The sequence below is a fragment of the Agrobacterium sp. YIC 4121 genome (genome assembly GCF_002008205.1).
Lineage (GTDB): Bacteria > Pseudomonadota > Alphaproteobacteria > Rhizobiales > Rhizobiaceae > Agrobacterium > Agrobacterium leguminum.
Genome location: NZ_MRDI01000027.1, coordinates 282,381 through 394,334 on the forward strand (window position 1 = coordinate 282,381; position 111,954 = coordinate 394,334).

A 111,954-nucleotide genomic window follows, 5' to 3' on the forward strand; every position below is an offset into this window, starting at 1 on the left:
GCGGCTGCCATGGTCGAAGCCATAAGGGTTGCTACGAAAATACGCATGCTATTCTCCTTTCAGGACCGCTCTGTACTCAAAACATTGTTCTCAGACGCGGTGTAAACTCGTCGGGTTAATCGCCCCTCTGGAAACTGAATTTGATAGGAGAATGCGGAGATCAAAGAGCCAAAATGTGAATTGTTTGGGGCGGCGACGTGACTAGAATTAGACGTTGCCTAATTGCCACAAGGGGTTTATTAACCCTAACAGAAGCCTAACCAGCAATAGATTGCCTTTAAACTTAGTTATATTCAAATTAAACCGAAATTGCATTGTGAATAAAAAATCGCCCAATTCTTTTGGGGCCGATGGACAGCTTGCGATTTGCATTTATATCCAGCAAATAGGACGGATATGAGCAAATGCAGGTCAGCCGTGAAAGAAAATATACAAAAGACAGTCTTGATAACGGGAGCCGCCCGGCGGCTGGGGCGGGCAATCGCCACCGATCTGGCCGCCCATGGCTTCGCCATCGCCGTCCATGCCAATGCATCCATGGCCAGCGCCGAGGAATTCGCTAACGAAATAAGGCAGAAAGGTGGCAAGGCCGTAGCCGTTCAGGCGGATCTGACACAATCCGGCCCTGCCTCGGGGCTCATCGAACAGGCTGCGTCAGCACTGGGGCCTATCGGCGTCGTTATCAACAATGCGTCGGTTTTTCTCGACGACTCGGCGGACAAGCCCGATCCGGCGATCTTCGACGCACATTTCGCCGTGCATGTGCGGGCGCCCTCCCTCATCGCCGCCGCCTTTGTCGAGCAACTGCCTGCCGATAAATCCGGGCTGATCGTCAATATCATCGACCAGCGCGTGCTTGCGCTCACGCCACGGTTTTATTCCTATACGCTTTCGAAATCGGCGCTCTGGACGGCCACGCGGACGATGGCGCAAAGCTTTGCGCCGCGTGTGCGGGTCAACGCCATTGGGCCGGGTCCCACCTTCAAAAGCGAAAGACAGGCGCCCGAGGACTTTCAGGCGCAGATCGATGGCCTTATATTAAAGCGTGGTCCCGCACCGGATGAGTTCGGCCGGACGATTCGCTTTCTTTACGACACGCCGTCGGTCACCGGACAAATGATCGCGCTCGACGGCGGCCAGCATCTTGGCTGGGAAACCCCTGACGTGGCGGAGATAAATGAATGAACGGAAAGAAGCTGCCTGATGGCGGTATTCTCTTCGATGACACCGACGACGAAGATGACGATGCAAGCCTTGCCGCGACGGAAACGGCCGAGGCTTCGCGCGACGTCGCCGGCATGGACTGGAATGCGGGATGGAAAAACGAATCCGGCCTGAAGGGCATGGATCTGATCGGCGAATTCGTCAAACACCTGCCGAATGCGCCGGGCGTCTATCGCATGTTCAACGAGGCGGGCGACGTGCTTTACGTCGGCAAGGCGCGCTCGTTGAAGAAGCGTGTCGGCAATTACGCGCAGGGCCGCGTGCATTCCAACCGCATTGCCCAGATGGTGCGGCTGACCGCCCATATGGAATTCGTCACCACCCGCACGGAAACAGAGGCGCTTCTACTGGAAGCGAATCTCATCAAGCGCTTGCGGCCGCGCTTTAATGTGCTTTTGCGCGACGACAAGTCTTTTCCCTATATTCTCATTACCGCAGACAACCGCGCGCCGGCGATTTTCAAACACCGTGGAGCGCGGGCGCGCAAGGGCGATTATTTCGGCCCCTTTGCGTCGGCCGGCGCAGTCGGCCGCACCATCAATTCTCTGCAACGCGCCTTTTTGATCCGCACCTGCACCGACAGCGTGTTCGAAACCCGCACGCGTCCCTGTCTTCTTTACCAGATCAAGCGCTGTTCCGGCCCCTGCACGCATGAGATCAGCGATCAGGGGTATGAAGAACTCGTCAAGGAAGCCAAGGATTTCCTGTCCGGCAAGAGCCAGAGCGTCAAGACCGCGATTGCGCGGCAGATGAACGAGGCGGCCGAGGACCTCGATTTCGAGCGCGCCGCCGTCTATCGCGACCGGCTGGCCGCACTGTCGCATGTCCAGAGCCATCAGGGCATCAACCCCGCCGGCATCGAGGAGGCGGATGTCTTCGCCATCCACCATGAAGGCGGCATCTCCTGCATTCAGGTGTTCTTTTTCCGCACCGGGCAGAACTGGGGCAACCGCGCCTATTTCCCGAAGGCCGACCCTTCGCTGCCCGGCTCGGAAATCCTCAATGCATTCCTGGCGCAGTTTTATGACGACAAGCCGGTGCCTAAGCAAATCCTGCTTTCCGAAACGGTGGAGGAGCAGGAGCTGCTGGCCGCAGCACTCGGCGAAAAGGCCGGGCACAAGGTGACAATCAGCGTGCCGCAGCGTGGCGAGAAGAAGGACATCACCGACCATGTGCTTGCCAATGCCCGAGAGGCGCATGGCCGCAAGCTGGCGGAAACCTCGTCTCAGGCGCGGCTGCTGAAGGGTTTTGCGGAAACCTTCGGTCTTTCTTATGTGCCGCGCCGGATCGAGATTTACGATAACTCCCATATCATGGGCACCAATGCCGTGGGCGGCATGGTGGTGGCGGGGCCGGAAGGTTTCGTGAAGAACCAGTACCGCAAGTTCAACATCAAATCTACCGACATCACCCCCGGTGACGACTTCGGCATGATGCGCGAGGTGATGACCCGTCGCTTCTCGCGTCTGTTGAAGGAAGAGGGAAAGCCCGACCGTGGGCAAACGCAGACGCCGACGCCGGAGGAAGCCGCCGATATGCCCTTCCCCGCCTGGCCCGATGTGATCCTGATCGATGGCGGCCAGGGCCAGATGACGGCGGTACGGGCCATTCTCGACGAACTCGGCATTCGCGACTGTGTGACCGCCATCGGCGTCGCCAAGGGCGTGGACCGCGAGGCGGGCCGCGAACGCTTCTTTGCGGATGGGCGCAGCGATTTTTCGCTGCCGCCGCGTGATCCCGTGCTCTATTTCATTCAGCGCATGCGCGACGAAGCGCACCGCTTCGCCATCGGCTCTCACCGGGCGCGGCGCAAGAAGGAAATGGTGCGCAATCCGCTCGACGAAATCTCGGGAATCGGTCCGGGCCGCAAGCGCTCCCTGCTGCAGCATTTCGGCACGGCCAAGGCGGTTTCCCGCGCCGGCCTCAACGACCTGATGGCTGTCAGCGGCATTTCGGAGACGGTTGCGCGGCAAATCTACAATCACTTCCACGAGAGCGGCGGCGATTGACGCCGCGCCGTCGTGGCGAACTGCTAAAAAAACATAATACATGTTGACGCTATGCCCTGGCGGCGGCATCAAGGCAGCTAATCTTAGACTGACAGGTTTCCCATGGCTTCGCGCGCATACAGCATTCCCAACCTCCTCACCTATGGCCGCATCCTCGCGGTTCCTGTCATCGTTTTGTGCTTTTACATCGAAGGGAAACTGGAAAGCTCGGATTTCGCGCGCTGGACGGCATTGTGGCTATTCATCATCGCCTCGCTGACCGATTTCCTCGATGGTTATCTCGCGCGTATCTGGAACCAGACGTCGAATATCGGCCGCATGCTGGACCCGATCGCTGACAAGCTGCTGGTCGCCTCCGTCCTGCTTCTGATGGCGGCGGATGGCACCATTGCCGGCTGGTCGCTCTGGGCGGCCATCACCATTCTCTGCCGCGAAATTCTGGTCTCGGGCCTGCGCGAATATCTGGCGGCGCTGAAGGTCAGCGTTCCCGTCACCCGCATCGCCAAATGGAAGACCACCATCCAGATGGTCGCCATCGCCTTCCTGCTCGCGGGTCCTGCGGGCGACAAGGTTCTGCCCTACACGACCGAAATGGGCATTACCCTGCTGTGGATCGCGGCGGCGCTGACCATGTATACCGGCTATGATTACTTCAAGGCCGGCCTGAAGCACATCGTGGACGAAGACTGATGACACGGATCGTTTATTTCGCCTGGGTTCGCGAGAAGATCGGCACGGATGAAGAAGAGCTGGACATCCCCTCCTCCGTCACCACCGCCGGCGAGCTGATCGCCTGGCTTGCGACGCGCGGCGAGAATTACGAAGCTGCCTTCGAGTTTCCCAATGTGATCCGCGTCGCCGTCAATCAGGAGCATGTCGAGCATGATGAAAGCATCCTCGGCGCGCGCGAGATCGGCATTTTCCCGCCGATGACGGGGGGATGAGCGGATGCAGCCGACGGTCCGCGTGCAGGCAGAGGATTTCGACGCTGCGGAGGAAACCCGCCGGCTGACGGAAGGGGACAGGAGCATCGGCGCGGTCGTGGCCTTCACCGGGCTCTGTCGGGATGATGGCGGCACGCTTGCGGCGCTGGAGCTTGAACACTATCCCGGCATGGCGGAGGCGGAAATAACCCGCATCGCCAGACTTGCCATGGAGCGTTTCGGCCTTCTCGGCCTCACCGCCATCCACCGCCACGGCAAGATCGCCACCGGCGAAAACATCGTGCTCGTCATCGCAGCTTCATCGCATCGACAGGCCGCCTTCGATGGCGCCAATTTCGTGATGGATTATCTCAAGACATCCGCCCCGTTCTGGAAAAAGGAACATGGCAAGGATGGCTCGGCGGGCGACTGGGTTGCGGCAAAAACAACCGACGACGCGGCCAAGGACAAGTGGCGATAGAGCATTTCCAGGAAAAGTGGAGCCCGGTTTTCCGTCCGGAAATGCGACGGAACAAAGAGTTGGAGCGCTTTCGCCATTCGAAGAAACGCGAAAGCGCTCTAGGGGCCATACTCAGGGCGCTTCCACCCTGCTACGCATGACAATCAGCCAGCCGACCAGCATCGCCAGAACCACCGCATCGCGCCAGGCGGCGGGTCCGTAACCGACCCAGAAAGTTTCCGCAAAGCCGACGGCGGCGGCCCCAAGGCCGCAGATGAGCGGACTGGCATAACCGCCCGCCGCCGAAATCAGCACCACCTTCAGGCCAAAGACCAGACCAGCGCCGAAATCCATGGTGCCGTAATAGAATGTGGCCAGCACGCCGGCGATGGCGGCGACGAGGCCTGCTGCACAATACGAGACGAGAAATATCCGGCCCGCATTCACCCCGCATAATGCGGCGGCGAAAGCATCGTCCGAGACCGATTTCCAGCGCCTGCCGAAAGCAGAATGGCCAAGATAAAACGACCCTGCGAGAATGAGCAGGCAGAAGGCCGCCGTGTTCAGCATCTGCATCGGCGTCAGGGTCACGGCAAAGCCGCCATCGGCCCAGAAGCGCACCGGCTGAGACAGAAGCGGCGGCAGCCATAATTGCCTTGTGTCGGCGGCCAGCCTCGCGCTTTCGGTCAGCGCGATCAGCACGCCGACGGCGGCGACGGTCACGGCATTGGGAGAGGCTTTCGCCAGCGGCCGCATCACCGCCCGGCCGACAAAACCCGCCGCCCACAGCCCGCCGAACAGGCCCGCCCCTGCCCCGAGCGCCAATGTTGCCGGCAGAACCAGCCACAGCCGGTTCCAGCCGAAATCCGCAAATAACAGGCAGGTCTGGCCGGCAAAGGCGAATATGGCGCCATAGGTGACATCGGCGCGTTTGGTGACCGAAAAGGCGATGGCATAACCAAAGGCCAGAACCGCATAAAGCGAGGCGACCGGCACGGCATTTAGCAATTGTTGCAGGAAATAGGCCAAGCGTGTCCTCCCGCCATGATTATAACTGTTAAAACTCATTTTGACAGTTATAATGTGCGGCATGACCTTTCGCTGGACAGAACATCGTTTCGCAGGCGGCGCATTGGCGCTGGATGTCGCCAACAGCGTGATCCTGCGCTCGGATGCGGCAAAATCAGTCGACCGTTTTGCCGTGCCGGCGCAGATCGCGGCCTTTGCCGAAGCGGCCACAAGGCTCGGTGCGGAACGAGACAGGTTTCCCACGCTCATCGCGCCCGAGGCGGAAAAGCAGGCGGTTTTTCTCGATCTTCGCGAGGCCGTCGACGATTATTTCCGCGCCGCCATTACCGGCGGCGACGATGGCGACGGCAGGCTGGCCGGACTTCTCTTCGCCTGCGGCACGGCACTGCGGACGTTTCCGATTGCCGAAAGCCTCGGCAACGCCACCGCCCATTCCGCCCTCTCGCTACTTGCCGGCGAGACACGGGAGCGGCTGCGGATCTGCGGCAATTGCGGCTGGCTTTTCATCGACCGCAGCAAGAACAGAAGCCGTATCTGGTGCGATATGGCGGTGTGCGGCAACCGGCAGAAAGCCAGCCGGCACTATCACAGGAAGAAGGATGTGCGGTCATGAAGAGAATTGCCCTTCCCTTGCTGGCGATTGCGGGGATGCTCGCTCTTTCCGGCTGCCAGCGGGAAGAACCGCGCGAAGTGGCGAAGGTTTCCGGCCGGATGTTCGTTTTCAACTATCGCGTCGCCATCGCCACCTATCTGGTGACGCTTCAGCGCATCGCCCGCATTCGCGATGGCAGCACGGTGGAAGCGACATTCGAAAACCCGCGCGGCGGTCCAGACCTCACCAGCCGCGAGAAGATTTTCCCGAAAGACGAAAAGATCACGGTTCAGAGCCCACCGGTGGAATGCGTGAAGCAGGACCGGCCCTACAAGGTCACCATCCGCATCAAGGGGCCGGAAGGCGACATTCTCCAGACCATCGAAACCACGATCCGCTCCGACACCGACCAGTCGCTTCTTCCCGCCAAGCCGCTGGTGGTCGGCCCGCTTTATACGCCCAATCCGGAGGTGTTCAAACCGGATGGCACGACGGATATGCGGCCCGTTCAGGGGTGTCCGGCGTCCTAACAAAAAATTGCAGCCTTAGGCTCAGTTCTCTGTAGGGGTGGCAAACCTCACTTCCGTCATGCCGGGCTTGACCCGGCATCCAGCAGCCGCGCGTCTGCGTGGCGTAAGAGTCTTTGCGATCAAGGACTTGATCGCGCTGGACCCCGGATCCAGTCCGGGGTGACGGAGTATGGAATGAGGTCTCCGCAGAACGCACCGTCTTGCAGGCAGCGCTCCAAAACAAAAAAAACGGAGCCTTTCGGCTCCGTTTCTTCGAGTCTTTTCAGCAGCTTCACACAATCGCCTGCAACAGCGATTCAAGCCGTTGAGATTTTGAATCAGCCGACGATTTCGGTTTCGGCGAACCAGTAGGCGATTTCCTGTGCGGCGGTTTCCGGAGCGTCGGAACCGTGAACGGAGTTTTCGCCGATGGAGAGCGCGAAGGTCTTGCGGATGGTGCCTTCCGCGGCCTGGGCCGGGTTGGTGGCGCCCATGATTTCGCGGTTCTTGAGGATGGCGTTTTCGCCTTCCAGAACCTGAACGATGGTCGGGCCGGAAGTCATGCCTTCAACGAGTTCGCCGAAGAAGGGACGCTCTTTGTGAACGGCGTAGAAGCCTTCGGCTTCGCGCTTGCTCATCCAGACGCGCTTGGAGGCGACGACGCGCAGGCCGTTGTCTTCAAATACCTTGGTGATCGCGCCCGTCAGGTTACGCTTGGTTGCGTCCGGCTTGATCATCGAAAATGTGCGTTCAATCGCCATATGTCCGTTTCCTTTTCCTTCAGAGAAAGTGGGCGGTCTTTACCCGCCCAAAGGCCCGAAAACAAGGGGGATCGACGAGATTGCGACGATGATGCCAGACATTTCACGCCGCTGTCACACTGCGGCCTCTCGCATCGTAGAGATCGAGGCAGCCTTCGAACCAGTCCCGCACGGGGTCGTTATCGGCGAACAAATCCGCCCCGGTGGTGATCCGCGCCCATTGCAGCGCGCCGAACACGATGTAATCCGCAAAGAGCGGCGATGTGCCGCCGATGAAAGGCTGGAAGCTCAGCATACGCCGGATCGGCGCAAGCAATGCCGGAAAGGCTGCGATTTCCGCCTCGCGGTTCGCCACCACATCCTCGAGCGGACGGCCGAGCGCTTTCGTGCGGCTATCGCGGAAATAACGGCGGTCCGGCTCATCCAGCATATTGTGGATATCGAGCACGGCGATACGTACGATGGCCGGGTGAAGCACCGTCTGCGACCAGCTTTCGACGAAACGGGCCATGGCCTTGCCGCCCTCGCCGTTGAACAGCGACGGCCGCTCCGGGTAAGCCTCGTCCAGGTAAAGCGCGATTTCGAAACTGTCGCTTATCAGCTCGTCGCCATCGCGCAGGATCGGCACGGTCTTCGAAAAACCGTCCTCTACTGTCGGGATCACCGTGAAGGGTAAAGGCCGCTCCTCGAAATCCAGCCCCTTATGCGCCAGCGAAAGCACGGTTTTCCAGCAATGGGGAGAAAATGGCCGGGAAGTGTCGCTTCCGCATAGCGAATAGAGCGTTCTGGAAGTCGTCATGGGCTGCCCCTCTTCTGCAACATCGATGGAGCGATATAAAAACGGTCGTCGCCCGAAATCAAATCAGGATTTGTCATATTATCGATCAAGGAACGCTTGGGGCACACCCGCCTTCCGCAACGCGGAATACATGCTTCGGGACGGCAAAATTCCTTGTGGATTTATTCTATTTTAAACCGTCGCTTGTAAGAATAACGCCGTTCAACAATCGGTTATCGCCGGTCCATTCATAATAATCCATTGCTATTGGGGCTGTCAGTGACGACATCGGCGGGCGATAAAAAACGCGAGCAGGCAAGAAGCGCTCTTGTCGTTACCAAGATCACGCAGTTCATCGCCAAGATGAACATTGCACCTTTGCCGCGCAATTATGAATTGATCTATGAAATATTGTCCGGACACAATCCGGCCATGGGCCGTGACATTCTCGCGCTTGGCAATGCGCCGCAGCAGCATGAAATCGACATCATCGGCCAGCGGCACAATCTGCCCGGCTTTTCGCGCATCGAAGCCGAACAGATGGCAAGCGAGGCCTTCGATACACTGACGCAGATTTCCGCGCGGCTGGAGGCGAGCCTTCAGCGCACCGAAACCTTTCTGGCCAGCCTTGCGCAGAATGAGGATGGCGAGCCGCCCGCAACGGAGCGCTTCATCGATTTGCTGGGCGATATCCACGAAGAACAGACGAGCCTTCGGCATTTCATCGCCATGGGGCTGGTGAAAATCCGCGAGGTTGAAAGAAACCGGGGGGAGCTTCAGGCCGCCTCGCTGCGCGACGTGCTGACGGCACTGCCAAACCGGGCGGCCTTTCTCGAAAAGCTTGGCGCTCTTTTTCCAAAGGACCGGGCCGCATCCGCCACCTCGCTGGTGCTGCTGGATATCGACCATTTCCGGGAAATCAACGGCAAATATGGCTCCGCCGCCGGCAACAAGGCATTACGGCGTCTCGCCGCCCTGTTTCGCAAAACCATCAAGAAGGACGATTTCGTCGCCCGTATCGGTGGCGATGAATTCGCCTTCCTGTTTGCCGGCGTGCCGCAGAACACGGCCGAGGCCATTGCCGAGCGGTTGCGGCAAAGCGTGGAGGCGCTGCGTTTCGTGACGCAGGAAGGAGACGGCGAACATCTGACCGTTTCAATCGGCGTCGCTGCGGTGGACGGAACCGCAACGCCCGCCGAATTTTTCAGCCATGCCGAACTCGCTCTGCTTTCGGCACGCTGCGGCACGCGCAACTGTGTCATCGGTTATTCGCGGGAGGTGGCGCAGCATAGCCGCAGCAGCTATCTGGCGCAGCTCGGCGATTGACAGTTTAATCTCGCCCGATGTGGCGCGGGCGCTCTTGCCTTGGCCAGACAGTTCGGCCAAAACGGCGCCATGATTACGATTACCGATCTTTCCGCCCGTATCGCCGGGCGTCTGCTTCTCGACCATGCCAGCGTGACGCTTCCCGCCGGTGTGAAGGCGGGCCTTGTTGGCCGCAATGGCGCCGGCAAATCCACCCTGTTCCGGGTCATCACCGGCGATTTCTCGGCGGAAAGCGGTTCGGTGACAATCCCGAAACAGGCGCGCATCGGCCAGGTGGCGCAGGAAGCCCCAGGCACCGAAGAATCGCTGATTTCCATCGTGCTTTCGGCCGACAAGGAGCGCAGCGCGCTTCTGGCCGAGGCGGAAACCGCAACCGATCCGCACCGTATCGCCGAAATCCAGATGCGGCTCGTCGATATCGACGCCCATTCGGCGGAAGCGCGCGCCTCCAGCATTCTTGCCGGTCTCGGTTTCGATCACGAAGCGCAGCTTCGCCCGGCCTCCTCCTTCTCCGGCGGCTGGCGCATGCGCGTGGCGCTTGCCTCCGTGCTGTTTGCAGAACCCGACCTTTTGCTGCTCGACGAGCCGACCAACTATCTCGACCTCGAAGGCACGCTCTGGCTTGAGGATTATATCCGGCGTTATCCGCACACCGTCATCATCATCAGCCACGACCGCGATCTTCTCAACAATGCCGTCAACTCCATCGTGCATCTGGACCAGAAGAAGCTGACCTTCTATCGCGGCGGCTACGATCAGTTCGAGCGCCAGAAGGCCGAAAACGACGAATTGCAGATGAAGGCGAAGGCAAAAAATGACGCCGCGCGCAAACACCTGCAAAGCTTCATCGACCGTTTCCGCGCCAAGGCCACCAAGGCGCGGCAGGCGCAGAGCCGCATCAAGGCGCTGGAGCGCATGGGCACCGTCGCCGCCGTGATCGAGGATCACGTCCAGCCGATCACCTTCCCGGAGCCGGAAAAGCAGCCCGCCTCCCCCATCGTCGCCATCAATGGCGGGGCTGTGGGTTACGAGCCGGGCAAATCGATCCTGAAGCAGCTCAATCTCAGGATCGACAATGACGACCGCATTGCGCTGCTCGGCTCCAACGGCAACGGCAAATCCACCTTCGCGAAATTCATCTCCGGCCGCCTTGCGCCGCAGGCGGGCGATCTTCGCGTCGCCCCTGGCCTGAAGATCGGTTTCTTCGCGCAGCACCAGCTCGATGACCTCGTGCCGGATGAAACGCCGGTCGAACATGTGCGCAAGCTGATGCCTCTGGCGCCAGAGGCACAGGTGCGCTCCCGCGTGGCGCAGATGGGTCTCGCAACCGAAAAGATGGCGACGGCGGCAAAGGACCTTTCCGGTGGTGAAAAAGCACGGCTTCTGATGGGACTTGCGGCCTTCCACGCGCCGAACCTGCTCATCCTCGACGAACCGACCAACCATCTCGATATCGACAGCCGCGGTGCGCTGATCGAGGCGCTGAACGATTACAGCGGCGCGGTCATCCTCATCTCGCACGACCGCCATCTCATCGAGGCGACAGTGGACCGGCTGTGGCTGGTGGCTGACGGAACGGTCAAGACCTTCGAAGGCGACATGGAGGAATATCGCGATCTCGTCGTTTCCTCCGGTAAGAAAAAGGAAGACAAGACCGACGCCGTGGCCGATCAGGCCTCCAAAGCCGATCAACGCAAGGCAAGCGCGGAAAAGCGCGCCCAGCTCGCACCGCTCAAGAAAAAGATCAACGAAATCGAATCCCTGACGGCGAAGCTTGAGAAACTGATTCAGTCGCTCGACGCCGAGCTGGCGGATCCCGTCCTATACGAAAAAGCGCCCGCCAAGGCCGCACAGAAAGTGAAGGAGCGCGGCGAGGCCGCCGCGAAGCTTTCGGATGCGGAGGAGCAATGGCTGCTGCTTTCGAGCGAATATGAAGAAGCAATGGCGGGGTGATGCGCGACTGCGCTTTCAGTTAAACTGGATATGTTCTAGGCGCATGCCCTGCGCGGTTGCAGGCGGTCGAGCGGTACGGCGGGGGAATAAAGATAACCCTGCCCGAAGCGAATGCCCATCTGCATCAGGAGCCGGCTCTGTTCCTCGGTTTCTATGCCTTCCGTCACCAGCTTTGCGCCGTAACGCTCCGCACTCTCGAAGGCGAGCGCAATGGCCTCCCTGAACCGTGACTGGTCGAGCCTCGATGTCATCCAGTGATCGATCTTAACCTCTTCGAACGGGAACCGCGCCAGCAACGTGAGGGCAGCATAACCGGTACCGAAATCATCGAGCGCCAGCCGGACGCCTTCGGCAATCAGCGTATCGAAATTCTGCTGTACGACATCGGTGGTCGGTATCCTGCTCATCTCCGTCACTTCGATTGAAAGGCGATACGCCGGCACCGCCATTTCGTGCAGCAGCGCCACGACCCGGTCTGCGAAATGCGCGCTCGCAAAGGACGAAGCGGAAATATTCACCGCCAGATGAAAATCCGCCTCGAGGCCGTGCAGGTCGCGAAGATCGCGCACGACGGCCTCGATCGTCGACCATTCGAATTCCACCAGCAGCCGATGGCGTTCGGCGATTTCCAGCACATAATAAGGCGAAAGCGCCTGCCCCCGCGCGTCGACCGCGCGCAGGAGCGCTTCGGCACCGATCATGCGGCGATTGCGCATTTCGAATTTCGGCTGATAACAAATGGGCGGCGTGCCGGATTTGATCCAGTTGACCAGCATCTGCCGCACCGCCTCGTCCAGTGTCGCTTTCTCGGCAAAGGAGAAGGGGAAAATCTGCACCGGATGATCGCTGCCCTTGAGCGCCAGGCTGAGGTGCCTGAGGAAGGAGGCGACGTTCCGTTGCGAAAGCTTGTCCAGATTTGCCGCGCCGATTTTGAGATGCGGGACCGGCCCTGCCTCCGCCGAGCGACAAAACGTGCTCAAACCCTCATGCAGACGCATTATGAGTTTCGTGCTTTCGGACTTTTCAAGCGAAATCCCCTGCATGACGACTGCAAGTGTCGTATCGCCGAACATGAAGCTACAGGGCGCATTGATGTCGCAAAGGACGCCGTAGTCCCCGTCGCAGATCTCCCGCGCCAGCCGGGGCCAGAAAAGATCGCTCCAGTCTTCTCCCTCGCAGGCGGCGACATCGGCTATATTGACGATCTCGATCAGAACAAGGGCGTGCGGAACCGCCGGTTCCTGCCGCATGACTTTTTCCATATGGTCCTTAAGCGCCCGCGTGTTGGGCAGACCAGTCAACGAATCCGTTCTTGCTGCCTCCTCTCGTTTCCTTGCCTCTTCCCGGGCCCGCGCTTCGCTGCGCAAGAGGATGAACAGGCACACGATCATCGGCAAACCAATGGAGGCGGCGCCTATTGTCCGGCGCCCGAGTGCGCTTACGAACAGTGCGTGATCGATTAAACCCAGCGCGAACGAAATTGTGATGGCCAGCAGTGCGGTCATGAATCTGGCCGCACAGACGATAAGAATATCCCGATTTCCGATATCGGCGAGGCGCCGGTTGCGCATCCAGCCATACATGGCGACGCCGCAGGCCGAAATGACGACCATGTCCTGCAAGGCCGCAAGAAACAGCGCGGGACCGCCAAAGACATATCGCCCGACCGCCACGAAAACCAGGGTGATCAACCCGCCCTGCCATGAGCCCAGCACCCCGGCAAGAAACAGCAATTCCGTGCGGATATAGGGCTTGGAGGGAAGTTTGATGAATTCGGAAACCAGCATCGCGAGCAGAAACCCCGCCACGCCGAACACGATGCCATAATAGACCTTATAGCGGGGATCCTCGAGGGCGATGTTTCGCCGGAGGAGAATCAGCACGGACACCATGCCGACAACGGCTGCCGCCTGAAGCAGGAGGAAGGGAAGTTCGGCAGCGGATGCTGCCGCTTGTGCGGCGATCAATTCCATCATCTGCATTACCTGTCGTCATGTGTTGCGGCACCGGAATTCCGGTTCATGGACTTCACAACTCCCGCTCAATGCAGGACTTATCAAATATCGCCCAGCCTTGAGCCGCCTATGCCGACATTGCGGCTTCGGCGTCATAAGGTCCTGTTGGCCCGGCAATCGCTTCCGTAGGGCCGGAGGCCAGCACCAGCCGGTCTCTTCCCTGGCGCTTGGCCTCGTAAAGCGCGGTATCGGCCCGGTTGACCATGTCGTAGATAACTTCCCCGCCGTCACCGGAGACTGCGATCCCGAGGCTGACGGTGACGATTTCCCGCCCGTCGGGGCGGTTAAGATGGGGTATTGCCTCGTCGATCACAGCCAATCTCAGTCTTTCCCCTATCGCCAGTGCAGCGGAAGTGACGCAATCGTCGAGCAGGACGACGAATTCCTCGCCCCCGTAACGCGCGACGAAACTTCTGTCGCCATCGTCCCTGCGCAGGGCGCTGCGAAGACGTCCGGCGATCCTGCGCAGGCAGTCATCGCCGGCAATATGGCCTTCGGAATCATTATAGTTTTTGAAATAGTCGACATCGAGAAGGATGAGAGCCCGCGGCCTGCCGCTGCCGGCAGAAGCCTCGCTCGCCGCCTCGTCGAAGCTGCGGCGATTGCGGATACCGGTGAGCTGATCGGTATTGGAGAGCTGCTGAAGTACCCGGTTTGCGCTTTGAATTTGTTGCAACAACATTTTTTCGCGCAGCGACGCCAGATAATCACGCCGCTCCACCTGCTCGATACGATAGGCCGCAAACAGCGAAACCGCGCTGATGCCAACGGAACACATGATCGCGGGCAACTTGGCGACCTCGCTCGTCACCGTGACATACCGCATGCCGACAATGAATACCACCATGCACCCGACCGTACCCATGACCGCGAGGGGAAACGGTTTGCGATGGATCGTATTCATGTAAATGACGACGGTGACGATACCGATGTAATATTCGCTCGCGGATGACGTCCGAGCATTGGCATAGATGAACATGATCGATGCGACGACCAACATGCAGCCCAGCCCGTGAAGCACCTCATGGGCGACCGCATCCGGCCGCAGCCCGATCGCATAATATCGCACCGGAAAATAAAGAAATAAAATCGGCGTTACAATAATCAGGCGGACGACCAGATCAAGCCAGATGATCTCGGGCACCAGACTGAGATCCACCAATATGTAGAGATTGTAGAGGACGACGCCGAAAATCAGCCCATATGTATTGAATTGGTGGTTGCTTTCGTTGACTTTCTGAACGAAGCCAGACAATCGGTCAGATTTAAACAAAACCACCACAATCCGATCTTTGAAATAACTATATTAGAATAAATAAATTATATTAATACCAAGATATACATCAAAATCCGCATTTCAACAGCCGAAAAAAGGAAAAATTCCAATAAAAATGCAATATTAATTTATATATTTCAGGTCGCGTGGAAATGCGAAGTCACTGTCGGATACTGTCGAGACGTCGCGCTTTCTGGAAAGACCATTCGCGCCGAAACGATCGCCTTGCTCCTTCGGGCGTTTCTGCTAAAAACCTGTAAAAATCACACTTTATCTCAGACAGCATTCACACACGGGTTCCACTTCATGTCAGCCACCAAGCTTGCCATCGTCGGCGTCGGCAAAATCGTTCGCGACCAGCATCTTCCCGCCATTGCAGGCAATCCGGATTTTGAATTGATCTGCACCGCAAGCCGCCACGGCACCGTGGACGGCGTCGCTTCCTATGGCACCATCGAGGCCATGCTGGAGGCCGTGCCTGCTATCGACGCGGTATCGCTGTGCATGCCGCCGCAATATCGTTACGAGGCGGCTTACGCGGCGCTGAATGCCGGCAAGCACGTTTTCCTCGAAAAGCCGCCGGGCGCCACCCTTTCGGAGGTGCAGGATCTCGTCCGGCTGGCGGATTCGAAGGGCCTTTCGCTCTTTGCAAGCTGGCATTCGCGTTATGCCCCGGCGGTCGAGGCTGCGAAGGCGTTTCTGGCTTCCACCAAAATCGACAGCGTGCATGTCATCTGGAAAGAGGATGTGCGCCACTGGCACCCGAACCAGGCCTGGATCTGGCAGGCGGGCGGTCTTGGCGTGTTCGATCCCGGCATCAATGCGCTTTCGATCATCACCCATATCCTGCCGCGCGCGCTGTTCCTGACCAAGGCGACGCTTGAGTTCCCGGAAAACCGCGACGCCCCGATCGCTGCCGATCTGCATTTTTCCGATGTGGCGAAAACGCCCGTCCATGCCGAATTCGACTGGCGCCAGACCGGCAAGCAGAGCTGGGATATCGTTGCCGAGACGGCAGCGGGACGGATGGTGCTTTCTGAAGGCGGCGCAAAGCTTGCCATCAATGGCGAAGAAAAACTCTCCCAGCCGGAGCGGGAATATCCTGCCCTTTACGAGCGTTTCTCGGAAATCATCAAGGCTGGCCGTTCCGATGTCGATCTCGCGCCGCTGACCCACGTGGCCGACGCCTTCCTGCTCGGCCGCCACAAATTCGTGGATTCCTTCTACGACTGAGAAGCCGAAACGCTTCCCGAAGGACAATGCCTCAAAGGGCGCGGCTGACGAAACGGTCGCGCCCTGATTTTTTGGCCTGATACAACGCTTCGTCGACGCTGGATAGCAGCGTTGCCCGGTCGGCACCCGCCTGCGGAGCAAGCGCGCCGCCAATGCTAAGACGGGCGTCCACGTCCTGCCCGTCCACGTCGAAGGGGTTTCGGAAAGCGGCCAGAAGCCGGTCCGCCATTCCGCTCATGACATCTGGGCTGCGGGGCCGCGGTATAAAAATCGCGAATTCATCGCCGCCCATGCGCACGACGATATCCTCCTTGCGGATTGCCTTGCGGATACGTCCGGCGGCAGCGGTCAGAACGCGGTCACCGGCAGGATGGCCGAACGTGTCGTTGATGGTCTTGAAACCGTCCAGATCAAGATAGAGCACACCGAAGGCCTCGTTTGCACGCAGGGCCGCGCCGAGCTGGCCGTCGACAATCGCCTCCAGCGCCTTGCGATTGTAAAACCCGGTCAGCGGATCGGTCATCGCCGCATCGCGCAATTCCCGTTCGGCCAGACTCATGGTGAAATTGGCTTTCTGAAGCCGCAGCAATGCAGCCGCCAGCAACGCGAAATGTCTGAGATTTTCGATTTCGATGCGGGAAAAATTTCTCGGCACCGTATCGACCAGGCAAAAGGCGCCAACAACAAGACCAGGCTCAAGTTCGATCGGCGCACCCGCATAGGAACGCAGCTCCGGCCCCTCTTTCACATAGGGCATGAAGCGGAAATGCGGATGCTCGGTGAGATCGGGAATCACCACCACATCCTGCTTGGCGATGACGCGGTTGCAGATCGACAGATCGCGCGGGCATTCCGACAGCTGCATTCCCGCCTGCTCGGCGATATGAAGCCAATCCTCATCGATAATACTGACCGCCGCACGCGCCACGCCAAAAACCCCCTGCCCCAGTTGCGACAGCACTCTCAGCTCCGGCATCTCGGCATTCTTGAAAGACATGATCGACCGCACCGCGACCAGGCGCTCGGTTTCTCCCGCCGGTCGCGATATCGCCTGTCCCATACTCATGTCCTTCTGCTGTTGCGTCACAGGAAGCCGCCCGAGGCAGAGCAGGTCAAACCAGCCGCCTCGCTCGAAGCGAAAGCCCATTCCCGCAGGATTCCTTCGAGCGCATAATGCAAAAACCCGCAATTGACGCCACGTGCGAATTTTTGCCGGTCTGTTTGCGTATGGAACCAATCGTCGGGATGCACAATCGGGGGTGCGATCAGGCCTTCTTCTGCCAGCGGCCTTCAGGTGACTGCTGCCAGTAGGTCAGGGAATGCCCCTCTGTTTTCAGTCTTTTCCAGTGATTCCGCGCCATTTCGAGCTGGTAGGCATCATATCCGTCGAACATGAACACGATACGTTCATAGGCCTCAACCGCCGGCGGCTCGGCGCCATCGACGAGAAAGCGGACACTTGCCGCGTTGGCGTTCTCGTCGGACGCCGTCAGGAGAATCGGCTGGTTTTGCGGTGCGGGCGAAGTATCGGTGGCGTGCGGCAGGAAACTGTCGTCACGAAAGGTCCACAGATGCGTATCGAGGAAATCACGGCGCTCCTCGCCCACCGTCTGGATCGCGACCTTCCAGCCGCGTTCCAGCGATTTCTCAAGCAAGGGCGGCAACGCATCCTCCAGCTTCGATTCCGTCAGATGGTAGAACAGAATTTCAGTCATCCGCAGACGTGCCGCTCCGCTCGCTTCAATCTTCGTAGTAGGCACGAACGAGTTCGTTCAGCAGCCTGACGCCGTAGCCCGATCCCCATGACTGGTTGATCTCGGTCAGCGGCGAACCCATGGCGGTGCCGGCGATATCGAGATGCGCCCAGGAGGTTTCACCCACGAAACGCTTGAGGAACTGCGCGGCCGTGACGGAACCCGCCAGACGGCCCGAGCTGTTCTTCATGTCGGCGAATTTGGAATCGATGATCTTGTCGTAATCCTTGCCGAGCGGCATGCGCCACAGTTTTTCGGCCGTCACATCGCCCGCCTGCGTGAGGCGCGCTGCAAGCTCGTCGTCATTGGAGAAAAGACCGGCCTGAAGATTGCCGAGCGCCACCGTGATCGCGCCCGTCAGCGTGGCGAGGTTCACCATGAATTTCGGGTTGAAGCGATCCTTGGTGTACCAGAGCGCATCGGCCAGAACCAGCCGGCCTTCGGCATCGGTGTTGATGATCTCGATGGTCTGGCCGGACATGGAGGTGACGATATCGCCTGGACGCTGGGCATTGCCGTCAGGCATGTTTTCCACAAGGCCGATGACGCCGATCACATTCGCCTTGGCCTTGCGGGCGGCCAGCGCATGCATCAGGCCGGTCACGGCCGCCGCCCCGCCCATGTCGCCCTTCATATCCTCCATATTGAGGCCGGGCTTCAGCGAAATGCCGCCGGTATCGAAAACGACACCCTTGCCGACGAAGGCAATCGGCTCATCCTTCTTGTTGCCGCCGTTCCACTGCATCACCGCAAGTCTGGGCGGGCGCGCCGATCCCTGCGCCACACCGAGAAGCGCATTCATGCCGAGCTTCTTCAGCTCCTTCTCGCTGAGGACTTCCACCTCGACGCCGAGCTTGCGCAGTTCCTCCGCCTTTTCGGCAAATTCGACGGGACCGAGAGCGTTCGGCGGCAGGTTGACGAGATCGCGCGCCAGGGTAACACCGCCCGCAACGGCCTCGGAGACGGCAAAAGCCTTTTCCGCTTCCTGATGGGCGGCCGTGACGATGACGATCTCCACCTTCTTCGGCGTCTTCTCTTCGTCGGACTTTTTCTTGGTCTTGTAAGCATCGAAGCTATAGGCGCGCAGCAGCAGGCCAAGCGCGAAATCCGCAGCCGCCTGCGCACCGACCTCTACGCCCGGCGCATCGAGATAGATGACGACCCTGTCCGCCTTCTTGAAACTGGCGGCGGCGGTGCCGCCGGCGCGCAGCCAGTCATGGGCGACCAGTTTCGAGGGCTTGCCGAGGCCGATGACGAGCAGCCTGTCGGCGGCGGAACCCTGCGGCGCGATCACGTCGAGCGTCGTCATAGATTTTGCGGAAAAGCCCGAAATCTTCGCCGCCCTTTCGATCACACCGCCCGGATCGGCCTCGGAGGCGCCGGCGACGGCCTGCGCCTCGCCCGAAGCCTGCAGCACAACGGCGAGCGCGTTTTCAAGCGCGGCGGAATTGGCGAAAGAAATATCGAATTTGGCGGACATGTTTTCCTGCTCTTCTTCTACGACTTGCACGATGCGCATGATCATGGCCTTTTCGGCCCCGGGCGCAACCCCGCATTCTTTAAAGGCCTACAGTCGTTAAAGGAAAGGCATTTTTGTGGAATGCGAAATCGCGTCATGAAACCGACAGCTTGTTCCACAAAAAGACACAGGCGATGGAAAAATCATCGCGCAAAACATATTTGTGAGCACGCCGGAATAGCCAATTGCAAACGATGCGATTAGATAGGCGGAAACTCGGCGAGCGATCGCACGGAAAAACAATGTCGAACAGGGCCGTATGAAGCTTCTCGAGAACTATATCCTGCGGCGGACAACGCAGATGTTTCTGGTCGCGCTGCTGCCGGTGCTGGCCATCATCTGGACCATCCAGGTTCTCCAGAGAATCAATCTCGTCACCGATACCGGCCAGTCGATGGGTTCCTTCATGGCGCTCGCGACGATGATCCTGCCGACGCTGATCCCGGTCGTCCTGCCTTTCGCGCTGGTGATCGGCATCACCCAGATCTTCACGACGATGAACAACGATTCCGAGCTTGCCATCATCGATGCGGCCGGATCGCCCCGTTCGATCATGTATCGCCCGGTTCTCATTCTGGCCGCCATTCTGAGCGCGCTTTCCTTCACCATCACCAATTTCATCGAGCCGCCCGCCCGCAGCTCCGCCCGGCAGATGGTGGCCGCCGCCTATGCCGACCTTCTGTCCTCGGTGATTGAAGAAAAGACTTTCCGCACCATTCAGGACGGTCTTTACGTGCAGATCGCCCAGCGACAGGGCCGTATCCTCAAGGGCCTGTTCGTCGCCGACCGCCGCGATCCGAATTTCGACCTCATCTATTATGCCAAGGAAGGCATGATCGATGAAAGCGGCACGTCGCTGACCATGCGCGACGGCGAAGTGCAGCAGAAGACGCCGGACGGCAAGGTCTCGATCGTCAAGTTCCTGTCCTACGCCTTCGACCTTTCGACCATGTCGGAAAAGCAGGATTCCGAGCCGTCGCTCTCTCCGGGCGATGCCAGCCTCGGTTTCCTTCTCTCGCCCGACGAGAACAATGCGAGCTACAAGCGCTCACCGGAAGCCTTCCGCAGCGAGCTGCACAAGCGCCTGTCGGACTGGATGTTCGCCTTCTCCTTCGCGCTGATTTCGCTGGTCATCGCCGCCGATGCCCGTTCGCACCGCGAAGCGCGCCTGCATCCGATGGTCGCCGCACTGGTGACGGCCTTCATGCTGCGGTGGCTTGGTTTTTACGTCACCAATCAGATCAAGCAGAGCGCGGCCTTCATTCCGCTGGTCTATGCCGTTCCGGGCCTTAGCGGCGGGGCCGCCGCCTTCATTCTGCTGACCGGTCGCAAGCCGAAAATGCCGAAAATCATCGCCGATGCGATGGGTCGTCTGCGCCGTCTCTTCTCTAGCCGGATGGCGAAAAGCTCTGGGAGCGGCAACGCATGATTTTCAACACGCTCTCCCGGTATTTCCTGAAGCGATATCTGATCACCGCCATCTGGTTCCTGCTCGGTGTATCCTCGATCATTTACCTCGCCGACTTCAGCGAAACGGCACGGCGCATGTCCGGCCTGCCCGGCTATTCCGTTCCGGCCGCCCTTGGCCTGACGGCGCTTCGCCTGCCGCTGATCCTGCAACAGACCGTGCCCTTCATCGCGCTTTTCGTCGGCATGACGACGCTGATCTCGCTCAACCGGCGTTACGAACTGGTGGTGACGCGCGCCGCCGGCATTTCCGCCTGGCAGTTCATCCTTCCCTTCGTGCTCGGCGCGGTTTTCATCGGCATCCTGTCGGTCACCATCCTCAACCCCATCGCGGCATGGGGCCAGAACAAATCGCTGGCGATGGAAGCCGGCCTGCGCAACGAAGCGGGCGGCGGCCGCCAGCAGGAGATCATTCCGTGGATGCGCCAGGCAAGCGGCGGCCAGGATACGATCATCGGCGCCAAGAGCTTCGAGGACAATGGAACGCTGCTTCTCGACGTTGTTCTGATCGACATCGACAAGGACGGAAACATCGTCTCCCGTAAGGATGCGAAGTCGGCTAAATTGGAAGATGGTTACTGGCTTCTTAACGGCGTTTCGGAAACGCGCGCCGGGCATGTGCCAGTTCGGCAAGAAAGCACGCGGATCAGTACCAATCTGAGACGGGAATTCGTCCAGGAGCGCATGACGCAGACGGAAACCGTTGCTTTCTTTGACCTTTCTCACAAGATCGAAGTTGCAAAGTCCTTTGGACTATCTTCGAAGGCGCTTGAGACGCAGTATCATTTCCTGCTATCGACGCCCCTGCTTCTGGTCGCGATGACCTTGATCGCCGCGACCGTTTCATTAAAGTTCAGCCGCTTCGCCCAATCGCGCTCCGTGATTCTGGGTGGAATCGTTTCCGGCTTCGTGCTTTATGTAGTAACCGTGCTCGTAAGGGCATTCGGGAGTGGTGGCGTTGTCCCTCCCACCGTCGCGGTCTGGGTTCCAGTCATCGTGGCGTTGGCTTTGGGGGCAACCATTCTGCTTCATCAGGAGGACGGCTAGTGGCGGTATATGACCGCGGGAATATCAGGCGGCTTTGGACGGCCCTTCTGACAGGTGCCGCTGTGTGCGCGTATTTAGCATCCAGCCCGGTCGCTATCGGCCAGGATGGTTTGCTTGCGTCGGCAAGCCAAGACGATTCGAAACTCCTGCTTACAGCAAATGAACTGACCTATAATCGCGATTCCCAGCGTGTGATCGCGAAGGGCGTGGTTCGCATGAAATATTCGGGCTACCGCATGGTGGCCCAGCAAGTGGAATATAACCAGCAGACCGGCCGCGTGATCGCCCATGGCAACATCGAACTGATCGAGCCGGGTGGCAACAAGATCTATGCCGACGAGATGGACGTGACCGACGATTTCGGTCAGGGCTTCGTCAATGCGCTGCGCGTCGAGACCACGGACAATACCCGTATTGCCGGTGAAAGCGCCGAGCGTCTCGAAGGCGACCTGATGGTGCTCAACAACGGTGTCTACACCGCGTGTCTGCCCTGCGCCGAGCGGCCCGAAAAGGCGCCGCTATGGCAGGTCAAGGCCGAGCGCGTCGTTCAGGACGGCAAGACCCATACGGTGCGCTTGGAAAAGGCCCGCCTGCAGCTTTTCGGCCATTCGATCGCCTATCTGCCGTTCCTTACGGTTCCGGACAATACGGTGAAGCGTAAATCCGGCTTCCTGTTCCCGCAGATGAGCATTACCGACAATCTCGGTTTCGGTATCGGTGTCCCCTATTTCCACGTTCTGTCCGACACCTCGGACGTGACCGTCACGCCGACCTATTACACGACGCAGGGTCTGCTGCTGCAGGCGGAACTGCGCCAGCGCTTCGAAACCGGCATGCACACGGTCACGATTGCGGGCATCAGCCAGCAGAAGTCCGAAACCTTCACGGCCGGCACCAGCGACGCCCTCAACGACAATCGCGGCATGATCGCAAGCAAGGGTGATTTCTCGATCAACCCGCGCTGGGCGTTCGGCTGGGATGCCATGGTGCAGACCGACAATAACTTTTCGCGCACCTACGGGCTGAAGGGTTATAAAAACGACGTTCAGACCAACCAGATTTATCTGAACGGTGCGAGCGAGCGTAACAGCTTCGAAGCCCGCGGTTATTATTTCAACGTTCAGGATACGGACAATACCGAGGCCAAGGAACGCAAACAGGCAATCGTCCACCCGGTTGTCGACTACCGTTATTTCGTGCCGGATCCGGTTTATGGCGGCGAACTTTCGCTGACCACCAACCTGACGAGCATCACGCGCCTGCGGCAGGATGCTTACGCGCTCGGCGGTTATCCGCGTTTCAGCGGGCTTGAGGGTGACTATACGCGCCTTTCCACCGAAGCCGAGTGGAAGCGCACCTTCACGATGGACAGCGGCCTGCAGATCACGCCGATCCTTGCCGCGCGCGGCGACGCGCTCTGGACGGACATGTCTCCCGCAGCCTTCACCTCGGGTGGGACCTCCTATGCCTATGAGGGCATGATGCATGACGGCGCGGCTTTCCGCGGCATGGTCACCGGTGGTCTGGAAGTGCGTTATCCCTGGCTGTTCACGGCGCTCAACAGCAGCCACGTGATTGAGCCAATCGCACAGATTTTCGTGCGCCCGAACGAACAATATGCCGGCCGCCTTCCGAACGAGGATGCACAGGCATTCGTCTTCGACGCGACCAACCTGTTCGAACGCGACAAATTCTCCGGTTTCGACCGGATCGAGGGCGGCACGCGCGCCAATATCGGCTTCCGCTATAACGGTACGTTCGACAATGGCTACGGCGTTCGCGCCATTGCCGGCCAGTCCTTCCATCTGGCGGGCGACAATTCCTTCGCCTCCTACGATCTCGTCAATGCAGGCGCCAATTCGGGCCTCGAATCCGACCGTTCGGATTACGTCGCCATGGCCGCTTTCGATGCGCCGATCGGACTTTCGCTGTCGTCGAGCCTGCGTCTCGACAAGGACGATTTCGACATCAACCGCTCGGAAACCGGTATCAGCTATTCGGACCGTCGCCTTACCGGCAAGCTCAGCTATACGCAGGTCAAGGCACAGCCGAAATACGGCTATAATGAAGACCGCGATATCATCCAGGCGTCCGGTTCGCTGCGCATGGACGACAACTGGTCGCTGTTCGGTTCGATCAATTACGATCTGAACGGGAAGTTTGCCGCCGAACGCCGCATCGGCATTGCCTATCAGGATGAGTGCACGATCCTGACGGTCAGCTATTCCGACGAAGGCAATATCAATTCCAGCCGTCAGGCCGCCAATGACTGGTCGATCAATGCCCGTCTGGCCTTCCGTACGCTCGGCGATATCAGCGTCGGTTCAGCCAATGAGGACTGGAACGACATGGATATTGGCTGGAAGCCAAACAACTACTGAGTTTAGAGGCAGGTTACGCAGCATCGTGACCTGCCTTTTTACCATTTGGCCAGTAAAGCCACGGTTTCGCCGCAACAACACGCCAATGTCGGCCGCGCATGGAACCTATCGGGTTTTCTTTCAACAAACCGACACATTGCCGTCTTGCGGATCGCGATGATATATACGTGGCAAATTCGCGGTGCGATGCACAGTTGCAGGTCTGAAAAGCGGGAGAGTTCAATATTCCCCTCATCAGGCAAAACAGATTGGCGGGACAGGGCAACAGCACCCTGCCCGACGAAAGGGAGAAGGATATGATGAATTTCGGAAAGACGGCTTTGCGTGGCGCTGCTTTCGCCTTTGCGATATTCGCCGTTCCCATGGCCGTTGTGCCCTATGCCGGCCAGGCCTTCGCCGATAGCACCGTCAAGATCGTCGTCAACAAGACCCCCATCACCAATGACGATATTGCCAAGCGCGTCGCCTTCCTCAAGTTGCAGCGCCAGTCCGGCAATCTCAACGAAAAGGCGCGTGAGCAGCTTGTCGACGAAGCGTTGAAGCGCGAGGAAATCGGCCGCGTTAAGATGTCGGTCAGCACCGACGATGTCGATGCGGCCTTCGCACGCTTTGCCGGCAACAACAAGATGACCCCGCAGCAATTGACGAAGGTGCTTGCGCAGGCGGGTGTCGGAGCCGATCATTTCAAGGCCTTCATCGCCGTTCAGATGAGCTGGCCGCGCCTTGTCAACGCCCGTTATGGCGCACGTGGCAAGATGTCGACGCAGGATCTCGTTACCCGACTGAAGGAACGCGGCGACAAGCCCGTCACCACGGAATATTTCCTGCAGCAGGTCATCTTCGTTATCCCGGAATCGAAACGCAACGCCATTACCGGCAAGCGCAAGGCCGAGGCTGAAGCCTCGCGCAAGCGTTACCCCGGCTGCGACCAGGCCATGAGCTTCGCCGCGACCATGCGTGATGTGGCGATCAAGGACCTTGGCCGCATTCTGGCGCCGGAGCTGCCGGAAGACTGGAAGGCGCTGGTGGAGAAGACCAAGGAAGGCGGCACCACCGGCACCCGCGTCACCGAAAAGGGCGTCGAATATCTGGCCATCTGCAAGCAGCGCCAAGTTTCCGACGACTATGCGGCGGAAATGGTGTTCAAGTCCGAAGACCTGATGAAGGCCAAGGACGGCGAAAACCCGAACGAAAAGAAATATATGGATGAGCTGCGCAAGAAGGCGCAGATCGTCAACACCTGATATTGATACGAGAGCCGGGTCTTTCCGTGACATATGCATCCCTGCCGCTTGCCCTGACACAGGGAGATCCAGCCGGTATCGGCCCCGACATCGCCATCACCGCCTGGGCTAAGCGCCGGGAGAACGGCGTGCCGCCCTTCATCTTCATCGGCGATCCCGATGTGGTGGCGAGCCGTGCGGCGCTGATCGGCGTACCGGTCAATATCGAGACCTGCGATGCGGAAAGCGCCGTCGCCCTGTTCGAACAGGCGTTCCCCATCCTCCCCCTTCCTGTCGGCTTCGAAGTGCAGGCGGGTCAGCCGCATGTCGGAGCGGCGCACGCGACGATCAAGGCCATCGAGACCGCCGTTTCCCTCACGGTCGAGGGCAAGGCTGCGGCCGTCGTCACCAATCCGATCGCGAAATCGGTGCTATACGACGCGGGTTTCGGCTTCCCCGGCCATACGGAATTTCTCGCCGATCTTGCCCTGCGCCAGACCGGCGAGCACATCATCCCGGTGATGATGATTGCCGGCCCCAAGGTCCGTGTCGTCCCGGTGACGATCCATATCCCCGTGAAAGACGTGCCGGCCGCTCTCACCGAAGAGTTGATCGTCACGACCTGCCGGATCATCGATGCCGATCTCCGGCAGAAATTCGGCATTGAGGCGCCGCGTCTGGCGGTTGCCGGCCTCAACCCGCATGCGGGTGAAGATGGCGCACTCGGCACCGAGGATCGCGATATCGTTCACCCGGCGACCATGCGGTTGCGGAAGGACGGGATCGATGCCTTCGGCCCCCTTCCCGCCGACACCATGTTCCACGATGCTGCCCGCAAGCGTTATGACGTGGCGGTGTGCATGTATCACGATCAGGCGCTCATTCCGGCCAAGGCGCTCGGCTTCGACGATTCCGTCAATGTCACGCTCGGCCTGCCCTTCATCCGCACCTCGCCCGACCATGGCACCGCCTTCGGCATTGCCGGCCAGGGCATAGCCAATGAGGCGAGCCTCGTGGCGGCGCTGAAGATGGCGGCGGAGATTTCCCTCCGCAGCCGGGCCAACGCATAATGGCGGCCATCGACGGACTGCCGCCGCTGCGCGATGTCATCCAGCGCCACGGGCTCGACGCGAAGAAGTCGCTCGGCCAGAACTTCCTGTTCGACCTCAACCTCACCCAGAAGATCGCAAGGACAGCAGGACCGCTAGACGGCGTGACGGTGATAGAGGTCGGCCCCGGTCCCGGCGGCCTCACCCGCGCCATTCTGTCGCTCGGGGCAAAAAAGGTCATCGCCGTCGAACGCGACAGCCGCTGCCTGCCGGCGCTGGCGGAAATCGAAGCCCATTATCCCGGACGGCTCGAGGTCATCGAGGGCGACGCCCTCAAAACCGATTTCGAGGCTCTGGTTCCCGCCGGCGAACCGGTGCGGATCATCGCCAACCTGCCCTACAATGTCGGCACGCAATTGCTGGTCAACTGGCTGCTGCCGAAACAATGGCCGCCCTTCTGGCTCTCCATGACGCTGATGTTCCAGAAGGAAGTCGGCCAGCGCATCGTGGCCGAAGAAGGCGACAACCATTATGGCCGTCTGGGGGTTCTCGCCGGCTGGCGAACGGTTTCCGAAATGGCCTTCGACGTTCCGCCACAGGCCTTCAGCCCGCCGCCGAAGGTAACCTCCACGGTCGTCCACCTGCTGCCGAAGGACAAGCCGCTGCCCTGCGATGTCGCCAAGCTTGAAAAGGTGACGGAAGCCGCCTTCGGCCAGCGTCGCAAGATGCTGCGCCAGAGCGTGAAAAGCCTTGGCGGCGAAACGCTTCTGGAAAAAGCGGGGATCGATCCCACGCGGCGAGCGGAAACGCTGTCGGTGGAGGAATTCGTCACTTTGGCGAACTGCCTGTAAATCCGTCGTGGAATGTGCCATTCCGAGTAGCGGGACACGGGTTCGTGGAGGCTGCGAATAAAGGAAGAAGTGCGTGGAGAGTGCCGGTTTTCATTACAAGCTCGACATTCCCGCTGAAACGCCCGACTGCGCGGTTGTCTTGCTGCATGGATCGGGACGAACGGAAGACGATCTCATTTCTTTTGGCCGCACCGTCTTTCCTAACGGTGTCTTATACGCGCCGAGAGGCGCTGTTCCCTGGGAAAATGGCTTCGCATTTTTTCGCAGAAAACCAGACAGACAGCTTGATATTGACGACCTCAAACATCGAGCGACCAGCCTCTGCCAGTTCATCGACTTTGTATTTCATGAGACCGGGCAGAGACCCCTTGTCGTTGGATATTCGAACGGCGCGATCATAGCGACTGAAACCATATGCTTGAATCGGAATTTGTCGAGGGGAGCCATTCTGCTTCGCCCGCTTTCTCCAAGAACGGATCAGGCTCTCCCAAACCTCTCAGGATACCCCATACTCCTGCTCGCCGGCGCCTACGACGAAAGGCGTCACCCCACCGACGCGCCGCATTTGGCCAACCAACTGGCATCGGCCGGTGCGGATGTTGTTCTGCAGACAGTTGAGACAGGCCACGGCTGGGCTGAAGATTCCGCAGACGAGCGGCTATCTCGCCAATGGGCGGCAAATGAACCTATCGCCCAGAGAACAGCAGCCTCTTCCATCGGTTAGCCGAACGTTTTGGAGCAGGGCGAGGCCGAGGACTAAACCCAGTTTTCAACTCGCAAACCAGGCATCCGGACAAACTCGCGCATATTATTGGTTACGACGATCAGCCCCTCGCTACGGGCATGACCACCAATCTGCATATCATGAACGCCGCACGGGGTTCCAGCCTTGGCAAGTTCGGCCCTGATCTGGCCGTAATGTGCGGCGCCTTTGTCGGCGAAGGGCAGAACGTCCAAACGCGCGGTAAAATTTTCAATGGCGTTGATGTTTTCCTGACGCCGGACTGATTTTTCAGCACCATAATAAAGCTCGCCAAGTGTGATGCTCGAAATACACAGTTGATCTGCCAGGGCGTTGAATTTCTCCCGCAGCTCCGGAGGATAAGTCTTCATCACATAGATGCATATATTGGTATCGAGCATATATGTGAGCATCAGAAGGGCTCGCGCTCATCCAATGCAGGCTCTTCGCGAACGGAAAGAAAATCATCCGTTGCACGAGGGCCGGTCAGAAAAAGGTCGTCCCAGCGCTTTCCCTGCGGCACTATAACACGCGCAAGACCGATCTTCAGAACATCGACCTTATGCACGTCATCAGGAAAAGCCACGGCCTTCGGTAGCCTTACAGCTTGACTGCGATTGCTTATAAAAACCGTTGACGTAGCCATTGTCAGAGCCTCGTATATCCTATTGGGATATACATAACGCCTAACCGCTTCGATTTCAAGATTTTGGGGCCGGTAGCCAGACGCTGCCTTCCATCAGAGCTTCGGCTCTTCCTCGAGCAACCCCCGCACGAAATCGAACATGCCGTGGCGGCGGTCGCGGCGGACGCGTTCGGCCTTCACGATGGCTTCGACGGCCTCGAAGGCGGCCTGCAGGTCGTCATTGAGGATGACATAGTCGTAGTCGCGCCAGTGTTCGATCTCGGCACGGGAATTGAGGAGCCGGGTCTTGATGACCTCTTCGGTGTCTTCGGCGCGGCGATGCAGGCGCGATTGAAGTTCGGTCATGGTCGGCGGCAGGATGAAGATCGAAACGACGTCCGCCTTCATCTTGTCCTGAAGCTGCTCGGCGCCCTGCCAGTCGATATCGAACAGCATGTCGCGGCCAGCAGCCATGGCGTCTTCCACCGGCCCACGCGGCGTGCCGTAAAAATTGCCGTGAACCTCTGCCCATTCCAGCAGCGCATCGCTATCCCGCAGGCGCTCGAATTCACGCGTGGAAATGAAATGGTAGTGGATGCCGTCAATCTCGCTCTGGCGGCGCGGGCGCGTCGTGACGCTGACGGACAGGCCGATATTCTTGTCCTTGTCGAGCAGGTTGCGCGCAATCGTCGATTTGCCCGCGCCCGATGGCGAAGAAATCACCAGCATCAACCCTCTGCGGGCAATCGTGACGGGAGAATTATTCACCGGGACCATGGGGTCTACTCCAGATTTTGGACCTGCTCGCGGAACTGGTCGATCACCACTTTCAGCTCTATGCCTGCTGCGGTTACCGCACTGGCGTTCGATTTGGAACAGATTGTATTCGACTCGCGGTTAAATTCCTGTGCAAGAAAATCGAGCTTGCGTCCTACCGGTCCGCCATTGGCCAAAAGCTCCCGCGACGCCTGAACATGGGCGTGCAGCCGGTCGATCTCTTCGCGCAGATCCGCCTTGGTGGCGAGCAGCGCCGCCTCGGCATGCAGCCGGTCACGGTCGAGACCATGCAAGCCGTCGCCGATGAGGGCGATCTGCTGGGCGAGCCGTGCCGCGATCTGTTCCGGTTGGCGGGAAGGATCGCCTTCAATGATGTCCGCGAGCTGCTCGATCCGGTTGACATGACCGGACAGGATCGCAAACAGCGACGCCCCTTCCCGTTCGCGCATATCCTTCAGCTTCTCGACGGCGGCGGCGAAGCCGGCAAGAACATCGCCGTTGCGTGCGGCCTGCGCCTCCGCGTCATCTTCCGCCTCGCGAAAATCGACGAGCCCGCGCAGCGTAAGCAGCGTGTCGAAGCTCAGCGGCTTATCTTCCACGACGTCGCCAAGCTCCTTCTTCAGCGCCAGAACCGCCGCCAGAGCATCGCGGTTGATCACCGCCTCCAGCCGGTTTTCCGCAATCGCCAGCGTCAGGCCCGCCTGGATATTGCCGCGGGAAAGATGCTCGCCTGCGATTTCGCGCAGGGCCGTTTCCAGCGCTTCAAGACCGGTCGGCAGACGCAGGCGCACATCGAGCCCCTTGCCGTTCACCGAGCGCAATTCCCACGCCCAGCGGTAACGGCCGGAGGTTCCTTCGCTGCGTGCGAAGCCGGTCATCGATTGCAATGTCATATCTGGAAGCCCCCCGTCATGCTGTGCAAAACCGGGCCCGTGCGGATCGCAGGGCCCGGTCAGGATTTTCAATTGTTGGCCGGCTTTTCCGCCTCGGCCCCGCCCGGCTGGCCATCCACGACAACCTCGGGATTGGCGCCGGAGGCCGCCTTTTCGGCCTCTATCTTGCGCCAGCGGCGCACATTGGCGTTATGTTCTTCAAGCGTCTTTGCAAACACATGGCCGCCGGTGCCATCGGCAACGAAATAAAGGTCATCCGTGCGCCATGGATTGGCCACGGCCTCAAGCGCCGCCCGACCCGGATTGGCGATGGGCGACGGCGGCAGGCCCTTGATGACATAGGTGTTGAACGGCGTCTGCTTCTGCAGGTCCGACTGGTAGATCGGACGGTCCGACGGTTTGCCATCGCCACCGAACAGGCCGTAGATGATCGTCGGGTCGGATTGCAGGCGCATGCCCTTCTTCAGACGGTTGTAGAACACGGAAGCGACATGGGCGCGCTCATCATCCTTGCCGGTTTCCTTCTCGACAATCGAGGCGAGCGTCACGAATTCCTCGATGGTCTTGATCGGAAGGTCCGGATCGCGCCGTTCCCAGATCATATTGATCAGCTTGTCCTGCGCCGCGCTCATCTGATTGATGATTTCTTCGCGCTTGGTGCCGCGGGTGAAGCGGTAGGTATCGGGGCGCAGGCTGCCTTCCGGCGGCAGGGCCGAGGGCAGTTCGCCGTCCAGCACTTCATCCGCTCCAAGGCGCGCGAACATCTGCTTCACGGTCAGGCCTTCCGGCAGCGACACGGAATAAAGGATCGACTTGCCGGACTCCAGCAGCATCATGATGTCCTTCATCGATGCGCCGGCCTTGATCTCATATTCGCCGGCCTTCAGCGTCTGGTCCTTTTGCAGGTAGCTGCCGGTCATCAGGCGGAAGACACGGGCGTTGGAGATGACCTCGTTACGCTCGAGATTATTGGCGATCTCGATAATACCGGCGCCGTTGCGCACCGTGAAATGCGTGTTCGTCTGAAGCGGACCGGGCTCCTGAAACGCATCGATCATGTAATAGAAAGCGGCAATGGCCAGCACACAGACGGCAACCGCGAGCGTCATCAGAAAATTCAGAAAGATCACAAGCTGGCCATGGGCCTTGCGGGAGCGCTTGGGCGGAGCCGGCACTTTTTCCGGCCGCAGGGCTTCCGTCGGGGATTTCGGAATGATCGGGCCACGATTGCCTTCGCCCGCGCCGTTCTGTCCGTATTGTCCCTGGCTGTTCTGGTTCGTGTCGCTCACCGTCGGTCCTTTTCAGTTCGGCGTTGTCAGCGCTTTTTGCGCAGGTAATGCGGCAAAAACAGGTTCGGAATGTCTTCCTGCACCACATAGAGATATCGTGAAGCCTTGCTATTCCGCTTCACGAACATCGTTTCGGACAAAGCCGATGGAGGAAGCAGCTTGCGGCCGGAAATTACCCCGAACCGGCAAACGCTTCCCATAAACGACTACAATATCGGCGCGAAAACCGGAATGGCTTTCGCAAGCCGCAATGCGTTCTTCAAAGGAAAGAACGTCCTTTGTTAGCACCCGGTGGGAGGGCGCCAGCGGCGGCAGAGCCGCCGCCGCAATTATGCTTCGTAACGACGCAGCACGAGGGAGGCGTTGGTGCCGCCGAAGCCGAAGGAGTTCGAGAGCGCCACATCGACCTGCCGCTTGCGCGCCTTGTGCGGCACGAGATCGATCTTCGTCTCCACATCGGGATTGTCGAGGTTCAGCGTCGGCGGAACGATGTTATCGCGGATCGCAAGCGTCGCGAAGATTGCCTCGATAGCGCCTGCCGCACCGAGAAGATGGCCGGTGGCCGACTTGGTGGAAGACATGGAAATCTTCGAGGCCGATTCGCCGACAAGCCGCTCGACCGCGCCAAGCTCGATCGTATCGGCCATGGTCGAGGTGCCATGGGCGTTGATGTAGTCGATATCGTCAGGCGTGAGACCTGCACGCTTCAGCGCCATCGACATGCACCGATAGGCGCCTTCACCGTCCTCGGACGGTGCGGTGATGTGATAGGCATCGCCCGAAAGGCCGTAACCAACGACTTCCGCATAAATCTTCGCACCGCGCGCCTTGGCATGTTCCAGCTCTTCCAGAACGACGATGCCCGCACCTTCACCCATGACGAAACCGTCACGGTCGCGATCATAGGGACGCGAGGCCTTTTCCGGATTGTCATTGTGCTGGGTGGAGAGCGCCTTGCAGGCGGCGAAGCCGGCAAGCGCGATGCGGCAGACCGGCGATTCGGCGCCACCGGCGACCATGACGTCGGCATCGCCGAGCGCGATCAGACGGGCGGCGTCGCCAATGGCGTGCGCGCCGGTCGAGCAGGCCGTCACCACCGCATGGTTCGGTCCGCGCAGCTTGTGGCGGATGGAAACCTGACCGGATACGAGGTTGATCAGGCGGCCGGGAATGAAGAATGGAGAAATGCGCCGAGGGCCCTTGTCGCGCAGCGTATAGCCCGCCTCGACAATGCCCTCCAGGCCGCCGATGCCGGAGCCGATCAGAACGCCGGTGGCGATCTGGTCCTCGTCCGTTTCCGGATGCCAGTCCGCGTCGGCAAGCGCCATGTCGGCGGCAGCCATGCCGTACAGGATGAAAGGATCGATCTTGCGCTGTTCCTTGGGTTCCATCCAGTCGTCGGCATTGAAGGTGCCGTTGGAACCATCGCCCACGGGAATACGGCAGGCGATCTTTGCCGGAAGGTCTTCGACTTCGAATTCAGTCACGAGACGGGCGCCGTTCTGGCCGGCCAGCAGCCGCTCCCAGGTCACTTCCGTCCCACATCCAAGAGGAGATACCATGCCGGTACCGGTGATAACGACACGCCTCATCGCCAATGCTCCGCCCTTATCCAAATCATCGGTCTTCATGCAACGCCGGACATCAGGAGATGTTCATCGGATGCTGCAGTATTTCAAATCTCAGCATGACGGTTGTGGAAGCCGTTTCCGGCCCTTGACCCCATGCATTGCCCGGAACACGCACCACCCGCGGGCATGTTACCGTCTGCCTATAAAACATTGGCCCGGACGAGCCGGGCCAAGGACGGGAGGATATTGCACCTCCCCCATCAAGGTCGATCAGGCCTGGGCCTTCTCGATGAACTTTACGGCGTCGCCGACGGTCAGGATCGAGTCAGCTGCGTCGTCGGGGATTTCAACGCCGAATTCTTCTTCGAAAGCCATGACCAGTTCAACGGTGTCGAGCGAATCAGCGCCCAGATCGTCAATGAAGCTGGCGCCTTCGACAACCTTGTCGGCGTCAACGCCAAGATGATCAATTACAATTTTCTTTACGCGTTCTGCGATATCGCTCATGTCGGTTTCCTCGACCTTTATTTTGAAGGGAATGCCTTGCGGCACCCTGCCCTGTTAGAAGCCCTCATGCGCCGTTCAAATCCGGCACTGCTGGCAAACCCGTTCAACCCGGTCCAAGCTAGACATCGTCACGCAAAATCGCAACGGCTTCCTGTCTCTCCGGGACGACTGTTCACAGTCTTGGCCCGCTTAACATGGTTTCAATCGGTCGAAAAGCCTGAAAACGCGCTAAGCACAGCGTATGACAGGCAATTTCGCCGAAAACCAGCCGGCGGGGCCTTGCGGCGCCAGCTACCCAAGAAGGTGCTTAAACAGCGCCGCAATCCTTTTATGACGGTCACAAGTGCCGTCAGATCATCGCCATGCCGCCGTTGACGTGCAGGGTCTGGCCGGTCATGTAGCCCGCCTCGTTGGAGGCAAGGTAAAGAACGGCCGAGGCGACCTCAGCACCGGTTCCCATGCGTTTCATGGGAATGGCGCCCATGATGGCGTCTTTCTGCTTGTCGTTCAGCTTGCCGGTCATCGCGCTTTCGATAAAGCCCGGAGCCACGCAGTTGACGGTGACGTTGCGGGTGGCGATTTCCTGGGCCAACGACTTCGAAAAACCGATCATGCCGGCCTTGGAGGCGCAGTAGTTGGCCTGACCGGGATTGCCGGTAACGCCGACGATGGAGGTGATGTTGATGATGCGGCCGAAACGGCGGCGCATCATCGGATGCGTCAGCTCGCGCGTCAGGCGGAACATCGCCGTCAGGTTCACTTCGATGACGTTGTCCCAGTCCTCGTCGCTCATGCGCACGAAGAGGCCGTCCTTGGTGATACCGGCATTGTTGACGAGGATATCGACGCCTTCCAGTTCGGCTTCGGCCTTTTCGCCGAGCGCCTTTACTTCGGCGCGGTCGGCAAGGTTGGCCGGGAAAATCTTGACGCGCTCGCCAAGTTCCGCCGCCAGCGCTTCGAGCTTTTCAACGCGGGTACCGTGCAGGCCCACAGTTGCGCCCTGGCTGTGCAAAAGGCGGGCGATTTCTTCGCCGATGCCGCCGGTCGCGCCGGTTACGAGAGCCTTGCGGCCTGTCAGATCAAACATGTCCTATTCCTTCTTTAGAGCTTCGGACTGAAAATGTTCAGCGCAGTTGCGCGCGATGAATGCGGCAGCCGGAGTATCCCGTGTCAGCCGATGAGGGTGGCAAGAAGCTGGTCGATATCGGCAGCACCGTTGACGGCAACGCCGTTCACCGTCTTGTCGATGCGGCGGGCAAGGCCCGTCAGCACCTTGCCGGAGCCGATCTCGTAAAGCTGCGTGACATTGTTGGCGGCGAACCATTCCACCGTCTCGCGCCAGCGCACCTGACCCGTCACCTGCTCGACCAGCAGGGCGGCGATCTCATTGGCATCGGAAACGGGGGCGGCGCGCACATTGGCGATGACCGGCACGACCGGGTTGTGCTTTTCGACGGCCGCCAGCGCCTCGCGCATGGCTTCCGCCGCCGGCGCCATCAGCGCGGAGTGGAAGGGTGCGGAAACCGGCAGCATGATGGCGCGCTTGGCGCCCTTTTCGGAAGCGATCGCCGCAGCCTTCTCGACGGCGGCCTTGCCGCCGGAGATGACGAGCTGACCGCCGCCATTGTCATTGGCGATCTGGCAGATGCCGAGAATGGCCGCCTCTTCGCAAATTGCCGAAACAGCGTCATGCTCAAGCCCGATGATCGCCGCCATGGCGCCCTCGCCCACCGGCACGGCGGCCTGCATGGCGTTGCCGCGGATGCGCAGAAGACGGGCAGTATCGGCAACCGAAAAGGTGCCGGCGGCACAGAGCGCTGAATATTCGCCGAGCGAGTGGCCCGCGACATAAGAAACCGTATCGGACAGTTTGAAGCCGCGCGCTTCGAGAACCCGCATGACCGCCATGGACACCGCCATAAGCGCCGGCTGGGCGTTGGCGGTCAGCGTCAGCGTCTCTTCCGGGCCGTTCCACATGATATCGGAAAGCTTCTGGTCGAGCGCCTCGTCGACTTCCTGAAACACGGCGCGCGCTTCCGGATAGGTATCCGCCAGCTCCTTGCCCATGCCGACGGCCTGGCTTCCCTGTCCGGGAAATGTGAATGCAATACCCATGGGATGTCGTCCTTCTTGTCTGGCCTTGCCTTTATTCTTTCGGACTTCCATTCACATTCCCGCCAGCGAAGTCAAGGCTTGAAGCCCCATCGCAGGCCTATGTCAGGGGTTTTGCCGTCCTGTTTTCCCCTTATCTTTCATCATATTTTTTCTTGCACTGCGGCAATTCCCCATTACTTTCACACCACCTTCCAAACTATCTGGCCAAGCACCGGGACATTTCCATGAAACAGAGACTATTGGGCCGCACGGATATTTCCGTGTCTGAAATCTGCCTCGGCACGATGACGTGGGGCACGCAGAACTCCGAAGCCGACGCGCATGCGCAGATGGATTACGCCGTCGAAAACGGTGTCAATTTCTTCGATACGGCAGAACTTTACCCCACCACCCCCGTTTCCGCCGAGACCCAGGGCAGGACGGAAGATTACATCGGCACATGGTTCGAAAAGACCGGCAAGCGAGATCAGGTCGTGCTCGCCACCAAGGTCGCCGGTTCGGGACGCGATTATATTCGCGGCGGCCGCGATATCGACGCCGCCGCCATCCGCGAGGCGGTGGATACCAGCCTCAAGCGCCTGAAGACCGATTACATCGACCTCTACCAGATTCACTGGCCGAACCGCGGCACCTATCATTTCCGCGGCGTCTGGAGCTTCGACGCCTCCGGCCAGGAAAAGCAGCGCACGCTTGCCGAAATCACCGAAAAGCTTGAAACGCTCGGCGAACTGGTGAAGGCCGGCAAGATCCGCGCCATCGGCCTTTCCAACGAGAGCGCCTGGGGCACGCAGAAATATATCGACATTGCCGAGGCCAACGGCCTGCCGCGCGTCGCCACCATTCAGAATGAATATAACCTGCTCTACCGCAGCTTCGATCTCGACATGGCGGAAGTCGCCCATCACGAGGACGTCGGCCTGCTCGCCTATTCGCCGCTGGCGGCAGGTCTGCTCACCGGTAAATACCAGAACGGCGCGCGCCCGGCGGGATCGCGCGGCACCATCAACAGAGACCTCGGCGGCCGCCTGCAGCCGCTTCAGGAAGCGCCCGTCAAGGCCTATCTGGAGCTTGCCGCGCAGCATGGAATCGATCCGGCAAAGCTCGCCATCGCCTTCTGCCTCACCCGCCCCTTCATGGCCTCGGCCATCATCGGCGCGACGACGATGGAACAGTTGAAGGTGGATATTGCGGCTGCGGATGTAACATTGTCGGACGAGGTGCTGACGGGTATTGCCGCGATCCATCGGCAATATCCGATGGCGATCTAATATCGAGCCTATGGACTATCGCAAGCGCTTCTTTTGGGGCGCTTGCCTAATGACGCCATAGACTTTTTCGCGACAATACAATATATCGTTTACTCAAATTAAGATCAGTAATTTAATAAAGAAATATTTCACATCTATGTTACCATTCTCTGGTTTATTCGGCCGGATTGTTAAAGGTCTTGGTAAAAACTCCGAAGCGCTTCTGCTTTTCGGTCTTTCCACAGTGGCTATCGCTCTGGTCTACATGAAAGTGAACGAGTGGCTTGCTTGCGGTATGCCCATGGCGCTTTATATCATGTATATTGTAAGGCAGGAGCGAAGTGAGAAACATGCTGTTGCGATGGCCAAGCACGATCTGGACAAACTTGAAGTGACCAGAGCTGCAAGCCTTGCGAAAGCATATGGGAAGAAAATGAAACCGCAGGGGCAGATCGCCTCTTCCGTACCAAGGGCAAGAAGATAGGAGGTGGCAACAATGTTCGATTTACAAATGACTGTAGCGCCCCTCGCCGCTTTCCTTGTGGGGATTCTGGTTGCGTGGAGTTACAAGCGCCGGATCGCCCAGCATAGGGAACGGCTCCGCGATCTTCAGGAAACACGTAAGGCAATGCTCTCGCATTACGACGCGATGGACAGAATTATTGCCCACGAGGCCGTACCCGAAAAAATAAAGCGTTCGATGATTTCTGTCACGAATGCGCTGAATGATCGCGAGCTCGCGATAAAAATGTGCGCACTTCTGACCACCAAGCCTCGGTCTACCAAGAGCAGCGGTTTCGAAGACGCCGTCTCCAAACTGCGTATAGAACGGCCGGACGTCATGGATGATATTGAAACAGCCATGAGTTCAGCACTTTTCATCGTCATGCTGCGCTGGCCGGAAACATCGAAACAGTTCAAACAGTTCGTTGTATCGTCAATGGTGAGTGAGCACAGGGAAGCAACGGTATTCAACCGGGTCGCCGAAATCGTTCGCACAAACACGACGCGACAACGGCTTGGGAACGATCCGATCGAATCAGACGGCGCATACGCGTGATAGAAACGATGCAGGCCGCACGGCAAATCCTTCGCTGCCGCGCGGCTTTCCAGTCTCAAACTTCCCCCTGTGGGCAAAGGCCCTTGCATTCCGGGCAAAAATCCGTATAAGCGCGCTGTTCACAACACCCGGTCCAATTGGCTGGTGGCTGAACGGAGGGCTGGTTCCGGTAACGGAACAGCAGGAACCATAAGGTTTTTCCGGCCTCCCGTGTCTCCGCTCTCGACCGTCTCGAACAACGCTTTTCTTGCTTTAAGGCCTTACCGCCTTACCCAAGAGCAGTCGTTGAGGCTTAGCGCCGTTGCCGGGTGAAGGACGAAACGCAAGAAAGGCAAAGCTTAAATGGCTCTTTACGAACACATCTTCCTTGCCCGGCAGGATATTTCTGCCCAGCAGGTCGACGCACTTGTCGAGCAGTACAAGGGCGTTATCGAATCGTTCGGCGGCAAAGTCGGACGCATCGAGAACTGGGGTCTGAAGTCCCTCACCTACCGCATCAAGAAGAACCGCAAGGCTCACTACGCTCTCATGGACATCGACGCTCCGGCGGCCGCCATTCATGAAGTCGAGCGCCAGATGCGCATCAACGAAGACGTTCTTCGCTACATGACCATCGCCGTCGAAGCCCACGAAGAAGGCCCGTCCGCAATGATGCAGAAGCGCGACCGTGATGACCGTCCGCGCCGCGATGGCGACCGTCCGGACCGTGGCCCGCGTGAAGATCGTGGCCCGCGCGCGCCGCGCGAAGGTGGCTTCGGCGACCGCGAAGACCGTCCGCGCCGTCCGCGCGAAGACCGTGCATAAGAAGGAGTTTTGACCAATGGCTGACGCATCCTCTTCCCAGGCACGCCGCCCTTTCCACCGCCGTCGCAAGACGTGCCCCTTCTCCGGCGCAAACGCTCCGAAGATCGACTACAAGGACGTACGTCTGCTGCAGCGCTACATTTCCGAGCGCGGCAAGATCGTTCCGTCCCGCATCACGGCCGTTTCCCAGAAGAAGCAGCGCGAACTCGCCCAGGCGATCAAGCGCGCCCGTTTCCTCGGCCTGCTGCCCTACGTCGTAGCGTAATACACTAAACGAAGACCCTCTGGTCCCAAACCAGAGGGTCCTCATCCTTCCGCGTTGGGCGCGGATCGATACCATAAAACCCATGTTGGGGATGAGGCTCCAGGGAGCGATCCTCTAACTGCTTTCGTTTCAGCAGGACAGCGAAGTGCAAAAGTTGAACCAGACAGTGCTGATAACCGGCGTTCTCGCCGGCATATGCGCCGCGTTTTTGACGCTTGGCGCAACGGCACAGTCGTCCTTTTCCTTCCTGCTCTATGCCGGTTCCGCCATGCCGATCCTGATCGCAGGCATGGGCTGGGGCAATCGCGCCGCCATCGTCGCGATCATCACCACGGCCATCATCGGCGCTCTCGTCATGTCGCCGCTGTTTGCGCTGACCATTGCTATCTTCACGCTGATCCCGGCGGGCTGGCTTTCGCATCTCGCCAATCTGGCACGCCCGGCCTCCGAACTCGGCGGCCCGGACGATCTTCTCGCCTGGTATCCGCTCTCCGGCATCGTCCTGCACCTGTGCTTTCTGGTCTCCATCGCTGTCGTCATTCTCGGCTGGATGATCGGTTACGGCCCCGATCTGGTCGCCCGCATGGTCGATATCATGATGACCTCGGTGCAGAACCGCGAACCGCTGTTCGAACCCAATGCCGAGGCGCTCGCCCAGACGAAATCGCTGCTGGTGCTGATGCTGCCGATCGTGCAGGGCGGCCTGTGGGTCATCCTTCTGTTTGCGGCCTATTATTTCGCGACCCGGGTGGTCGGCTCCTTCGGCAAGGGCCTTCGCCCGCGTGAGGATATCGCTTCCGCGCTGCGCATGCACCGCAACGCCATCTTCATTTTTCTGGCCGGCATTGTCGCCATGTTCCTCGGCGGCGTCGCGGCCATGGTCGGCGCGGTCATCTGCGGCACCTTCGGCGCGGGCTTTCTGATGGCGGGTTACGCCTCGCTGCACAAGCGCGCCCGCGGCAAGGACTGGCGGCTGCCGGTTCTCATTCTCGCATATCTCTCGGCGGTCTTTGTCTTTCCGCTGTTCATCATTCTCGTGTTCGGCCTGAGCGACGTGCGCAGCACGATCTCTCTTACTCCGACGCGGAAAACCGACAATACGAACGAAACCAAACCATAGAAAGGATCAAGAAGATGGACGTCATTCTTCTCGAACGCATCAACAAGCTCGGCCAGATGGGCGAAACCGTAAAGGTTCGCGACGGCTACGCCCGTAACTTCCTGCTGCCGCAGGGCAAGGCGCTGCGCGCCAACGCTGCCAACAAGGCACGTTTCGAAACCGAGCGCGCAACGCTCGAAGCCCGTAACCTCGAGCGCAAGTCGGAAGCCCAGAAGGTTGCCGAGGCCCTGGAAGGCAAGTCCTTCATCGTCGTCCGTTCGGCTGGCGAAACCGGCCAGCTCTACGGCTCTGTCGCCGCTCGCGACGTCGTTGAAATCCTCGGCGCAGAAGGCTTCAACATCGGCCGTAACCAGGTTGAACTGAACACGCCGATCAAGACCATCGGCCTGCACAACGTTACCCTTCACCTGCATGCCGAAGTCGAGCTTCAGGTTGAGCTGAACGTTGCCCGTTCGGCTGAAGAAGCAGAGCGTCAGGCCAAGGGCGAAAGCCTCACCTCCGCTGACGCCATCTACGGCGTTGACGAAGACGCGCTGCGTCCGGAAGACTTCTTCGATCCGGAAGCCGATCGCGACGGCGACGACGAATAAGATTTGGCTTAACGGTCAAAGGAAAACCCCGGATGGAAACATCCGGGGTTTTTTGTTTGCGCGCTGAGAGTTTGCAGGGAAGTTTACCCCCCTCTGCCCTGCCGGGCATCTCCCCCTCAAGGGGGGAGATCGATCTGCGGCGAGGTCTCTTCCATCTCAACGTTTGCGAATGAAGTGGTGGCAGTGCCTCTTGCCGATCTCCCCCCTTGAGGGGGAGATGTCCGGCAGGACAGAGGGGGGTGAAGCCGCAGCCACCAAACTTTCCTACTACTTCTCCGCCGTCTCCGCTCCCTCAGGCGCCTTGCTCTTATCCACATGCACCACCACCGACATGCCGGGCGACAGATCCGCGGCCAGCGGCTGATCCGCATCGATCACGATACGCACGCCGAGGCGCTGGGCGATCTTCACGAAATTGCCCGTCGCGTTATCCGGCTTGATGACGGCGAATTCTGAGCCGGTGGCGGGCGAGAACCGTTCCACATGGCCGGTAAGCTTGCGGCGATGCAGCGCATCCACGGCGATCGTCACCGGCTGGCCGACCTGCATGCCCGCAAGCTGGGTTTCCTTGAAATTGGCGATGACCCAGACATCATGCGGCACGACGGCCATCAGTTGCGTTCCGGCGGTGACATATTGGCCGGTGCGGACGCCGACTTCGCCGAGCCTGCCATCCACAGGCGCGTGGATTTCGGTATTGGCAAGGTCGATCCGGGCAAGCTCGACGGCCGCTTCAGCATTGGCGACGGCCGCCTGCAGCGAGCTGCGGTTGACGATGATGGTTTGCAGATCCTGCCGCGAAACTTCAAGCGCCGCCTTGGCCTGCGAAAGCGACGCCCGCGCCTTTTCGAGTGCGGCATGGGCCTCTTCCTGAAGGCTGGAGGTTCCCGCACCGCTCTTGATGAGGTTATCCTGACGGTCGGATGCGAGCTGCGCCTGTTTCAGCGAGGCCTGCGCGCTGTCGACGGCCGCCTGGCTGGAAAGAATATTGGCATTGGCCGCATTTTCCTGCTGGCGGGAATTATCGAGAGCCGCCTTCTGCGTATCGAGCGTTGCTTCCGCCTGCGCCTGCTTCTGGCGGTAGATGCGGTCGTCGATCTTCGCCAGCAGCGCGCCTTGGCTGACCTCCTGATAATCCTTCACCGGCACGTCCACCACATAGCCGCTCACCTGCGGGCTCATCGTCGTGACATAACCGCGCACGAAGGCGTTGTCGGTCATTTCGACGGTGGAAAGGAACGGCGGCAGCCGCCAGGCGTAAAGCACCAGCGCCACGCCGGCGAGACCGCCGAGCAGCACGAGAATGGAAACGGGGGTAAAAAACTTCTTCAGCATTTTGTCACTCTTGGAATGGTCAAGACTGTGGTGCCGGTGCGGCATCGATTTCTTCCCGGAAAAGGAAAGGACGGATGCGCAGCCATGCAAGGTGGATCAAAAGCGCGGCCAGCGCCAGCGCAGAGACGACGGAGATCAGCAGGAACGTATCATTATAGGCAAGCACATAGGCCTCCTTGCTGACCTGCTGGCCAAGCAGCGACAGCCCCTCGGCCTTCAGCAATGCCGGATCGGTGATGACATGGCTGTAAGCGCCGGAAAGCTGCGAGACGCGCTGGGCGACCATCGGATTGGTGAGCAGGATATTTTCCACCAGAATATTGGAGTGGAATTTCTCCCGCAGCGTCACGAAACTGCCGAGCAGGCCGGTCATCAGCATCGATCCGGTGATCTGGGTAAACAGGAAGATGGTGATGAAATTCACCAGATAGGGCGCACCCCGGGCCAGTGCGGCGGCAAAACCCTTTGCCATGACGGGCGGCAGGAACATGGCCGCGCCAAAGGCAATCATCATCTGGCTGAGATACATCTCACCCGGCCTCGTCAGATTGTTGGACTGGCTATCCATGAACGAACCGGCGGCGATCAGCGCCAGCGCAATCACGTGGGCGGTATCGACGTATTTCGTGAGCATCAGCCACGCACAGGCCGCACCGCCGAGAACGGTCGCCAACAGCACAAGTGCGTAAAGTGTCGTCGTCTGTTCGTTCAACAGGCCGAGCTGCTGGTAAAAGCTGACCGCCGTTGACGATTGCTCGGAGGAAACCGCGCGGTAGACGAGCAGGACCGCAATAATGTGCAGGTTGGTTTTCGAGAAAATCCAGCGCAGGTCGAGCAGCGGGTTCTTGCGCGGCAATTCGATGAAAGCCATGAGGGTCAGAAGTGTGATCGACGTTGCCAGAAGGACGCCCAGCCACCAGGTTTCGAACCACCAGTAGAACCGGCCGAGCGTGAGCATGACCGCCAGACAGCCGAGACCACCTGCAAACAGAAGATAGCTCAGAATATCCATGCGCTCGATAACTTTCGCGCGCGGCGGCGGCGTGACTTTCAGCACATAGATCATGGCGAAAGCGATCAGCGCGAATCCCACTTCCATGGAATAGAGCGCATTCCAGCCGTCGATTTCCAAGAGGGATGGCGAGACGATGCGCGCGAGCGGCGCCGACAGCAACGTGCCGGTCAGCGCTATGCTGAAACCGAGCGAGAATTTCCGCGCAGGCGGAAAGGCCTCCAGAATATAGAGAAAGCCGAGCGACGAGATCGGTGCGGCGGCCATGCCACTGACAAAACGGATAACGATTGCCGAATGCAGGTCTGTCACGAACAGGTTGAGACAGGAAGCGACGACAAACACGATAATCGAAACTTCGGCGAAAGGCCGCAGGCCATATTGCGCCCGGACCTTAAACAGCGCGATGGAAAAGGTGGCATAGGGCGCCATATAGGCGGCGGAGAGCCAGGCGACCTCGGCCACGGTGGCGGAAAACTCGCCCTGCAACTGGTAGATATTGGCCATGACGAGGTTCATGCCCAGACCCTGGGTAATGAAGAACGACAGGCCCGCGAAGATGAAACACAGCCGCAGCCATAGCGGCCGCTCGGCCGGCTGAGGTGCGGCGGCGGCAGGCTCTGTCACTGTTTCAGCCGCGCCCGAAGCACTCATCGGCGTCACAGCCTCTTCCGGAAGGTCGGCGGGTTTGGAGACCGCCTCAGCATTTCGGGCAGCGGCCTCATCTGCGGTTTGTGGCACCGGGGTACTCACGACTGCGCCCTCCCCGCCGCCAGATGTTGCAGATTGGCCGAAAGCCGGCGCATGACATCGAGCGCCATGGCCAGTTCCTGCGAAGAAATATCGGCGGCAATCTCGGAGCGCAGCGACTTCGCCATCGCCTGCACCGTCTCGGAGGTTTTCTCCCCTTCCGCCGTCATGTGGATGCGTTTAGCGCGGCGGTCGTTCTCATCGGAACGGCGTTCGATGAGGTTCTGTTTCTCCATGCCATCGAGCACCCGCACCAGCGTCGGCGTTTCGATTTCCATTTCCTCGGCAAGCTCGGTCTGCGTCAGCGGTCCACGACGCGAGAGTGCAAAAAGCGCTCGCGCCCGTGCAAGCGTCAGCCCGCTCTCCCCCACCCGCGCATCGAAAAACGCGCGCAGTTTGCGGGTAAAAGCGGAGACTTCATCCAGAAGCTGTTCCTTGTCGGTCTCGCGGGACATGTCAGCAAGCCTTATAATTAGCACACTACTTATTTTCTGCCTATTTATTCGTAAGACTGACGATTTTCAAGTTTCTTTCACGCCGGGTCTGCCATGCGATAAACTCATGGCAGCGAATCACCTTGCCGGCAGGATCCGGCGCCTTGTCCCCAACCCGCCTGTGGATTGCTGGGGACAACTGAAGAAGTGATCGAGCTTCGCAGAGCGGACGTCAGCCTGCCATAGAGTGTTGCAACATTATCATTGACTGCCATGCCCCAGAAAGCCAAACCCGAGGTTCAAGGACAAAGGCAAAGGGAGATCGCGCAAACCATGAACGACGCTGTGAGAAAGATCACCCCCGCGCAACCGGCGGAACCGCATTACCGCGAAGCGCCGAACAACATCGAGGCCGAACAGGCGCTGCTCGGCGCCATCCTCGTCAATAACGACGCCTATTACCGCGTGTCGGACTTTCTGAAGCCCGTGCACCTTTACGAACCGCTGCACCGCAAGATTTTCGAGGTGGCGGGCGATATCATCCGCATGGGCAAGACCGCCAATCCGGTGACGATCAAGACCTTCCTGCCCGCCGACGACAAGATCGGCGATCTGACGGTGGCGCAGTACCTCGCGCGCCTTGCGGCGGAAGCCGTCTCCATCATCAATGCGGAAGATTACGGCCGCGCGATCTATGATCTGGCGCTGCGCCGCGCGCTGATCCAGATCGGCGAGGATGTCGTCAACATCGCCTATGACGCGCCGCTCGACATGCCGCCGCAGGCGCAGATCGAAGACACCGAACGCCGCCTGTTCGAGCTGGCGGAAACCGGCCGTTACGATGGCGGTTTCCAGTCCTTCAACGACGCCGTGGCGCTGGCGATCGACATGGCGGGCGCCGCCTTCGAACGCGACGGCAATCTCTCCGGCATTTCCACCGGCATTCATTCGCTCGACGCCCGCATGGGCGGGTTGCAGCGTTCCGACCTTATCGTGCTTGCCGGTCGTCCGGGTATGGGCAAGACCTCGCTTGCGACCAACATCGCCTACAATATCGCCGCATCTTACGAGCAGGAAGTGCAGCCGGACGGGTCGTACAAGGCGAAGAACGGCGGCGTCGTCGGCTTCTACTCGCTCGAAATGTCGTCCGAACAGCTCGCCACCCGTATCATTTCCGAGCAGACCGAAGTCTCCTCCTCGAAAATCCGCCGCGGTGACATTACCGAGGCTGACTTCGAAAAGCTTGTCGCCTGCTCCCAGATGATGCAGAAGGTGCCGCTTTACATCGACCAGACCGGTGGTATCTCGATTGCCCAGCTTTCCGCCCGCGCCCGCCGCCTGAAGCGCCAGCGCGGCCTCGATGTTCTGGTGGTCGACTACGTTCAGCTGATGACCGGCTCCGGCAAGAGCGGCGAAAACCGTGTGCAGGAAATCACCCAGATCACCACGGGTCTGAAAGCGCTCGGCAAGGAACTCAACGTTCCGATCATCGCGCTTTCACAGCTCTCCCGTGCGGTGGAAAGCCGCGAAGACAAACGCCCGCAGCTTTCCGACCTTCGTGAATCCGGCTCCATCGAGCAGGACGCCGACGTGGTGCTTTTCGTGTTCCGCGAGGAATATTACGTCAAGAACATGGAGCCGCGCGATATTTCCGATCCCAAATATGCCGAATGGGAAGCGCTGTTTGACAAGGTCAAAGGCACGGCCGACGTCATCATCGCCAAGCAGCGTCACGGACCGACCGGCACGGTGAAGCTCGCCTTCCAGTCCGAATTTACCCGCTTTACGGATCTGGCCGATCCGAGCTTCAGCCAGTACGAAGAACATTGATCTGGAGCACAGCGAGGGTGATGTATTTTTGCCCTCGCTGCGCCCGTTGCATTTCGAACGCAGAGTCCGGAATCTTTTCAGGACTTTGGCAGGATTTTTTTACAATCCGATTCCGCGCAGCAGCGCCACGGCGGCAACACCGAGCGTTGCGGCCGGCAGAAGGCTGAGGCGCAGCGCCGCGATGGCGGTGATTGCGCAGGCGATGGTTTCCGCCGGCCCGCTGGCGAGCGCCGTCGGTGTCACCACGGCCATCAGGACGGCGGGCGGCACCACGCCGAGCGCCTTTTTCAGGCGTGGTGTCAGTGTAAAATGAGTGACCAGCAACAGGCCGCCAAGGCGCGTGGCGACGGTTGACGCCATCATGGCAAGGATTGTCAGCAGCGTATTCGGATCGAGTGTCATGCTGGCTGCTCCGCCTGTTCCTCGTGGCCGAAGGCGGCGACGGCCAGACCCGCCAGCGCGCCGGCGGCGATATACCAGGCGCCGGGAACCAGCGCGTGGGTGAGACAGGCGGCAGCGGCGCTTGCCAGAAGCACGAAGCCGGTTTCCCTGCCCTTCCAGAACCCCATGAGCAGCACGATGAAGACGGCGGGAAAGGCGAAATCCAGACCGATGACCGACATGTCCCCCACCACCGCACCGAGCAGCGCGCCGGCAAGGGTTGCGAGGTTCCAGACGAGATAGATGGAGAGCGCTGCACCAGTGAAGAAACCCGCCGTCAACCGGCCGGCAATGACACGGAATTCCGACAATGCCCAGGATTCATCCGTCAGCACCAGCATGGCGGCATATTTGCGCCAGCCCCTGAAATCATCCAGCTTGCCGGCTATAGAGGCGCTCATCAGCACATGGCGCAGATTGACCAGCAGCGCCGCAAAGCCGAGTGCGCTCCAGCTTGCCGGATGCGTCCATAGATCCATCGCCACGAATTGCGAACCGCCGGCAAAGACCAGCAGCGACATTAGCGAGGCTTCGAGCGGTGACAGACCCTTGCCGATGGCGACCGCACCGAACACCACGCCGATGGGCACCATGGCGACCAGCAACGGCGCGGCTGCCCGCAATCCCGCGCTGAATTCCGTGCCTTTTCCCGATATCGACATCGCATTCTCCCTTTCGAAAGAGAGGGATTACGCTTGCGACATTGTTCGGTCTTGAACGAAAGTGATGTCAGGCGGTTTTCTGCTGAAGCGCCGCTTTTTTTGTCGCATTTCCGAACGGAAATGCGGGGTTTGAACTCAGGCTACCCGAAACTGCCCCGGTGTGACACCGGTGCGGGCCTTGAAATGTCGGGTGAAATGCGCCTGGTCGGCAAAACCGCACATCGCCGCCACCTCGGCCGGCATCTCGCCGGCGCGCAGAAGCCGGCGCGCCCTGCGGATGCGCACATCCGTCAAATAGGCATGGGGGGTAATGTGAAACTCTTTCCTGAAAGCGCGAATGAGGTGCGCACGGCTGAGACCGGCGATGGAGGCCAGTTCCTCTAGGCCGATATCGGTCTCGTAATTGTCGGAAAGATAATCGCGGGCGGTATAAACCGCCGTTTTCTCGCGTGTTTCGACGGGCAGGATAATGGCGCTGCCGTGCCTGCCGAACAGGGCGGCGAGAACCGAGAACATGCCCTCATCCGCCTCCAGAGCGCCGGATTTCTCCTCCAGCCGCCGATGCGCCATCTGGAAAGCCGCCGCCATCTTCGGATCGCGGGGCAAAAATCTCGGAAAGGAGGGCGTGCCGTGAAAGGCCCTGCCCGTCACATCCTCGATAATATCGCGCAGCAAGCCGATATCGGGATAGATCATCCGATAGCGATAACCGCCGCCGCCCGGTGCGCCATCGTGAACCTCATCCGGGTTGATGAGATAAAGATGCCCCGGCCCCGTCTGTTCGGTGGTGCCCTGAATGGTGGAAATCTGCGAACCGCTTTCGATCGCGCCGATCGAGAAGGTATCATGCGCATGCGGCGAATATTCATGCGTCAGAAAAGTCGCGCTCAGGCACTCCATGCCGCCAAAACGCCTGTCGCGCCAGAAACGGGTGGTCTCCGTCGTCGCAATCGGCATGACATCTATGGCCTGTTCCTGCGAAACATTGTGCATAGCGTGAGTTTAAAACATTCCATCCTTACCGTCTTGAACAAAAGTGCTAGGGTCCAAACCGGTTCAAGATCAACCGGACGCATGGCATGACAGACGACTTCGAAGACAGCTTTCCCGAAAACGAAACCGACATTTTCGAGCACGCACCGCTGAGGCTGACCGTCGATCTCGGCGCGCTCGCCGATAATTGGCGGGACATGAAGAAGCGTTCCGGCAGGGCGCGGACGGCGGCGGTGGTCAAGGCCGATGCCTACGGTCTCGGTATCGAGGATTGCGGAGCGACGCTTTACCACGCCGGTGCGCGCGATTTCTTCGTGGCGACGGTGGCAGAGGGCGCGACCCTGCGTTCCTATGCCCCGGAAGCGCGCATCTTCGTGCTGTCAGGCATATGGCAGGGGCAGGAACGGCAGGTCTTCGACAACGATCTCGTGCCGGTTCTCGCCTCCGAAGAACAGCTCTCCTTCTGGATGGCGACGGTTGCGGAGCGGGGCGATCACCCCTGCGCGCTGCATGTGGATACCGGCTTCAACCGGCTCGGGCTGCCGCTCGACGACGCGCTGTTTCTGGCCGACGACGTGACACGGCCGGCGAGTTTCGACCCGGTTCTGGTGCTGTCGCATCTCGCCTGCGCCGACACGCCCTCATCGCCGATGAACAGGGTCCAACTCGAATCATTCCGAAAGGTTAGCGCCGCTTTCGAAGGCATCGAATCAAGCCTCTCGGCTTCCGCCGGTATCTTCCTCGGCTCGGAGTATCATTTCGACCTTACCCGCCCCGGCATCGCCCTTTATGGCGGCGAAGCGGTCGACGGCATGGCGAACCCGATGCGTCCCGTCGCCACAGCCGAAGCGCGGATCATTCAGATTCGCGAAGCGGGCGAAGGCCAGACCGTGAGTTATGGCGGCACCTTTCTGCTGAAGCGCGCAAGCCGCCTTGCCATCGCTTCCGTCGGTTATGCGGATGGATATCAGCGTTCGCTTTCCGGTTCCGGCATTCCGCTGCGCGAAATGGGCCATGGCGGCGCCTATGGCGTCGTCAACGGCCACAGGATTCCGGTCGCCGGCCGCGTGACCATGGACCTCACCATCTTCGACGTGACGGATGTTCCGGCCAATGCCATCCGTGCCGGCGACTATATCGAGCTTTTCGGCCCGAACGTGCCGGTCGACGAGACCGCGCGGGCGGCCGGCACCATCGGTTACGAGATGCTGACGGGACTTGGCCTGCGTTACGAGCGGCAATATCTGATGGCCGACGACTGAGCCGCGCCTTTAGCCCTTGGAAAGCTGCGGCGACCTGTGCTAGAAGAGAACAAAAGGAGATCGAAATGCCCGAAATCCATTTGAGCGAGCAGGACGAGAAGTTCATCGAGGAGCAGGTGGCGGCGGGCGTCTTTAAGGACGCGGATTCGGTCGTCTCAGCGGGTCTGCGTTTGCTGGGCAGCAAGGAAGGCAAGCTTGTAGAGCTTCAACGACTGATTCAGGAAGGGCTTGATGATGTGGAGGCTGGACGGGTTATGGAGTTCTCCAGTGCAGATGATTTTACTGCACACATTATGAAGCTGGCGGAGGAGCAGAATGAAGCGAAGGCGTCTAGTGGTCACCGCACAGGCGCTGAACGATCTTCTGGCCGATCATAATTACATTGCCCAATTCAATCCCGTTGCTGCCAGACGCTTTCTAGACGACATCAACGGCAAAATGATCTCGCTGGCGCGATATGGGATAACGGGCGTACCTCGAAGTTTCGCGCCGAATTTGCGGGCCTTCCCTTATCGTGAGCGATGCATCTATTTCATTGTCGATGATAATAAAATGTATGTGCTGCGCGTGCTTCACGGCCACCAAGACATTTCCGCCGACCATTTCAAACAAGAAGCAAACTGACATAACATGGCCAAAGCCAAGACCCAATTTGTGTGCCAGAACTGCGGCACGGTTCACACCCGCTGGGCGGGAAAATGCGAAGGCTGCGGCGAGTGGAACACCATCGTCGAAGAGGATCCGATGGGTGGCATCGGCTCCGGGCCGGGCAAGACACCCAAGAAGGGTCGGGCTGTCACCCTCACCTCGCTTTCCGGCGAGATCGAGGAAGCGCCGCGCATTCCGACCGGCATCAGCGAACTCGACCGGGCGACCGGCGGCGGTTTCGTGCGCGGTTCGGCGGTTCTGATCGGCGGCGATCCGGGTATCGGCAAATCGACGTTGCTGATGCAGGCCGCAGCGGCTCTTTCGCGGCGCGGACACCGCATCATCTATGTCTCGGGCGAAGAGGCGGTGGCACAGGTGCGTCTGCGCGCGCAGCGTCTCGGGGCTGCGGAAACCGATGTGCTGCTGGCGGCGGAAACAAATGTCGAGGATATTCTGGCGACGATTTCCGAAGGCAAGCGGCCTGATCTCGTCATCATCGATTCCATTCAGACGCTTTGGAGCGATACGGCCGATTCCGCCCCCGGCACGGTGACGCAGGTGCGCACCGGCGTGCAGGCGATGATCCGTTTCGCCAAGCAGACCGGCGCGACCATGGTGCTCGTCGGCCATGTGACCAAGGAAGGCCAGATCGCCGGCCCACGCGTGGTCGAGCACATGGTCGATGCCGTGCTTTATTTCGAAGGCGACCGCGGACATCATCATCGCATCCTGCGCACCGTCAAGAATCGCTTCGGGCCGACCGATGAAATCGGTGTGTTCGAAATGTCGGATCGCGGCCTCCGGGAAGTCTCCAACCCCTCCGAACTGTTTCTCGGCGAACGCAACGAAAAGTCGCCGGGTGCTGCGGTTTTTGCCGGCATCGAGGGCACGCGGCCCGTGCTTGTCGAGGTGCAGGCACTAGTCGCTGCCACTTCGCTGGGTACGCCGCGTCGCGCCGTGGTCGGCTGGGACAGTTCACGGCTTGCCATGATTCTGGCTGTGCTAGAGGCCCATTGCGGCGTGAAGCTCGGCCAGCATGATGTCTATCTGAATGTCGCCGGCGGCTACCGCATTTCCGAACCGGCCGCCGATATGGCGATTGCCTCGGCGCTGGTTTCATCGCTTGCCGGTCTTGCCCTGCCCGCCGATTGTGTTTATTTCGGCGAAATCAGCCTGTCGGGCGCGGTTCGGCCGGTTTCGCATACGGGCCAGCGATTGAAAGAAGCTGAAAAACTTGGCTTTTCCGCCGCACTTCTGCCTTCTGCTTCGGCTGAATTGCCGAAAGGCGGCAAGGGACGCTGGACGGAAATCGAAAGCCTTCCGGACCTCGTGGCCCGCATCGCCGGCTCCGGCAACCGGTTCAAACAGGTTGAGGACGACGAATATTGATCCTTTCGCCAAGGGAAACAGTGGTGTAAGAGGATCGCAAAATTGGCAAGGCAGCGTCTGACAAGGCGTCGCACCTCCGGAGTTGGTATATGCCCATTACAATTTTCGACGGCATCGTCATCGCCGTTGTTCTTTTCTCCGCCCTTCTTGCAATGGTGCGCGGTTTTTCACGCGAGATTCTGTCGATTGCGAGCTGGGGCGGTTCGGTCGCCGCTGCCTATTATCTCTATCCGGTCCTGCTGCCCTATGCGCGCAACTATACCGATGACGACAAGATCGCCATTGCCGGTTCGGCGGGCGTGGTCTTCCTCGTCTCGCTGATCGTGATTTCCTTCATCACCTCGCGCATTGCCGATTTCATCATCGACAGCCGCATCGGCGCTTTGGATCGCACGCTCGGTTTCCTGTTCGGCGCGGCGCGCGGCATTCTGCTGCTTGTCGTCGCAGTCGCCTTCTGGAACTGGCTGGTGGATGTGAAGACGCAGCCGGAATGGGTGACGCAGGCGAAGTCCAAGCCCTTCCTCGACGGGCTGGTGGGCAAGCTGGAGGCGGTTCTGCCTGACGATATCGAACCGCAGATCCGCGCCCGCATCCTCGGAAAACCACAGGAGCCGGCAGCCACTCAGGCGCCTGCGGAAGATGTGCCGGCAACAAATCCGCCGGCAACGAATAATTGACACAGTGTCGCGCCTTGCAATGCATGCAAGGCGCGCTATTTGTGCTAAATATCAAGCACGACACAGACGGACCGACCGGGGGAAATACTCACCGGAGAGGTCTTTCTTTTTTTCTCGGTAGAGAGCAAGGGCAAGCCGGATGATTGAGCCGCTTTCGCATTCCCCGTTCCCTGGGGCCACTTTCAAGGAAGAGATCGATGGCGACACGCTGCATGAAGAATGCGGCGTGTTCGGCATTCTCGGCCATGCCGACGCCTCGGCGCTAACCGCTCTCGGCCTGCATGCGCTTCAGCATCGTGGCCAGGAAGCAGCCGGCATCGTCTCCTTCGATGGCAAGCGCTTCCATCAGGAACGCCATATGGGCCTCGTCGGCGATCATTATACCGATCCGGCAACCCTTGCCCGCCTGCCCGGCTCCATCGCCATTGGCCACACCCGTTATTCGACGACGGGCGAAGTTGCGATGCGCAACGTGCAGCCGCTATTTGCCGAACTGGAAGAAGGCGGCATTTCCATTGCCCATAACGGCAATTTCACCAACGGCCTGACGCTTCGCCGCCAGATCATCGCCACCGGCGCCATCTGTCAGTCGACGTCGGATACCGAAGTCGTCCTTCACCTCATCGCCCGCTCGCGCCACTCCTCCACCGCCGATCGTTTCATCGACGCCATCCGCCAGATGGAAGGCGGTTATTCGATGCTGGCGATGACGCGCACCAAGCTGATCGCCGCGCGTGACCCGATCGGCATCCGCCCGCTGGTCATGGGCGAGCTGGATGGCAAGCCGATCTTCTGCTCGGAAACCTGCGCTCTCGATATCATTGGCGCGAAGTTCGTTCGTGACGTGGAGAACGGCGAAGTCATCATCTGCGAAATCCAGCCGGACGGTTCGATCACCATCGATGCGCGCAAGCCTTCGAAGCCGCAGCCTGAGCGTCTCTGCCTGTTCGAATATGTCTATTTCGCCCGCCCCGATTCCGTCGTCGGCGGCCGCAACGTCTATACGACGCGCAAGAACATGGGCATGAACCTTGCCAAGGAAGCGCCGCTGGAAGCCGATGTGGTGGTCCCGGTTCCCGATGGCGGCACGCCGGCAGCACTCGGTTTTGCGCAGGAAAGCGGTATTCCTTTCGAATACGGCATCATCCGCAACCATTATGTCGGCCGTACCTTCATCGAGCCGACGCAGCAGATCCGCGCTTTCGGCGTCAAGCTCAAGCATTCCGCCAACCGGGCGATGATCGAAGGCAAGCGCGTGGTGCTGGTGGATGATTCCATCGTGCGCGGCACGACCTCGGTGAAGATCGTGCAGATGATCCGCGAGGCGGGCGCCAAGGAAGTTCATATCCGCGTTGCCAGCCCGATGATCTTCCATCCGGATTTCTACGGCATCGACACGCCGGACGCAGACAAGCTGCTCGCCAACCAATATGCCGATGTCGAGGCGATGGCGAAATATATCGGCGCCGATTCACTGGCCTTCCTGTCCATCGACGGACTTTACCGCGCCGTTGGCGGCGAAAACCGCAACCCCGCCCGTCCGCAGTTCACGGACCATTATTTCACCGGCGATTACCCGACCCGCCTTCTCGACCAGAACGGCGAGGCGATGGGCAGCAAGATTTCCATGCTGGCCAGCAACGGCTGATACGCCTCACACAAAGCGGCAATCGGGCTTCCGGTGGCCGCTTTTTTCTTGCCTTTTGTTAAGGCCCTCGCATGCGACGATATGATCGCTTGCGGAAAGCCAGCGGCGCTTCGTAGAAGGAAGCGCAATCAATTCGGGGGAGACAATGACTACCGATCTGAAGGGGACTATCGATCTCAAGGGCCGCATCGCTCTCGTTACCGGCGCATCGCGCGGCATCGGCTATTTCACGGCGCTGGAGCTGGCCAAGGCCGGCGCGCATGTCATCGCCTGCGCCCGCACGGTGGGCGGCCTTGAGGAGTTGGACGACGCCATAAAGGCCGTCGGCGGCACGGCGACGCTGGTTCCCTTCGATCTCTCCGACATGAAAGCCATCGATGCGCTGGGCGCGAATATCTTCGAGCGCTGGGGCAAGCTCGATATTCTCGTCGCCAATGCCGGCGTTCTCGGCGTCATCTCGCCGGTTGGCCATATCGAGGCGAAAGTCTTCGAAAGGGTCATGAACATCAACGTCACCGCCACCTGGCGGCTGATCCGCTCGGTCGAGCCGCTGCTTCTGAAGTCGGATGCCGGCCGCGCGCTGATCCTGTCTTCGGGCGCCGCCCATAGCTGTCGCCCCTTCTGGGGCGTCTATTCCACCTCCAAGGCGGCAGTCGAAGCGCTGGCCCGCACCTGGGCGGCGGAAACGCAGAAGAGCGCGCTTCGCGTCAACAGCATCAATCCAGGCGCCACGCGCACGGCGATGCGCGCGCAGGCCATGCCCGGCGAAGACCCGGCCACCGTGCCGCATCCATCTGAGGTGGCCGCAGCCATTCTTCCGCTCGCCTCGCCCGATCTCAAAGAGACCGGTAAACTCTTCGTCGTGCGCGAAGGAAAATTCGTGGATTACCGTCAGCCAGAGTGAATATTTTCCGCTCGGAGCGGCGATATGGCCGCCACGGTTGCTCTTGACCGGGCCGCACCGCCGCGCCATAAAGCAAGATATGAGAACGATGATCTGCACCTCCTGCTGAGATTTTTTTTGCTGGTTCGCCACCGGCCAGATCGTTTTCGTCTCCCGCAAGGTCAAGAAAGATAAACGTTCCGGCCAGGATAATATTCTGCCTTTAGGGAACTGCCGCATGTCCTTGCGCCTGAAATTTCACAATACACTCACACGCGAAAAAGCGGAATTTGCACCGATCGACGCTGACAATGTGCGCATGTATGTCTGCGGCCCGACGGTCTATGATTTTGCCCATATCGGCAATGCGCGCCCGGTCATCGTTTTCGATGTTCTCTACCGGCTGCTGCGCCACGTCTTTGGCGAAGACCATGTGACCTATGCCCGCAACATCACCGATCTTGATGACAAGATCAACGCGCGGGCGTTGCGCGACTATCCGCATCTGCCGCTGAACGACGCCATCCACGCGGTGACAAAAAAGACCGCCGACCAGTTCCATGAGGATGTGGCCACGCTCGGCTGCCTTCCGCCGACCGTCGAACCGCGCGCCACCGACTACATCGCGGAAATGATCGACCTCATCGAGAAGCTGATCGCCCGCGGCCATGCCTATACGGCTGGCGGAGAGGTGCTGTTCGATACCCGCTCGATGGCGGATTATGGCCAGCTTTCCAAGCGGCCGCTGGACGAGCAGCAAGCCGGCGCGCGCGTGGCGGTGGAAGCCCACAAGAAAACCCCCGGCGATTTCGTGCTGTGGAAGCTGTCCTCGGATAATGAGCCCGGCTGGGAAAGCCCCTGGGGCCGTGGCCGTCCGGGCTGGCATATCGAATGCTCGGCCATGGCCGGTCGCTACCTCGGCGAGGTCTTCGATATTCATGGCGGCGGGCTCGACCTCATCTTCCCGCACCATGAGAACGAAATCGCCCAATCGCGCTGCGCCAACGGCACGCATGTCATGGCCAATGTGTGGATGCATAACGGCTTCGTGCAGGTGGAAGGCCGCAAGATGTCGAAGTCCGAAGGCAACTTCGTGACGATCTACGAATTGCTGCACAGGGAGAAATTCGGCGGCCGGAAATGGCCCGGCGAGGTTCTGCGCCTTGCCATGCTGATGACGCATTATCGCGAGCCAATCGATTTTTCGGTGAAGCGTCTGGAAGAGGCCGAACGCCTGCTCGCCAAATGGCCAGCAGCGGAAGCCTCCAATGCTGCACCGGATGAAACCGTGCTCGAAGCGCTTGCCGACGATCTCAACACGGTTGCCGCCGTGCAGGCGCTGCATGCGCTGGCGCATGCTGCCAACACCGATCCATCCAGGCTGCCTGCCTTTGCGGCCAGTGCTGCCCTGCTCGGTGTGCTGCCGAAGAAGGCGGAAATGGACGAGGCCATCGTTTCGGCCGTCGATGCGCTGGTGGAATTGCGTCTGGAAATGTTGAAGGCGAAGAACTTTGCGGAAGCGGATCGTTTGCGTGACGAGCTTTCCGAGAAGGGTATTCAGCTGAAGGATGGGAAGGACAAGGAGACCGGGGAACGGACGACGACGTGGGAGTTGAAGCGGTAATTTGCTGCTGCGGCTTGCGGTTTACCCCCCTCTGCCCTGCCGGGCATCTCCCCCACAGGTGGGGAGATCGGCTAGAAGCACACTCCCCGCTCCATCCGCAGCGTCAGAGTTGGGCGAGCGGTCACCGCGATTGATCTCCCCACCTGTGGGGGAGATGCCCGGCAGGGCAGAGGGGGGCCGACGGTCACCACAATCCGCTTGCGGTTTTGAGTTACCTCAACCAATCTAAGTTGAGGCACTAAACAGCGAGCCAAATCATGCCGCATGCAGACGTAGATCCGATGCATCGCCAATATGCGAAGCAGATGCGTAAAGTCATGACGGATGCCGAGCTGAAGCTCTGGAATGCCATTCGCGCTCATCGCCTTGAAAGACTAAGTTTTCGCAGACAAATGCCGATTGCCGGCTTTATCGTTGATTTCGCCTGTTCGGATCATCGTCTGATTGTTGAGGTAGACGGTTCTCAACACACATCTGAAGCGGCACTGCGCTACGATCAGGCAAGAACTGCGCGGCTTCAGGAAGACGGCTGGACAGTCCTCCGTTTCTGGAACGAGGATATCCTCAGAGACATCGACAATGTCTGTCTCCACATTATCCGAACGGTGAAGGAGGACCGACCATGACGACATATACCGGCGGATGCCAGTGCGGCGCGATCCGTTTTCGCGCCTCCGGTGAACTGAAAGACAGTTCCATATGCCATTGCCGCATGTGCCAGAAGGCTTTCGGGGCCTATTACGCGCCGCTGGTTTCGGTGCGCGGCGTGGAATTCGAATGGACGCGGGGAGAGCCGAAACGCTTCCAGTCCTCCAGCGTCGTCAAGCGCGGTTTCTGCCCTGAATGCGGAACTCCGCTGACTTATGAAGCGCCTGACGGTGTGGCGGTGGCGGCCGGGGCCTTTGACGATCCCGCCGCGTTGCCGCCGACCATTCAGTGGGGCGTGGAACGCAAGATCGATTTCGTCGACACGCTTCACACGCTGCCTGCGGTTGCCACAGAGGACGACCTGACGCAGGTGGATTACCTCGCCGATCTCGTTTCCTACCAGCACCCCGACCACGACACCGAAAATTGGCCACCGGAGAACAGATGATGAGCGAAGCGGGATTTTCCGGCGGTTGCCAGTGCGGCGCCGTGCGTTTCCATGCGGGCAAGCTCGGCCGGGCCTCCATCTGCCATTGCCGCATGTGCCAGAAACATTTCGGCAATTTTTTCGGCGCGCTGGTCAGCGCCGATCAGGCTCATTTGACCTGGACACGCGGCCAGCCGTCCCTCTTCCGATCTTCGGGAAAAATCCATCGCGGTTTTTGCAACAAATGCGGCACGCCGTTGACCTATCATTATCCCGGCGGCGTGGAGATCGCCATCGGCGCTTTCGATGAGCCCGAGCGGATCGAGCCGCAGGTGCAGGTCAATTTCCACAAGCGCATGCCCTGGATCGAGCAGCTGTTCGGCAAACCGGCCGTGGAACAGGGCGTGGACGAGGCGGAGATCACCTCCTATCAGCACCCGGATCACGACACGCAGGTCTGGCCGCCGGAAGACGAGCGCGCATGAGCGGGGCCGAGGGTTTCAGCGGCGGATGCCAGTGCGGCGCAGTGCGTTATCGGATAGAAGGCGGTCTTCGTTATCCGCATCTGTGCCATTGCCGCATGTGCCAGAAGGCATCGGGCAATTATTTCATGCCGCTTGCCGCAGCTGCGCTTACGCAATTTGAAATGACCCGTGGCGAAGCAGCGTGGTTCCAGTCTTCCGATCACGTGCGTCGCGGTTTCTGCGGCAGATGCGGCACGCCGCTATTCTATGACATGCCGGGCGCCGATTACATCAACATCACCCTCGGTTCGCTGGACGAACCCCAGCGGGTGAGGCCCGAGGCGCAATCCAATCTCGCCGGTAAAATGCACTGGTTCAGCTCACTCGATGGCTTGCCGGTCGAGCCGGAACCTGCAACGGATAGCCCTCCCCCTCGGGTGAAAAATTACCAGCACCCGGACCATGATACGGCCGAATGGCCAGCGAAGGACGATGACCCATGACCGAAGAATTGCGCGGCCTTTACCCCGAGATCGAACCCTTCGAGACCGGCATGTTCGATGTCGGGGACGGCCACACGATTTATTGGGAACGGGTGGGCACGCGCGGTGGAAAACCGGCGGTTTTCCTGCATGGCGGCCCCGGCGGCGGGGTGAACCCCACGCATCGCCGCGTTTTCGATCCCGCCCTTTACGACGTCATCCTGTTCGATCAGCGCGGCTGCGGCCGCTCCACGCCGCATGCCGAACTTGAAGCCAACACCACATGGCATCTCGTTGCCGATATCGAAAGGCTGCGCGAACTCTGCGGCTTCGAAAAATGGCTGGTTTTCGGCGGTTCCTGGGGCTCGACGCTGGCGCTCGCCTATGCCGAGACCCATCCGAACCGCGTCAGCGAACTGGTTTTGCGCGGCATCTACACCGTTACCAGACCGGAACTGGACTGGTACTACCAGTTCGGCGTTTCCGAAATGTATCCGGATCGGTGGGAAAAATTCATCGCGCCCATCCCGCAAGCCGAACGCGGCGAGATGATGCAGGCCTATAACCGCTATCTCACCGGCACCGACGAGGCAAAGAAACTCGAATGCGCCAAGGCATGGAGCCAGTGGGAAGGGGCGACCATCTCGCTCGTCAGCGATCCCGACCGGGTCGAGGATTTTGGCGAGGATAAATACGCCATCGCTTTCGCCCGCATCGAAAACCACTTCTTCGTCAATGGCGGCTGGCTGGAGGAAGGGCAATTGCTGCGCGACGCCGGCAAACTGAAAGATATTCCCGGCGTCATCGTGCATGGGCGTTATGACATGCCCTGCCCGCTGAAATATGCCTGGCAGCTGGCCAAGGCCTGGCCGAAGGCGGATTTCCACATCATCGAGGCGGCCGGACACGCGATGAGCGAGCCAGGCATTCTTGACCAACTGATCCGCGCCAACGACGGCTTTGCGGAAAAATAATCCGCTGCACCTGCCCTTCGGTTTACCAGATCTTGGCAAAGATCGTGCAATCGCTGGTTTGCGGCTGGAACGAATGACGCATTAGGGGGCATTTTGTGAACGACATCCTCAAGACGCTCGACCTGATTTACGAAGCAGCCTTCGTGCCGGAACGGTGGCGAGAGGTGCTGGATGTCATGGCGAACGGCGCCGGTGGCCATGGCACAGCGCTCTTCAACACCGGCAAAACGGCTGCGCGGTCCCTCGCTTCGGACTCGCTTGCCGACCTCACTCAGAAAATGGTGAACGAGGGCTGGCTCGGCCGCAATTCGCGCGCTGCCAGGCTGCTGACCATCGAGCACGAGGGTTTCATCAACGAGGCGGATTATTTCACCGCCGAAGACTACAATTCCCAGCCAATCTTTACGCAGGTGATGCAGCCGCTCGGTTATGGCTTCGGAACATCCACCTTCATTACCGCCCCCAGCGGCGACCGCATGATTTTCGCGGTGGAGAAAAAAGCGGCGACAGGGCCTGTCACCACTTCCGCCATCCTCTATCTGGACAGCCTTCGGCCGCATCTCGCGCGGGCGGCGATGATGTCCAGCAGACTGGAATTCGAGCGCGTCCGGGCCGCAACCGAGGCCTTGCAGATCGCCGGTCTTCCCGCCGCCGTTCTTCGGGCCGATGGCGTGGCGCTTGCCGTCAACGACCTGCTGGAACGGATGTCACCGCGTATAGTGACAGCGGCTTTCGACCGAATTCGGTTCCAGCATGCCCCTGCCAACAGTTTTTTAGCCCGGTTGCTCGAACGAAGCCGGGTCGCTCACAGCGGTGCAAGCGGATCGCTTCCCTTGCCTAGGGTGGAGGATCATCCTGCGGCCGTCGTCCATGTCGTGCCCGTGGAAGGCGGCGCGCGCGATATTTTCACCAATGCGGCGTTGTTCATGATCATTACGCCTGTCGACCGCCAGCGCCTGCCTTCCGCCGACATCATCAGGGGCCTGTTCGATCTGACGCCAGCCGAGGCGAAGGTGGCGCGCGAACTGGCGACGGGAAGCGATGTCGCCGCCGTGGCCGACCATCTTTCCGTCGGCAGGGAAACCGTCAGATCGCATGTGAAAGCGATCCTGTCAAAAACGGGAATGTCTCGTCAGGCGGATTTCATAGCCGCTATTGCGAGCATCAGAACCATCGAACAATGACGGACCTGCTTCTGCCGGAACGCGCCGTTCCAAAAGACCGGCAATGGATGGCGGCGAGCACGAGAAGAACGGCCAGCGGCCACAGGAGACACAGGATAAAACCCAGCAGTCCGGCCAAAGTCACTTTTCCGCTTCGGCGTAGCTGTTCCCTCAGCGTCTGACAAGCAAAAAACGCCGCGACGAGTACATAACCGGCAACGCCGAAAACTTTTGCGGCAATATCGAACTCGCCCATGAGTTTTATCTTTCCATCCTGCAATGACGGCACAAGTCGCATAACAGGGCGGCGCATTCCTCCCCAATTCGGGGGACACAGGATAAAGAAATATGTGGGGTCGCCCCGATGACAGCGGAAGAACAGGCACGCACCTGTTCCATGCAGTTTTTCTCATGAACCCTTCACGGAAATGAATTGGCCGCCACTGTGGCGATCCGTTATAAAACGCTATCCGAACAATTGGCGGTACTCCCCATGGCACTCGACAAATCGCTCCCGGCCCAGGAGGGCGGCGACAGCGCGCGCGGTTTTGCTTTCGCGCTTTCCGCTTATCTGCTCTGGGGGTTTCTTCCCTTTTACATGAAGGCGGTTGCGCATATTTCGCCGATCGAGGTCATCGTCCATCGCGTCGTCTGGTCGGTGCCGATTGCGGCGGTCGTGCTGATTGCGCTCGGACGCACGGCGGAAATCAGAACCGCGCTCAGAACCCCCAAGATGCTGGCAATGGCCAGCCTGACGGCCATCCTCATCAGCATCAACTGGGGCGTCTATATCTGGGCGATCGGCGCAGGCCGCGCGCTCGATGCCGCGCTTGGCTACTTCATCAATCCGCTGTTCAGTATTTTCCTCGGTGCGGTTCTCCTCAAGGAAAAGCTCTATCCGGCGCAGATCGCCGCCATCGGCCTCGTGGCGCTGGCGGTGGCCATCCTCACCTGGCATGCGGGCAGCCTGCCCTGGGTGTCCATCGCGCTCACCGTGTCCTGGGGTTTTTACGCCTTTTTCCGCAAGACTTTGCCGATTGGCGCGACGCAGGGCTTCCTGCTGGAAGTCATGCTTCTGTCCATCCCCGCCGTGCTGGTGATGATCTGGCTTGCCTTCAACGGACAGGCGCATTTCATGGGCGGCAATTCCGCCGATACCTGGCTTCTGGCGACAAGCGGGCTCATCACGGCCGTGCCGCTCATCCTCTATGGCAATGGCGCGAAACTGCTGCGGCTGTCGACCATTGGCATCATGCAATATATCGCGCCGACGATGATCTTCCTCATCGCCATCTTCGTCTTCAAGGAGCCGTTCGACATGGTGCGCATGGCCGCCTTTGCGATGATCTGGGTGGCGCTGGCGATCTATACCGGCTCCAGCCTGCTGCGGCTCAAGCGGTAGGCTGCGTTATCGTGGTCACCTCTCCCCTCATTGGGAAAAGGGATCTCAATAATTCGCCAGCAATCGCGGATTCGCATCGTCGTTAAAGACGGGAAATCACCGAAGGATCGCCTTCCGGCTTCTGCTGCGCCAGCGCCCGGTCGATGATGGCGGGCACGATATCCTTCACCTCGTCGATGACGAGCGGGTTGAGAAGATGCGCGCGGTGGATAAAACCCTGGTCGCGCATGTGCTGCACCAGTTCCAGCATCGGGTTCCAGAAACCGTTGATATTGGCGAAGACCATCGGCTTGGCATGGCGGCCGAGCTGCGCCCAGGTCATGATCTCGACGATCTCCTCCAGCGTGCCGACACCGCCCGGCAATGTCACGAAGGCATCGGAGCGCTCGAACATCATATGTTTGCGCTCATGCATGTCCTTGGTGATGACAAGCTCGTTCAATTGTCCGAGAGAATGGCGCGTCGCCTCCATATCGACCAGAAATTCCGGTATGATGCCGGTCACTTCGCCGCCATTGGAAAGAACGCCGCTGGCAACTGCGCCCATGATGCCCTTGGTGCCGCCGCCATAGACGAGGCGAATGCCGTTTTCGGCAATGGATTTCCCAAGCGCGCGGCCCGCTTCCATATGGGCCGGATCACGTCCGGGCTGGGAGCCGCAATAAACGCAGATGGATCGAATCGCTGTATTTTTGTCCGTCATGAAGGGAAGGAACTATGTGCGATGCGGCACGTCAAGAAAATTTGGGAAATCCCTTGCAAATATGGCCTTTTGGCCACTCGCCGCTTGTCTGGCGCAAGGTAAGACGCTAGCAATCTCAACTCGTGTGAAAAGCTTGAAATACCCGGAGATTCCAGGATGAAAAACAATAAGGCCGGTTTGCTGGCGCTGATCGTGCTGGGCGTTGCGTCCCTGCTCATGATCTTTTTCGTCCTGCCGCGGATTTCAAACGACGGCAAACCGATCGGCGACGCCATCAACGAGGCCGGCAACGCCGTGAAGAACAGCGTTGAAATGGGCGCAGACAAGGCGGGCGACATTCTCTCCGACGCGGCCGAGGAAACCGCCAATATCGCCGACAAGGTCGGGCGGCGGGCGGCTTCCGCTACCCAGTCGATCAAGGATCTGACGACGCTTTTCGCCGATAGCAAGGTTCCCTCCGACGCCGATTTCGCGGCGGCGCGCAAGAAGGTCGAGACCTCGCTCAAGGAACTGACGAATATCGAAATTCCAGAGTCGCTGGACGAAACGACGTCGCGCCTCATCACCACCGCCCGCACGGCCGCCGAACGCACCACGGCGTTCCTGCGCGGCCTGCCCGACAATGCGGCGGCGGCGGCAGCACAGGTGCGCCGTCTGGCAGGCGTTTTCGCCGGCACCGACGATGGCGCGCCCGAACCGGCAAAGCCGGCCGCAGCACCCGCCGATGCGGCACAATCGTCTGCCGCCACGCCGACTTTCGACGTGCTGCGTGTCGAGCCGGACGGTTCGGCCGTGATTGCCGGCAAGGCACAGCCCGGCGCAAAGCTCGAAATCTTGAGCAACGGCAAGGTGGTCGCCCAGACGACCATCGACGGCACCGGCGATTTCGCCGCCGTTTTCGACAATCCGCTTCCCCCGGGCGATCACGAGCTGGTGCTGCGTTCGACCGATGCCAGCGGCAAGGCGACGCAATCCGAAGAAGTGGCCACGGTTTCCGTGCCTGACGGCAAGGCGGGAGAGCTTCTGGCCATGGTTTCCAAGCCCGGCAAGGCAAGCCGCGTGCTGGCCATGCCGGAGGCGGCTCCGCCGGCGCTTCAGCCGCAAGCCGCGCCGTCGCAACAGCCCGCGGCAACACCTCAGCCCAGCGCCAACACCGCTCCCGCACCGCTCGCCGGTACTGCGGCCCCGTCCGCTGCGGCCCCGCTGACGTCGAGCGTCCAGGTCACTGCCGTCGAGTTCGAGGGATCGAAGATTTTCGTCGCGGGCTCCGCACCTGCCGGTTCAACGGTGCGTGCGCTGGTCGATGACAGGGAAATCGGCAAGAGCATCACGGAAGCCTCCGGCCATTTCGTCGTCGAAGGTGATGTCGATCTTAGCGTCGGCAGCCATATCATCACCGTCGAGGAACTGAATGCCGACGGCACCGCGAAGGTGCGTGTGCGCGTTCCCTTCGAGCGGCCGCAGACCGACCAGGCAACCGTCGCCATGCAGACGCCGTCCGCTTCGTCGTCAGCGACCGCGACCGCAGCGCCGGCCGAAAACCAGAGCACGGCAAGCGACCGCGCCGCTTTCGAAAAGCTGCGCACCGATGTCGCCAAGGCCTTCGGCATTCTTTCCAATCTTTACAAGGATCAGCCTACGCCGGCGCTCGATCAGGCCATTGCCGGCCGCTCCGCCGTCGTCATCGGTCTCAAGTCGCTTTCGGAATTCCGCACCGCAGCCGCGACCGAACCCGCCTTCACCGCTTTTGCGGGCGATATTACCGCCAAAGCGCGTCAGTTGCTGACATCGGTTGAAGCATGGCCGAACGATGTGGCGGCAATCGGCAAGGGTATTGCCTCGCTAGCAAGCCGCCTTGCCGAACTCCACATCACGGCACCTGCTGCTCCCGCGCCACAGGCGCCCGCCGGCACGCAGACCTTCGAGCAGGCGCCGCTAGCCGAGAGCCAGAACAGCGTCATCATCCGCCGTGGCGATACGCTGTGGCAGATTTCCCGTCGCGTTTATGGTCAGGGCGTGCGTTACACCACGATCTACCTTGCCAACGAAGATCAGATCAAAAACCCCGATCTGATCGAGCCCGGCCAGATTTTCGGCGTGCCGAAAGAGGCGCTGCCGAATGCGGAAGAACTTCACCGCAAGCGGCTGAAGAGCGGCTCCTGAGCATTTGGAGCGTTGCGGTGAACCCGCAACGACCCTATCTGTGACACGCGCGGCGGCTTGACCAAAGCCGCCGCCCTGCTGTCGGCTTCCGGCAGTGACCGGAGCGAATGATGGCCACGAAGAAAAAAACCATTTCGGCGGATTCCAGCAATCCCACCCAGACGCTGATCAATCTCTGGCCCTATATGTGGCCGGAAGGGCGGTGGGACCTGAAGATGCGGGTGATCTGGGCCACCGTGTACCTGGTCGTCGCCAAGCTGGTGCTGATCTCCGTTCCCTATTTCTTCAAATGGGCGACCGATGCGCTGAACGGCCGGCTGGATATGGCCGGGCTTGTTCCCGCCTTCCTGCTCGGCGCCGTCGCGCTGGTTATCGCCTATAATCTGACGCGGCTGATCCAGGTCGGGCTCAACCAGCTGCGCGATTCGCTTTTCGCCAGCGTCGGCCAGCATGCGGTGCGTCAGCTCGCTTACAGGACCTTCGTGCACATGCACCGGCTTTCTTTGCGGTTCCATCTGGAGCGCAAGACCGGCGGACTGTCGCGGGTCATCGAGCGTGGCACCAAGGGCATCGAAACCATTGTCCGCTTTACCATTCTCAACACCGCGCCGACCTTTATCGAATTCCTGCTGACGGCGATCATTTTCTGGGCCTCCTACGGTTTTTCCTATGTGCTCGTCACGGTCATCACGGTCTGGGCCTATATCTGGTTCACCGTGCGGGCCAGCAACTGGCGTATCGGCATTCGCCGCGCCATGAACGACAGCGACACAGACGCCAATACCAAGGCGATCGACTCGCTTCTGAATTTCGAAACCGTCAAATATTTCGGCAATGAGGAGATGGAGGCGCGGCGTTTCGACGTCGCCATGGAGCGTTACGAAAAATCGGCGATCTCGATCTGGACCTCGCTCGGCTGGCTGAACTTCGGCCAGGGCGTGATCTTCGGCATCGGCTCCACCGTCATGATGGTAATGTCGGCGCTTGCCGTGCAGCGCGGCGAACAGACCATCGGCGATTTCGTCTTCGTCAATGCGCTGTTGTTGCAGCTTTCTGTGCCGCTCAATTTCATCGGTTTCGTCTATCGCGAAATCCGCCAGGGCCTGACCGACATCGAACAGATGTTCGATCTTCTGGAGGTGGAGGCGGAAGTCACCGACAGGCCGGATGCGAAACCGCTCGCAGCCGGACCCGGCGCGATTTCCTTCCGCGACGTGCATTTCGCCTATGACCCCGAAAGACCGATCCTAAAGGGCGTTTCCTTCGACGTGCCGGCCGGCAAGACGGTGGCCATCGTCGGCCCTTCGGGTGCGGGAAAATCGACGATCTCGCGGCTGCTTTATCGTTTCTACGATATTCAGGAAGGCTCCGTCACCGTCGACGGGCAGGATATTCGCGATGTGACGCAGAAGAGCCTGCGCTCGGTGATCGGCATGGTGCCGCAGGACACGGTGCTTTTTAACGACACGCTCGCCTACAACATCCGTTATGGCCGTCCCTCAGCCACCGACGAGGAACTGAGGGCGGCCGCGGATGCGGCGCAGATCAGCGCCTTCATCGGCAAGCTGCCGGAGGGTTATGCCACCATGGTCGGCGAACGCGGCCTGAAGCTTTCCGGCGGGGAAAAACAGCGCGTGGCGATTGCCCGCACGATCCTCAAGGCGCCGCCGATCCTCATTCTCGACGAGGCGACTTCGGCGCTTGATACGCATACGGAACAGGAAATCCAGAGCGCGCTCGACATCGTCTCGAAGAACCGCACGACGCTGGTTATCGCCCACCGCCTTTCCACCGTCATCGGCGCGGATGAGATCATCGTATTGAAGGACGGGCAGATCGCCGAACGCGGCACGCACAGCTCTCTGATGAGGCAGAACGGCCTCTACGCCTCGATGTGGAGCCGCCAGCGCGAGGCGATCCGCGCGGAGGAAATGCTGCGCCATGTGCGTGAAACCGACGATCTGGGTGTCATCGACCGCGGGGAACCCGCCCATTGATGGCTGTACCCCGGGGTAACAGGGCCAACGGGCGCACCCCACCATTGCCGGGCGGCCTTTTTGGCTGTAACCAGCTAGGCAAAATTTGTCGCATTGCCGTTTGGATCGTGTCGTATCGCGACCATATAGACGCGACAGACGGAAACCGGAGCAAGGAATCTCATGAATCTGTTCGACACCATTCGCAACACCATCGTACCGATCCACAAGGAAGGTTATGTCTTTGTGGCGGCCTTCTTCGTCGCATCGCTGGTGCTCGGCTGGATCGCCGAACCGCTGTTCTGGGTCGGTCTGGTGCTGACGGCCTGGTGCGCCTATTTCTTCCGCGATCCCGAGCGCGTCACGCCGCAGGATGACGACCTCATCATCAGCCCGGCCGATGGCAAGGTTTCCGCCGTGCAGAGCGTCGTTCCGCCGCTGGAGCTGGAACTCGGCAAGGAGCCGCTGGTGCGCATCTCGGTGTTCATGAACGTGTTCAACTGCCATGTGAACCGTTCGCCGGTACGCGGCCGTATCGTCAATGTCGCCTACCGTCCCGGCCTCTTCCTCAATGCCGAAGTGGACAAGGCTTCCGAAGACAATGAGCGCAACGGCCTCGTCATCGAGACATCGCACGGCAAGGTCGGCGTGGTGCAGATCGCCGGCATGGTTGCACGCCGCATCGTCTGCTGGGTAAAGCCGAATGAACCAGTCGATGCCGGTGAGCGTTTCGGTCTTATCCGTTTCGGTTCGCGCCTCGATATCTTCCTTCCCGCAGGTTTCGAGCCGCGTGTATCGGTCGGCCAGACGGCGATTGCCGGTGAAACCGTGCTCGCCGAATTCGGCTCCGCCAAGGGTCCGGTCGTCAGCCGCCGCGGCTGACGGAAACAGGAAGGGCATGCGCATGGAAACGCCGATCGCCGAGCCGCAACAGAACGGCAAACCCGAGGGCCGCAGCGATAGCGGCCGTGGACCGCGGCTGAGGGAAATTCCCTTTCGCCTCGTCGTTCCCAATCTCATCACCGTTCTGGCCATCTGTGCGGGGCTGAGCGGCGTGCGTCTCGCCATCGAGGGGCGGTTCGAGCTGGCCGTCGGCATGGTGCTGCTGGCCGCCTTCCTCGACGGCATAGACGGGCGCATCGCCCGCATGATGAAAGCGACGTCCAAATTCGGCGAGCAGATGGATTCTCTGGCCGATATCGTCAATTTCGGTGTCGCCCCTGCGCTGGTGGTCTATGCCTACCTTCTCGATCAGGCACGCTCTATCGGCTGGATCGCCGCCCTCATTTACGTCATTGCCGCCGGCCTGCGTCTTGCGCGCTTCAACGTCATGATCGAGCGGCCGGTGAAGGCGCCCTGGCAGAATGAGTTCTTCGTGGGCGTTCCCGCCCCGATGGGCGCCATGCTGGTGCTGCTGCCGGTTTATCTCGGCTTCCTCGGCGTCGAGCCGGACAAGCCCTTCGCCTATGTCGCCGCCGCCTATACCGTGCTGATCGGTTACCTCCTCATCAGCCGCCTGCCGGTCTGGTCGGGCAAATCCGGCACCAGCCGCATTCGCCGCGATCTGGTGCTGCCGATGATCCTCGTCGTCGTGCTTTATGTAGCGATGCTCATGAGCTTCACCTGGGAAGTACTGGTTCTGACGGTTGCCGCCTATCTCGTCTTCATTCCCATCAGCGCCCGCCTCTGGCATCGCCGCTACGGCACGCTGACCATCGAGGAAGACGGGCATGACGATGCCAATGGCGGCAACGGCCTCGATCGCGGTATTTAAAACCGCAGGTTTATTTTTTCTCGCACAAGCCGGCGCAGGATGTGACGCAAAATGTCGCAGCCTGAAAAGCCGGCTTCGTTTTTCTTCGCCTCGAATCCGTCAAGATTAGCCGCGAAAGAAGTGGCTCACACGCATCGCAACGGCGATTGGCGTGAATTGTGGAGAGAGAGAAATGACGAACGAGACGAAGGCGCAGCCGCAGGCGAAGCCCGACCTCAACAGCCACTACCGCCCGCTCGGACTGAAGGCCGTTGCGGCCGCAGCCCTGATGCTGAAGCGTAAACCTGCCGCCAAAACCGCCTGAAAATATTCGGTTTTTTGATTTTTCGAATTTTGCGGACTGTCCGGAAAACGGAACGTTCCCAACGGAAAATCGACAATCACGCGGCGCCTTTTCCGGGCGCCGTTTTTGTTTCAAGCACTGCCGCTAAACTGCAGAGCGTCAGTCTTTCATAAAATCCGCGACCTTCTGTAACGAAGCTGCAACGAAAGTGTAGTAAAAATCTCGCCTTCCACAAGAAGGCTATACGAACACCGACGTATAGATTAGTGAATACAAAAGAACTTTTCTATTCCGCATTTTTTTCCACAACAATGCATAAGCCGGCTTTCGAATCCGCAGACACGCGGATGACGAATATTCGGCGTTGAGGAAAGATTGTGAAGACAGGCCAGGGGGGCTTGGGACGGCCATGCAGGATAAAATCCTTCTGATTGAAGATTCCGTTGCTCTTTCCATGCTGCTGAAGACGCGGCTTTCGGAAGAAACGGAAGCCGAGGTCGTCCATTGCGACAGCATGGCCGCAGCCGATACCCTCATGCAGGCCCATAATTTCACGCTGGCGCTGACGGGTCTCAACCTGCCCGATGCGCCGAAGGGCGAGATTCTCGCACTTCTATCCGAGCGCAAGGTGCCGGCCATCGTTTTCACCGCCACGGTGGATGAGGAGGCGCGCAAGCGCTACGCCGAAAAGAAGATCATCGATTACATCGTCAAGGACGGTCATCGCACCGTCGATGCGGTGGTAAGAACCGTCCAGCGGATTTTGAACAACAAGCTATTCTCCGTTCTTGTGGTCGATGATGTGCGCGCGGCACGGTCCGGCCTCGTGGAAATTCTGGAGCGGCAAAATTTCAGGGTCAGCGAGGCCCACTCCGGCAAGCAGGCGCTGGAAATCCTGTCGCAGAACCCGACGATCCAGCTCGTCATCACCGATTATCATATGCCTGACATGGACGGTTATGAGTTGACGCGCCGCATCTGCGACAGCCGCTCATCCGAAGATTTGCGGGTGATCGGCATATCGTCCTCCACAGACCGGTTGCTTTCGGCAAGCTTCCTGAAGGCTGGCGCCTCGGATTTCGTCTACCGCCCCTTCGTGCCGGAAGAATTGCAGTGCCGTATCGATAACAATATCGAGACGTTGAAGCAGCTCAAACGCCTGCGCGAACTGGCCGAACGCGACCATCTCACCGGCCTGCCGAACCGCCGCTCCTTCTTCGAGCGCACGCGGGCGCTGATGGATGTCATCAATGGCAATGACGAGAGCGGCGCCATTGCCATTCTCGACATCGACCATTTCAAGAAGATCAACGACACGCTGGGCCACGATGCCGGCGACAGGGCGCTGAAAAAGCTGGCCGAACTGCTGCATGACATGTGTGACGAGCAACGCCACATTCCCGCCCGTCTGGGCGGCGAGGAGTTTGCCGTGTTCCTGCGCGGGCTGGATGCGCACGCCGCCTATCAGTTCTGCGAGGAGCTGCGCGGACAGGTGGAAAAGAACGGCCGGCAGCTGAGCGGTAGCAGCCTCGCCCTGACGATTTCGCTCGGCGTCGTGGAGATCGAAAAGGGCGAACCCTTCGACAACCAGCTGAATGCAGCGGACCAGCTGCTCTATCTCGCCAAGGCGAATGGCCGCAACCGCGTTTATTCCGACATCATGATCCAGGAAGGCCTGCAGAAGATCGGGCGGAACGGCTGAGTTTTCTGAACAAGATAGTCTTGCGTGGGATCGAGCGCGTGCCGCTTGTTTCTTCTCCCCGCCGGGGAGAAGGTCGCGGCAGCGGGATGAGGGGGCAAGCTCTCCGCATCTCTGTTCCGTAGCCCCCTCATCTGACCCTTCGGGCCATCTTCTCCCCGGCGGGGAGAAGAAATATGCGGCGACTTCCAGCTCAAACGATTATGCGCAAATGCGCAGACCATTCTTCAAAACAATGACATCTGCCCTTCGTCCTTTGCCGGCTTGATCTTCGCCAGCGGCGCGCTTTCCGGCACCGGCTCGATCAGATCCGCACCGACATTGGCGACCTTGTTGACCTTGTCCGATACCGGGATCATCTCGAAAAAATCATCCTGAACCGGCCGCATCAGATCGGCGACCTCGCGCGGCTCCTGGGTCTTGCAATCCAGCCACCGGCTGAAATCCTCGGGCGCGATGACAACAGGCATGCGGTCGTGAATGCGGCCGATCGCGGCATTGGCGGCGGTGGTGAGGATCGCGCCGGTATCGACCTCCGAGCCATCGGCGGAAGACCAGGTTTCCATGAGACCGGCGAAGGCGACGATGCCGCCGCTTTTGGGGCGGATGAAATAGGGCTGTGGTTTGCCGCCCTCCTCCTTCGGCGGGCGTCGCCATTCGTAAAAGCCGGTGGCGGGAACGAGGACGCGGCGATGGCGCATGGCGGCGCGGAAGGAGGCCTTGCCGATGGCGGTTTCCGACCGCGCATTGATGAGCAGCGGAAAATCCTTCGGATCCTTCACCCAGCCGGGTAGAAAACCCCAGCGGACCAGCACGGCCCGGCGATTGGGCAGGTTGCTGCCGCGCTCCGGTCGCTCGCCCTCCATCACGACCAGAATGGGCTGCGTCGGCGCGATGTTGAAACGGGCGGGAAAATCCTCAAGGCCGATCAGATCGAGATAATCGGCGATCTCCTCCGGCGTCGCCTTCAGCACGAAACGTCCGCACATGCATTTCTCCTCAACCCCTTGGCCCGAACAGGATGATGGCGGTGCCGGCAAGGCAGACGACGCCGCCGGCAATATCCCACCGGTCCGGCGCATGGCCTTCCACGCTCCAGAGCCAGAAGAGCGAAGCGGCAATGTAAATCCCGCCATAGGCGGCATAGGCCCTGCCCGCCGCCTCTGTCGGCACCAACGTCAGAAGCCACGCGAAAGCAGCCAGCGCCACCATGCCGGGCAGCAATATCCACCCGGTCTTGCCGAGTTTCAGCCAGGCCCAGAAGGAAAAGCAGCCGGCAATTTCGGCAAGAGCCGCCAGGACATAGATAAGATAGACCTTCATTCCACCGTCTTTAACATGCACAATCGCGCCAGTTCCGGACTATAAGCATCGGCACGGAAACCGGAATCAATTTTTCCGAGCCATGTACCACTATAGACAGGCCGGCAACGGCCGAAACAAGCGAAACCATTCATGACTCTCCGTATCAAGCCCCGCCCCGCCTCCTCCGCCATCGTCAGGAACGGCGACCGGCTGCTTCTCGTGCGCCGCATCAACCCGCCTTCGAAGGACATGTTCGCCTTTCCGGGTGGTCGCGGCGAAGACGGCGAAACGCCGGCCGAAACGGCGCTGCGCGAATTGCACGAGGAAACCGGCATCGTGGCGCGCAAGCCGCAGCTTTTCGCGACATACGATCTTCCCTCCCGCGACGCCGAAGGGGTGCTGACGAGCCATTATTTCCTGTCGGTCTTCACCGTGGAAACCGATGCCGATCCGCTCGTGACTGTCGGTGACGATGCGGCGGATGCGGGCTGGTACACATTGGCGGAAATCCGCCTTCTGCCGGCGCCGGAAAGCGTCGTCGAATGCGCCGAGCGCCTGCTTGCATGATTGCCAGCCAGCCAGAATCGCTATTATCTAGGGCCGATCCGCCCGCCGGATGGTCGCGAGCCAACAGTTCACGAGCCAATAGTTCACGAGTATGTGTGGGGCAGAATAGAATTTTGATACGGCCAACCATCTTCCTGTCTCTTTTTCTGACAATGCTTGCCACCGCCGGGCAGGGCATCGCTTATGCGCAGCCTTCAAAACCCGGTTCCGAGGTGCGTCCGGCGGAAGCCGCGCCGCCCAAGCCCGCTCCTTATGACGACAAGCTCGCACGGCTGTCGGAGATACTGGGCGCGGTGCAATATCTCAGAACCCTGTGCCCTTCTTCCGGACCGGAGGACTGGCGCAGATCGATGAGCGATCTTCTGGCTGCAGACACGGCCAACGAACCTGAACGACGTCAGCGCATGACGGCTGCATTCAACCGTGGATACCGCTCCTTTGCGGCCATCCACACCAGTTGCACACGCGCCGCCATCATGGCAGAAGAGAACTACCGTAACGAAGGGGCAACACTCGCGCAGGAAATCGCGTCCCGGTTCGGAAATTAGAGGATTATTAACCTCTTTTCGCCGCAGGCCGTGCCGTTTTGATAAAAGGCTGCTAGTGTTGTTAACAGGGTGGTAAGGACTTGCCCGCCCTGTCGAGGATGAAAGATGCAGACAAGCCGTAACGAAATCGACGATATGATCGTGCATGAAAAGATGCAGGTCGCTCTGGAACACCAGAACGAGGCATGGGCTGACGGCATGGCCGACGGCATCGAGCCGGAGATCATCGCCGATGCCGCCATCGCTCTGGCCATGCGCGAAACCATCCGTATCCATGGCGAGGCCGGCGCTGAAGCAATGCTGGAATCGCTGCGCCAGCGCATGCTTCAGGGCGAATTTTCGCCGCAGCGGGTAATACAGTAAAGCCGGGGTCTATCATGTCTTGCCTGAGCAAGGGGCTTTTGCGCTCTTCCGCCCTGCTGTCCATCCTGCTTGCCCTGACCGCCGGCCCGATTGGCATGCCAGGCCGCGCCTTTGCCCTTTCCGAGCTGAAGCCGGCGCAGAACACCGAAAGCGAGCCGAAGGCTGAGAATGGCGGTGAGCCGCAGCAGGCCCAGCCCGCAGAGCCGGACGAGATCGAAGGCGATTCGGAAGGCATTCCCCTGCCCGACCCTCTGGTGGACCGTTCCGCCAACCAGGCGAACCAGCAATCCTCCAAGCCCGACAACACGCCGGAAATGTCCGTTGTGATCGAGCACGACATTTCCAAGGCGCCGGAACCCGTGCGCAAGCTGCGCCAGCAGATCATCGAAGCTGCCGCCTCCGGCGATATCGAAAAGCTGCGGCCCTTCATCGCCGCCGGCCAGAAAGAATTCCGCATCGACGGCAATGACGGCGAAGACCCGATTGCGGCGCTGAAAAGCTATTCCGGCGATCCTGACGGGCTGGAAGTGCTGGCGATCATCATCGACCTGCTGTCGACCGGTTATGCCCATATCGATGCTGGCACGCCTGACGAAGCCTATGTTTTCCCCTATTTCGCCGGAAAGCCGCTGAATACGCTTACTGCGCCGGAAAAGGTGGAGCTTCTGCGCATCATCACCGCGGGCGATCTGGCGGACATGCAGGAATATGGCAATTACAGCTTCTACCGGGTCGGCATTTCGCCCGATGGCAAGTGGAAGTTCTTCACCGCCGGCGATTGATCGCATCGCGGTGCTTGCCGTTCTCTGGCAAAAATCCTAACTGTGCGGAATGAGCATTCCGGCAAAGCGCATCTGCTTTTTGCCGGAGATCATAGAGTCTCGACGAACCGAACGGTGACGCCATGCCTTCCGCCCTTCTTGCCGACCGCCGCCTGATCCGGGTTTCCGGCAGCGGCGCCGAGGAATTTCTGAACAACCTCATCACCGCAGACGTTGAAAACCTGCCGGAAGGCGAAGCACGGGCCGCAGCCCTTCTGACGCCGCAGGGCAAGATCCTGTTCGATTTCCTGATCTGGCGCGATGGCGGCGATTATCTGATCGAGACGGGCGTCGCCGAACAGGACGCGCTGCTGCGCCGCCTGACCATGTACAAGCTGCGTGCACCGGTCGATCTCAAAGCCGAGACTGTCGAAGGCGTGAGTGTTTTCTGGAACGAGACTGCGCCGACGGCAGGCATTCGGGATGGTCGTTTCGGCAAGGGCGGCATCGATCTTTACCGTATGCCGGGCGCATCCGCATCCGGCGACATCGCGGCCTATGATGCGCTCCGTGTCGAGCATGGGATTGCCCAATCCGGCCGGGACTATGCGTTGCAGGATGCCTTTCCCCATGATGTGCTGATGGATGTGAATGACGGCGTTTCCTTCAAGAAGGGCTGCTTTGTCGGCCAGGAAGTCGTCTCGCGCATGAAACATCGCGGTACGGCAAGACGCCGCGTCGTCACCGTTTCGGCCGAAGGCGCGCTTCCCACCAGCGGGACGGAGATTACCGCCGATGGAAAACCGGTCGGCACGCTCGGAACCGTTTGCGGCAACAGGGCGCTTGCCATCGTTCGGATCGACCGCATTGCCGATGCGCTCGCATCCGGCACGCCGCTTCTGGCGGAGACTGTTCCCGTGACCGTGGCCCTGCCCGCCTGGAGCGGCCTTTCCTTCCCGGCCGCCGATCCGGCAGCGCGGGCGGAGGACTGAGAGTGGCGCCTGCAAAAAGCCCGCGCGCCTGGCAGCGCATGCTGTCCGGCCGGCGGCTCGATCTGCTCGATCCTTCGCCGCTCGATGTGGAAATCGCCGATATCGCCCATGGTCTTGCCCGCGTTGCCCGCTGGAACGGCCAGACGCGCGGCGACCACGCCTTTTCCGTCGCCCAGCATTGCCTCATCGTCGAGACCATCTTCTGCCGCATGTGCACAGGCGCGACGCCTGACGACATGCAGATGGCGCTTCTGCACGATGCGCCGGAATATGTCATCGGCGACATGATCTCGCCGTTCAAATCCGTGGTCGGCGGCGGTTACAAGACCGTGGAAAAACGGCTGGAAGCGGCCGTGCATCTGCGTTTCGGCCTGCCGCCGCATGCATCGCGCGAATTGAAGGACCGCATCAAGAAGGCCGATACGGTCGCCGCTTTTTTCGAGGCGACGGAGCTTGCCGGTTTTTCCACCGCCGAGGCGCAGAAATTCTTCGGCCTGCCGCGCGGCATTACCCGCGACATGTTCGACATGACGCCCCTGCCCTCAACCGAAGCGCAAAAGCTGTTCATCGAACGTTTCGAGGCCATCGAGGCGATGCGTGCCGTCAAGACGGGGAGTGCGACATGACGGCCATTGTCGTATCGCCGCTGTCGCGGATCGCAGAGATGGCCGTCAAACACAAGGCCCGCGAAATGGTGACGCTGATCGCCAAAGAGCAGTCCTTTCACCGTCCCGCCGTCATTGCCGCAGGCCGGCATCTGACGCTCGCCATGAACGACATCGCATTCAAGGGCACCGCCGATCTCATCGCGCCTGACGATGCACATGTGCTGAAGCTGATCGATTTCGCCCGCGAATGGGACCAGTCAGCACCACTGCTCATCCATTGCTGGATGGGCGTTTCCCGCTCACCCGCCGCCGCCGTCATCGCCGCGCTCAGCCTTTATCCGGACCAGGATGAGATCGAACTTGCGCTGCGCCTGCGCGCCGTCTCGCCCTATGCCACGCCCAATGCCCGCATCATCGCCATCGGCGACCGTCTGCTCGGGCGCGATGGCCGGCTGGTGGCGGCGATCAAAAAAATCGGCAGGGGCGCGGATACGGATGGTAACGTGCCCTTCGTGCTGCCGCTTGGCAACTGAGGTGGTTTTGGCGGAACCCTCACGGCGTCCAGTCGTTACCAACCCTGAAGAACAATGAAAATCACAGGATAATTCATGGAACAACAGGCAACGGATATCATCGTCGCATCGCAGGCGGCGTTGCAGCAGGCAAGCGCGCTTGCGGTGCAATATTCCTTCTCGGTAGTCGGTGCGCTTCTGCTGCTGATCATCGGCTGGCTGGCCGCCACCTTCCTGCAACGCTGGGCATTTCAGGGCCTGTCGCGCATTCGCGGTTTCGATGCGACACTCGCCGGTTTCTTCGCCGGCGCCATCCGCTATGTGGTTCTCATTCTGGTGCTGGTCATGGTGCTTGGCCAGTTCGGGGTGCAGACGGCCTCCATTCTGGCCGCCCTTGGCGCCGCCGGTCTGGCCATCGGCCTTGCGTTGCAGGGCACGCTGCAGAATATTGCCGCCGGCATCATGCTTCTGGTGCTGCGCCCCTTCCGCGTCGGCGAATATATCGAGACCAGCACAGTCAGCGGCACGGTGATCGAGATCGGGCTGTTTGCGACCGAGCTGAAGACCAGCGACGGACTTTACCGTCTCGCGCCCAACTCCACGCTCTGGAACGTGCCGATCACCAATTACAGCCGCTTTCCCTCGCGCCGTCACGAACTGAGCCTGACGGTCAAGAATGACGAGGATCTGGCGGCCGCACAGGATATGCTGATGAAAGTCGTGCGTTCGGAGAGCCGGGTTTTGCTGGACCCGGCCCCCGTCACCTTCGTCGATTCGGTCAGCGCCGACAGCGCCACCGTCAAATTGCGCTACTGGGTGCGCAGCGACACTTATTTCGCGACGACCCGCGATGTGACGAAAGCCATGAAACTTGCCTTCGACGAGCGCAAGGCGGAAGTGAGCGCCCAGCCCGCCTGAGACCTCACGTCTCCCCTTTTTTCAAGCGCGGTGGCTGCAACAGCCATCGCGCTTTTTCGTTGCGTCACCTTGGAGCGCACACTTGCATCCCGTGAATACGGCCTCTATAGGTCGTTACGTAATGTTATTACGTAACTATCTTTGTCGATATGAGAGGGCCGAAACAATGGAGAAGATACTCACCCGCGTCACCGGCGCAGTCGCACTTGGTTCCATGCTGCTGGCGGCGACCGCTGCAATGGCTGCCGGTGGCGACAAATCCGCAGCCCACAGCCACGACCATGGGCACGATCACGGCCACCAGATGACCGAGGCTGAAAAGCAGATTTACAAGGGGTATTTCGAGAATGCGCAGGTGAAGACGCGCACGCTTTCCGACTGGGAAGGCGACTGGCAGTCGGTCTATCCCTACCTGCTGAATGGCTCACTCGATTCCGTCATGGCGGAAAAGGCGGCCCACGGCGATAAGACCGCCGCCGAATACCGCGCTTATTACGAAGTCGGCTACAAGACCGATGTGAACCGCATCGTCATCAAGAGCGACAGCGTGGCGTTTTATAAGGACGGCAAGCCCGCTGAAGGCACCTATGTCAGCGATGGCCATGAAATCCTGACCTACAAGAAGGGCAATCGCGGTGTCCGCTACATCTTCAAGAAAACCGGCGGAGATGAGGCCGCACCGCAATTCATCCAGTTCAGCGATCACTCCATCGCCCCGGTCAAGGCGGGCCATTACCATCTGTACTGGGGCAACGACCGCAAGGCATTGCTGGACGAAGTGACCAATTGGCCGACCTATTACCCGTTCCTGATGGACGGCGGCGATATTGTGGAAGAAATGGCGGCGCATTAACTTCGCACGACATTCCGGCACGGGCATATTCTTCATGCCCGTGCTGCATTCCTTATTGCCCCATGGTGGAGCGATGCGCCCAGCCGGTCATGCGCTTTTCAAGCCAGGCCATGATCGCATACATGACGATGCCTTCCACCGCGAGCATCAAGAGGCCGGCAAAGACGAGCGGCACATTGAACTGGCTCTGCGCCGAACTCATCATGTTGCCGAGGCCGTAATTGGAGGCAACGGTTTCCGACACGACCGAGCCGACGAAGGCGAGCGTAATGGCGATTTTCAGCGAGCCGAAGAAATAGGGCATGGAGCGCGGAATGCCGACCTTCAGCATGATGTCCATCTTCTTTGCGCCAAGCGCCCGCAGCACATCCTCCGTTTCCGGCTCTATGGTGGCAAGCCCGGTCGCGACGTTGACGACGATGGGGAAGAAAGAGATCAGGAAGGCGGTCAACACGGCAGGGACCGTGCCGATGCCGAACCAGATGACGAGGATCGGCACCAGCGCCACTTTCGGGATGGCGTTGAAGCCGATCATCAGCGGATAGAGCCCGGCATAGATGGTTTTGGACCAGCCGATGAAAAGGCCGATGGCGAGACCGGCGGCCACCGCAATGGCGAAACCCAGCGTCGTGGTATAAAGCGTCTGCAGCGAATTCTTCCAGATCGGCGACCAATATTGCACGATGGCCTGTCCGACCCTTACCGGTGACGGCAGAATGGTGGGCGGCATTTTCAGCGCGTAGACCAACAGTTCCCACAGCAGGAAAAGCGCCAGCGTATAAAGCCATGGGGCGGCTTTCACCCAGTTGACGCGGGCAATCAGCGGCTTGCGCGGCTCGGCCGCAACGGTGCCTTCCATGATCGCGCTCATGCCGCCACCCTCGCCTGCGCGATCTCGCCATGCAGTGCCTGCACCATGTCGTTGAAACCCTTGTCATACATGATATCGAGCTGGCGCGGGCGGGCAAACGGCACACGGTGTTCCGCCAGCACCCGGCCCGGCCTTGCGCTCATCACGAAAATCTTGTCGGCCAGAAATGTCGCCTCGCGCAGATCATGGGTCACGAGGATGATGGTGACGCGCTGCGCGGCGTGCAGGTCGCGGATCACGCACCACAATTCCTCGCGGGTGAAGGCATCGAGCGCGCCGAAAGGCTCGTCCAGCATCAGCAGTTCCGGTTCGTGGATCAAGGCCCGGCAAAGATTGGCGCGCTGCTGCATGCCGCCGGAAAGCTGCCACGGATACTTCGAACCAAAACCCTTCAGACCGACGATTTCCAGGAGACGCTCGGCTTTCGCGACATATTCCGCCTTGTGGGCGCGCAGGCGCCGGCGATGTTTCTCGACGATCTCCAGCGGCAGCAGGATGTTCTCAAGCGTGGTGCGCCAGGGCAGCATCGTCGGGTTCTGAAACGCCATGCCGACAATGGAAACCGGCTCCGTGACCTGCCGCCCGGCAACGATGACATTGCCCTTCTGCGGAATATGCAGTCCCGTCACCAGCTTCATCAGGGTCGACTTGCCGCAGCCGGAGGGTCCGACCACGGCGGCGAATTCACCCTTGTCGACCGTCAGGTTCAGGCCGGATACGGCCAGCGTGCCGGCGGAGCCGCCATAGCGCATGTCGACGCTGTCTATTTCCACGAGATGTGACATTGCTGTTCCCGTTTTAAGTTGCTGATCGGGCTGTTTAATCCCGCGGCGTTGCCGCTTGTTTCTTCTCCCCAAGGGGGAGAAGGTGGCCCGAAGGGTCGGATGAGGGGGCAACGGTAGAGATATACGGAGAGATCGCCCCCTCATCCCGCTGCCGCGGACTTCTCCCCGGCGGGGAGAAGAGACTCGCGGCACCCGCCCGTTCTTTCTTCCGCGTCAGGGAAGCATGCGCTCTTCCTTGGACGGCAGGTAGGTCGCGTCGAACACCTGCTCCGCCTTGACGTTGCCCTTCAGGCCCATGGACACCTTGAGCGTTTCCAGCGAGGCCGCGAGCCGGGCCGGATCGACGCCGCCCATGCCGTTTTCCACCACATAGGGCGTCCTGATATTCATGCTATTGGCCATGTTGAGACGTTCAAGCTCGATGGCGCTGTCGAGCGTCTCGTTACGCTTGAGCACGGCCGCCACACCCTCTTCGGGGTTCTTGACGGAATCGGCGAAGCCCTTGGCCAGCGCCTTCAGGAAACCCTTTACCGCTTCCGGGTTTTTCTCTGCGAAATCAGTGTTTACCAGCACCGCATTGCCATAGAGATTCAAGCCGTGCTCGGCCATCAGGATGGTCGAGATATCGTCATCGGCGATGCCCTGTTTCTTGAGGTTGAGGATCACCGAAAAGGCAAAGCCGAAAACGGCGTCGACATCGCCCTTGGCGAGCATGGGTTCCCGCACCGGAAAACCGATCGATTCGATCTTGATCTTGCTGTCATCGAGACCCGCCACCTGCTTGAAGGCGGGCCATTGCGCAAAGGCGCCATCCGGCGGCGGCGCGCCAAGCTTCTTGCCTTCCAGCGACTTCGGATCGCCCGTGACACCGAGCGACTTGCGGCCCACCACGGCAAAAGTCGGGCGTTCATAGACCATATAAACGGCCTTGATCTTCTGGCTCGGATCTTCGTCGAGGAACTTCATCACCGAGTTGATGTCGCCGAAACCCATCTGGTAGGCGCCGGTCGCCACGCGCGGAATGGCTTCCACCGAGCCGTTGCCGCTGTCGATGGTGACATCGAGGCCTTCAGCCTTGAAGTAACCCTTGTCGAGCGCCAGCAGGAAACCGGCGGCGGGGCCTTCGAACTTCCAGTCGAGCGTGAATTTCACCGGCGTTTCGGCCCGCGCCTCGACGACCGGCAGCGAAAAACCAGCGGTTACACCGATGGCGGCAATGGTCAGAGCTCTGGTCAACAACCTGCGCGTTAAAATCATCTATTCCCCCTGATGGTTTTGTTGGATTGGTTGCATAAGACCCAATTCCAGCCCTCAAGGCAAGATAAAATTGCATACAAAATAGCCGTTATTTTGTATGCTTATTTTATATGCACAAACGCGCACAAGGCAGGCAAAAAGCCGGCATTTTGCCCATCGCGCATGCAACGAAGCGAAAGCGGGATCGTTCACGCAGAGAACACAGCGTTCTCATTTGCCGGGGTTGCGGATCAGGGGCAGCGTGCGACAAATAGGGCCACGAACAGCAGGCGAAACAGCGGGACGGCAAGATGAATTCTGCACTGGGCATACACCACATCACCATGATTACCCGGAAGGTGCAGGCGAATGTGGATTTCTACGCCGGCTTTCTGGGCCTGAGGCTGGCCAAGCGCACGGCCGGTTTCGAAGATGCCATGCAGCTGCACCTGCTTTATGGCGACGATATCGCCTCGCCCGGCTCGCTTCTCACCTTTCTCGTCTGGGAAGATGGCGGCCAGGGCCGTGTCGGTTATGGCCAGACGCTGGAGATTTCCGTGGCCATCGATCCCGCCGCCATCGGCTTCTGGCTGACGCGGGCGCTGAAATTCGGCATCCGGGCGGAAGGCCCCTCCGATGAGTTCGGCGCTCCGGTCATCCGGCTGAAGGATCCCGACGGCCTGATCGTCAAGCTGGTCGGCACGCATGCCTTTGCCGATGCCACGCCGCATGTGACGGACGATATTTCCGCGGAGGACGCCATTCGCCGAATCTATGGCGCGACGGTGCTGAGCGAAGTGCCGGAAGAAACCGTGGCGTTTCTGGAGAAACATTTCGGTTACCGGCAGGAAAGCCAGGCAGGCGCAATCCGCCGGCTCGTTTCCGAAAGCGGCGACATTATCGATGTGCGCGACGCAACCGGCTTCTGGTCGAGCGCGCCGGGCACCGGCACCGTCGATCACATCGCCTTCCGCGCGAAGGACATGGACGAGCTGAACGAGGTTCACACGGGGCTGAAATCTCTGAATTCCAGCACCACCAATGCCCATGACCGCAAATATTTCCACTCGCTCTATGTCCGCGAACCGGGCGGCGTGCTGATCGAAATGGCGACCGACGGGCCGGGCATGACGGTGGACGAACCGTTGGAATCGCTCGGGGAAAAACTGTTCATCCCGCCGCTCTTCATGAAGGATGAGGCGGATGTGCGTGTCGCCCTGCCGCAATTTGCGATGCCGGGCGAAGAGCGCATCGTCTATCGCGACCTGCCTTTCGTGCACCGTTTCTACACGCCCGAGGAGCCGGATGGCAGCACCATCATCCTGCTGCACGGTTCCGGTGGCAGCGAAACCAGCCTGATGCCGCTGGCGCACCGGGCAGCGCCGCGCGCAACGCTTCTCGGCGTTCGCGGCCGCAGCACGGAGGAAGACATCGCCCGCTGGTTCCGCCGCAATCCCGATTTCAGCTTCGACCAGAAGGATATCGTCTCGGAAGCGGAAGCCTTCGCCGCCTTCGTGCAGGGGGCGATACGGTCCTATGGTCTCGACCGTTCGAAACTGAAGTTTATCGGCCATTCCAATGGCGCAAATTTCTACGCGGCCTTTGCAGCACTTTATCCGGAACTTGCCGGAGACGCCCTGCTCTATCGCCCGATGCCGGTTCTGGAAACATGGCCGCAGGCTGATCTTTCCGGCCGCAATGTCCTGCTTGTGGCGGGAGAACGGGACAAATATCTCGACAAGGCTCACGAATTGCAGGGCCGGCTGGCGGCGAGCGGAGCAAGAGCTGAGATGAAAACGGTTGAGGACGGGCATGAGCTCGGGGTTGCCGATATCGAAGCGGCGCGGCGCTGGCTGGCGGATGTTTCCTGACACGGCGGGAGGGCGTGTGCCACCCACTCGCCACCCAGCCATTCATCAACCGGGCCTTGCATAAATTCACCAAAAGGGCTTTAAAAACAGCTTCGTAATTGGAGAGTCCGTTTGGAAATCCCGCTGTTTATCCTCGCCCTCGTCGCGGCCTTCATCTACACGCTGGTCGCGAGCATCCGCAACTCAAGTCGAATCAAGTCGCTGGAACGGGAAGTTCTCAGTCTCAAGCGGCTGATGGCTGCGGGCGTGACGTCTCCTGCGGCGGCGCAGGCGGAGAGCGCGGAAACCACGGCAAAACCGGATTTCGAGGCGGAAGAGAAAAGCAGGGCGACTGCGGAAGACGCCTCCGAACCCCAGGAAGCCGCCGCCATCGCGCAGGCGGAAGACCCCGTCAGCGAGGAAGCACCTTCCGCTCCTGCGAGCGATACGGCATCCGCTCCGGCGACGAAGGAAAGCTTCGAAAGCCTGCTCGGCGCGCGCTGGGCCGTCTGGGCAGGCGGGCTGGCGCTGGCGCTCGGCGGTATTTTCCTCGTCAAATATTCGATCGAATCGGGGCTGCTCAGCCCGGCGGTCAGGCTGTCGCTCGCCGCCATTTTCGGCCTCGTTCTCGGCGTTGCCGGCGAGGCTGTCCGCCGCAAGGCGGTGCCGGGCATCGCCGCCACCTATTCCAACGCCATGATCCCGGGCGTGCTGACGGCGGCCGGCGCCTTGACGCTGTTCGGCGTCGTCTACGCCGCCTATGGCATTTACGGCTATATCGGCCCCGGCATGGCTTTTGGCCTGCTCGGGCTCGTCGCCTTCGCCACCATCGGGCTTTCGCTGCTGCACGGGCAAGCGCTGGCCGGTCTCGGCCTTCTCGGTTCGATGCTGACGCCAGCGCTGATTTCTACCGAAACGCCGAATATCTGGGCGCTCTTCCTGTTCCTCACCATCTCCTGGCTGGCAACAGCGGCCGCGGCGCGCAGGCAGGGCTGGACCGTGGTTCCCTCTCTCGCCAATGCCGGCCTCGGCCTCTGGGCGCTCGGCTATATCGGATTTTCCGAAACGATCAGCGCCGAACCGCCAACGCTTGCCCTGCTCGTCATGCTGGCGGGAACCATATTCCTCTGGCCGGGCAAGACATTCGACACGCAGCCTGCCGAGACCGGCGAAACCGCCGCTCCCGAGCGGCGCGCCATCCGCGGCATGCGCCTTCTGCTGCGCCCGTCGCTCGCCCTCAATCTCACCGTGTCGATGGCCGTGATCCTGCCGGCCATCGGTTTCCTCTTTGCCGATGGCGGTATCGACACCCATCCGGCACTCATCGTTTCAGCGCTCATCGCCGCCCTTGCGGCCCTTGGCGCCGCCCGCCACTATGCGGTATGGCCCGCCATTATCGCAGCGCTCGGTGCGCAGGCTGCCGTGTCGCTGATGTCGCGGCAGGGCATCGACTTCATCGGCCTTATCAACGATACGTCCGTGTCCCTTCCGCCCGTATCGGTCGGCTACACGGCGGAAATCGCCATGGCGCTCGGCCTCGGGGCTGTCTTCGTGCTCTGCGCCTTCTCTTTCCTGAAACGCAAAGGCGCTGACGATGCGGCTTTCGCCCAGCTCTGGGCCGGTATCGCAGCACTTTTCCCCGTCTGGCTCGCCACCTCAAGCTTTGTCGAATACGGCAATCTCGGCCGTGACTGGCTGCACGCCGCCTATGGCCTCGGCCTTGGGCTGGTGTTGCTCGCGGGCGCCGAGTGGCTGCACCGGCAGAACAACGAGGCCTATCGCAAGCCGCTGAACATCCTCGTGCTCGGCTCCTTCGCCGCCTTTACGCTTTGCCTGCACACGCTGACTGAGGGGCTTGCGACGACCGTGCTGCTCTCCGTCATCGGTTTCGTTTATGTGCTCGCGACACGTTACCGCAACTGGGATGTGCTGCCCTGGGTGATGGCCGTGGCGAGCGTTGCCGTTCTCGGCCGCATCGCCTGGGAACCCACCATTGTCGGGCCGCAGAACCTCGGCACCACGCCGGTCTTCAACGCGCTTCTGCCGGGTTACAGCATTCCCGCACTGCTGGCTGTCGCTTCGGCATGGCTGCTGCGCGACTGGCCGGGGGTCAGGGCGAAGAACTTCCTGCAGGCAATTGCCAGCGTCATGGGCCTTCTCGCCGTCGCCATCCTCATCCGCCACGCGATGAATGGCGGCACGCTGGATGACAGCGTGCCGACGCTTGGCGAACAGTCGATCTACACGCTGCTGACCATCGGCTTCTCGGGCGTCTTGATGACGCTGGACCTGAAGAGCCCCAGCCCCGTCTTCCGCTACGGCTCGATGATTGCCGGCGTGATTGCCGTCATCAATGTGCTGACGATGCATTTCTTCACGCTCAACCCCTATTTCACCGGCGAAAATACCGGCAGCATTCCGTTCCTCAACCTGCTGCTGATCGGCTACCTGTTGCCGGCGCTCGCCTATGGCGGCCTGGCCTATTATGCGCGCGGAAAACGTCCGCCGCCCTATGTCAGCATGCTGGCGGTGGCAGGTGCGGCACTCGGCTTTGCCTGGGCCACGCTTTCGGTGCGCCGTTTCTGGCAGGGCGAGAACATTGCCGACTGGAAGGGCTTCCTGCAGGGCGAGACCTATAGCTATTCGGTGGTCTGGTTGCTGATCGGCGTCTTGCTTCTCGTGCTCGGCTCACGCTTCAATGCCCGCAGCCTGCGTCTTGCATCGGCCGCCTTCGTGCTGATCTCGGTTGCCAAGGCCTTCCTGATCGACATGAGCAATCTAGAAGGTGTGCTCAGGGCCCTGTCCTTCATCGGTCTCGGCGCGGTGCTGATCGGCATCGGCCTGTTCTACCAGAAAATCCTCACCCGGAAGCCGCAGGCATGATCGCGGCCGAGGCTTTCGCGCCCTATGCGGCGCTTGCGCAGGATTTGATACCGCACGCCGCCGGTACGGGCGACGGCTCGCATGATCTTGCCCATATTCACCGCGTCTTCCGCAACGCCATGCGTATCCATGCGGGCGAAGGCGGCGATGGCACCGTGCTGGCCGCCAGCGTGCTGTTGCATGATTGCGTGGCGGTGGAGAAGAACTCGCCGCTCCGCGCGCAGGCCTCACGGCTCGCGGCGGAAAAAGCCGCAGGTGTTCTCGAGGCGCTCGGCTGGCAAAGGCAGGAAATCGACGCCGCCGCCCATGCCATCACCACCCACAGCTTTTCGGCCAATATCGAGCCGCAGACGCTGGAGGCAAAAATCCTTCAGGACGCCGACCGGCTGGACGCCATCGGTATGGTGGGGGCGGCGCGCTGCTTTTATATTGCCGGACGAATGGGTTCGGCTCTTTACGACCCGGTCGACCCGCTGGCGAAGGAGCGGCCGCTTGACGACCGCGCCTTTGCCATCGACCATTTCGAAACCAAGCTGTTCAAGCTGGCCGACGGCTTTCGCACCGAGACGGGCCGGCAGATGGCCAAGGCCCGCCATGAGCGGCTGAAACAGGTGCTGGACCTGTTTCTCGACGAAATTTGAGGAGACCCGAGATGCGTGTGACCGAGCTAAACATCTATCCTCTGAAAAGCGCGCGCGGCATTCCCCTCTCCGAAAGCACTGTTTCGGCAGAAGGCCTGCCGGGCGACCGCCGCGCCATGCTCATCGACCCCAACGGCCATTTCATCACCCAGCGCGAATTGCCGGCAATTGCCACGGTTCTGGCCCGGCACAAGGATGGCGGCATGGTGCTTTCGCGGGAAGCGAATGGCGAGGTTCTCGCAAGACCTTCCGGAGAGCGCATGGATGTAGCGGTGTGGAAATCGATCGTCAGCGCCAATATCGCCGATCGCGAGACCAACGAGGCGCTCTCGGCATGGCTGGAGCGCGAGGTGAAGCTGGTGTTCTTCGACGACGCCTCGAAACGCATTGCAAGCCTGGAATGGACCGGCAACGAAACGCCCGTCACCTTTGCGGACGGTTACCAGATCCTCGTCACCACCACCGCCTCGCTTGCCGCGCTGAACGACAATATGCGCGCCAATGGCGAGGACGCGGTCGGCATGGAACGCTTCCGGCCCAATATCGTGCTTGATACGGACGAGCCATGGGCCGAGGACCGCTGGGCGGCCATCGAGATCGGCGGCATTCGCTTCGATCTCGTCAAACCCTGCGCCCGCTGCATCATGACCACGCAGGACCAGACGACCGGCTCCCGCGATGTGCCCTCCCCCATGAAAGCCATGGGCCGCATCCGCATGTCCGGCGACCGGCGCGTGCCCGGCCCGCTGTTCGGCTGGAACGTGACGCCGCGGGGCGAAGGCAGGCTGTCCGTCGGTGATGTGGCGAAGGTGATCGAGGAAAGGCCGGAAGGCTGGGCGATCAAGCGGCGTTAGTCGGAGGCCGTAGTTTTAAGTTGATTTTCGAATAACAAAAATCAATCATGGGTTTATTTTCAGGAGATGTTCCATGGTCGATTTTTTCAATGTCATTTCAAATAATCATATATCCGTCGTAGCAACGATAGGCATATTGATGTGCGTGTCGGGTTTGCTTCTGTGCTTCTTTTCCGTTGGCAAAACACATGGGCTCCTGCTTGCTCTTGTCGGCGCCGTTTTTACCGCTCTGCCCTTCATCACCAGCATGAAGGTCAATAGGGACGGATTGGAGATTTTGACCAATAGCCAGAAGGCCAATATTGAACTGGCGACGACCGTCGCTAAGCAAACGCAAGCCATCGAGGAAGTGAAACAGGGGCTGGCGGCACTCAACACCGTGGTGCAAACATTTGCCAGCACGCCTGCCGCCGGGTCGGATAATTCCTTTACGCCAAAGATAAATTGGCTTCAAATCCAGAAGAATCTGAGCTCGTCGATAGACAAATCAGACTCGCTCCTGGGCGATATTCAGCAGCGGCAGCAGAGCGTTGAGGATATTCTCGGCAAAAACGAGGCTCTGATAGGCAAGATGCGCTGACAGCGTCTTATCAATCCCATGAATAGTGGCCGTCAAGAAAAGTCGCTAGTGGGACCGGCTGACAAAAGATAATATTCATCCCATCGTAGCGGAATCTGCGGCAAGCCATGTCCCTATTTTTTGGGACGCGGCGCCGCGATGGGGGAATATTCATGTCGCAAGCCACACGCCAGACCATGCCCTGGCTGATTATCGCCGCCGGGTCGCTGATCGCGGTCATGACCTTCGGCCCCCGTTCCGCCATGGGCTTTTTCCAGCTGCCGATGCTCGCCGATACCGGCTGGGACCGTTCCACCTTCGGTCTCGCCATGGCCCTGCAGAACCTCTTCTGGGGGCTCGGCCAGCCCTTCTTCGGCGCCATCGCCGATAAATACGGCACTGGCCGCGTGCTGGTGCTTTCCGGCCTGCTTTATGCCGCCGGCCTCATCTGCATGTCCTTCGGCACCTCGCCCTTCTGGCTGCATTTCGGCGGCGGCGTTCTCGTCGGGCTCGGCATTGCCGCCGGCTCCTTCAGCGTCATCCTTTCGGCCTTTGCGCGCCATGTCACGCCGCAGCAGCGTTCGCTCGCCTTCGGCATCGGCACCGCGGCGGGTTCGGCAGGCATGTTCCTGTTCGCGCCGATCAGCCAGGGCCTGATTTCCACCTATGGCTGGTCGGACAGCCTCGTCTGGCTTGCCGCGATGATGATGCTCGTGCCGCTGCTCGCTTTTCCAATGCGTGGCAATTCCTCTTCCGGCAGCCAGTCGCAGGCGCAGTTCCAGCAGACGGCGGGCGAAGCGCTGAAAGAAGCGCTCGGCCATAAAAGCTACCTGCTTTTGACCACGGGCTTTTTCGTCTGCGGTTTTCAGGTGGCCTTCATCACCGCGCATTTCCCGGCCTATCTCGGCGATATCGGCATCGAACCGCGCTACGCCGTCATCGCCATGGCGCTGATCGGCTTCTTCAACATCATCGGATCGCTTGCCGCCGGCGTCATCGCCCAGCGTTATTCGAAACCCTATCTGCTGGCCTATATCTATATCGCCCGCTCGGTTGCCGTCACCGCTTTCCTGCTCCTGCCGCAATCGCCGCTTTCGGTCATCATTTTTGCCGCTGTCATGGGCATCCTCTGGCTTTCCACCGTGCCACCGACCAATGCGCTGGTGGCGATCATGTTCGGCACGCGCCATCTCGGCATGCTCGGCGGCGTCGTGTTCCTGTCGCACCAGATCGGCTCGTTCCTCGGCGTCTGGCTTGGCGGCTTCCTTTACGACAGGCTGGGTTCTTATGATCTCGTCTGGTGGCTGGGCGTCGGCATGGGGATTTTCGCGGCCATCGTGCATTGGCCCATTCAGGAGCGACCGGCTCCGAGGCCTGCAATGGCCTAGTCAGACGGCCTTATCGAGGGCGGGCGGCATCGCCCTGCCCTCCGTCGCCCTACGCTCAAGCGCCTTCAGCGCCGCCTGCACGAAACCGTCGCGGGCGGCGTTTTCGTTGAGACCACGCGGATCGTAGACATGCCGGTTGAGGAAATGAGCGGTGAGGCGGAAAGCAGCCGCGAGGCTGTCAGGATCGGCGGCCTTCGACTGGCCTTCGCTCAAGAAAGCCGGAAGCGACAGCATCCGCTCCGCATAGGGCGCACCTGCCGTGCGGCAAACCGCCCTGCCCGTTTTCGGCGATACATAGATGAGGTCGGTGCGCAGCCCCGTCGCCGCGCATTCGGTGAGATCGAGCCCGAAACCGAGTTCGTTCAGCACCGCCAGTTCGAAGCGCACGAACAATTCCCCGGCATCGACGGGGTCATGCAGATTGTCGAGAATGATATCCAGCGCCTGATAGAGATGCGGGTGCGGATCGCGCTCCGGCAGAAGCCTGAGCAGAGCGCCCATGGCCTGCACGCCATAAACGGCGGTCGCCGTTTCCATCAGCTGCGCGGCGCGCAATTGCAGCGGCTCGATGCGGAATTCACCCAGATGATCGTGAAGGCGCGCCCGCCAGATGACATCCACCCGGTTGCCCGCCTGTAGCACAGGCTGCATGCTGCGGGAACGGCCGGAACGCACCAGCCCCAGATGGCGGCCACGCGAAGGGGTCATCACCTCGGCGATGACACTCGTCTCGCCATGGCGTTTGACGCCGAGAATGATTGCCTCTTCCTGCCACTGCATGAAACGCGTCCGAATTTCGATTCAGGATTTCGATTCAGGCCCGATCATACCCGATCTGGCGGCAAAACGTTATTCTTTTACGGCACCGTCAACCACGCCGACGAGGTTGAGAACGAAATCGATAATTTCGTTTTCCCCGAAGGGTTTGCCGAGCAACGGCGCGTGCGTGAGATCTTCCGGAAAACCCGTCGTGTCACCATAACCGCTGACGAAACCGAAGGGAATGCCCGCATCGCGCAGCCCGCGCGCGAAATCGTAGCTCTTCCCGTCGGTGAGGCTGACATCGAGAAGCACGCAATCGGCGCCGTTCTCTTCGACAGCCTGCCTCGCCTGCGCAAGCGTGGTGGCGATGGCGACGGATTCCACCCCCATGGACTGGAGAACCGCTTCGACATCGAGCGCCACCAGATATTCATCCTCAACGATGATAACCCGTTGTGGCACCATATGTTTTCTTCTTCCCAAAAAGAGGACCGCACGGCTCGAAGCTGCGGTCTCCGACATGATTCTCCCGTCAGATAACACGACAGGAGTCGCAAATTGCGGCTGCGCCGTCATTTAAAAAAGACATGTCAAAGGAAGATCAGATGAAGGGCCTCTGCCGCTTTTCATCGCTTTCCCATCCCGCCACGTTGGTCAAGCCGGCATCGTCCAGCACCAGACAGCCCTTGTCCGTCCAGCGGATGAGACCGCGATCGACGAGCTTTCTCAAGGTCTTGTTGGTGTGAACGATGGACAGGCCGAGCGTATCGGCAACGTGTTGCTGGGTGACCGGGATCGGTGTTTCGCCGGGGATGAGGTTGACCGCTTTCGCCTTGCGATAAAGAAACGCGATCAGATAGGCGGCGCGTTCCAGCGCGGTGCGGCGGCCGATACTGAGGAGATGGTTGTCCAGCATGCGTTCCTCGCTCGCCGCGATCCAGGTGAGGTCATAGGCAAGCGTCGGGTGATCGGTGAAGAGATTGTTGAGGCGGGAGCGCTCGAAGACGCAGAGCGTCACCGGCGAAAGCGCCTCCACCGAATGCTGCATTTCCCCCATCACCGTGCCCTGAAGACCGACGAGATCGCCGGGCATGACATAGTTGAGGATTTGCCGCCGGCCGTCCTCAAGCGTCTTGTAACGGAAAGCCCAGCCCTGCAGAACGGTGTAAAGATGGGCGCTGTGCGAGCCTTCCATCAGGATGACGGAGCCGCTTTCCACCGCAAGTTCCCCCGTCTTGAAACGCGAGACGAAATCCAGTTCGGAAGAGGAAAAATCCCGGAAATGCGGCAGGTCGCGCAGGGGACATTGCTGGCACGGGGTGGTGGAAATTCCGTTCGGTTTTTTTGGCGACATGAATATCCATCATCGAAAAAGGTTGCGCCCAATTGTTTTGGAACAACCCGCCCGAAGGTATTCGGTTCCCGATGGTGAGTGAAGATATTCAGTTCGTTCCACGATTGCGTCGCGCCCCGTCTCGAACACACAAAAGCGAAGGGCTTGGGCAATCTCGACGTTCGCGTTGGTTCGCGACATTTCCCGCCCGTCATTCCGGCCTTGAGCCGGAATCCAGTCGACGCGCGTCGGCGCGGCGAGAGGCCCTCTTTTCAGCCCAAGGACTTGGGCTGGCTGGATTCCGGCTCAAGGCCGGATGACGGAAGCGGGTGTGGTTTCGCGCCGCGCATATCGTGCCTGCGCGTTACCCCCGCGGGAACTCCAGTCCCATTTCACGGAAGCGCTCGGGGTCGTCGCCCCAGTTCTCGCGCACCTTGACGAACAGGAAGAGATGCACCGGCTGCTCTAGGATTTCCGACAGCTCCTTGCGCGAGGCGGTGGAGATGGCCTTGATCGCATCGCCGTTCTTGCCGAGCGCAATCTTTTTCTGGCTGTCGCGCTCGACATAGATCACCTGCTCGATGCGCACGGAGCCGTCCTTGCGTTCTTCCCACTTTTCGGTCTCGACATGCGAGGCGTAAGGAAGCTCCTGATGCAGGCGCAGGAACAGTTTTTCGCGGGTGATTTCGGCAGCGAGCTGGCGCATCGGCAGATCGGAAATCTGGTCTTCCGGATAATACCACGGGCCTTCCGGCAGTTCGGCGGCCAGATAGTTCATCAGGTCGTCGCAGCCCGAACCGTTGGTCGCCGAGATCATGAAGGTACGGTCGAAGGCGACCGTCTCGTTGGCGGCGGCGGCGAGTTTCAGAAGGTCTTCGCGCTTCACCTGGTCGATCTTGTTGAGGCAGAGGATCTTCTTCTGCGGGACATCCTTCAGACCTTCGAGGATGGTTTCCGCATCGCCCTTCAGGCCACGTTCGCTGTCGATCAGCAGCAGGATGAGATCGGCATCCTTCGCGCCGCCCCAGGCGGAGGTGACCATGGCGCGGTCCAGCCGGCGGCGCGGCTTGAAGATGCCGGGCGTGTCCATGAAAACGATCTGGGCATTGTCGTGAATGGCGATGCCGCGCATCACGGCGCGCGTCGTCTGCACCTTGTGGCTGACGATCGAAACCTTGGCGCCCACCAGACGGTTCACCAGCGTCGACTTGCCGGCATTTGTGGGGCCGATGAGGGCCACGAAGCCGGAGCGGGTCGGAAGGGCTGCATCTTCGCCAGTCGTGGCGGGGTTTTCGTGATCGGTCATGATATCCATTCAAGGTCAGAGGTATTCAACATGCGGCCAAAGGGCCCGTCATGCGCTCGATGTTCAGCATCCGGTTCGCCGGGCGCTCAGTTCCGGGTGGAGGTCTTCTGCCAGACGCCTTCGCGTTCCAGCAATCTTGTTGCCGCCACCTGCTCGGCCGCGCGCTTGGAGCGCTCGACACCGGTTTCCGGCTTCACGCCGGGAATTTCGACAGTTACCGTAAAGCGGGGATCGTGATCCGGTCCCGAGCGATCGTCAACCCGGTAAGAGGGCGTCACCGCAAATCTGGCATGCGCCCATTCCTGCAACTCGGTCTTGGCGTCGCGCCGACCGGCATCCACGCTGGTTGCGCGGCCCTGCCAGTATTTCAGAATGAATTTGCGCGATGCTTCCAGCCCGCCATCCAGGTAGATGGTGGCGATCAGGCTTTCGACGACATCGGCGCGCACGTTCAGCATCGCCTTGCCGGTCAGTTTCTTCACATCCGAGCCCGTGCGAATGAAATTATGCAGGCCCATCTCGTCACCGATCGCGGCGCAGGATTCGGCGCTGACGAGCTGGTTCAGACGCACCGAAAGCTCGCCTTCGGTGGCGTTGCGGAAGGTGGAGAACAGCAATTCGGCAACGCAGAGACCGAGAACACGGTCGCCTAGAAATTCCAGCCGCTCGTAATTGCCGGCCGCCGCCGAGCGGGCACTGGCATGGGTCAAGGCCCGGTCGAGCCGGGCCTTTTCCTTAAATTCATATCCGATCAACGCTTCCAGACGGGAAATCTCGTCCGCCGAAAGCGGCTTGGTCTTGCTCATTCCACAACCTTGAAGAGGCGGTCCCAACGCATGTTGGCCGGCCATTCCCAAATGCGGCTGAACGGCGTGTCATTGCCCAGCGAGAAGAAGATGACGCTGGCGCGGCCGATCAGGTTTTCTTCCGGTACGAAACCAACGTCGAAACGGCTGTCGAGCGAATTGTCGCGATTGTCGCCCATCATGAAATAATGGCCTTCCGGCACCACGAATTCGCGGGTGTTGTCGCCACGCGAATCAGGCGACTGGTCGAGCGTGTCGTAGGTGACGCCATTGTCGAGCGTTTCGCGGAAGACAGGTACATTGGCGCCTGGATCGGCGCGATAATCTGATGTGAAGGTGCCGTCGGGCTGCTTTGGAACCGGCTGGCCGTTGATGAACAGCACGCCGTTCGTCACCTGGATGCGATCACCCGGCAGGCCGACGAGGCGCTTGATATAATCGACTTCAGGATTGGGCGGCAGGCGGAAGACCACGACATCGCCGCGCTTGGGCTTGCTGAATTCCAGAATGCGGCCCGAAAACAGGTTCGGCGAGAAAGGCAGCGAATATTTCGAATAGCCGTAGGAGAACTTGTTGACGAACAGATAGTCGCCAACCAGAAGCGTCGGCATCATCGAGCCGGACGGGATCGTGAAGGGCTGAAACAGCACGGTGCGGATGACCATGGCCAGCAGCAGCGCCTGAATGATGACCTTGACGTTCTCCCAGAGGGCGTTCTGCTTCTTTTCAGCTTTTTCCGACACTTAAAGACCTGCCTGATTGTTTCCCGGCTTCTTCGGTTTCACGAAGGCGGCCGGGCCGTTGTTTTATCGCATATGCGGCGGGCAAGCGGTTTTTACGCAGCCGGCAACGCTTTCATATTTCTGCGACTTCTCTAGAACCTTTCCAGCCCGAAGGGAAGCGCTTCTGTGACACGTCCGCAAATAGGACGCCAATGCGGCCTCACCGGGTCTTACCCGTTCAAGGGAAGCGCCTCGATAATCACAAATGCCTGAGCGTAAGGAAAATCGTCCGTGATCGTCAGGTGAATATTGGCGCGGTGGCCGGCGGGCAGCAGCGCCGCCAGCCTTTCCCCTGCCCCATTGGTCAAAACCATGGTCGGCTTGCCGCCCGGCAGATTGACGACGCCCATATCCTTCCAGAAAACGCCGTTCGCAAGGCCTGTTCCCAGCGCCTTGGAACAGGCTTCCTTGGCGGCGAAACGCTTGGCATAGGAAGCGGCGCGGTTCTTGCGGCCATCGGATTTCGCGCGCTCGATATCGGTGAAACAGCGATGGGTGAAGCGCTCGCCGAAACGTTCGATCGACTTTTCAACGCGGCGAATATCGATCAGGTCGCTACCCAATCCAATGATCATTTCAACATCTCCAGAGAAGCATTCTTGTTGGCGGCGCGATGCGCGAGGTTTTCCATCTTGCGGCGCTGGAAACCGCTGATGAGACCATAGACGGCGATATAGGCGATGATTGCGCTGATAACGGCAGGAAGCAGCGCGCCGATGGTCATGGGTTCCAGCACCGGCGTCCATATCTGCCGGAACTCAAGATGGCTGAACAGCGCCACGAAATCCACATGCGCAGCGCTTTCCGTCTTCTGCCGGCCGAGGATGAAGTGCCCCAGTTCCCAGGTGGATGCCCAGATGAAGGGAAATGTCAGCGGATTGGCGAAGGTGGTGCCGAGCGCCGCCGCCACGAGATTAACGCGCATGAGAAAACCGAGCGCCATGGCGATGATTATATGAACGCCGAGAAACGGCGTCCACGCCACGCCGACACCGAGAGCGACACCGGCGGCAACCGAATGCGGAGAGGCGGAAAGCCGCAGAAGGCGCAGCTTCATATAGCGCAACGAACGGGAAAAACCCGTACGCGGCCAGAAGAGGTCGCGAATCTTCTCTGAAAAACCAACGGGTTCACGGCGGCGAAACGGCATGGCGGCAGTCTATTTCATCGCCCGGGCCGCGCCAAGAGCATCATAGATGACGCAGGGATTTCTTTTGCAGGTGTATTCTCCGCGTCCGTCATTCCGGCCTTGGGCCGGAATCCAGCCGACGTGCGTCTGCGCGGCGAGAAGACTCTTTCCAGCCCAAGGACTTGGGCTGGCTGGATGCCGGATCAAGTCCGGCATGACGGACGCGGGATGTCACGAATAAAGTGAATATCGAGCCTTCGATATCAGTCCCAATTTAGTGTCGTCTATTGTGACAGGGGACTGAACCGGGATTTTTCGCGACGTATTTGTCAACCAGTTTGGGACAACTGCTTGAACATAGTTTTGCAGGATACAGGGGCGAGCGCGCCAACAACGGCCGCGCACCCTCCGAGTCTCATACGCATGGCGATGGGCTGCCATGCGCTGAGTGCATTACCGGCGGAACAGGCCGCGGTCGATTTCGCGCTGGCGGAATTCCAGGTCGACATTCGATACCGAGCCGCTGAGATATTCGAATTCGCGTTCCTGGGTGGTCTTGCCACGAACGGCGCGGGCGATCTTGCGAAGCGGAGTAAACATGATTTTCGGTCCTTTCGGTTTGGAACTGGCGTTTCTCATCGGTGTTCATCCACCGGCACGCCGCGTTTCCTTCTCTTCAATTTCTGAGATGAAAATAGTCTCAAACCGCCTCCACCACCAGAGACAGGAAAAGGCCGCTGCCATGCGCTTAATGCATAACAGCGGCCTTTTAGTATTTGCAAAGGATCAAAAATGCCTCAATCGAAGGCACGCGTCACGGTCGAGACGCAATCGAGATCCTTGAGCTGCGACAGAAGCTGGTTCAGCTGCCTGAGATCCCAGACTTCGACATCCAGCGCCAACTCGGAGAAATCCGTGCCGATGCGGACCATGTTGAGGCCGCGAATATTGACGTCGAGCGTCGCGATGGACTGAGCCACCGAGGCGAGCGTGCCCGGCTCGTTCAGCGCATTGATCATCACCCGCGCCATGAAGCGCGACTTGTTCGCCTCGTCGAGATCCCAGCGCACATCGATCCAGCGCTCCGGCTCGTCGTCGAAGCGTTGCAGCGCCGGCGCCTGAATCGGATAGATGGTGATGCCCTTGCCTTTTTCCATGATGCCGACGATGCGGTCACCCGGAACGGCGCCGGCAGCACCGAAATGCACGTCGACATTGCCGGAGAGACCACGGATGGGCAGCGGGTCTGGCCCATCCAGCATTTCGGCAGCACCGTCATCTTCCAGAACGGAGCGCGACTTGCCGGGAATCTTGAAGACCATGCCGGAAGCGCTGCGCATGTTGAACCAGCCATCGTCGCCGGTCATCTTCACCGTCACGCGCTCGTCCTGATAATCCGGGAATACCGCGCGCAGGACATCGAGCGAGGAAACCTCGCCACGGCCAACGGCGGCGATGGCATCCTCGACATCCTTCTGCGCTAGGCGATGCAGCACGGGTTTCAGCGCTTCCCGCGAGAAGGCCTTGCCGGCACGCTCGAAGGTGCGCTCGAGAATTCGGTATCCGAGGCCGGAATATTGCTTGCGGATGGCCATGCGGGTGGCGCGGCGGATGGCCGAGCGGGCCTTGCCCGTCACCACCACCTCTTCCCATGCGGCAGGCGGCACCTGCACGCCGGAGCGGATAATCTCCACCTCGTCGCCGTTATTCAGGCGAGTGACGAGCGGCATGATCCGGCCGTTGATCTTGGCGCCAACCGTGGTGTCACCGATATTGGTGTGCACCGCATAGGCGAAATCGATGGGGGTTGCGCCGCGCGGCAGGGCAATCAGCTTGCCCTTCGGCGTAAAGCAGAACACCTGGTCCTGGAAAAGCTCGAGCTTGGTGTGCTCGAGGAATTCTTCCGGGCTGTCGCCTTCGGCCAGCGATTCGATGGTGTGGCGCAGCCAGGAATAGGCGTTCGATTCTGGCGAGAGCAGATCGCCCTCCCCGTTTTCGCCATCCTTGTAAAGCGCATGGGCGGCGATACCGAATTCGGCGATCTCGTGCATGCGCTTGGTGCGGATCTGCAGCTCGATACGCTGGCGCGACGGGCCGACGATGGTGGTGTGGATGGAGCGATAATCGTTCTGCTTGGGTGTCGAGATATAATCCTTGAAGCGGCCCGGCACGACGCGCCAGCGGGTATGCACGACACCCAGCGCCCGGTAGCAGGATGGAATGTCATCCACCAGAATGCGGAAACCGTAGACATCGGAAAGCTGCTCGAATGAAAGCGACTTCGACTGCATCTTGCGGAACACCGAATAGGGTTTCTTCTGCCGCCCTTTGACATTGGCGCCGACCAGACCATTCGCCACGAGAAGCTCGCGCAGCTCGTCCTCGATCTTTTTGATCAGCCCCTCATTGCGCGTTTCCAGTTCCTGCAGGCGGTTCGTCACCGTGCCATAGGCTTCCGGGTTGAGATATCGGAAGGACAGGTCCTCCAGCTCGTCGCGCATATCCTGCATGCCCATGCGGCCGGCGAGCGGCGCATAGATTTCCATGGTTTCTTCGGAAATGCGGCTGCGCTTGTCGGCCGGCATATATTCCATGGTGCGCATATTGTGCAGACGGTCTGCGAGCTTCACCAGAAGAACGCGCACGTCGTCGGAAATGGCGAGCAGCAGCTTGCGCAGGTTTTCCGCCTGCTTGGCCTTGCGGGTGACGAGGTCGAGCTTCTTGAGCTTGGTCAGCCCCTCCACCAGCCGGCCGATATCTTCGCCGAACAACTCGTCGATTTCGGCGCGGGTGGCGGTGGTGTCCTCGATCGTATCGTGCAGCAACGCCACCGCGATGGTCGATTCGTCGAGATGCATTTCGGTGAGGATCGCGGCAACTTCCAGCGGATGCGAAATATAGGGGTCGCCATTGGCCCGCTTCTGCTGGCCGTGTTTCTGCATGGCGTAAACATAGGCCTTGTTCAGCAGGGCCTCATTCGCATCCGGTTTATATTTTTGAACCCGCTCGACGAGTTCGTATTGCCGCATCATGCGATATTCCACAAAAAGAAAGCGCGCCAACCTGAGGGTCGGCGCACAATGCTGCATCAATAGGGATCAGATTATGACGGCAACTATTGACAGACGGTAACCGCCGCCTGCCAAAGGCATCATAAAATCCTATCAATAGTCGTCATTTTTTTCCGGCGGCACAAGGCCTTCGATACCGGCCAGCAGTTCTTCTTCCGACATCTGGTCGAAAGTAACGGTTTCCGGCTGATCGTCTTCTTCGCTGTCGGCAGCGGCGGCGGCGAGCGTGACCGGATCGGGCTCGGGCTCGTCCACTTCCACGTGCTTCTGCAGCGAGTGGATCAGGTCTTCCTTCAGATCGTCGGGAGACAGCGTCTCGTCGGCGATTTCGCGCAGCGCCACAACCGGGTTCTTGTCGTTGTCGCGGTCAACCGTGATGGAAGACCCTTGAGAAATCTGGCGCGCACGGTGGCTGGCGAGAAGCACCAGCTCGAAACGGTTGTCTACTTTATCAATGCAATCTTCAACTGTGACGCGGGCCATTGCCTGTCCTTTGCGGGTCGTAATGTCGTGGATCAGAGCGCCGTGCGGTGTTCGGGGTGCACAAGGGTTGCTCTAACCTATTGAATCTGCGCTTCGTGCCTTGCGAAAAACATTCAAGATTTCTCGCGACGATGCTTTCCAGCTTCCGATACAGCCATTGGCCGCGGAATTCAAGTTTTTCCTGTCTTTGGCGTCTTTTGGCACCTTATTGCCCACCTTTGGCGTCTGATGAACAAAATGTCTAGAAGAATTGTCTTGGAATAAGGGGGAAGGTAGCTTACTTAAAACGCAACGGCGATACGCAAAGCTCGTTGATACGACATGTTTTTTTGCGTTATCGACCGGATATAAAAGCCAGATAATGGCCTTTCCAAAAAAAGGAATGGGATGGAATGTTCGATCCACGGGAGAAAATTGCGCTCTTCATAGACGGAGCCAATCTTTATGCAGCATCGAAAAGCCTGGGATTCGATATCGACTACCGCAAGCTCCTGAAGGCGTTTCAAAAGCGTGGATACCTGCTGCGCGCCTATTATTACACCGCGCTCATCGAGGATCAGGAATATTCCTCGATCCGCCCGCTGATCGACTGGCTGGATTATAACGGCTACAAGGTCGTGACGAAGCCGGCGAAGGAATTCACCGACGCTCTCGGCCGCCGCAAGATCAAGGGCAACATGGATATCGAACTGGCAGTCGATGCCATGGAACAGTCCGAGACGGTCGATCATCTGGTGCTCTTCTCCGGCGATGGCGATTTCACCACGCTGGTAGACGCGCTGCAGCGCAAGGGCCGCAAGGTTTCCGTGGTTTCCACCATGGCCACGCAGCCCGCCATGATCGCCGACGACCTGCGCCGCCAGGCCGATCACTTCATCGATCTGATGACGCTGAAGGCCGAGATCGGGCGCGACCCGAACGAACGCCCTGCCCGGCACGCCGAGGGTCCTGAGACGGTCTGATCCAGCTTTTGCTGCGAAGACATCATCAACGCGTCCGTCCAACAGACGGGCGCGTTTTTGTTTGGCGGGATGCCGGCGCGGTAAAAATTCTTTCTAGAATTAACAAACATCAAATTCGATAAGTCAAAATTATAACTTGGTTAATTTTAGAGGTGTCTAAAAGATGTAACGGCGCCAACGATATGATTTCGGTGCCAAATCAGGATGTTTAGACATGCATGGCCAAGCAAAAACCGACCGACAACTCGACGAAAGACTGAATTTTCTGGGACTTGGTCACGAGCAACGGAAAAATCTCTCCGAGATGAAAGGTGTTATCACCGGCTCTCTCGATGCGTCTCTCGATCGTTTTTATACGAAGGTTCGCTCGGTGCCGGAGACGGCAAAGTTTTTCTCCAGCGAGGCCCATATCCACCACGCCAAGAGCATGCAGCTCAAACACTGGGAGAGGATCGCCTCCGGCACCTTCAATGCGGATTATACCGACGCCGTGACCGCCATTGGCCGTACCCATGCGAGACTGGGGCTGGAGCCGAGATGGTACATCGGCGGTTATGCCCTGATGCTCGACGGCATCGTCAAGGCGGTGATCGAGTCCGAGTTGAAGGGCTTTTTCATGGAAAAGAAGGCCAAAAAGGTGAAGGAAGCCCTGTCCGCCACCATCAAGGCCGCCCTTCTCGACATGGACTACTCCATCTCCGTCTATCTCGACGTGCTTGCCACAGAACGGCAAAAGGTGGAGGCCGAGCAAGCGCAAATGAAGAAGGAGCAAGATCACGTTCTTGAACTGCTCAACAATGCGCTGAACAAGCTGGCAAATGGCGATCTCACCTCCAGCATCGGCGAAAATACCGCACCGCAATTCGAAGGGCTGATCGACAATTTCAATACCGCAGTCGGCAATCTCTCCGGCGCATTTGCGCAGATCGTCGAAGAGGCGAACAAGATTTCCGGCAATACGCGCGAGCTGACATCCGCGACCGACGACATGGCCCGCCGCACGGAGCAGCAGGCCGCCGCCCTGGAGGAAACCGCCGCCGCCGTCGAGGAAATCACCACCATTTCCAAATTGTCGGCGCAGCGTTCAGAAGAAGCCAAGGCCATTGTCGAAAGCTCGGCCATTGAAGCCGCGCGCTCACGCGATGTTGTGACGGAAGCGGTGAAAGCAATGGGGGCCATCGAGGACTCATCGCAGAAGATCACCCAGATCATCTCCGTCATCGACGAGATTTCTTTCCAAACCAACCTTCTGGCGCTGAATGCCGGTGTGGAGGCCGCGCGCGCCGGCGAGGCCGGCAAGGGTTTCGCCGTCGTCGCCCAGGAAGTGCGTGAACTCGCACAGCGCTCCGCCACCGCCGCCAAGGAAATCAAGACGCTGATCGCCAAGTCCTCCGAAGACGTGATGCAGGGTGTTTCGTTGGTCAACAAGACGGGCGAATCCTTGAATACGATCGGCAACAAGGTGGATCATATTCAGGAGCATATCGCCTCGCTGACCAAGGCGGCGCAGGAACAGTCCGTCGGCATTCAGGAAATCAATGCCGCCATCAACAGCATGGACAATCTGACCCAGAAGAATGCGGCCATGGTGGAAGAGACGAATGCGGCGACGCATAATCTGAGCGATGTCAGCGCCAATCTGGCGGCGCTTGTCAGCCGGTTCAGCGTTTCGACGACGAAGGCGCATGTGGAACGGACGTACCGGGCGGCGTGACGGGCAACAACACACTCCCGTCATCCCGGCCTTGAGCCGGGATCCAGCCAGCCCAAGTCCTTGGGCTGAAACGAATCGTTCCACAGCGCAGACGCGCTGTGACTGGATGCCGGATCAAGTCCGGCATGACGAAGGAGTATGCTGCGAAAGGCGGCACGCCTTATGCGCAAAACTCACCGAGACTTAAGCCGCCCCACCCTTCAGCAACCGCGATTTCTGCCGGTTCCAGTCGCGTTCCTTCTCCGTCTCGCGCTTGTCGTGCAGCTTCTTGCCCTTGGCGAGCGCCAGTTCCAGCTTCGCGCGGCCCCTGTCGTTGAAATAAATCTTCAAGGGCACCAGCGTCATGCCTTCACGGTTGATGCCGGCGCGCAGACGGTTGATCTCGCGCTTGCTCAAAAGCAGCTTGCGGCGGCGGCGCGGCTCGTGATTGAAGCGGTTGGCCTGCAGATATTCCGGCAGGTGGGAATTGATGAGCCAGATTTCATCACCCTCGTCCGATGCGTAGGATTCGGCGATATTCGCCTTGCCTTCACGCAGCGACTTGACCTCGGTGCCGGTCAGCACGAGCCCTGCCTCATAGGTGTCGATGATTTCGTAGTTGAAACGAGCCTTGCGGTTTTCCGCAACGATCTTGTTCACCACGCGCTGGCTGCCTTTGGGGGCCATGATATTTCAATCCCTTGTTTTTCTTATTGCGCCTTCGGCTTACCGCCGAGAGCGGTTTTCGAACCCCTATTTAATGTTGTCGCCGCGAAAAGAAAAGGCGCGCCGAACGGCTGCTGTTGCGAAGCGGTTCATGGCGCGCCTTAAACGCTTTCAGTCCTGTCTCAGTTCATCAGGCCGGCGTGCTTCAGCGCTGCATCGATGGCTGCTTCCGTTGCCGGTTCCAGCGTGCTCATCAAGGGCGAACGGACCCGGCGGTTGCCGCCGCGCGTCTTCGACAGCGCATATTTGGTGCCGCAAACACCGGGCTCCATGAAGATCGCCTTGTGCAGGGGCATCAGGCGATCCTGATAATCCAGCGCCTTGGCATAATCGCCGGCGAGCATCGCCGCCTGGAACTCCGAACAGAGGCGCGGTGCGACATTGGCGGTGACGGAAATGCAGCCGACGCCGCCATGGGCGTTGAAACCGAGCGCCGTGCCATCCTCGCCCGAGAGCTGGATGAAATCCTTGCCGCAGGAAATGCGCTGTTCGGAAACGCGGTCGATCTTGCCCGTCGCATCCTTGACGCCGACAATGTTCCTGTGCGCCTTGACCAGTGCACCCATGGTTTCCGGCGACATATCCACCACCGAGCGCGGCGGGATATTGTAGATGACGATAGGCAGCTTCACCGCTTCGGCAACAGCGGAAAAATGCGCGAACAGACCCTTCTGGGTCGGCTTGTTGTAATAGGGGGTGACCACCAAGAGCGCATCCGCGCCGGCTTCCTGCGCGTGCAGCGCAAGCTCGATCGCCTCATCGGTATTGTTGGAGCCAGCACCCGCAATGACCGGAACCCGTTTCGCCGCTACCTCAATGCACAGCTCGACGACACGTTTGTGTTCGTCGTGGGAGAGGGTCGGAGATTCCCCCGTCGTGCCCACGGGCACAAGTCCGTTGCTGCCTTCGGCTATCTGCCATTCCACATGGGCGGCAAATGCCTGTTCGTCCACGGCGCCATTGTCCGTGAACGGGGTAATGAGGGCGGGAATTGATCCCTTGAACATGCAAAGCTCCTGGCGCCGAGCCGGTTCATGCTTCGGCCGCATTCGATGGTTAAAACCGGCACACATTAGTGCCAGCCCTTGGCGCCGACAAGCGCAAAGGCAGGGTATTTTGTCCGAAATTGTCGGAAGTGTGACAGTCTCCGGGCCGCAATCGGCAAGCAAAAAAAGCAGGCGTCGAAATGAGACGCCGCTCGCGGGACGGTGAATAAAAGTTGATTGAATTGCAGGGCGGCGATTAACATTTCATTAAGCCTGAAATCCCAAGATTTCCGGGTGGGACATCAGACCGTTTTCGGCAATCCCGCTGCAATGAAATGATATTAGAGCATTTCCAGTAAAAGTGCGTAGCGGTTTTACGTCCGGAAAATGCGGAAAAACAAAGAGCCAGAGCATGTCGAACGATTCCGTCTAACAGGACGTGCTCTGGAAGAAAGTCGGCAACTCCGTTACACGATGAAGAACGGCATGAAAAAGACAGTCTGGGGATTGATGGCGGCGGGTCTTGCCGCAACCGTTTGGAACGCATTGGCCGGGCCGCTGCCGGAAGGTGCGGCACCGCTTCCCTATGTCAAGCCGAATGCGCCGACCGTTCCGGCTTTCATGCCGGCCTCGCCCGAGATCACCGGCGCCATACCGCGCCTCGACCGCCCCGACGATACAAGCCAGTTGAAGGCCGGCCTCGACGCGCTTTCCAGCCGCGATGCTGCCCGGGCGATTGCGTTGCGCAACACCATGCCGACCGGCAGCCTCGACCGCCATATCCTTACCTGGGCAATCGCCGTTTCCGGCCAGAAGGACGTCGCTTCGGCCGAAATCGCCGCCGCCCAGCGCGAGCTCTCCGGCTGGCCGGGTGCCGCCACCCTGCGCGCCAATTCCGAAAAAGCGCTTTACCGCGAAGATCCGCCGGCATCGCAGGTGCTTGCCGCCTTCGGCAATAGCCGGCCGGAAACCGCGGAAGGCAGCGTGGTGCTCGCCAAGGCGCTCGCCTCCTCCGGCAAGGGTGCGGAATCGCAGCGTCTCATTCGCCACCTCTGGGTGAGCGAAGGCATGGACAAGGACATGGAAGACCGTGTGCTTGCCGAGTTTCCCACCTATCTGACCCCCGCCGACCACAAGGCGCGCATGGATTATCTGATGTATCGCAGCCGCATCAGCCAGGCGAAGCGTTTCGGCGATCTCGGCAAAGCGCAGTCGCTTTACAATGCCTGGGCGGCCGTGTTGCAGCGATCCGCTACTGCGACTGCGCTGCTCGGCAAAGTCGACGCCTCCTGGCGCAGCGACCCCGCCTATCTTTTCGCGCGGGTGGAAAACCTGCGCAACCAGCAGAAATATTCCGAAGCCGCCGTGCTTTTGAGGCAGGCCCCGAAGGAAACGGCCAAGCTCGTCAATCCGGGCGAATGGTGGAACGAGCGGCGCATCATTGCGCGCGGCGTCGCCGATCTCGGCGATTTTGCCGAGGCCTATCGCATCGTCGCCAATCATTCGGCCACCTCTGCCGTCGATACCGCCGATGCGGAATTCCATGCCGGCTGGTATGCGTTAAGAGCGCTGCGCGATCCGGCCACGGCTTCGCGCCACTTCAACACGCTGCTTCAGACTTCGAACCGGCCGCTTTCGGCGTCGCGCGCCTATTATTGGCTCGGGCGGGCGGCGGAAGCGGGCGGACCGGGGGAAGCCCGCGACTTTTTCACCAAAGCCGCCGCTCATCCCGGCACGTTCTATGGCCAGCTTGCCGCCGCGCGAATCGGCGCCAAGACACTGAATGTCACCTATCCAAGCCCCAGCAGCGGCGACCGCGAACGTTTCGCCGGCCGCGAAGCCGTGCGCGCCATCGACCGGCTGGAAGCAGCCGGTTACGGCTGGCGGGCCGACAGCCTTTACCGCTCGCTGGCGGAACAGCTCGACAGTCCCGGCGAGCTTGCCATTCTGGCGGCGCGGGCGGAGGGCAACGGCAATCATCAGGTTTCGCTGCAGATCGGCAAAACGGCCTTCAGCCGCGGCATCGATGCGGCCGCACTCGCCTATCCGCTCGGCGTCATTCCCGCCAGCGCCAATATTGCCGGCTCCGGCAAGGCGCTGGCCTATGCCATCGCCCGGCAAGAGAGCGCCTTCAACCCCGCAGCCGTTTCACCCGCGAACGCCCGGGGCCTGCTGCAATTGTTGCCCGGAACAGCCAAAGGCGTGGCCGGACGCCACGGGCTGCCGTTTACGCCGGCAATGTTGACAAACGACGCGGGCTATAACGCCACGCTCGGCGCGCATTATCTCGGCGAACAGATCGACAGTTTTGGTGGTTCCTATATCCTCACCTTCATCGCCTACAATGCCGGTCCAAAACGCGTGCCGGAATGGATTGCCCGCTACGGAGATCCGCGCGGCAAGCCCATCGATGAGGTGGTAGACTGGATCGAACGCATCCCCTTCCCCGAAACGCGCAATTATGTGCAGCGGGTGATGGAGAATTATCAGGTCTACAAGACCCGGCTCGGGCAACAGGCCGATATCGTCGATGATCTGCGCCATGGGCGCGCGGGGTAAAGCCGGCTTCCTCAGGTGACGAGCGGAGCAATCAAGCGCCTGCCGGCCAGCGCTCGAGACCGCTGAAAAGCCTGAAGTTCTCTTCCGTTATGCTCGAGCCTGTCCCGAGCATCTCCAACATTTAGATTTCATGCGACGTGATTGGATCACTGGGGCAAGTCCCGGGGATAAGGTCGACGGCTTGGGCAGATTTGCCGATAAGCGAGAGGCCGGCTGGCCGATGCAGCCGACGCGGTGTCCGACGACCTGTAGTCTCATCTAGCCTTCCAAAAGAAAAACCCCGGCATTTCTGCCGGGGTTTCCATCACTGACAATGTCAGATCAGATTAGAACGTGCGCTGAAGGCGAACGAAACCGGTCCAGCTGTCGCCAGTCGGTCCATCGACGTCCTGGTAGTTGGCGGTAACCTTGGCATCCAGACCCTGGGTGATCTTGTAATCAACCGTCAGGCCAGCGCGCCATGCATCGTTGTCGCCGGTGAAGTCGCCGTCCGGAGCGATGTCGATCGTGCCAAGGTACTGAGCAGCAGGCGTAATGGTCAGCTTGTCAGTTGCCTTGATGGCGTATTCAGCAGCAACTGCCCACTCGGACTCTTCGTAGTAGTAGTTTGCGCCGGAAGCCCAAACGCCAGAGAGACCGAAGGTGCCCGGGCCGATGTCAGCATACAGGATAGCGCGGATTGCGCCGTTTTCCTGGTCCGTGTCGTAGGAGCCGAGCAGGTTGGCGGTGATCGCACCGAACTTGGCGCCGATGATACCACTGACGCCAACGTTGTTCGGGCCTTCGAAGGCGCCGCCCTTGGCAACGCCGAGGTTGGACGTGCCGTCACGTACGGAGTCGAGCTCTTCAACGCTGATACCTGCGTAGAACGAACCAGCGTCGTAGGTGTAACGCAGAGCGTTGCCACGAGTGGTGTTCGAAGACAGGATATCGGTTTCGCCGGAGAGATCGTCATCCCACCAGGTGTACATGTAACCGACCTTCAGGCCGCCGAGTTCGATGAAAGCCTGGTCGACGTTGACGCCACGGTCGCTGTCGTTGTTAGCCTGACCACGCAGACCGATGTAGCCGCGCAGAGCGCCGAGTTCGGTGTCGGTGCGGGTGTCGATGTTGAACTGGGCGCGCGTGAACGAGTTCCAGTCAGACGTACCGGACTGATTGCGACCGAAGTCGGTCTGGAAACGGATGTAACCGTCGAACTTCAGGCAGGTTTCGGTGCCGGGGATGTAGAAGAAGCCGGTGCCGAAAGCGTCGCAAACGCGAACGTATTCCAGGGGCTCGGGCTCGGCAGCGACGATAGCGTCAGCGGCCTGTGCGCCGGATACTGCTGCGAGAGCCGCAGCGGAGCCGATGAGAAGGCTCTTGATGTTCATGGTTGACCTCCAGTCAAACGCTTAATCTTCTAAGCAGCGGGTGGGAAAGCACTTCAGAAATGCGTGCCGCTTATGGAGATGATTAGAGCCAAAACCGGTCGCTCAGGCAATCGTAATCATGACAGAAGGAAGACAGTAAGGTGTCCTTAGTTTTTCATTGTTGCGAAATAGCTACAATTCTAACCGACGGGACCCCATTCGTTAAAAAATCATTAATAACTTATGCTTTTCAATAACTTAACAAGAGGCTCGAAAAATCCGCCGTGAGAAAACCCACGAGATCACCTGAATCTGGACACGATCAGGCCACCGGAAATTGTTCAAAAGACGATTGCAATGTGCAGAGGACCCTACTTCTGCAAGAAAAAACTGACCGAAAAGCAAAAACCCGCAGCTTCGGATTCCTTAAACGACTCAAGGCTCCCGATACCGAGCGAATCGATGGGAATGCGTAGCGGTCTGCTCTGAGGACAAAGCTGCGGAAAATCGGAACGCCGCCACGATCTCGCCACCCGCCGCGATGTCCGCCCTATCACGATACCATTCAAACAAAAAAGCCCGGCTCGAGAGCCGGGCTTTCCATCACTGACAATGTCAGATCAGATTAGAACGTGCGCTGAAGGCGAACGAAACCAACCCAGCTGTCGCCACCGCCGTTAACACCATCGACGCCGTCGACGTCCTGGTAGTTAACCGAAACGAGCGAGGAAAGGCCGTCGGTGATCTTGTAGCCAACAGCTACACCAGCGCGCCATGCATCGCGATCGCCAACCCAGTCGTTATCGAAGCCGAGGTCGATCGTGTTGAAGTACTGGAAGCCGGGGGTGATGGTCAGCTTGTCAGTTGCCTTGATGGCGTATTCAGCAGCAACCGCCCACTCGGACTCTTCGTAGTAGCGGTTCGCGCCAGAAGCCCAAACGCCGGAGAGGCCAAGCGTGCCCGGACCGATGTCAGCCGTGACGATAGCGCGGATTGCACCTTCTTCAGCGTCGGTGTCGTAGCCACCGAGCAGGTTAGCGCTTACGCCGCCGAACTTCGCGCCAACGATAGCGGATACGCCAACGTTGTTAGCGCCTTCAAAGAAACCGCCCTTTACGAAGTCGTCAGAGATGTTGGAACCGCCGCGAGCAGCTTCGAGTTCTTCAGCTGCAACGCCAACGTAGAACGAGCCAGCGTCGTACGTGTAACGGATAGCGTTCAGACGGGTCTGGTTAGAGCTGAGAACGTCAACTTCGCCGGAGAGACCGTCATCCCACCAGTTGTAGTAGTAACCGACCTTCAGGCCGCCGAGTTCGATGAAAGCCTGGTCAACAACAACGCCACGGTTGCTGTCGTTGTCGGCCTGGCCGCGGAAGCCGATATAGCCGCGCAGAGCGCCGAGTTCGGTGTCGGTGCGGGTGTCGATGTTGAACTGGGCGCGGGTGAACGAATCCCAGTCAGACGTGCCGGACTTGTTGCGGCCGAAGTCGGTCTGGAAACGGATGTAACCGTCGAACTTCAGGCAGGTTTCGGTGCCGGGGATGTAGAAGAAGCCGGTGCCGAAAGCGTCGCAAACGCGAACGTATTCCAGGGGCTCAGGCTCAGCAGCGACGATAGCGTCGGCAGCGTGAGCGCCGGATACTGCTGCGAGAGCCGCAGCGGAGCCGATCAGAAGGCTCTTGATGTTCATGGTTGACCTCCAGTCAAAGTTTTTAAGTGGGTCTGGGTACTTTCGCTGAAGGACAGCATTCCCTGCCCCATTCCCGTGTTCTTAGAAGCCAAACGATCCACCGCCTCGCTTCTGGTGGTGAAAATACAAAAGGTTTCGCCGCTTGCAATCGCCAACATCCGATAAATAGCATTTACGTATATGCTTCATTTCGGTTTGTTGCGGAAACAACACACAGTGCACAGCCGGCCCGCAGGCGGCTTTACCATGCGTTAAGAAATTGCTTGAAAATCCGTTAGTTAGCGAGGTTAACAAGGTCTTTCTAAACTACCGGCTTTTTCGGGGAAGCCTTGCCTCGCCGGGAAAGGATGATGGAAACTTTTGCTTCCTACCCCCCGTACCTGACACTCCTTCGCAGCGCGCATGAAGAAACGAGGGAAAAACCATGCCGTTTGCCGCCCGATTCCCCGCATAACGATTCGAAAGACTCGCCGCATGTCGGTTACGATACCCATACGCCGCCATCCCTCCGGTTAGCCGCGAGAACTGATTTGATGACGTGAGGTCGCGTTTGACGATTGCCCGTCAATATCGGCAGCAGCCGATTTGTCGCGCGTGTCAATTCGAAACAGACGGGAGAACAAGCGACATGCGAAGACCGTCGCCAAAGCGCTGCGGCGGCGGCTTGGTACTGGGAACGATGGGGCTGGAATTTTCCGGTCTTGCGCCGAAGTGGCGGAGAGGATGTCCGCCGCGCTTTGTAAGCTATTGAAATTATTGACATGATTTCGTTGACAATGGCCGTATTTACCATAATTTCATGCATAAAGTTATGACAACGGGCGAAGCATGGCGCGCAATAAGCTTTCAGAGACCAAGATAAAGACGCTCACAAAGCCGGGCATTTACGGCGACGGCGACGGCCTATTCCTTCGCGTGCGCGCCGGCGGCAGCCGCCAATGGGTCTTTATATACAAACGCGCAGGCAAACGCGTCGAGATAGGCCTTGGGGGATATGGTCAAGGCACCGCACCGGTGCCGCTGGCCTTGGCTCGCGAAAAGGCGGATGAAGTTCGCGCACGGCTGGCGCGCGGCGAGGATCTGGCAACGCGCAAGACATTCGCCGACGTCATGGAAGACGTCATCGCGGTGAAGGAAGCCAGCTTCAAGAATGAGAAGCACAAGGCTCAGTGGCGAATGACGCTCGACGAATACGCAAAGCCGCTTCACAAGAAGGCGGTTGGCGACATTACCCGCGACGACGTGGTTGACGCCCTGAAGCCTATCTGGACTACCATTCCTGAAACCGCAGATCGAACTAGAATGCGAATCGCAGCGGTAATGGATCACGCGCGGGCACGCGGGCTATTCACCGGTGATAACCCGGCCAGTTGGCGCGGTGGCCTGAAAGAGCTCCTGCCCGCACGCAGCAAACTGACACGCGGCCACCACGCAGCGGCAGCATATAAGGACATACCCGCCATCATGGCGAAGCTTCGGGCGAGCGACGCCGTTTCTGCTCGAGCCGTTGAATTTACCGCCCTCACCGCTTCGCGTTCTGGCGAAGTCCGTGGCGCCGTCTGGTCTGAGATTGATTTCGACCAGGCAGTTTGGATTGTGCCGGCCGAGCGTATGAAGGCTGGCCGCGAGCACCGCGTCCCGCTCACTGGCCGAATGCTGGCGATCCTTGAGGCGCGCAAACAGGTGGCGACCGGTGAGTTGGTGTTTGAGGGAGGCAAGGAAGGCGCCGCAATATCAGACACGGCGATGGTGAAAAGCCTGCGCGCTGCGTCGGAGGACAAAACAATCACCCTGCATGGCCTGCGCTCATCATTCCGTGACTGGGCAGGTGATACGACTGGCTACCCCCGCGAAGTTGCGGAAGCTGCCCTTGCCCACGCCGTGGGTGATGTCGTTGAGCAAGCATACCGCCGGAGTGACGCGCTTGCGAAGCGTCGCGCCATGATGGAGGACTGGACCGAGTACTGCGAAAGCAAGGTTTCAACAGTTTCAAAATCTTGACAAATTTGTAAAAACAGTCTATTAAATGAGCGTCGCAATTGTGGTGGTTGCGGCATTCGGCGGGGTGGTGCCCGCCAAGACGCAGCGCCGGCAAAGCCGGCTGATTGGCGCCCTGCGCCAGCAACCTCCCCGGCAATGGCCGGCAGCCGAATCTCTTCAAAAATCTTCGTTCCATTTCACGCCATGACTTTGTCTTGGCTTCGAGGAGACACCATGACCATTCCAGCGAATGACAACAAGCCGCGTCTGATGACGCCGAAAGAAGCGGCCGCCGCAACGACCATGTCGCGCGTGCTGCTTGCCCGCATGTCTAAAGAAAACCGATTCCCCCAGCCCGTGCAGATTGGCTTGAAGCGCATCGCCTACGTCCGCGCCGAGGTTGATGCCTGGATTGAAACCGCTATTGGTGCGAGGGCGGCCGCATGAATTCCGTTCATGATTACCTTGGGGCATTGAGGGGCAAGCGCAGAGATCTAGTCGTGCGGGCTGCTGAGGCAGGAGAACTTGCCTCAAGTCTCAAAGAGCTGGCGACCATTCAGCTGGCCATAATTGCTTTTGAGGCAGTTGCTTACGAGAAAGAGGCCGCGCACCATTTTGACGCGGCCATGTCCGAGTTCAAGCTGACGCACGGCGTCGCCTAATCCCCCCTCACCAACTACCACCACATGCACCGTCCGGCGCTGCCGGCGAAGGAGAGACCATGCCGGATGTAGATAAATTGATCGTCGACAACGTTGTCTTCAGTGATGTCACCAACAGTGGAAAGACATCTGAGTCTGTCTGCGCGAACGTAAGATATTTAGCCAAGTGTATTCTGGATGCCGATGAGAAGGCCGTCTTCAGCCTTGGGTATGGAGGAGGAACAGCTCGCAACGTTGCTCTCTACCTGCGTCGAGCTTTCGAAAATGCTGAAGGCATCCACCCAAAGCCGTGAATAACCGCAAGTAATCGAATCGCCAGTCCACAACCAACAACCCGTCGGCATCCGTCGGCGGGAACGCATTCGTGCACTCTCCTGAAAGGATTGAGATGGACCACCGATCGCTCAACGATGACGATATCGAGCGTCTAACCGACTACATGACCGCT

116 protein-coding genes (2 of these 116 running past the window's edge) are annotated in these 111,954 nt (G+C 59.7%); 70 read left to right on the top strand and 46 right to left on the bottom strand.

Going from position 1 to position 111,954, the window contains the following annotated elements; genetic code table 11:
• A protein-coding gene (locus BTE54_RS22995; RefSeq protein ID WP_035261664.1) for an outer membrane protein crosses the window boundary here: on the bottom strand, positions 1–47 show its beginning. It extends 610 nt beyond the left edge of the window; 47 of the gene's 657 nt are visible here — the first part of the coding sequence; the start codon lies at positions 45–47; its stop codon lies beyond the left edge, outside the window.
• 349 nt (positions 48–396) lie between these two features.
• Between BTE54_RS22995 and BTE54_RS23000 the strand changes: the two genes are divergently transcribed.
• The 5 genes from BTE54_RS23000 (at position 397) to BTE54_RS23020 (ending at position 4,637) form a co-directional block, all read left to right on the top strand.
• On the top strand, positions 397–1,185 hold the full coding sequence (locus BTE54_RS23000) for an SDR family oxidoreductase (RefSeq protein WP_078054083.1): 789 nt from the start codon (positions 397–399) through the stop codon (positions 1,183–1,185).
• Positions 1,182–3,233 carry an excinuclease ABC subunit UvrC gene (gene uvrC, locus BTE54_RS23005; RefSeq protein ID WP_198939212.1) on the top strand — a complete coding sequence of 684 codons (2,052 nt, stop codon included), beginning with the start codon at positions 1,182–1,184 and terminating at the stop codon, positions 3,231–3,233. The genes BTE54_RS23000 and uvrC overlap by 4 nt, the downstream gene beginning before the upstream one ends.
• 102 nt (positions 3,234–3,335) lie before the next feature.
• Positions 3,336–3,923, top strand: coding sequence for a CDP-diacylglycerol--glycerol-3-phosphate 3-phosphatidyltransferase (gene pgsA, locus BTE54_RS23010; protein WP_003520759.1), 588 nt, complete (start codon positions 3,336–3,338; stop codon positions 3,921–3,923).
• Positions 3,923–4,177 (top strand): molybdopterin converting factor subunit 1, encoded by a 255-nt coding sequence (moaD, locus tag BTE54_RS23015; RefSeq protein ID WP_078054084.1) that lies wholly within the window; start codon positions 3,923–3,925, stop codon positions 4,175–4,177. Before pgsA ends, moaD begins: the two co-directional genes overlap by 1 nt.
• Positions 4,178–4,181: 4 nt before the next feature.
• On the top strand, positions 4,182–4,637 hold the full coding sequence (locus BTE54_RS23020) for a molybdenum cofactor biosynthesis protein MoaE (RefSeq protein WP_078054085.1): 456 nt from the start codon (positions 4,182–4,184) through the stop codon (positions 4,635–4,637).
• Positions 4,638–4,748: 111 nt separating this feature from the next.
• Here the strand turns inward: BTE54_RS23020 and BTE54_RS23025 are convergent, their stop codons facing one another.
• On the bottom strand, positions 4,749–5,645 hold the full coding sequence (locus BTE54_RS23025) for a branched-chain amino acid ABC transporter permease (protein WP_078054086.1): 897 nt from the start codon (positions 5,643–5,645) through the stop codon (positions 4,749–4,751).
• A 52-nt stretch (positions 5,646–5,697) separates the two neighbouring features.
• On the opposite strand from BTE54_RS23025, the gene BTE54_RS23030 reads away from it, so the two are divergent.
• The gene (locus tag BTE54_RS23030) at positions 5,698–6,258 is read left to right on the top strand and encodes a CGNR zinc finger domain-containing protein (protein ID WP_198939213.1); all 561 of its coding nucleotides are present in this window, start codon (positions 5,698–5,700) and stop codon (positions 6,256–6,258) included.
• On the top strand, positions 6,255–6,767 hold the full coding sequence (locus BTE54_RS23035; protein WP_078054087.1) for a hypothetical protein: 513 nt from the start codon (positions 6,255–6,257) through the stop codon (positions 6,765–6,767). Before BTE54_RS23030 ends, BTE54_RS23035 begins: the two co-directional genes overlap by 4 nt.
• A gap of 317 nt (positions 6,768–7,084) precedes the next feature.
• On the opposite strand, the gene ndk is transcribed toward BTE54_RS23035, so the two are convergent.
• Complete coding sequence (ndk, locus tag BTE54_RS23040; protein ID WP_003496769.1) at positions 7,085–7,507, bottom strand: nucleoside-diphosphate kinase; 423 nt, start codon at positions 7,505–7,507, stop codon at positions 7,085–7,087.
• Between the two features lie 103 nt (positions 7,508–7,610).
• The gene (locus tag BTE54_RS23045) at positions 7,611–8,306 is read right to left on the bottom strand and encodes a glutathione S-transferase family protein (protein WP_065654073.1); all 696 of its coding nucleotides are present in this window, start codon (positions 8,304–8,306) and stop codon (positions 7,611–7,613) included.
• A gap of 258 nt (positions 8,307–8,564) precedes the next feature.
• On the opposite strand from BTE54_RS23045, the gene BTE54_RS23050 reads away from it, so the two are divergent.
• Together BTE54_RS23050 and BTE54_RS23055 are read left to right on the top strand one after the other, a co-directional pair.
• A complete protein-coding gene (locus tag BTE54_RS23050) occupies positions 8,565–9,611 on the top strand; it encodes a GGDEF domain-containing protein (protein WP_198939214.1) in 1,047 nt (348 codons plus the stop codon).
• A 69-nt stretch (positions 9,612–9,680) separates the two neighbouring features.
• Positions 9,681–11,564, top strand: coding sequence for an ABC-F family ATP-binding cassette domain-containing protein (locus BTE54_RS23055; RefSeq protein WP_078054088.1), 1,884 nt, complete (start codon positions 9,681–9,683; stop codon positions 11,562–11,564).
• A 35-nt stretch (positions 11,565–11,599) separates the two neighbouring features.
• Here the strand turns inward: BTE54_RS23055 and BTE54_RS23060 are convergent, their stop codons facing one another.
• Together BTE54_RS23060 and BTE54_RS23065 are read right to left on the bottom strand one after the other, a co-directional pair.
• A complete protein-coding gene (locus tag BTE54_RS23060) occupies positions 11,600–13,540 on the bottom strand; it encodes a bifunctional diguanylate cyclase/phosphodiesterase (protein ID WP_078054288.1) in 1,941 nt (646 codons plus the stop codon).
• A gap of 106 nt (positions 13,541–13,646) precedes the next feature.
• Positions 13,647–14,834, bottom strand: coding sequence for a GGDEF domain-containing protein (locus BTE54_RS23065; protein WP_078054089.1), 1,188 nt, complete (start codon positions 14,832–14,834; stop codon positions 13,647–13,649).
• 327 nt (positions 14,835–15,161) lie between these two features.
• On the opposite strand from BTE54_RS23065, the gene BTE54_RS23070 reads away from it, so the two are divergent.
• Positions 15,162–16,088 carry a Gfo/Idh/MocA family oxidoreductase gene (locus tag BTE54_RS23070; RefSeq protein ID WP_078054090.1) on the top strand — a complete coding sequence of 309 codons (927 nt, stop codon included), beginning with the start codon at positions 15,162–15,164 and terminating at the stop codon, positions 16,086–16,088.
• A 31-nt stretch (positions 16,089–16,119) separates the two neighbouring features.
• Here the strand turns inward: BTE54_RS23070 and BTE54_RS23075 are convergent, their stop codons facing one another.
• From BTE54_RS23075 to BTE54_RS23085, 3 genes are all read right to left on the bottom strand, one after another.
• Positions 16,120–17,148, bottom strand: coding sequence for a sensor domain-containing diguanylate cyclase (locus BTE54_RS23075; RefSeq protein WP_078054091.1), 1,029 nt, complete (start codon positions 17,146–17,148; stop codon positions 16,120–16,122).
• Positions 17,149–17,353: 205 nt separating this feature from the next.
• On the bottom strand, positions 17,354–17,803 hold the full coding sequence (locus BTE54_RS23080; RefSeq protein WP_003520745.1) for a DNA polymerase III subunit chi: 450 nt from the start codon (positions 17,801–17,803) through the stop codon (positions 17,354–17,356).
• Between the two features lie 25 nt (positions 17,804–17,828).
• On the bottom strand, positions 17,829–19,322 hold the full coding sequence (locus BTE54_RS23085) for a leucyl aminopeptidase (RefSeq protein ID WP_078054289.1): 1,494 nt from the start codon (positions 19,320–19,322) through the stop codon (positions 17,829–17,831).
• Between the two features lie 298 nt (positions 19,323–19,620).
• On the opposite strand from BTE54_RS23085, the gene BTE54_RS23090 reads away from it, so the two are divergent.
• The 7 genes from BTE54_RS23090 to BTE54_RS23120 all read left to right on the top strand — a co-directional run bounded on the left by BTE54_RS23090 (position 19,621) and on the right by BTE54_RS23120 (position 28,103).
• Positions 19,621–20,790 (top strand): LptF/LptG family permease, encoded by a 1,170-nt coding sequence (locus BTE54_RS23090; protein ID WP_078054092.1) that lies wholly within the window; start codon positions 19,621–19,623, stop codon positions 20,788–20,790.
• Positions 20,787–21,875 carry an LPS export ABC transporter permease LptG gene (gene lptG / locus BTE54_RS23095; protein WP_078054093.1) on the top strand — a complete coding sequence of 363 codons (1,089 nt, stop codon included), beginning with the start codon at positions 20,787–20,789 and terminating at the stop codon, positions 21,873–21,875. The genes BTE54_RS23090 and lptG overlap by 4 nt, the downstream gene beginning before the upstream one ends.
• On the top strand, positions 21,875–24,256 hold the full coding sequence (locus BTE54_RS23100; RefSeq protein WP_065654082.1) for an LPS-assembly protein LptD: 2,382 nt from the start codon (positions 21,875–21,877) through the stop codon (positions 24,254–24,256). Before lptG ends, BTE54_RS23100 begins: the two co-directional genes overlap by 1 nt.
• Before the next feature lie 296 nt (positions 24,257–24,552).
• Positions 24,553–25,500 (top strand): peptidylprolyl isomerase, encoded by a 948-nt coding sequence (locus BTE54_RS23105; protein ID WP_003520739.1) that lies wholly within the window; start codon positions 24,553–24,555, stop codon positions 25,498–25,500.
• Positions 25,501–25,526: 26 nt separating this feature from the next.
• Positions 25,527–26,549: a 4-hydroxythreonine-4-phosphate dehydrogenase PdxA gene (gene pdxA, locus BTE54_RS23110; RefSeq protein WP_078054290.1), complete on the top strand. Its 1,023-nt coding sequence runs from the start codon at positions 25,527–25,529 to the stop codon at positions 26,547–26,549.
• A complete protein-coding gene (gene rsmA, locus BTE54_RS23115; protein ID WP_020810685.1) occupies positions 26,549–27,379 on the top strand; it encodes a 16S rRNA (adenine(1518)-N(6)/adenine(1519)-N(6))-dimethyltransferase RsmA in 831 nt (276 codons plus the stop codon). Before pdxA ends, rsmA begins: the two co-directional genes overlap by 1 nt.
• A gap of 73 nt (positions 27,380–27,452) precedes the next feature.
• Positions 27,453–28,103 carry an alpha/beta hydrolase gene (locus BTE54_RS23120; protein ID WP_065654084.1) on the top strand — a complete coding sequence of 217 codons (651 nt, stop codon included), beginning with the start codon at positions 27,453–27,455 and terminating at the stop codon, positions 28,101–28,103.
• 32 nt (positions 28,104–28,135) lie between these two features.
• On the opposite strand, the gene BTE54_RS23125 is transcribed toward BTE54_RS23120, so the two are convergent.
• The 9 genes from BTE54_RS23125 to fabD all read right to left on the bottom strand — a co-directional run bounded on the left by BTE54_RS23125 (position 28,136) and on the right by fabD (position 35,898).
• Entirely contained in the window at positions 28,136–28,534 is a 399-nt protein-coding gene (locus tag BTE54_RS23125) for a type II toxin-antitoxin system VapC family toxin (RefSeq protein WP_020810687.1), read from the bottom strand.
• The gene (vapB, locus tag BTE54_RS23130) at positions 28,534–28,767 is read right to left on the bottom strand and encodes a type II toxin-antitoxin system VapB family antitoxin (RefSeq protein WP_031233980.1); all 234 of its coding nucleotides are present in this window, start codon (positions 28,765–28,767) and stop codon (positions 28,534–28,536) included. The genes BTE54_RS23125 and vapB overlap by 1 nt, the downstream gene beginning before the upstream one ends.
• Positions 28,768–28,860: 93 nt before the next feature.
• Positions 28,861–29,523, bottom strand: coding sequence for a guanylate kinase (gene gmk, locus BTE54_RS23135; protein WP_065654085.1), 663 nt, complete (start codon positions 29,521–29,523; stop codon positions 28,861–28,863).
• Positions 29,524–29,528: 5 nt separating this feature from the next.
• Positions 29,529–30,416, bottom strand: a complete 888-nt coding sequence (locus BTE54_RS23140; RefSeq protein ID WP_065654810.1) for a YicC/YloC family endoribonuclease — start codon at positions 30,414–30,416, stop codon at positions 29,529–29,531.
• A 68-nt stretch (positions 30,417–30,484) separates the two neighbouring features.
• Positions 30,485–31,705: an endolytic transglycosylase MltG gene (mltG, locus tag BTE54_RS23145; protein ID WP_065654086.1), complete on the bottom strand. Its 1,221-nt coding sequence runs from the start codon at positions 31,703–31,705 to the stop codon at positions 30,485–30,487.
• Positions 31,706–32,034: 329 nt separating this feature from the next.
• Positions 32,035–33,297 (bottom strand): beta-ketoacyl-ACP synthase II, encoded by a 1,263-nt coding sequence (gene fabF, locus BTE54_RS23155; RefSeq protein ID WP_003520727.1) that lies wholly within the window; start codon positions 33,295–33,297, stop codon positions 32,035–32,037.
• A gap of 249 nt (positions 33,298–33,546) precedes the next feature.
• Positions 33,547–33,783 carry an acyl carrier protein gene (locus BTE54_RS23160; protein ID WP_003502080.1) on the bottom strand — a complete coding sequence of 79 codons (237 nt, stop codon included), beginning with the start codon at positions 33,781–33,783 and terminating at the stop codon, positions 33,547–33,549.
• A 349-nt stretch (positions 33,784–34,132) separates the two neighbouring features.
• Positions 34,133–34,870, bottom strand: a complete 738-nt coding sequence (fabG, locus tag BTE54_RS23165) for a 3-oxoacyl-[acyl-carrier-protein] reductase (protein WP_003520726.1) — start codon at positions 34,868–34,870, stop codon at positions 34,133–34,135.
• An 83-nt stretch (positions 34,871–34,953) separates the two neighbouring features.
• Complete coding sequence (fabD, locus tag BTE54_RS23170; protein ID WP_065654087.1) at positions 34,954–35,898, bottom strand: ACP S-malonyltransferase; 945 nt, start codon at positions 35,896–35,898, stop codon at positions 34,954–34,956.
• 224 nt (positions 35,899–36,122) lie between these two features.
• On the opposite strand from fabD, the gene BTE54_RS23175 reads away from it, so the two are divergent.
• The 7 genes from BTE54_RS23175 (at position 36,123) to rplI (ending at position 40,984) form a co-directional block, all read left to right on the top strand.
• Positions 36,123–37,166 (top strand): aldo/keto reductase, encoded by a 1,044-nt coding sequence (locus BTE54_RS23175; protein WP_078054095.1) that lies wholly within the window; start codon positions 36,123–36,125, stop codon positions 37,164–37,166.
• A 136-nt stretch (positions 37,167–37,302) separates the two neighbouring features.
• Entirely contained in the window at positions 37,303–37,629 is a 327-nt protein-coding gene (locus tag BTE54_RS23180; RefSeq protein ID WP_065654089.1) for a hypothetical protein, read from the top strand.
• Between the two features lie 12 nt (positions 37,630–37,641).
• Positions 37,642–38,205 carry a hypothetical protein gene (locus BTE54_RS23185; RefSeq protein ID WP_065654090.1) on the top strand — a complete coding sequence of 188 codons (564 nt, stop codon included), beginning with the start codon at positions 37,642–37,644 and terminating at the stop codon, positions 38,203–38,205.
• 342 nt (positions 38,206–38,547) lie between these two features.
• On the top strand, positions 38,548–39,009 hold the full coding sequence (gene rpsF, locus BTE54_RS23195) for a 30S ribosomal protein S6 (RefSeq protein WP_003520723.1): 462 nt from the start codon (positions 38,548–38,550) through the stop codon (positions 39,007–39,009).
• A 16-nt stretch (positions 39,010–39,025) separates the two neighbouring features.
• Positions 39,026–39,274: a 30S ribosomal protein S18 gene (gene rpsR / locus BTE54_RS23200; RefSeq protein WP_003502063.1), complete on the top strand. Its 249-nt coding sequence runs from the start codon at positions 39,026–39,028 to the stop codon at positions 39,272–39,274.
• Between the two features lie 145 nt (positions 39,275–39,419).
• On the top strand, positions 39,420–40,394 hold the full coding sequence (locus BTE54_RS23205) for a DUF2232 domain-containing protein (protein WP_078054096.1): 975 nt from the start codon (positions 39,420–39,422) through the stop codon (positions 40,392–40,394).
• A 14-nt stretch (positions 40,395–40,408) separates the two neighbouring features.
• Positions 40,409–40,984 (top strand): 50S ribosomal protein L9, encoded by a 576-nt coding sequence (rplI, locus tag BTE54_RS23210; RefSeq protein ID WP_003520720.1) that lies wholly within the window; start codon positions 40,409–40,411, stop codon positions 40,982–40,984.
• Between the two features lie 267 nt (positions 40,985–41,251).
• Here rplI and BTE54_RS23220 read toward each other — a convergent pair whose 3' ends face one another.
• From BTE54_RS23220 to BTE54_RS23230, 3 genes are read right to left on the bottom strand one after another with little or no spacing between them, the layout of a single operon-like run.
• Complete coding sequence (locus BTE54_RS23220; protein WP_065654811.1) at positions 41,252–42,319, bottom strand: HlyD family secretion protein; 1,068 nt, start codon at positions 42,317–42,319, stop codon at positions 41,252–41,254.
• 19 nt (positions 42,320–42,338) lie between these two features.
• Positions 42,339–44,084, bottom strand: a complete 1,746-nt coding sequence (locus tag BTE54_RS23225; RefSeq protein WP_185740812.1) for an MFS transporter — start codon at positions 44,082–44,084, stop codon at positions 42,339–42,341.
• On the bottom strand, positions 44,081–44,536 hold the full coding sequence (locus tag BTE54_RS23230) for a MarR family transcriptional regulator (RefSeq protein WP_065654093.1): 456 nt from the start codon (positions 44,534–44,536) through the stop codon (positions 44,081–44,083). The genes BTE54_RS23225 and BTE54_RS23230 overlap by 4 nt, the downstream gene beginning before the upstream one ends.
• 312 nt (positions 44,537–44,848) lie before the next feature.
• On the opposite strand from BTE54_RS23230, the gene BTE54_RS23235 reads away from it, so the two are divergent.
• A complete protein-coding gene (locus BTE54_RS23235; RefSeq protein ID WP_003520716.1) occupies positions 44,849–46,345 on the top strand; it encodes a replicative DNA helicase in 1,497 nt (498 codons plus the stop codon).
• 99 nt (positions 46,346–46,444) lie between these two features.
• Here the strand turns inward: BTE54_RS23235 and BTE54_RS23240 are convergent, their stop codons facing one another.
• The 3 genes from BTE54_RS23240 to BTE54_RS23250 form a co-directional block, all read right to left on the bottom strand.
• Positions 46,445–46,747 carry an AzlD family protein gene (locus BTE54_RS23240; protein ID WP_065654094.1) on the bottom strand — a complete coding sequence of 101 codons (303 nt, stop codon included), beginning with the start codon at positions 46,745–46,747 and terminating at the stop codon, positions 46,445–46,447.
• Entirely contained in the window at positions 46,744–47,448 is a 705-nt protein-coding gene (locus BTE54_RS23245) for an AzlC family ABC transporter permease (protein ID WP_065654095.1), read from the bottom strand. The genes BTE54_RS23240 and BTE54_RS23245 overlap by 4 nt, the downstream gene beginning before the upstream one ends.
• A 135-nt stretch (positions 47,449–47,583) precedes the next feature.
• On the bottom strand, positions 47,584–48,441 hold the full coding sequence (locus tag BTE54_RS23250) for an AraC family transcriptional regulator (RefSeq protein WP_198939215.1): 858 nt from the start codon (positions 48,439–48,441) through the stop codon (positions 47,584–47,586).
• 86 nt (positions 48,442–48,527) lie between these two features.
• Between BTE54_RS23250 and alr the strand changes: the two genes are divergently transcribed.
• The 14 genes from alr to BTE54_RS23320 all read left to right on the top strand — a co-directional run bounded on the left by alr (position 48,528) and on the right by BTE54_RS23320 (position 60,751).
• Positions 48,528–49,703, top strand: a complete 1,176-nt coding sequence (gene alr, locus BTE54_RS23255; RefSeq protein ID WP_078054098.1) for an alanine racemase — start codon at positions 48,528–48,530, stop codon at positions 49,701–49,703.
• A 65-nt stretch (positions 49,704–49,768) separates the two neighbouring features.
• Positions 49,769–50,080, top strand: coding sequence for a type II toxin-antitoxin system ParD family antitoxin (locus tag BTE54_RS23260; RefSeq protein WP_065654098.1), 312 nt, complete (start codon positions 49,769–49,771; stop codon positions 50,078–50,080).
• Positions 50,037–50,327, top strand: a complete 291-nt coding sequence (locus BTE54_RS23265) for a type II toxin-antitoxin system RelE/ParE family toxin (protein WP_078054099.1) — start codon at positions 50,037–50,039, stop codon at positions 50,325–50,327. Before BTE54_RS23260 ends, BTE54_RS23265 begins: the two co-directional genes overlap by 44 nt.
• 6 nt (positions 50,328–50,333) lie before the next feature.
• Positions 50,334–51,740, top strand: a complete 1,407-nt coding sequence (gene radA / locus BTE54_RS23270) for a DNA repair protein RadA (RefSeq protein WP_065654100.1) — start codon at positions 50,334–50,336, stop codon at positions 51,738–51,740.
• An 89-nt stretch (positions 51,741–51,829) separates the two neighbouring features.
• Positions 51,830–52,417: a CvpA family protein gene (locus BTE54_RS23275; RefSeq protein ID WP_035261832.1), complete on the top strand. Its 588-nt coding sequence runs from the start codon at positions 51,830–51,832 to the stop codon at positions 52,415–52,417.
• Between the two features lie 139 nt (positions 52,418–52,556).
• Complete coding sequence (gene purF, locus BTE54_RS23280) at positions 52,557–54,065, top strand: amidophosphoribosyltransferase (RefSeq protein ID WP_003520704.1); 1,509 nt, start codon at positions 52,557–52,559, stop codon at positions 54,063–54,065.
• 145 nt (positions 54,066–54,210) lie between these two features.
• Positions 54,211–54,969: an SDR family NAD(P)-dependent oxidoreductase gene (locus BTE54_RS23285; RefSeq protein WP_078054100.1), complete on the top strand. Its 759-nt coding sequence runs from the start codon at positions 54,211–54,213 to the stop codon at positions 54,967–54,969.
• A gap of 217 nt (positions 54,970–55,186) precedes the next feature.
• On the top strand, positions 55,187–56,572 hold the full coding sequence (gene cysS, locus BTE54_RS23290; protein WP_078054101.1) for a cysteine--tRNA ligase: 1,386 nt from the start codon (positions 55,187–55,189) through the stop codon (positions 56,570–56,572).
• A 257-nt stretch (positions 56,573–56,829) separates the two neighbouring features.
• Complete coding sequence (locus BTE54_RS23295) at positions 56,830–57,198, top strand: endonuclease domain-containing protein (RefSeq protein WP_078054102.1); 369 nt, start codon at positions 56,830–56,832, stop codon at positions 57,196–57,198.
• Complete coding sequence (locus BTE54_RS23300) at positions 57,195–57,668, top strand: GFA family protein (protein ID WP_003520697.1); 474 nt, start codon at positions 57,195–57,197, stop codon at positions 57,666–57,668. Before BTE54_RS23295 ends, BTE54_RS23300 begins: the two co-directional genes overlap by 4 nt.
• Positions 57,668–58,132, top strand: coding sequence for a GFA family protein (locus tag BTE54_RS23305; RefSeq protein ID WP_078054103.1), 465 nt, complete (start codon positions 57,668–57,670; stop codon positions 58,130–58,132). The genes BTE54_RS23300 and BTE54_RS23305 overlap by 1 nt, the downstream gene beginning before the upstream one ends.
• Positions 58,129–58,614 (top strand): GFA family protein, encoded by a 486-nt coding sequence (locus BTE54_RS23310; RefSeq protein WP_078054104.1) that lies wholly within the window; start codon positions 58,129–58,131, stop codon positions 58,612–58,614. The genes BTE54_RS23305 and BTE54_RS23310 overlap by 4 nt, the downstream gene beginning before the upstream one ends.
• A complete protein-coding gene (pip, locus tag BTE54_RS23315) occupies positions 58,611–59,567 on the top strand; it encodes a prolyl aminopeptidase (RefSeq protein ID WP_078054105.1) in 957 nt (318 codons plus the stop codon). The genes BTE54_RS23310 and pip overlap by 4 nt, the downstream gene beginning before the upstream one ends.
• A 95-nt stretch (positions 59,568–59,662) precedes the next feature.
• Positions 59,663–60,751: a LuxR C-terminal-related transcriptional regulator gene (locus BTE54_RS23320; RefSeq protein WP_065654108.1), complete on the top strand. Its 1,089-nt coding sequence runs from the start codon at positions 59,663–59,665 to the stop codon at positions 60,749–60,751.
• Here BTE54_RS23320 and BTE54_RS23325 read toward each other — a convergent pair.
• A complete protein-coding gene (locus BTE54_RS23325) occupies positions 60,732–60,986 on the bottom strand; it encodes a hypothetical protein (protein WP_065654109.1) in 255 nt (84 codons plus the stop codon). The genes BTE54_RS23320 and BTE54_RS23325 overlap by 20 nt on opposite strands.
• A 237-nt stretch (positions 60,987–61,223) precedes the next feature.
• Here BTE54_RS23325 and rarD point away from each other — a divergent pair, with 237 nt between their 5' ends.
• Complete coding sequence (gene rarD, locus BTE54_RS23330; RefSeq protein ID WP_035237103.1) at positions 61,224–62,132, top strand: EamA family transporter RarD; 909 nt, start codon at positions 61,224–61,226, stop codon at positions 62,130–62,132.
• A gap of 82 nt (positions 62,133–62,214) precedes the next feature.
• Here rarD and BTE54_RS23335 read toward each other — a convergent pair whose 3' ends face one another.
• Entirely contained in the window at positions 62,215–62,835 is a 621-nt protein-coding gene (locus BTE54_RS23335) for a TIGR00730 family Rossman fold protein (RefSeq protein WP_078054106.1), read from the bottom strand.
• A 156-nt stretch (positions 62,836–62,991) separates the two neighbouring features.
• Between BTE54_RS23335 and BTE54_RS23340 the strand changes: the two genes are divergently transcribed.
• The 6 genes from BTE54_RS23340 to BTE54_RS23360 all read left to right on the top strand — a co-directional run bounded on the left by BTE54_RS23340 (position 62,992) and on the right by BTE54_RS23360 (position 70,733).
• The gene (locus tag BTE54_RS23340) at positions 62,992–64,998 is read left to right on the top strand and encodes a LysM peptidoglycan-binding domain-containing protein (protein ID WP_078054107.1); all 2,007 of its coding nucleotides are present in this window, start codon (positions 62,992–62,994) and stop codon (positions 64,996–64,998) included.
• A 110-nt stretch (positions 64,999–65,108) separates the two neighbouring features.
• Entirely contained in the window at positions 65,109–66,995 is a 1,887-nt protein-coding gene (locus BTE54_RS23345; protein WP_078054108.1) for an ABC transporter ATP-binding protein/permease, read from the top strand.
• A gap of 162 nt (positions 66,996–67,157) precedes the next feature.
• On the top strand, positions 67,158–67,856 hold the full coding sequence (locus tag BTE54_RS23350) for a phosphatidylserine decarboxylase (RefSeq protein ID WP_003520681.1): 699 nt from the start codon (positions 67,158–67,160) through the stop codon (positions 67,854–67,856).
• Between the two features lie 22 nt (positions 67,857–67,878).
• Complete coding sequence (gene pssA / locus BTE54_RS23355; protein ID WP_059753142.1) at positions 67,879–68,748, top strand: CDP-diacylglycerol--serine O-phosphatidyltransferase; 870 nt, start codon at positions 67,879–67,881, stop codon at positions 68,746–68,748.
• Positions 68,749–68,920: 172 nt separating this feature from the next.
• Positions 68,921–69,052, top strand: coding sequence for a hypothetical protein (locus tag BTE54_RS25465; RefSeq protein ID WP_003496883.1), 132 nt, complete (start codon positions 68,921–68,923; stop codon positions 69,050–69,052).
• Between the two features lie 388 nt (positions 69,053–69,440).
• A complete protein-coding gene (locus tag BTE54_RS23360; protein ID WP_078054109.1) occupies positions 69,441–70,733 on the top strand; it encodes a PleD family two-component system response regulator in 1,293 nt (430 codons plus the stop codon).
• Between the two features lie 224 nt (positions 70,734–70,957).
• Here BTE54_RS23360 and BTE54_RS23365 read toward each other — a convergent pair whose 3' ends face one another.
• Positions 70,958–71,719, bottom strand: a complete 762-nt coding sequence (locus tag BTE54_RS23365; protein WP_078054110.1) for an SOS response-associated peptidase — start codon at positions 71,717–71,719, stop codon at positions 70,958–70,960.
• Positions 71,720–71,729: 10 nt separating this feature from the next.
• Entirely contained in the window at positions 71,730–72,053 is a 324-nt protein-coding gene (locus BTE54_RS23370; protein ID WP_078054111.1) for a YnfA family protein, read from the bottom strand.
• A gap of 132 nt (positions 72,054–72,185) precedes the next feature.
• Here BTE54_RS23370 and BTE54_RS23375 point away from each other — a divergent pair, with 132 nt between their 5' ends.
• The 9 genes from BTE54_RS23375 to BTE54_RS23415 all read left to right on the top strand — a co-directional run bounded on the left by BTE54_RS23375 (position 72,186) and on the right by BTE54_RS23415 (position 78,157).
• The gene (locus BTE54_RS23375; protein ID WP_065654116.1) at positions 72,186–72,602 is read left to right on the top strand and encodes an NUDIX domain-containing protein; all 417 of its coding nucleotides are present in this window, start codon (positions 72,186–72,188) and stop codon (positions 72,600–72,602) included.
• A gap of 113 nt (positions 72,603–72,715) precedes the next feature.
• The gene (locus BTE54_RS23380) at positions 72,716–73,150 is read left to right on the top strand and encodes a TIGR02301 family protein (protein ID WP_078054112.1); all 435 of its coding nucleotides are present in this window, start codon (positions 72,716–72,718) and stop codon (positions 73,148–73,150) included.
• Between the two features lie 105 nt (positions 73,151–73,255).
• A complete protein-coding gene (locus tag BTE54_RS23385; RefSeq protein WP_003501987.1) occupies positions 73,256–73,513 on the top strand; it encodes a hypothetical protein in 258 nt (85 codons plus the stop codon).
• A 14-nt stretch (positions 73,514–73,527) separates the two neighbouring features.
• The gene (locus BTE54_RS23390) at positions 73,528–74,295 is read left to right on the top strand and encodes a hypothetical protein (protein ID WP_065654117.1); all 768 of its coding nucleotides are present in this window, start codon (positions 73,528–73,530) and stop codon (positions 74,293–74,295) included.
• Positions 74,296–74,417: 122 nt separating this feature from the next.
• A complete protein-coding gene (locus BTE54_RS23395) occupies positions 74,418–75,266 on the top strand; it encodes a folate-binding protein YgfZ (protein ID WP_078054113.1) in 849 nt (282 codons plus the stop codon).
• 2 nt (positions 75,267–75,268) lie between these two features.
• Positions 75,269–75,892: an HD family hydrolase gene (locus tag BTE54_RS23400; protein ID WP_035260757.1), complete on the top strand. Its 624-nt coding sequence runs from the start codon at positions 75,269–75,271 to the stop codon at positions 75,890–75,892.
• Positions 75,889–76,407 carry a tyrosine phosphatase family protein gene (locus BTE54_RS23405; protein ID WP_065654120.1) on the top strand — a complete coding sequence of 173 codons (519 nt, stop codon included), beginning with the start codon at positions 75,889–75,891 and terminating at the stop codon, positions 76,405–76,407. The genes BTE54_RS23400 and BTE54_RS23405 overlap by 4 nt, the downstream gene beginning before the upstream one ends.
• Positions 76,408–76,482: 75 nt before the next feature.
• Positions 76,483–77,304: a mechanosensitive ion channel family protein gene (locus BTE54_RS23410; protein ID WP_078054114.1), complete on the top strand. Its 822-nt coding sequence runs from the start codon at positions 76,483–76,485 to the stop codon at positions 77,302–77,304.
• A gap of 166 nt (positions 77,305–77,470) precedes the next feature.
• Positions 77,471–78,157, top strand: a complete 687-nt coding sequence (locus BTE54_RS23415) for a metal-binding protein ZinT (RefSeq protein WP_078054115.1) — start codon at positions 77,471–77,473, stop codon at positions 78,155–78,157.
• 52 nt (positions 78,158–78,209) lie between these two features.
• Here the strand turns inward: BTE54_RS23415 and BTE54_RS23420 are convergent, their stop codons facing one another.
• The 3 genes from BTE54_RS23420 to BTE54_RS23430 form a co-directional block, all read right to left on the bottom strand.
• Positions 78,210–79,028 (bottom strand): ABC transporter permease, encoded by an 819-nt coding sequence (locus BTE54_RS23420; RefSeq protein WP_078054116.1) that lies wholly within the window; start codon positions 79,026–79,028, stop codon positions 78,210–78,212.
• Positions 79,025–79,813 carry an ABC transporter ATP-binding protein gene (locus tag BTE54_RS23425; RefSeq protein ID WP_162936689.1) on the bottom strand — a complete coding sequence of 263 codons (789 nt, stop codon included), beginning with the start codon at positions 79,811–79,813 and terminating at the stop codon, positions 79,025–79,027. Before BTE54_RS23425 ends, BTE54_RS23420 begins: the two co-directional genes overlap by 4 nt.
• A gap of 213 nt (positions 79,814–80,026) precedes the next feature.
• A complete protein-coding gene (locus BTE54_RS23430) occupies positions 80,027–81,070 on the bottom strand; it encodes an ABC transporter substrate-binding protein (protein ID WP_078054117.1) in 1,044 nt (347 codons plus the stop codon).
• A gap of 290 nt (positions 81,071–81,360) precedes the next feature.
• Here BTE54_RS23430 and BTE54_RS23435 point away from each other — a divergent pair, with 290 nt between their 5' ends.
• The 6 genes from BTE54_RS23435 (at position 81,361) to BTE54_RS23460 (ending at position 89,224) form a co-directional block, all read left to right on the top strand.
• A complete protein-coding gene (locus BTE54_RS23435; RefSeq protein WP_078054118.1) occupies positions 81,361–82,920 on the top strand; it encodes a VOC family protein in 1,560 nt (519 codons plus the stop codon).
• A 111-nt stretch (positions 82,921–83,031) separates the two neighbouring features.
• Entirely contained in the window at positions 83,032–85,782 is a 2,751-nt protein-coding gene (locus BTE54_RS23440; RefSeq protein WP_198939216.1) for a DUF2339 domain-containing protein, read from the top strand.
• The gene (locus tag BTE54_RS23445) at positions 85,779–86,423 is read left to right on the top strand and encodes an HD domain-containing protein (RefSeq protein WP_078054119.1); all 645 of its coding nucleotides are present in this window, start codon (positions 85,779–85,781) and stop codon (positions 86,421–86,423) included. The genes BTE54_RS23440 and BTE54_RS23445 overlap by 4 nt, the downstream gene beginning before the upstream one ends.
• 11 nt (positions 86,424–86,434) lie before the next feature.
• Positions 86,435–87,277: an MOSC domain-containing protein gene (locus BTE54_RS23450; protein ID WP_078054120.1), complete on the top strand. Its 843-nt coding sequence runs from the start codon at positions 86,435–86,437 to the stop codon at positions 87,275–87,277.
• Between the two features lie 73 nt (positions 87,278–87,350).
• On the top strand, positions 87,351–87,857 hold the full coding sequence (locus BTE54_RS23455) for a hypothetical protein (RefSeq protein ID WP_078054121.1): 507 nt from the start codon (positions 87,351–87,353) through the stop codon (positions 87,855–87,857).
• A gap of 152 nt (positions 87,858–88,009) precedes the next feature.
• Entirely contained in the window at positions 88,010–89,224 is a 1,215-nt protein-coding gene (locus BTE54_RS23460; RefSeq protein WP_161987829.1) for an MFS transporter, read from the top strand.
• Here the strand turns inward: BTE54_RS23460 and recO are convergent, their stop codons facing one another.
• The 11 genes from recO to rpoZ form a co-directional block, all read right to left on the bottom strand.
• Positions 89,225–90,004, bottom strand: coding sequence for a DNA repair protein RecO (recO, locus tag BTE54_RS23465; RefSeq protein WP_003521134.1), 780 nt, complete (start codon positions 90,002–90,004; stop codon positions 89,225–89,227).
• A gap of 69 nt (positions 90,005–90,073) precedes the next feature.
• Positions 90,074–90,451, bottom strand: a complete 378-nt coding sequence (locus BTE54_RS23470; RefSeq protein WP_065654133.1) for a response regulator — start codon at positions 90,449–90,451, stop codon at positions 90,074–90,076.
• Positions 90,452–90,587: 136 nt separating this feature from the next.
• Positions 90,588–91,340, bottom strand: coding sequence for a Crp/Fnr family transcriptional regulator (locus tag BTE54_RS23475; RefSeq protein ID WP_065654134.1), 753 nt, complete (start codon positions 91,338–91,340; stop codon positions 90,588–90,590).
• A gap of 343 nt (positions 91,341–91,683) precedes the next feature.
• Positions 91,684–92,634 carry a GTPase Era gene (era, locus tag BTE54_RS23480; protein ID WP_173999755.1) on the bottom strand — a complete coding sequence of 317 codons (951 nt, stop codon included), beginning with the start codon at positions 92,632–92,634 and terminating at the stop codon, positions 91,684–91,686.
• Positions 92,635–92,711: 77 nt separating this feature from the next.
• On the bottom strand, positions 92,712–93,431 hold the full coding sequence (gene rnc, locus BTE54_RS23485; protein WP_078054122.1) for a ribonuclease III: 720 nt from the start codon (positions 93,429–93,431) through the stop codon (positions 92,712–92,714).
• A complete protein-coding gene (gene lepB / locus BTE54_RS23490) occupies positions 93,428–94,174 on the bottom strand; it encodes a signal peptidase I (RefSeq protein ID WP_003496938.1) in 747 nt (248 codons plus the stop codon). The genes rnc and lepB overlap by 4 nt, the downstream gene beginning before the upstream one ends.
• Positions 94,175–94,383: 209 nt before the next feature.
• The gene (gene acpS / locus BTE54_RS23495; RefSeq protein WP_065654137.1) at positions 94,384–94,788 is read right to left on the bottom strand and encodes a holo-ACP synthase; all 405 of its coding nucleotides are present in this window, start codon (positions 94,786–94,788) and stop codon (positions 94,384–94,386) included.
• The gene (locus BTE54_RS23500; RefSeq protein ID WP_078054123.1) at positions 94,785–95,363 is read right to left on the bottom strand and encodes a DUF2062 domain-containing protein; all 579 of its coding nucleotides are present in this window, start codon (positions 95,361–95,363) and stop codon (positions 94,785–94,787) included. The genes acpS and BTE54_RS23500 overlap by 4 nt, the downstream gene beginning before the upstream one ends.
• 432 nt (positions 95,364–95,795) lie before the next feature.
• Entirely contained in the window at positions 95,796–95,942 is a 147-nt protein-coding gene (locus BTE54_RS23505; RefSeq protein WP_003496944.1) for a hypothetical protein, read from the bottom strand.
• A 197-nt stretch (positions 95,943–96,139) separates the two neighbouring features.
• Positions 96,140–98,374 carry a bifunctional (p)ppGpp synthetase/guanosine-3',5'-bis(diphosphate) 3'-pyrophosphohydrolase gene (locus tag BTE54_RS23510; RefSeq protein ID WP_065654813.1) on the bottom strand — a complete coding sequence of 745 codons (2,235 nt, stop codon included), beginning with the start codon at positions 98,372–98,374 and terminating at the stop codon, positions 96,140–96,142.
• Between the two features lie 132 nt (positions 98,375–98,506).
• Positions 98,507–98,896: a DNA-directed RNA polymerase subunit omega gene (gene rpoZ / locus BTE54_RS23515; RefSeq protein WP_003521126.1), complete on the bottom strand. Its 390-nt coding sequence runs from the start codon at positions 98,894–98,896 to the stop codon at positions 98,507–98,509.
• 392 nt (positions 98,897–99,288) lie between these two features.
• Here rpoZ and BTE54_RS23520 point away from each other — a divergent pair, with 392 nt between their 5' ends.
• Positions 99,289–99,858, top strand: coding sequence for an NYN domain-containing protein (locus BTE54_RS23520; protein ID WP_004440903.1), 570 nt, complete (start codon positions 99,289–99,291; stop codon positions 99,856–99,858).
• A gap of 214 nt (positions 99,859–100,072) precedes the next feature.
• Positions 100,073–101,572 carry a globin-coupled sensor protein gene (locus BTE54_RS23525; RefSeq protein ID WP_078054124.1) on the top strand — a complete coding sequence of 500 codons (1,500 nt, stop codon included), beginning with the start codon at positions 100,073–100,075 and terminating at the stop codon, positions 101,570–101,572.
• A gap of 183 nt (positions 101,573–101,755) precedes the next feature.
• Here the strand turns inward: BTE54_RS23525 and smpB are convergent, their stop codons facing one another.
• Both smpB and dapA read right to left on the bottom strand, forming a co-directional pair.
• Positions 101,756–102,238, bottom strand: coding sequence for an SsrA-binding protein SmpB (smpB, locus tag BTE54_RS23530; protein ID WP_078054125.1), 483 nt, complete (start codon positions 102,236–102,238; stop codon positions 101,756–101,758).
• A 161-nt stretch (positions 102,239–102,399) separates the two neighbouring features.
• On the bottom strand, positions 102,400–103,284 hold the full coding sequence (gene dapA / locus BTE54_RS23535; RefSeq protein WP_003524121.1) for a 4-hydroxy-tetrahydrodipicolinate synthase: 885 nt from the start codon (positions 103,282–103,284) through the stop codon (positions 102,400–102,402).
• A 465-nt stretch (positions 103,285–103,749) separates the two neighbouring features.
• Between dapA and BTE54_RS23545 the strand changes: the two genes are divergently transcribed.
• Positions 103,750–105,822 carry a lytic transglycosylase domain-containing protein gene (locus BTE54_RS23545; protein ID WP_198939217.1) on the top strand — a complete coding sequence of 691 codons (2,073 nt, stop codon included), beginning with the start codon at positions 103,750–103,752 and terminating at the stop codon, positions 105,820–105,822.
• 326 nt (positions 105,823–106,148) lie between these two features.
• Here BTE54_RS23545 and BTE54_RS23550 read toward each other — a convergent pair whose 3' ends face one another.
• The gene (locus BTE54_RS23550) at positions 106,149–107,195 is read right to left on the bottom strand and encodes a porin (protein ID WP_078054126.1); all 1,047 of its coding nucleotides are present in this window, start codon (positions 107,193–107,195) and stop codon (positions 106,149–106,151) included.
• 604 nt (positions 107,196–107,799) lie between these two features.
• Complete coding sequence (locus tag BTE54_RS23555) at positions 107,800–108,864, bottom strand: porin (protein ID WP_078054127.1); 1,065 nt, start codon at positions 108,862–108,864, stop codon at positions 107,800–107,802.
• 828 nt (positions 108,865–109,692) lie between these two features.
• Here BTE54_RS23555 and BTE54_RS23565 point away from each other — a divergent pair.
• The 6 genes from BTE54_RS23565 to BTE54_RS23580 form a co-directional block, all read left to right on the top strand.
• Complete coding sequence (locus BTE54_RS23565; protein WP_078054128.1) at positions 109,693–110,865, top strand: site-specific integrase; 1,173 nt, start codon at positions 109,693–109,695, stop codon at positions 110,863–110,865.
• Positions 110,866–110,890: 25 nt separating this feature from the next.
• A complete protein-coding gene (locus tag BTE54_RS25005) occupies positions 110,891–111,052 on the top strand; it encodes a hypothetical protein (RefSeq protein ID WP_158080279.1) in 162 nt (53 codons plus the stop codon).
• Between the two features lie 26 nt (positions 111,053–111,078).
• On the top strand, positions 111,079–111,291 hold the full coding sequence (locus tag BTE54_RS23570) for an AlpA family phage regulatory protein (RefSeq protein WP_245316685.1): 213 nt from the start codon (positions 111,079–111,081) through the stop codon (positions 111,289–111,291).
• Positions 111,288–111,506 (top strand): hypothetical protein, encoded by a 219-nt coding sequence (locus BTE54_RS23575; RefSeq protein ID WP_078054129.1) that lies wholly within the window; start codon positions 111,288–111,290, stop codon positions 111,504–111,506. Before BTE54_RS23570 ends, BTE54_RS23575 begins: the two co-directional genes overlap by 4 nt.
• Positions 111,507–111,565: 59 nt before the next feature.
• Positions 111,566–111,799 (top strand): hypothetical protein, encoded by a 234-nt coding sequence (locus BTE54_RS24910; protein ID WP_143240763.1) that lies wholly within the window; start codon positions 111,566–111,568, stop codon positions 111,797–111,799.
• A 95-nt stretch (positions 111,800–111,894) separates the two neighbouring features.
• A protein-coding gene (locus tag BTE54_RS23580) for a hypothetical protein (RefSeq protein ID WP_078054130.1) crosses the window boundary here: on the top strand, positions 111,895–111,954 show its 5' portion. It continues 288 nt past the right edge of the window; 60 of the gene's 348 nt are visible here — the first part of the coding sequence; its start codon is at positions 111,895–111,897; its stop codon lies beyond the right edge, outside the window.

What these genes read in the sequence shown, in the direction of transcription:
- BTE54_RS23455 (WP_078054121.1), top strand. Translation starts at nt 87,351, where the DNA reads ATGGTCGATTTTTTCAATGTCATTTCAAATAATCATATATCCGTCGTA.
- rnc (WP_078054122.1), bottom strand. Translation starts at nt 93,431, where the DNA reads ATGAGCAAGACCAAGCCGCTTTCGGCGGACGAGATTTCCCGTCTGGAA.
- uvrC (WP_198939212.1), top strand. Translation starts at nt 1,182, where the DNA reads ATGAACGGAAAGAAGCTGCCTGATGGCGGTATTCTCTTCGATGACACC.
- BTE54_RS23360 (WP_078054109.1), top strand. Translation starts at nt 69,441, where the DNA reads ATGCAGGATAAAATCCTTCTGATTGAAGATTCCGTTGCTCTTTCCATG.
- BTE54_RS23310 (WP_078054104.1), top strand. Translation starts at nt 58,129, where the DNA reads ATGAGCGGGGCCGAGGGTTTCAGCGGCGGATGCCAGTGCGGCGCAGTG.
- purF (WP_003520704.1), top strand. Translation starts at nt 52,557, where the DNA reads ATGATTGAGCCGCTTTCGCATTCCCCGTTCCCTGGGGCCACTTTCAAG.
- BTE54_RS23435 (WP_078054118.1), top strand. Translation starts at nt 81,361, where the DNA reads ATGAATTCTGCACTGGGCATACACCACATCACCATGATTACCCGGAAG.
- acpS (WP_065654137.1), bottom strand. Translation starts at nt 94,788, where the DNA reads ATGATCATTGGATTGGGTAGCGACCTGATCGATATTCGCCGCGTTGAA.
- BTE54_RS23020 (WP_078054085.1), top strand. Translation starts at nt 4,182, where the DNA reads ATGCAGCCGACGGTCCGCGTGCAGGCAGAGGATTTCGACGCTGCGGAG.
- recO (WP_003521134.1), bottom strand. Translation starts at nt 90,004, where the DNA reads ATGCAGTGGCAGGAAGAGGCAATCATTCTCGGCGTCAAACGCCATGGC.
- BTE54_RS23180 (WP_065654089.1), top strand. Translation starts at nt 37,303, where the DNA reads ATGTTACCATTCTCTGGTTTATTCGGCCGGATTGTTAAAGGTCTTGGT.
- BTE54_RS23140 (WP_065654810.1), bottom strand. Translation starts at nt 30,416, where the DNA reads ATGACATTGCAATCGATGACCGGCTTCGCACGCAGCGAAGGAACCTCC.
- BTE54_RS23500 (WP_078054123.1), bottom strand. Translation starts at nt 95,363, where the DNA reads ATGCCGTTTCGCCGCCGTGAACCCGTTGGTTTTTCAGAGAAGATTCGC.
- BTE54_RS23420 (WP_078054116.1), bottom strand. Translation starts at nt 79,028, where the DNA reads ATGAGCGCGATCATGGAAGGCACCGTTGCGGCCGAGCCGCGCAAGCCG.
- BTE54_RS23300 (WP_003520697.1), top strand. Translation starts at nt 57,195, where the DNA reads ATGACGACATATACCGGCGGATGCCAGTGCGGCGCGATCCGTTTTCGC.
- BTE54_RS23260 (WP_065654098.1), top strand. Translation starts at nt 49,769, where the DNA reads ATGCCCGAAATCCATTTGAGCGAGCAGGACGAGAAGTTCATCGAGGAG.
- BTE54_RS23085 (WP_078054289.1), bottom strand. Translation starts at nt 19,322, where the DNA reads ATGTCCGCCAAATTCGATATTTCTTTCGCCAATTCCGCCGCGCTTGAA.
- BTE54_RS23175 (WP_078054095.1), top strand. Translation starts at nt 36,123, where the DNA reads ATGAAACAGAGACTATTGGGCCGCACGGATATTTCCGTGTCTGAAATC.
- moaD (WP_078054084.1), top strand. Translation starts at nt 3,923, where the DNA reads ATGACACGGATCGTTTATTTCGCCTGGGTTCGCGAGAAGATCGGCACG.
- BTE54_RS23555 (WP_078054127.1), bottom strand. Translation starts at nt 108,864, where the DNA reads ATGAACATCAAGAGCCTTCTGATCGGCTCCGCTGCGGCTCTCGCAGCA.
- BTE54_RS23105 (WP_003520739.1), top strand. Translation starts at nt 24,553, where the DNA reads ATGATGAATTTCGGAAAGACGGCTTTGCGTGGCGCTGCTTTCGCCTTT.
- BTE54_RS23240 (WP_065654094.1), bottom strand. Translation starts at nt 46,747, where the DNA reads ATGACACTCGATCCGAATACGCTGCTGACAATCCTTGCCATGATGGCG.
- BTE54_RS23575 (WP_078054129.1), top strand. Translation starts at nt 111,288, where the DNA reads ATGAATTCCGTTCATGATTACCTTGGGGCATTGAGGGGCAAGCGCAGA.
- BTE54_RS23505 (WP_003496944.1), bottom strand. Translation starts at nt 95,942, where the DNA reads ATGTTTACTCCGCTTCGCAAGATCGCCCGCGCCGTTCGTGGCAAGACC.
- radA (WP_065654100.1), top strand. Translation starts at nt 50,334, where the DNA reads ATGGCCAAAGCCAAGACCCAATTTGTGTGCCAGAACTGCGGCACGGTT.
- BTE54_RS23460 (WP_161987829.1), top strand. Translation starts at nt 88,010, where the DNA reads ATGTCGCAAGCCACACGCCAGACCATGCCCTGGCTGATTATCGCCGCC.
- BTE54_RS23385 (WP_003501987.1), top strand. Translation starts at nt 73,256, where the DNA reads ATGCAGACAAGCCGTAACGAAATCGACGATATGATCGTGCATGAAAAG.
- BTE54_RS25465 (WP_003496883.1), top strand. Translation starts at nt 68,921, where the DNA reads ATGACGAACGAGACGAAGGCGCAGCCGCAGGCGAAGCCCGACCTCAAC.
- BTE54_RS23395 (WP_078054113.1), top strand. Translation starts at nt 74,418, where the DNA reads ATGCCTTCCGCCCTTCTTGCCGACCGCCGCCTGATCCGGGTTTCCGGC.
- BTE54_RS23090 (WP_078054092.1), top strand. Translation starts at nt 19,621, where the DNA reads ATGAAGCTTCTCGAGAACTATATCCTGCGGCGGACAACGCAGATGTTT.
- BTE54_RS23275 (WP_035261832.1), top strand. Translation starts at nt 51,830, where the DNA reads ATGCCCATTACAATTTTCGACGGCATCGTCATCGCCGTTGTTCTTTTC.
- BTE54_RS23160 (WP_003502080.1), bottom strand. Translation starts at nt 33,783, where the DNA reads ATGAGCGATATCGCAGAACGCGTAAAGAAAATTGTAATTGATCATCTT.
- BTE54_RS23055 (WP_078054088.1), top strand. Translation starts at nt 9,681, where the DNA reads ATGATTACGATTACCGATCTTTCCGCCCGTATCGCCGGGCGTCTGCTT.
- cysS (WP_078054101.1), top strand. Translation starts at nt 55,187, where the DNA reads ATGTCCTTGCGCCTGAAATTTCACAATACACTCACACGCGAAAAAGCG.
- BTE54_RS23045 (WP_065654073.1), bottom strand. Translation starts at nt 8,306, where the DNA reads ATGACGACTTCCAGAACGCTCTATTCGCTATGCGGAAGCGACACTTCC.
- pgsA (WP_003520759.1), top strand. Translation starts at nt 3,336, where the DNA reads ATGGCTTCGCGCGCATACAGCATTCCCAACCTCCTCACCTATGGCCGC.
- BTE54_RS23350 (WP_003520681.1), top strand. Translation starts at nt 67,158, where the DNA reads ATGAATCTGTTCGACACCATTCGCAACACCATCGTACCGATCCACAAG.
- rarD (WP_035237103.1), top strand. Translation starts at nt 61,224, where the DNA reads ATGGCACTCGACAAATCGCTCCCGGCCCAGGAGGGCGGCGACAGCGCG.
- rpsR (WP_003502063.1), top strand. Translation starts at nt 39,026, where the DNA reads ATGGCTGACGCATCCTCTTCCCAGGCACGCCGCCCTTTCCACCGCCGT.
- BTE54_RS23520 (WP_004440903.1), top strand. Translation starts at nt 99,289, where the DNA reads ATGTTCGATCCACGGGAGAAAATTGCGCTCTTCATAGACGGAGCCAAT.
- BTE54_RS23060 (WP_078054288.1), bottom strand. Translation starts at nt 13,540, where the DNA reads ATGATGGAATTGATCGCCGCACAAGCGGCAGCATCCGCTGCCGAACTT.
- rplI (WP_003520720.1), top strand. Translation starts at nt 40,409, where the DNA reads ATGGACGTCATTCTTCTCGAACGCATCAACAAGCTCGGCCAGATGGGC.
- BTE54_RS23185 (WP_065654090.1), top strand. Translation starts at nt 37,642, where the DNA reads ATGTTCGATTTACAAATGACTGTAGCGCCCCTCGCCGCTTTCCTTGTG.
- BTE54_RS23525 (WP_078054124.1), top strand. Translation starts at nt 100,073, where the DNA reads ATGCATGGCCAAGCAAAAACCGACCGACAACTCGACGAAAGACTGAAT.
- pip (WP_078054105.1), top strand. Translation starts at nt 58,611, where the DNA reads ATGACCGAAGAATTGCGCGGCCTTTACCCCGAGATCGAACCCTTCGAG.
- BTE54_RS23410 (WP_078054114.1), top strand. Translation starts at nt 76,483, where the DNA reads ATGGAACAACAGGCAACGGATATCATCGTCGCATCGCAGGCGGCGTTG.
- BTE54_RS23340 (WP_078054107.1), top strand. Translation starts at nt 62,992, where the DNA reads ATGAAAAACAATAAGGCCGGTTTGCTGGCGCTGATCGTGCTGGGCGTT.
- gmk (WP_065654085.1), bottom strand. Translation starts at nt 29,523, where the DNA reads ATGGTCCCGGTGAATAATTCTCCCGTCACGATTGCCCGCAGAGGGTTG.
- BTE54_RS23510 (WP_065654813.1), bottom strand. Translation starts at nt 98,374, where the DNA reads ATGATGCGGCAATACGAACTCGTCGAGCGGGTTCAAAAATATAAACCG.
- BTE54_RS23335 (WP_078054106.1), bottom strand. Translation starts at nt 62,835, where the DNA reads ATGACGGACAAAAATACAGCGATTCGATCCATCTGCGTTTATTGCGGC.
- rpsF (WP_003520723.1), top strand. Translation starts at nt 38,548, where the DNA reads ATGGCTCTTTACGAACACATCTTCCTTGCCCGGCAGGATATTTCTGCC.
- BTE54_RS23125 (WP_020810687.1), bottom strand. Translation starts at nt 28,534, where the DNA reads ATGCTCACATATATGCTCGATACCAATATATGCATCTATGTGATGAAG.
- rpoZ (WP_003521126.1), bottom strand. Translation starts at nt 98,896, where the DNA reads ATGGCCCGCGTCACAGTTGAAGATTGCATTGATAAAGTAGACAACCGT.
- BTE54_RS23250 (WP_198939215.1), bottom strand. Translation starts at nt 48,441, where the DNA reads ATGCACAATGTTTCGCAGGAACAGGCCATAGATGTCATGCCGATTGCG.
- BTE54_RS23295 (WP_078054102.1), top strand. Translation starts at nt 56,830, where the DNA reads ATGCCGCATGCAGACGTAGATCCGATGCATCGCCAATATGCGAAGCAG.
- BTE54_RS23550 (WP_078054126.1), bottom strand. Translation starts at nt 107,195, where the DNA reads ATGAACATCAAGAGCCTTCTCATCGGCTCCGCTGCGGCTCTCGCAGCA.
- ndk (WP_003496769.1), bottom strand. Translation starts at nt 7,507, where the DNA reads ATGGCGATTGAACGCACATTTTCGATGATCAAGCCGGACGCAACCAAG.
- fabG (WP_003520726.1), bottom strand. Translation starts at nt 34,870, where the DNA reads ATGTTTGATCTGACAGGCCGCAAGGCTCTCGTAACCGGCGCGACCGGC.
- BTE54_RS24910 (WP_143240763.1), top strand. Translation starts at nt 111,566, where the DNA reads ATGCCGGATGTAGATAAATTGATCGTCGACAACGTTGTCTTCAGTGAT.
- BTE54_RS23370 (WP_078054111.1), bottom strand. Translation starts at nt 72,053, where the DNA reads ATGAAGGTCTATCTTATCTATGTCCTGGCGGCTCTTGCCGAAATTGCC.
- BTE54_RS23470 (WP_065654133.1), bottom strand. Translation starts at nt 90,451, where the DNA reads ATGGTGCCACAACGGGTTATCATCGTTGAGGATGAATATCTGGTGGCG.
- BTE54_RS23365 (WP_078054110.1), bottom strand. Translation starts at nt 71,719, where the DNA reads ATGTGCGGACGTTTCGTGCTGAAGGCGACGCCGGAGGAGATCGCCGAT.
- BTE54_RS23570 (WP_245316685.1), top strand. Translation starts at nt 111,079, where the DNA reads ATGACCATTCCAGCGAATGACAACAAGCCGCGTCTGATGACGCCGAAA.
- BTE54_RS23035 (WP_078054087.1), top strand. Translation starts at nt 6,255, where the DNA reads ATGAAGAGAATTGCCCTTCCCTTGCTGGCGATTGCGGGGATGCTCGCT.
- BTE54_RS23430 (WP_078054117.1), bottom strand. Translation starts at nt 81,070, where the DNA reads ATGATTTTAACGCGCAGGTTGTTGACCAGAGCTCTGACCATTGCCGCC.
- BTE54_RS23305 (WP_078054103.1), top strand. Translation starts at nt 57,668, where the DNA reads ATGAGCGAAGCGGGATTTTCCGGCGGTTGCCAGTGCGGCGCCGTGCGT.
- alr (WP_078054098.1), top strand. Translation starts at nt 48,528, where the DNA reads ATGACAGACGACTTCGAAGACAGCTTTCCCGAAAACGAAACCGACATT.
- BTE54_RS23075 (WP_078054091.1), bottom strand. Translation starts at nt 17,148, where the DNA reads ATGGGACAGGCGATATCGCGACCGGCGGGAGAAACCGAGCGCCTGGTC.
- pssA (WP_059753142.1), top strand. Translation starts at nt 67,879, where the DNA reads ATGGAAACGCCGATCGCCGAGCCGCAACAGAACGGCAAACCCGAGGGC.
- BTE54_RS25005 (WP_158080279.1), top strand. Translation starts at nt 110,891, where the DNA reads ATGAGCGTCGCAATTGTGGTGGTTGCGGCATTCGGCGGGGTGGTGCCC.
- BTE54_RS23565 (WP_078054128.1), top strand. Translation starts at nt 109,693, where the DNA reads ATGGCGCGCAATAAGCTTTCAGAGACCAAGATAAAGACGCTCACAAAG.
- dapA (WP_003524121.1), bottom strand. Translation starts at nt 103,284, where the DNA reads ATGTTCAAGGGATCAATTCCCGCCCTCATTACCCCGTTCACGGACAAT.
- rsmA (WP_020810685.1), top strand. Translation starts at nt 26,549, where the DNA reads ATGGCGGCCATCGACGGACTGCCGCCGCTGCGCGATGTCATCCAGCGC.
- BTE54_RS23070 (WP_078054090.1), top strand. Translation starts at nt 15,162, where the DNA reads ATGTCAGCCACCAAGCTTGCCATCGTCGGCGTCGGCAAAATCGTTCGC.
- BTE54_RS23080 (WP_003520745.1), bottom strand. Translation starts at nt 17,803, where the DNA reads ATGACTGAAATTCTGTTCTACCATCTGACGGAATCGAAGCTGGAGGAT.
- BTE54_RS23450 (WP_078054120.1), top strand. Translation starts at nt 86,435, where the DNA reads ATGCGTGTGACCGAGCTAAACATCTATCCTCTGAAAAGCGCGCGCGGC.
- vapB (WP_031233980.1), bottom strand. Translation starts at nt 28,767, where the DNA reads ATGGCTACGTCAACGGTTTTTATAAGCAATCGCAGTCAAGCTGTAAGG.
- BTE54_RS23390 (WP_065654117.1), top strand. Translation starts at nt 73,528, where the DNA reads ATGTCTTGCCTGAGCAAGGGGCTTTTGCGCTCTTCCGCCCTGCTGTCC.
- BTE54_RS23345 (WP_078054108.1), top strand. Translation starts at nt 65,109, where the DNA reads ATGGCCACGAAGAAAAAAACCATTTCGGCGGATTCCAGCAATCCCACC.
- BTE54_RS23415 (WP_078054115.1), top strand. Translation starts at nt 77,471, where the DNA reads ATGGAGAAGATACTCACCCGCGTCACCGGCGCAGTCGCACTTGGTTCC.
- BTE54_RS23545 (WP_198939217.1), top strand. Translation starts at nt 103,750, where the DNA reads ATGAAAAAGACAGTCTGGGGATTGATGGCGGCGGGTCTTGCCGCAACC.
- BTE54_RS23475 (WP_065654134.1), bottom strand. Translation starts at nt 91,340, where the DNA reads ATGTCGCCAAAAAAACCGAACGGAATTTCCACCACCCCGTGCCAGCAA.
- BTE54_RS23405 (WP_065654120.1), top strand. Translation starts at nt 75,889, where the DNA reads ATGACGGCCATTGTCGTATCGCCGCTGTCGCGGATCGCAGAGATGGCC.
- BTE54_RS23425 (WP_162936689.1), bottom strand. Translation starts at nt 79,813, where the DNA reads ATGTCACATCTCGTGGAAATAGACAGCGTCGACATGCGCTATGGCGGC.
- lptG (WP_078054093.1), top strand. Translation starts at nt 20,787, where the DNA reads ATGATTTTCAACACGCTCTCCCGGTATTTCCTGAAGCGATATCTGATC.
- BTE54_RS23030 (WP_198939213.1), top strand. Translation starts at nt 5,698, where the DNA reads ATGTGCGGCATGACCTTTCGCTGGACAGAACATCGTTTCGCAGGCGGC.
- fabF (WP_003520727.1), bottom strand. Translation starts at nt 33,297, where the DNA reads ATGAGGCGTGTCGTTATCACCGGTACCGGCATGGTATCTCCTCTTGGA.
- fabD (WP_065654087.1), bottom strand. Translation starts at nt 35,898, where the DNA reads ATGGGTATTGCATTCACATTTCCCGGACAGGGAAGCCAGGCCGTCGGC.
- BTE54_RS23245 (WP_065654095.1), bottom strand. Translation starts at nt 47,448, where the DNA reads ATGTCGATATCGGGAAAAGGCACGGAATTCAGCGCGGGATTGCGGGCA.
- era (WP_173999755.1), bottom strand. Translation starts at nt 92,634, where the DNA reads ATGGATATCATGACCGATCACGAAAACCCCGCCACGACTGGCGAAGAT.
- BTE54_RS23220 (WP_065654811.1), bottom strand. Translation starts at nt 42,319, where the DNA reads ATGCTGAAGAAGTTTTTTACCCCCGTTTCCATTCTCGTGCTGCTCGGC.
- BTE54_RS23000 (WP_078054083.1), top strand. Translation starts at nt 397, where the DNA reads ATGAGCAAATGCAGGTCAGCCGTGAAAGAAAATATACAAAAGACAGTC.
- BTE54_RS23230 (WP_065654093.1), bottom strand. Translation starts at nt 44,536, where the DNA reads ATGTCCCGCGAGACCGACAAGGAACAGCTTCTGGATGAAGTCTCCGCT.
- BTE54_RS23325 (WP_065654109.1), bottom strand. Translation starts at nt 60,986, where the DNA reads ATGGGCGAGTTCGATATTGCCGCAAAAGTTTTCGGCGTTGCCGGTTAT.
- BTE54_RS23445 (WP_078054119.1), top strand. Translation starts at nt 85,779, where the DNA reads ATGATCGCGGCCGAGGCTTTCGCGCCCTATGCGGCGCTTGCGCAGGAT.
- BTE54_RS23375 (WP_065654116.1), top strand. Translation starts at nt 72,186, where the DNA reads ATGACTCTCCGTATCAAGCCCCGCCCCGCCTCCTCCGCCATCGTCAGG.
- smpB (WP_078054125.1), bottom strand. Translation starts at nt 102,238, where the DNA reads ATGGCCCCCAAAGGCAGCCAGCGCGTGGTGAACAAGATCGTTGCGGAA.
- BTE54_RS23235 (WP_003520716.1), top strand. Translation starts at nt 44,849, where the DNA reads ATGAACGACGCTGTGAGAAAGATCACCCCCGCGCAACCGGCGGAACCG.
- BTE54_RS23285 (WP_078054100.1), top strand. Translation starts at nt 54,211, where the DNA reads ATGACTACCGATCTGAAGGGGACTATCGATCTCAAGGGCCGCATCGCT.